This window comes from Pseudomonas mendocina, assembly GCA_037482215.1.
Lineage (GTDB): Bacteria > Pseudomonadota > Gammaproteobacteria > Pseudomonadales > Pseudomonadaceae > Aquipseudomonas > Aquipseudomonas mendocina_E.
The window spans coordinates 230686-346028 of sequence record CP148074.1 but is presented as its reverse complement, the minus strand read 5'-3'; the positions used below and the strand labels follow the sequence as shown (position 1 = coordinate 346028).

At 56.7% G+C, this 115343-nt stretch carries 88 protein-coding genes, 2 tRNA genes, 3 rRNA genes, 4 pseudogenes and 2 CRISPR repeat arrays (2 of these 99 only partly in view); of the genes and pseudogenes, 40 read left to right on the top strand and 57 right to left on the bottom strand.

Annotated features, from left to right (window positions below):
• From WG219_01445 to WG219_01380, 14 genes and pseudogenes are all read right to left on the bottom strand, one after another.
• Positions 1 to 712, bottom strand: partial view of an OprD family porin gene (locus WG219_01445; protein WXL26178.1) — the 5' portion only. Its footprint begins 542 nt before the window's first position; the window shows 712 of its 1254 coding nt (coding positions 1-712); its start codon is at positions 710 to 712; its stop codon lies off the left edge, out of view.
• A gap of 280 nt (positions 713 to 992) precedes the next feature.
• Positions 993 to 2512 (bottom strand): annotated as a pseudogene (locus WG219_01440) (aldehyde dehydrogenase family protein).
• 81 nt (positions 2513 to 2593) lie between these two features.
• Positions 2594 to 3420: pseudogene (phnX, locus tag WG219_01435) on the bottom strand (phosphonoacetaldehyde hydrolase).
• 77 nt (positions 3421 to 3497) lie between these two features.
• The gene (locus WG219_01430; GenBank protein WXL26177.1) at positions 3498 to 4382 is read right to left on the bottom strand and encodes a LysR substrate-binding domain-containing protein; all 885 of its coding nucleotides are present in this window, start codon (positions 4380 to 4382) and stop codon (positions 3498 to 3500) included.
• A gap of 50 nt (positions 4383 to 4432) precedes the next feature.
• On the bottom strand, positions 4433 to 5728 hold the full coding sequence (locus tag WG219_01425) for an MFS transporter (GenBank protein ID WXL26176.1): 1296 nt from the start codon (positions 5726 to 5728) through the stop codon (positions 4433 to 4435).
• Between the two features lie 116 nt (positions 5729 to 5844).
• Positions 5845 to 6936: an iron-containing alcohol dehydrogenase PsrA gene (gene psrA, locus WG219_01420; protein ID WXL26175.1), complete on the bottom strand. Its 1092-nt coding sequence runs from the start codon at positions 6934 to 6936 to the stop codon at positions 5845 to 5847.
• Positions 6937 to 7253: 317 nt separating this feature from the next.
• A complete protein-coding gene (locus WG219_01415; protein WXL26174.1) occupies positions 7254 to 8108 on the bottom strand; it encodes an ABC transporter permease subunit in 855 nt (284 codons plus the stop codon).
• On the bottom strand, positions 8105 to 8986 hold the full coding sequence (locus WG219_01410; GenBank protein WXL27919.1) for an ABC transporter permease subunit: 882 nt from the start codon (positions 8984 to 8986) through the stop codon (positions 8105 to 8107). The genes WG219_01415 and WG219_01410 overlap by 4 nt, the downstream gene beginning before the upstream one ends.
• Positions 8987 to 9012: 26 nt before the next feature.
• A complete protein-coding gene (potA, locus tag WG219_01405) occupies positions 9013 to 10155 on the bottom strand; it encodes a polyamine ABC transporter ATP-binding protein (protein ID WXL26173.1) in 1143 nt (380 codons plus the stop codon).
• A 51-nt stretch (positions 10156 to 10206) separates the two neighbouring features.
• The gene (locus WG219_01400) at positions 10207 to 11292 is read right to left on the bottom strand and encodes a polyamine ABC transporter substrate-binding protein (protein ID WXL26172.1); all 1086 of its coding nucleotides are present in this window, start codon (positions 11290 to 11292) and stop codon (positions 10207 to 10209) included.
• A gap of 67 nt (positions 11293 to 11359) precedes the next feature.
• Positions 11360 to 12454: a polyamine ABC transporter substrate-binding protein gene (locus WG219_01395; protein ID WXL26171.1), complete on the bottom strand. Its 1095-nt coding sequence runs from the start codon at positions 12452 to 12454 to the stop codon at positions 11360 to 11362.
• Between the two features lie 156 nt (positions 12455 to 12610).
• On the bottom strand, positions 12611 to 13984 hold the full coding sequence (locus WG219_01390) for an aspartate aminotransferase family protein (GenBank protein ID WXL26170.1): 1374 nt from the start codon (positions 13982 to 13984) through the stop codon (positions 12611 to 12613).
• Positions 13985 to 14063: 79 nt separating this feature from the next.
• A complete protein-coding gene (locus WG219_01385) occupies positions 14064 to 15422 on the bottom strand; it encodes a glutamine synthetase family protein (GenBank protein WXL26169.1) in 1359 nt (452 codons plus the stop codon).
• A 41-nt stretch (positions 15423 to 15463) separates the two neighbouring features.
• Positions 15464 to 16216, bottom strand: a complete 753-nt coding sequence (locus WG219_01380) for a gamma-glutamyl-gamma-aminobutyrate hydrolase family protein (GenBank protein ID WXL26168.1) — start codon at positions 16214 to 16216, stop codon at positions 15464 to 15466.
• A 276-nt stretch (positions 16217 to 16492) separates the two neighbouring features.
• Here WG219_01380 and WG219_01375 point away from each other — a divergent pair, with 276 nt between their 5' ends.
• Together WG219_01375 and WG219_01370 are read left to right on the top strand one after the other, a co-directional pair.
• On the top strand, positions 16493 to 17872 hold the full coding sequence (locus WG219_01375; GenBank protein WXL26167.1) for a glutamine synthetase family protein: 1380 nt from the start codon (positions 16493 to 16495) through the stop codon (positions 17870 to 17872).
• A 129-nt stretch (positions 17873 to 18001) separates the two neighbouring features.
• Positions 18002 to 19060, top strand: coding sequence for an extracellular solute-binding protein (locus tag WG219_01370; protein WXL26166.1), 1059 nt, complete (start codon positions 18002 to 18004; stop codon positions 19058 to 19060).
• 64 nt (positions 19061 to 19124) lie between these two features.
• Here the strand turns inward: WG219_01370 and WG219_01365 are convergent, their stop codons facing one another.
• A complete protein-coding gene (locus WG219_01365; protein WXL26165.1) occupies positions 19125 to 20489 on the bottom strand; it encodes a CYTH domain-containing protein in 1365 nt (454 codons plus the stop codon).
• Positions 20490 to 20601: 112 nt separating this feature from the next.
• Between WG219_01365 and WG219_01360 the strand changes: the two genes are divergently transcribed.
• From WG219_01360 to argA, 4 genes are all read left to right on the top strand, one after another.
• Positions 20602 to 21279 carry a TIGR00153 family protein gene (locus WG219_01360; protein ID WXL26164.1) on the top strand — a complete coding sequence of 226 codons (678 nt, stop codon included), beginning with the start codon at positions 20602 to 20604 and terminating at the stop codon, positions 21277 to 21279.
• Positions 21280 to 21318: 39 nt separating this feature from the next.
• Positions 21319 to 22584: an inorganic phosphate transporter gene (locus WG219_01355; GenBank protein WXL26163.1), complete on the top strand. Its 1266-nt coding sequence runs from the start codon at positions 21319 to 21321 to the stop codon at positions 22582 to 22584.
• A gap of 96 nt (positions 22585 to 22680) precedes the next feature.
• Entirely contained in the window at positions 22681 to 23829 is a 1149-nt protein-coding gene (gene argE / locus WG219_01350) for an acetylornithine deacetylase (GenBank protein ID WXL26162.1), read from the top strand.
• A 126-nt stretch (positions 23830 to 23955) separates the two neighbouring features.
• Positions 23956 to 25254, top strand: coding sequence for an amino-acid N-acetyltransferase (gene argA / locus WG219_01345; GenBank protein ID WXL26161.1), 1299 nt, complete (start codon positions 23956 to 23958; stop codon positions 25252 to 25254).
• A gap of 413 nt (positions 25255 to 25667) precedes the next feature.
• Here argA and WG219_01340 read toward each other — a convergent pair whose 3' ends face one another.
• The 4 genes from WG219_01340 to trpB form a co-directional block, all read right to left on the bottom strand.
• Positions 25668 to 26333 carry a TetR/AcrR family transcriptional regulator gene (locus tag WG219_01340; GenBank protein WXL26160.1) on the bottom strand — a complete coding sequence of 222 codons (666 nt, stop codon included), beginning with the start codon at positions 26331 to 26333 and terminating at the stop codon, positions 25668 to 25670.
• A gap of 69 nt (positions 26334 to 26402) precedes the next feature.
• Positions 26403 to 27842, bottom strand: coding sequence for a diguanylate cyclase (locus tag WG219_01335; protein WXL26159.1), 1440 nt, complete (start codon positions 27840 to 27842; stop codon positions 26403 to 26405).
• 230 nt (positions 27843 to 28072) lie between these two features.
• On the bottom strand, positions 28073 to 28879 hold the full coding sequence (trpA, locus tag WG219_01330) for a tryptophan synthase subunit alpha (protein ID WXL26158.1): 807 nt from the start codon (positions 28877 to 28879) through the stop codon (positions 28073 to 28075).
• Positions 28879 to 30093, bottom strand: a complete 1215-nt coding sequence (gene trpB, locus WG219_01325) for a tryptophan synthase subunit beta (protein ID WXL26157.1) — start codon at positions 30091 to 30093, stop codon at positions 28879 to 28881. Before trpB ends, trpA begins: the two co-directional genes overlap by 1 nt.
• Before the next feature lie 121 nt (positions 30094 to 30214).
• On the opposite strand from trpB, the gene WG219_01320 reads away from it, so the two are divergent.
• The gene (locus WG219_01320) at positions 30215 to 31102 is read left to right on the top strand and encodes a LysR family transcriptional regulator (GenBank protein WXL26156.1); all 888 of its coding nucleotides are present in this window, start codon (positions 30215 to 30217) and stop codon (positions 31100 to 31102) included.
• A gap of 101 nt (positions 31103 to 31203) precedes the next feature.
• Positions 31204 to 32208 carry an LLM class flavin-dependent oxidoreductase gene (locus WG219_01315; protein WXL26155.1) on the top strand — a complete coding sequence of 335 codons (1005 nt, stop codon included), beginning with the start codon at positions 31204 to 31206 and terminating at the stop codon, positions 32206 to 32208.
• 223 nt (positions 32209 to 32431) lie between these two features.
• Here WG219_01315 and WG219_01310 read toward each other — a convergent pair whose 3' ends face one another.
• Positions 32432 to 32851 (bottom strand): hypothetical protein, encoded by a 420-nt coding sequence (locus WG219_01310; GenBank protein WXL26154.1) that lies wholly within the window; start codon positions 32849 to 32851, stop codon positions 32432 to 32434.
• An 83-nt stretch (positions 32852 to 32934) separates the two neighbouring features.
• Here WG219_01310 and WG219_01305 point away from each other — a divergent pair, with 83 nt between their 5' ends.
• The 8 genes from WG219_01305 to cas6f all read left to right on the top strand — a co-directional run bounded on the left by WG219_01305 (position 32935) and on the right by cas6f (position 44794).
• The gene (locus WG219_01305) at positions 32935 to 34011 is read left to right on the top strand and encodes an aminopeptidase (GenBank protein WXL26153.1); all 1077 of its coding nucleotides are present in this window, start codon (positions 32935 to 32937) and stop codon (positions 34009 to 34011) included.
• A gap of 25 nt (positions 34012 to 34036) precedes the next feature.
• Positions 34037 to 34270: a DUF1161 domain-containing protein gene (locus WG219_01300; GenBank protein WXL26152.1), complete on the top strand. Its 234-nt coding sequence runs from the start codon at positions 34037 to 34039 to the stop codon at positions 34268 to 34270.
• A 59-nt stretch (positions 34271 to 34329) separates the two neighbouring features.
• A CRISPR array of direct repeats spans positions 34330 to 36217; the repeat unit is 28 nt; unit sequence TTTCTGAGCTGCCTATTCGGCAGTGAAG.
• Positions 36218 to 36437: 220 nt separating this feature from the next.
• The gene (gene cas1f, locus WG219_01295; protein WXL26151.1) at positions 36438 to 37403 is read left to right on the top strand and encodes a type I-F CRISPR-associated endonuclease Cas1f; all 966 of its coding nucleotides are present in this window, start codon (positions 36438 to 36440) and stop codon (positions 37401 to 37403) included.
• Positions 37400 to 40798, top strand: a complete 3399-nt coding sequence (gene cas3f / locus WG219_01290; protein ID WXL26150.1) for a type I-F CRISPR-associated helicase Cas3f — start codon at positions 37400 to 37402, stop codon at positions 40796 to 40798. Before cas1f ends, cas3f begins: the two co-directional genes overlap by 4 nt.
• 50 nt (positions 40799 to 40848) lie before the next feature.
• Positions 40849 to 42207, top strand: coding sequence for a type I-F CRISPR-associated protein Csy1 (csy1, locus tag WG219_01285; protein WXL26149.1), 1359 nt, complete (start codon positions 40849 to 40851; stop codon positions 42205 to 42207).
• Complete coding sequence (csy2, locus tag WG219_01280) at positions 42200 to 43174, top strand: type I-F CRISPR-associated protein Csy2 (GenBank protein ID WXL26148.1); 975 nt, start codon at positions 42200 to 42202, stop codon at positions 43172 to 43174. The genes csy1 and csy2 overlap by 8 nt, the downstream gene beginning before the upstream one ends.
• Before the next feature lie 21 nt (positions 43175 to 43195).
• Positions 43196 to 44227 carry a type I-F CRISPR-associated protein Csy3 gene (gene csy3 / locus WG219_01275; protein WXL26147.1) on the top strand — a complete coding sequence of 344 codons (1032 nt, stop codon included), beginning with the start codon at positions 43196 to 43198 and terminating at the stop codon, positions 44225 to 44227.
• 3 nt (positions 44228 to 44230) lie between these two features.
• Entirely contained in the window at positions 44231 to 44794 is a 564-nt protein-coding gene (gene cas6f, locus WG219_01270) for a type I-F CRISPR-associated endoribonuclease Cas6/Csy4 (protein ID WXL26146.1), read from the top strand.
• 128 nt (positions 44795 to 44922) lie between these two features.
• Positions 44923 to 46573: a CRISPR direct-repeat array (repeat unit 28 nt; unit sequence CTTCACTGCCGCATAGGCAGCTCAGAAA).
• A 65-nt stretch (positions 46574 to 46638) separates the two neighbouring features.
• On the opposite strand, the gene WG219_01265 is transcribed toward cas6f, so the two are convergent.
• Both WG219_01265 and WG219_01260 read right to left on the bottom strand, forming a co-directional pair.
• The gene (locus WG219_01265; protein ID WXL26145.1) at positions 46639 to 47445 is read right to left on the bottom strand and encodes an outer membrane protein OmpK; all 807 of its coding nucleotides are present in this window, start codon (positions 47443 to 47445) and stop codon (positions 46639 to 46641) included.
• A gap of 144 nt (positions 47446 to 47589) precedes the next feature.
• Positions 47590 to 48132, bottom strand: coding sequence for a gamma carbonic anhydrase family protein (locus WG219_01260; protein WXL26144.1), 543 nt, complete (start codon positions 48130 to 48132; stop codon positions 47590 to 47592).
• A gap of 159 nt (positions 48133 to 48291) precedes the next feature.
• Here WG219_01260 and prlC point away from each other — a divergent pair, with 159 nt between their 5' ends.
• The 3 genes from prlC (at position 48292) to WG219_01245 (ending at position 51593) form a co-directional block, all read left to right on the top strand.
• Positions 48292 to 50340, top strand: coding sequence for an oligopeptidase A (prlC, locus tag WG219_01255; GenBank protein ID WXL26143.1), 2049 nt, complete (start codon positions 48292 to 48294; stop codon positions 50338 to 50340).
• The gene (locus tag WG219_01250; GenBank protein ID WXL26142.1) at positions 50337 to 50603 is read left to right on the top strand and encodes a YheV family putative zinc ribbon protein; all 267 of its coding nucleotides are present in this window, start codon (positions 50337 to 50339) and stop codon (positions 50601 to 50603) included. Before prlC ends, WG219_01250 begins: the two co-directional genes overlap by 4 nt.
• A 222-nt stretch (positions 50604 to 50825) precedes the next feature.
• Positions 50826 to 51593, top strand: coding sequence for a DUF3658 domain-containing protein (locus WG219_01245; GenBank protein ID WXL26141.1), 768 nt, complete (start codon positions 50826 to 50828; stop codon positions 51591 to 51593).
• Here the strand turns inward: WG219_01245 and WG219_01240 are convergent.
• The 5 genes from WG219_01240 to recC form a co-directional block, all read right to left on the bottom strand.
• Complete coding sequence (locus tag WG219_01240) at positions 51585 to 52358, bottom strand: transporter substrate-binding domain-containing protein (GenBank protein ID WXL26140.1); 774 nt, start codon at positions 52356 to 52358, stop codon at positions 51585 to 51587. The genes WG219_01245 and WG219_01240 overlap by 9 nt on opposite strands.
• A 48-nt stretch (positions 52359 to 52406) precedes the next feature.
• The gene (gene recD, locus WG219_01235; protein ID WXL26139.1) at positions 52407 to 54230 is read right to left on the bottom strand and encodes an exodeoxyribonuclease V subunit alpha; all 1824 of its coding nucleotides are present in this window, start codon (positions 54228 to 54230) and stop codon (positions 52407 to 52409) included.
• On the bottom strand, positions 54230 to 57772 hold the full coding sequence (gene recB / locus WG219_01230; GenBank protein ID WXL26138.1) for an exodeoxyribonuclease V subunit beta: 3543 nt from the start codon (positions 57770 to 57772) through the stop codon (positions 54230 to 54232). The genes recD and recB overlap by 1 nt, the downstream gene beginning before the upstream one ends.
• A 165-nt stretch (positions 57773 to 57937) precedes the next feature.
• On the bottom strand, positions 57938 to 59350 hold the full coding sequence (locus WG219_01225) for an ATP-binding protein (protein WXL26137.1): 1413 nt from the start codon (positions 59348 to 59350) through the stop codon (positions 57938 to 57940).
• Positions 59351 to 59411: 61 nt separating this feature from the next.
• Positions 59412 to 62666, bottom strand: coding sequence for an exodeoxyribonuclease V subunit gamma (gene recC / locus WG219_01220; protein ID WXL26136.1), 3255 nt, complete (start codon positions 62664 to 62666; stop codon positions 59412 to 59414).
• Between the two features lie 634 nt (positions 62667 to 63300).
• Here recC and WG219_01215 point away from each other — a divergent pair.
• The 3 genes from WG219_01215 (at position 63301) to WG219_01205 (ending at position 68397) form a co-directional block, all read left to right on the top strand.
• The gene (locus WG219_01215) at positions 63301 to 65559 is read left to right on the top strand and encodes an EAL domain-containing protein (protein WXL27918.1); all 2259 of its coding nucleotides are present in this window, start codon (positions 63301 to 63303) and stop codon (positions 65557 to 65559) included.
• Positions 65528 to 67117 carry a PAS domain-containing methyl-accepting chemotaxis protein gene (locus tag WG219_01210; GenBank protein ID WXL26135.1) on the top strand — a complete coding sequence of 530 codons (1590 nt, stop codon included), beginning with the start codon at positions 65528 to 65530 and terminating at the stop codon, positions 67115 to 67117. The genes WG219_01215 and WG219_01210 overlap by 32 nt, the downstream gene beginning before the upstream one ends.
• Positions 67118 to 67362: 245 nt before the next feature.
• Positions 67363 to 68397, top strand: coding sequence for an AraC family transcriptional regulator (locus tag WG219_01205; GenBank protein ID WXL26134.1), 1035 nt, complete (start codon positions 67363 to 67365; stop codon positions 68395 to 68397).
• Here WG219_01205 and WG219_01200 read toward each other — a convergent pair.
• Positions 68382 to 69356, bottom strand: a complete 975-nt coding sequence (locus WG219_01200; protein ID WXL26133.1) for an NAD-dependent epimerase/dehydratase family protein — start codon at positions 69354 to 69356, stop codon at positions 68382 to 68384. The genes WG219_01205 and WG219_01200 overlap by 16 nt on opposite strands.
• A gap of 205 nt (positions 69357 to 69561) precedes the next feature.
• On the opposite strand from WG219_01200, the gene WG219_01195 reads away from it, so the two are divergent.
• Complete coding sequence (locus WG219_01195; GenBank protein WXL26132.1) at positions 69562 to 70575, top strand: DUF5924 family protein; 1014 nt, start codon at positions 69562 to 69564, stop codon at positions 70573 to 70575.
• Between the two features lie 24 nt (positions 70576 to 70599).
• Here WG219_01195 and WG219_01190 read toward each other — a convergent pair whose 3' ends face one another.
• From WG219_01190 to WG219_01180, 3 genes are all read right to left on the bottom strand, one after another.
• Positions 70600 to 71829, bottom strand: a complete 1230-nt coding sequence (locus tag WG219_01190; protein ID WXL26131.1) for a nucleoside recognition domain-containing protein — start codon at positions 71827 to 71829, stop codon at positions 70600 to 70602.
• A 146-nt stretch (positions 71830 to 71975) separates the two neighbouring features.
• Positions 71976 to 72437: an inhibitor of vertebrate lysozyme family protein gene (locus WG219_01185; protein WXL26130.1), complete on the bottom strand. Its 462-nt coding sequence runs from the start codon at positions 72435 to 72437 to the stop codon at positions 71976 to 71978.
• Between the two features lie 9 nt (positions 72438 to 72446).
• Positions 72447 to 72608 carry a DUF1328 domain-containing protein gene (locus tag WG219_01180; protein ID WXL26129.1) on the bottom strand — a complete coding sequence of 54 codons (162 nt, stop codon included), beginning with the start codon at positions 72606 to 72608 and terminating at the stop codon, positions 72447 to 72449.
• 526 nt (positions 72609 to 73134) lie between these two features.
• Here WG219_01180 and WG219_01175 point away from each other — a divergent pair.
• Positions 73135 to 74484: a sigma-54 dependent transcriptional regulator gene (locus WG219_01175; GenBank protein WXL26128.1), complete on the top strand. Its 1350-nt coding sequence runs from the start codon at positions 73135 to 73137 to the stop codon at positions 74482 to 74484.
• Positions 74481 to 76280 (top strand): annotated as a pseudogene (locus WG219_01170) (ATP-binding protein). Before WG219_01175 ends, WG219_01170 begins: the two are co-directional and overlap by 4 nt.
• 5 nt (positions 76281 to 76285) lie before the next feature.
• Here WG219_01170 and WG219_01165 read toward each other — a convergent pair.
• The 7 genes from WG219_01165 to WG219_01135 form a co-directional block, all read right to left on the bottom strand.
• Positions 76286 to 77065 (bottom strand): N-acetylmuramoyl-L-alanine amidase, encoded by a 780-nt coding sequence (locus tag WG219_01165; protein WXL26127.1) that lies wholly within the window; start codon positions 77063 to 77065, stop codon positions 76286 to 76288.
• On the bottom strand, positions 77062 to 77655 hold the full coding sequence (locus WG219_01160; protein WXL26126.1) for a MarC family protein: 594 nt from the start codon (positions 77653 to 77655) through the stop codon (positions 77062 to 77064). Before WG219_01160 ends, WG219_01165 begins: the two co-directional genes overlap by 4 nt.
• Positions 77656 to 77762: 107 nt before the next feature.
• Positions 77763 to 79622 carry a diguanylate cyclase gene (locus WG219_01155; protein ID WXL26125.1) on the bottom strand — a complete coding sequence of 620 codons (1860 nt, stop codon included), beginning with the start codon at positions 79620 to 79622 and terminating at the stop codon, positions 77763 to 77765.
• Complete coding sequence (locus WG219_01150) at positions 79591 to 80502, bottom strand: endonuclease/exonuclease/phosphatase family protein (protein ID WXL26124.1); 912 nt, start codon at positions 80500 to 80502, stop codon at positions 79591 to 79593. Before WG219_01150 ends, WG219_01155 begins: the two co-directional genes overlap by 32 nt.
• A 24-nt stretch (positions 80503 to 80526) precedes the next feature.
• Positions 80527 to 81156, bottom strand: coding sequence for a thiol:disulfide interchange protein DsbA/DsbL (locus WG219_01145; GenBank protein WXL26123.1), 630 nt, complete (start codon positions 81154 to 81156; stop codon positions 80527 to 80529).
• A 156-nt stretch (positions 81157 to 81312) separates the two neighbouring features.
• A complete protein-coding gene (locus WG219_01140) occupies positions 81313 to 81918 on the bottom strand; it encodes a c-type cytochrome (protein ID WXL26122.1) in 606 nt (201 codons plus the stop codon).
• Positions 81919 to 81965: 47 nt separating this feature from the next.
• Entirely contained in the window at positions 81966 to 82256 is a 291-nt protein-coding gene (locus WG219_01135) for a c-type cytochrome (protein ID WXL26121.1), read from the bottom strand.
• 242 nt (positions 82257 to 82498) lie between these two features.
• Here WG219_01135 and yihA point away from each other — a divergent pair, with 242 nt between their 5' ends.
• Positions 82499 to 83146, top strand: a complete 648-nt coding sequence (gene yihA / locus WG219_01130; GenBank protein WXL26120.1) for a ribosome biogenesis GTP-binding protein YihA/YsxC — start codon at positions 82499 to 82501, stop codon at positions 83144 to 83146.
• A gap of 274 nt (positions 83147 to 83420) precedes the next feature.
• Here the strand turns inward: yihA and polA are convergent, their stop codons facing one another.
• Positions 83421 to 86255 (bottom strand): DNA polymerase I, encoded by a 2835-nt coding sequence (gene polA, locus WG219_01125; protein WXL26119.1) that lies wholly within the window; start codon positions 86253 to 86255, stop codon positions 83421 to 83423.
• 74 nt (positions 86256 to 86329) lie between these two features.
• Here polA and WG219_01120 point away from each other — a divergent pair, with 74 nt between their 5' ends.
• Both WG219_01120 and WG219_01115 read left to right on the top strand, forming a co-directional pair.
• The gene (locus WG219_01120; protein ID WXL26118.1) at positions 86330 to 86614 is read left to right on the top strand and encodes a DUF2782 domain-containing protein; all 285 of its coding nucleotides are present in this window, start codon (positions 86330 to 86332) and stop codon (positions 86612 to 86614) included.
• A 15-nt stretch (positions 86615 to 86629) separates the two neighbouring features.
• Positions 86630 to 87580: a homoserine kinase gene (locus tag WG219_01115; GenBank protein WXL26117.1), complete on the top strand. Its 951-nt coding sequence runs from the start codon at positions 86630 to 86632 to the stop codon at positions 87578 to 87580.
• Here the strand turns inward: WG219_01115 and znuA are convergent.
• Entirely contained in the window at positions 87577 to 88554 is a 978-nt protein-coding gene (gene znuA, locus WG219_01110; GenBank protein ID WXL26116.1) for a zinc ABC transporter substrate-binding protein ZnuA, read from the bottom strand. The two genes, WG219_01115 and znuA, sit on opposite strands and share 4 nt — an antisense overlap.
• 74 nt (positions 88555 to 88628) lie before the next feature.
• On the opposite strand from znuA, the gene WG219_01105 reads away from it, so the two are divergent.
• The 7 genes from WG219_01105 to WG219_01075 all read left to right on the top strand — a co-directional run bounded on the left by WG219_01105 (position 88629) and on the right by WG219_01075 (position 94087).
• Positions 88629 to 89114: a Fur family transcriptional regulator gene (locus WG219_01105; protein WXL26115.1), complete on the top strand. Its 486-nt coding sequence runs from the start codon at positions 88629 to 88631 to the stop codon at positions 89112 to 89114.
• Positions 89111 to 89917 carry a zinc ABC transporter ATP-binding protein ZnuC gene (gene znuC / locus WG219_01100; GenBank protein ID WXL26114.1) on the top strand — a complete coding sequence of 269 codons (807 nt, stop codon included), beginning with the start codon at positions 89111 to 89113 and terminating at the stop codon, positions 89915 to 89917. The genes WG219_01105 and znuC overlap by 4 nt, the downstream gene beginning before the upstream one ends.
• Positions 89910 to 90698 carry a zinc ABC transporter permease subunit ZnuB gene (znuB, locus tag WG219_01095; protein WXL26113.1) on the top strand — a complete coding sequence of 263 codons (789 nt, stop codon included), beginning with the start codon at positions 89910 to 89912 and terminating at the stop codon, positions 90696 to 90698. The genes znuC and znuB overlap by 8 nt, the downstream gene beginning before the upstream one ends.
• Positions 90699 to 90767: 69 nt before the next feature.
• Positions 90768 to 91400 (top strand): hypothetical protein, encoded by a 633-nt coding sequence (locus WG219_01090; GenBank protein WXL26112.1) that lies wholly within the window; start codon positions 90768 to 90770, stop codon positions 91398 to 91400.
• A 190-nt stretch (positions 91401 to 91590) separates the two neighbouring features.
• Complete coding sequence (locus WG219_01085; GenBank protein ID WXL26111.1) at positions 91591 to 92598, top strand: methionine ABC transporter ATP-binding protein; 1008 nt, start codon at positions 91591 to 91593, stop codon at positions 92596 to 92598.
• The gene (locus WG219_01080; protein WXL26110.1) at positions 92598 to 93275 is read left to right on the top strand and encodes a methionine ABC transporter permease; all 678 of its coding nucleotides are present in this window, start codon (positions 92598 to 92600) and stop codon (positions 93273 to 93275) included. The genes WG219_01085 and WG219_01080 overlap by 1 nt, the downstream gene beginning before the upstream one ends.
• Before the next feature lie 41 nt (positions 93276 to 93316).
• Positions 93317 to 94087 (top strand): MetQ/NlpA family ABC transporter substrate-binding protein, encoded by a 771-nt coding sequence (locus WG219_01075; protein ID WXL26109.1) that lies wholly within the window; start codon positions 93317 to 93319, stop codon positions 94085 to 94087.
• Positions 94088 to 94609: 522 nt separating this feature from the next.
• On the opposite strand, the gene rrf is transcribed toward WG219_01075, so the two are convergent.
• From rrf to WG219_01025, 10 genes are all read right to left on the bottom strand, one after another.
• Positions 94610 to 94725: ribosomal RNA gene (gene rrf / locus WG219_01070) — 5S ribosomal RNA — on the bottom strand.
• A gap of 129 nt (positions 94726 to 94854) precedes the next feature.
• Positions 94855 to 97744, bottom strand: a 23S ribosomal RNA gene (locus WG219_01065).
• 233 nt (positions 97745 to 97977) lie between these two features.
• Positions 97978 to 98053 (bottom strand) — tRNA-Ala (locus WG219_01060).
• A gap of 30 nt (positions 98054 to 98083) precedes the next feature.
• Positions 98084 to 98160: transfer RNA gene (locus tag WG219_01055), tRNA-Ile, on the bottom strand.
• Between the two features lie 65 nt (positions 98161 to 98225).
• A 16S ribosomal RNA gene (locus WG219_01050) occupies positions 98226 to 99760 on the bottom strand.
• The 16S, 23S and 5S rRNA genes sit together here with 2 tRNA genes alongside, the layout of an rRNA operon.
• A 403-nt stretch (positions 99761 to 100163) precedes the next feature.
• Complete coding sequence (locus tag WG219_01045) at positions 100164 to 100799, bottom strand: SCO family protein (protein WXL26108.1); 636 nt, start codon at positions 100797 to 100799, stop codon at positions 100164 to 100166.
• Positions 100800 to 100846: 47 nt separating this feature from the next.
• Positions 100847 to 101740, bottom strand: a complete 894-nt coding sequence (gene cyoE / locus WG219_01040) for a heme o synthase (protein WXL26107.1) — start codon at positions 101738 to 101740, stop codon at positions 100847 to 100849.
• Between the two features lie 12 nt (positions 101741 to 101752).
• Positions 101753 to 102802 (bottom strand): COX15/CtaA family protein, encoded by a 1050-nt coding sequence (locus tag WG219_01035; GenBank protein ID WXL26106.1) that lies wholly within the window; start codon positions 102800 to 102802, stop codon positions 101753 to 101755.
• A 31-nt stretch (positions 102803 to 102833) separates the two neighbouring features.
• The gene (locus WG219_01030; GenBank protein ID WXL26105.1) at positions 102834 to 103418 is read right to left on the bottom strand and encodes a hypothetical protein; all 585 of its coding nucleotides are present in this window, start codon (positions 103416 to 103418) and stop codon (positions 102834 to 102836) included.
• Positions 103393 to 104157 carry an SURF1 family protein gene (locus tag WG219_01025; GenBank protein ID WXL26104.1) on the bottom strand — a complete coding sequence of 255 codons (765 nt, stop codon included), beginning with the start codon at positions 104155 to 104157 and terminating at the stop codon, positions 103393 to 103395. Before WG219_01025 ends, WG219_01030 begins: the two co-directional genes overlap by 26 nt.
• Positions 104158 to 104179: 22 nt before the next feature.
• Between WG219_01025 and WG219_01020 the strand changes: the two genes are divergently transcribed.
• Positions 104180 to 104383 carry a twin transmembrane helix small protein gene (locus WG219_01020; GenBank protein WXL26103.1) on the top strand — a complete coding sequence of 68 codons (204 nt, stop codon included), beginning with the start codon at positions 104180 to 104182 and terminating at the stop codon, positions 104381 to 104383.
• On the opposite strand, the gene WG219_01015 is transcribed toward WG219_01020, so the two are convergent.
• From WG219_01015 to coxB, 4 genes are read right to left on the bottom strand one after another with little or no spacing between them, the layout of a single operon-like run.
• The gene (locus WG219_01015) at positions 104384 to 105280 is read right to left on the bottom strand and encodes a cytochrome c oxidase subunit 3 (GenBank protein ID WXL26102.1); all 897 of its coding nucleotides are present in this window, start codon (positions 105278 to 105280) and stop codon (positions 104384 to 104386) included.
• Between the two features lie 27 nt (positions 105281 to 105307).
• Positions 105308 to 105859 carry a cytochrome c oxidase assembly protein gene (locus WG219_01010; GenBank protein ID WXL26101.1) on the bottom strand — a complete coding sequence of 184 codons (552 nt, stop codon included), beginning with the start codon at positions 105857 to 105859 and terminating at the stop codon, positions 105308 to 105310.
• 12 nt (positions 105860 to 105871) lie between these two features.
• On the bottom strand, positions 105872 to 107473 hold the full coding sequence (ctaD, locus tag WG219_01005; GenBank protein WXL26100.1) for a cytochrome c oxidase subunit I: 1602 nt from the start codon (positions 107471 to 107473) through the stop codon (positions 105872 to 105874).
• Between the two features lie 4 nt (positions 107474 to 107477).
• Positions 107478 to 108602, bottom strand: coding sequence for a cytochrome c oxidase subunit II (gene coxB / locus WG219_01000; protein WXL26099.1), 1125 nt, complete (start codon positions 108600 to 108602; stop codon positions 107478 to 107480).
• A gap of 356 nt (positions 108603 to 108958) precedes the next feature.
• Here coxB and WG219_00995 point away from each other — a divergent pair.
• Positions 108959 to 109597: pseudogene (locus tag WG219_00995) on the top strand (hypothetical protein).
• A gap of 28 nt (positions 109598 to 109625) precedes the next feature.
• Here WG219_00995 and WG219_00990 read toward each other — a convergent pair.
• The 3 genes from WG219_00990 to WG219_00980 form a co-directional block, all read right to left on the bottom strand.
• Entirely contained in the window at positions 109626 to 110339 is a 714-nt protein-coding gene (locus WG219_00990; protein WXL26098.1) for a carbonic anhydrase, read from the bottom strand.
• Positions 110340 to 110447: 108 nt separating this feature from the next.
• On the bottom strand, positions 110448 to 111509 hold the full coding sequence (locus WG219_00985; GenBank protein ID WXL26097.1) for a PA0069 family radical SAM protein: 1062 nt from the start codon (positions 111507 to 111509) through the stop codon (positions 110448 to 110450).
• A gap of 65 nt (positions 111510 to 111574) precedes the next feature.
• Positions 111575 to 112483: an AEC family transporter gene (locus WG219_00980; protein ID WXL26096.1), complete on the bottom strand. Its 909-nt coding sequence runs from the start codon at positions 112481 to 112483 to the stop codon at positions 111575 to 111577.
• Positions 112484 to 112554: 71 nt separating this feature from the next.
• Here WG219_00980 and WG219_00975 point away from each other — a divergent pair, with 71 nt between their 5' ends.
• The 3 genes from WG219_00975 to WG219_00965 form a co-directional block, all read left to right on the top strand.
• Entirely contained in the window at positions 112555 to 112959 is a 405-nt protein-coding gene (locus WG219_00975; GenBank protein ID WXL26095.1) for a GFA family protein, read from the top strand.
• A 276-nt stretch (positions 112960 to 113235) separates the two neighbouring features.
• Positions 113236 to 114588, top strand: coding sequence for an OprD family porin (locus tag WG219_00970; protein ID WXL26094.1), 1353 nt, complete (start codon positions 113236 to 113238; stop codon positions 114586 to 114588).
• A 391-nt stretch (positions 114589 to 114979) separates the two neighbouring features.
• Positions 114980 to 115343, top strand: the beginning of a protein-coding gene (locus WG219_00965) for an amidohydrolase family protein (GenBank protein ID WXL26093.1). It continues 629 nt past the right edge of the window; the window shows 364 of its 993 coding nt (coding positions 1-364); its start codon is at positions 114980 to 114982; the stop codon falls past the right edge of the window.

Sequence of the window (115343 nt, the reverse complement as noted above, 5' to 3'; positions counted from 1 at the left end):
GTTGTTTATACAAATCTTCCAAATTGGAATAGTAGTACCCAGCCGTCAGCTCCTTCGTAAACTTATAACTCCCCCCTAGAAACCGAAAAGAATCACTAAGGCTACTATCGGTTACAACAAGACCTCGCCTACCGCCAACAGTCATCCCTATATCTTCGAAATCACCGGAGTTACGGTGATTCACTTCGCTCAAATAACCACCATCTACAGTCAGGCCATCGATTTCCTGTGAAACTAAATGTCCTCCGCTGAACACCTGCGGGGTTAGTCGACCATCACTTGAAGCTATTGCCATGTTCTTGAATTGCATACTGCCAACTCGCAGAGTGCTATTCGATATTTTTGCCTTCGCGGCAACCGCTAGATCGTAGGAGTAGTCCTGCGATCCGCCTGAACGATCAGGCACCAAAAGATCAGAACCGGCTCTGCCACTACCAGAATCGAGCTTGAAACCCGCCATGCCGATGGTATCGAGACCAACGCCAACGGTGCCCTCGGTATAGCCGGATGTCATACGGAGAATAAAGCCTTGCGCCCATTCTTCACGCTTACTTTGTGTAGCACCTTCCTGGCGAAAATCACGACTGAAATAGAAGTTACGTGCTTCCAAACTGGCCTTACTATCTTTTATGAATTCAGCACGAGCAGTTTGGCTGAGCGACAGGCTCAAAGCGGCAACTGTGACCGCTATGCTGAGGGAGTTTTTTATCATTGTTTTGCTCTCCATTTCTGTGGGTTGGCACATGCAACACTCTGGTTAGATCAACGGCAGATAAGGCGCGGGTAGACGAAGCACGATGCCCTTACAAGCGGCCGCACTCATCCCGATCCAAGTTGGGCTCCGGGTGTATTCTTCTAGGAAATACAACAGTGGTACCGATCAACGCCCCCATCGCTAAGTGAGGTAATACCAAGCGATGGGAGCCCACGCTAAAAGCGCTCGTGGAGACGGTCACGGGGTTTGCTACATGGCAAACCACTTCCTATTGAAATCAGAAGAAGCCCAGTGGGTTGATGTCGTAGCTGATCAGCAGGTTTTTGGTTTGCTGATAGTGGTCGAGCATCATCTTGTGGGTTTCGCGGCCTACGCCAGATTTCTTGTAGCCACCGAACGCAGCGTGCGCCGGGTACAGGTGGTAGCAGTTGGTCCATACACGACCGGCCTTGATGCCACGGCCCATGCGGTACGCGCGGTTGATGTCGCGGGTCCACACGCCAGCGCCCAGACCGAACTCGGTGTCGTTAGCGATTGCCAGGGCTTCAGCTTCGTCCTTAAAGGTGGCAACGCTGACCACCGGGCCGAAGATTTCTTCCTGGAAGATACGCATTTTGTTGTGGCCTTTGAGCAGGGTCGGCTGGATGTAGTAACCCGTTGCCAGGCTGCCTTCCAGTTTCTCTGCGCCACCACCGGTGAGCAGCTCGGCACCTTCCTGCTGAGCGATCTCGAAGTAGGACATGATCTTGTCGAACTGCTGCTGGCTCGCCTGTGCGCCGACCATAGTGTCGGTGTCCAGCGGGTTGCCGCGCTTAATCTGTTTGATCTTCTTCATCACTTCGTTCATGAACGGTTCGAAGATCGATTCTTGAACCAGTGCACGGGACGGGCAGGTGCAGATTTCACCTTGGTTGAAGAAGGCCAGAACCAGACCCTCAGCTGCTTTCTCGATGAAGGCAGGCTCAGCTTTCATGATGTCTTCGAAGAAGATGTTCGGCGACTTGCCGCCCAGCTCTACAGTCGACGGAATGATGTTCTCAGCAGCGCACTTCATGATGTGCGAGCCAACCGGCGTGGAACCGGTGAAGGCGATTTTGGCGATACGCTTGCTGGTGGCCAGCGCTTCACCGGCTTCGCGGCCGAAGCCTTGCACCACGTTCAGTACGCCTTTGGGCAGCAGGTCACCGATCAGCTCCATCAGTACAGTGATGCCCAGCGGAGTTTGCTCAGCAGGCTTGAGCACGATGGCGTTACCGGCAGCCAGGGCCGGAGCCAGTTTCAAGCGCCCATCAGCAGCGGGAAGTTCCACGGAATGATCTGGCCAACAACGCCCAGTGGCTCGTGGAAGTGGTAGGCCGCAGTGGTGTCGTTGATTTCGGCAGTGGAGCCTTCTTGAGCGCGCAGGCAGCCAGCGAAATAACGGAAGTGGTCAGCAGCCAGCGGAATGTCGGCGTTCAGGGTTTCACGAACTGGCTTACCGTTGTCCCAGGTTTCAGTAACAGCCAGCAGCTCCAGGTTCTGCTCAATGCGGTCAGCGATTTTCAGCAGGATGTGGGAGCGCTCCTGAACCGAAGTACGGCCCCAGGCGTCGGCGGCGGCGTGAGCAGCGTCCAGCGCCCGCTCGATATCGTCACGATCGGAACGCGGGAATTCACCGATGACCGAACCATCAACCGGGCTGGTGTTGGTGAAATAAACACCGTTTACCGGAGCGACGAATTCGCCATTGATGTAGTTGCCATAGCGCGGTTTGAGTGTGAGTAGTGCGCCTTGAGTACCTGGTTTTGCATAAATCATAGGACTGACCTCTTATAGGTTTTTGTACGGTCTTGTGGTGATAGCGAATGGTCACGCAACCATCCGCTATCTGCCCCAGAATCAGGATGCTTGTGGGGTTTCACCACGCGCCAGTCGCGCATTGATGTCGTCAATAACTGCCGGCAGCTCAGCAATGGTATCGATCATGTAATGCGGGCGGGAACCTTCCAGCATATTGGCAATGCGGCTGCGCTCTTGCTCCAGCTTCTCTGGGAGAGAGCTTTGTACTCATCGTAGGTCAGGCCCAGGGCGTTACCAGAGCAGGTCAGGGCGACGGTCCACATACCGGCGCTGCGACCTTCCAGAATGCCTGGCCAGGTGTCGTCGACCTTCACGCACGCTGCAACATCACTGATGCCCAGAGCGATGACGTTGGCCAGCGATTGCGCCGGGTGAGGGCGGCCGTTGGGCACTTCATCAGTGGCAACGACGTAATCCGGGTTGTAGCCGTTGGTTTTCGCCAGTTCCACAACTTTGGCCATGACCACTGCCGGATAACCCGAGCAGGTGCCAATTTTCAGGCCCTTTTCGCGCAGGGTCGCAATGGCGTCCAAGGCACCCGGAATCAGCGCTGAGTGCTCGGCAATTTTTTCGATCTGCAGTGGCATGAAGCGCTCGTAGATGGCAGTTACGTCATCATCAGTCGGCGTGCGACCGAACTTAGCGCGATAGCGTTCGGCGATAGCTGGGATGTCGCACAGGGTGCGGATGTGATCCCACTTGCCCATGCCCATCGGGCCACGTGCCTCGGCCAGGCTTACTTCAACGCCAAACTCGCCAAATGCCTCAACAAAAATCTGCGTTGGCGCGAAAGAGCCGAAGTCGACCACGGTGCCGGCCCAGTCCAGAACAACAGCTTGTAGACGACTTGGGAGTATGTATTTCATGGTGAATCTCCTATTTTCGGGATGAGTCAGGCCCCTTCCTCGAGACTGAGAAAGCCGCCAATTACGTATTGGGTTAACTATTTATGGTGTTTTTGCACAGGCTGTGCGCATGAGTCGAAAAGCTCAGCAATGATGGGTCGGTTACGGCGAACACCAAGACAACATAGGAAGTAGTTGATTTGGAATGGATGCTCTACAAACGATATCGCCCTGGTACCTGGCTGATCGGCGTACTCAACAGCTGAGACAAAACCAATACCAATGCCATTTACGACCGCATGCACAATGGCCTCCCGACTGTTGAGCTGCATCACGCAGTTGAGATGTACACCGTGTCTTTGGCAGCCCTCTTCGACCAATTGACGTGTTCGAGAAGCTGACTCACGCAGGACCAACGGCTGGCCGCTGATTTCCTTAATACTGACCTGTTCCTGGCTCGCCCAAGGGTGGTCATCACGCACCACCGCAATGATTGGACACGTCCGATACAGCTGCGTCGACAGGCGATGATCAAACTCCGAGAGTGCGAGAATCGCCACATCGATATCAAAGTTGTACAGCCGCTCCAACGTTCCGGCTTCACTGGCGAACGAGGTTTCCAGCTCAATACTGGGATATTGCTGTTTCAGTGCGTACGTCAAACTCATTGCAATCGGGGGTGACACAGCACCAATTCGCAACATGCCTTGTTTGCGCTGGCGGAAGCTCTGCAACAGCTGCAGAGCTTCATCCTCTTGACCAAACACACCTTGGGTAATCTCGTAGAGCTGACGCCCTGCAGAGCTCAGTTCTATGTAGCGACCGCGGCGATGAAACAGCTCCACAGAAAACATCTTCTCCAGAGTGCTGACCTGCTCGCTAACAGTCGGCTGGCCGATGCTCAAATACTCTGCTGCCTGGGTAAAGCTCCCTGTTTTGGCAACGGCATGAAAAGAGCGCAGCCACTTGTGATACTGATACATAGCAGGTCCGCATATCCAAAGGTCAGTGTCTAAAGTCCAACGCCTACAACTTAGCGTCTAACAAACAAGGCAACCGCAGCACTGGACAAGCAAGCAATCATCACAACCATAAAGATCACTGATGTATCACCGCTTGCATCAATCAACCCGCCGATCAATGGCTCTGCCAAACCTGCAAACAGGTAAGACGAGAAGTTCATAACGCCGGTGGCAGTACCTGCTCGTTTGGCTCCTACCAGGTCAGGGCACAGTGCCCAGAAACTGGAAGCAGGGCCATAGACGAAGAAGCCGCAGAGGAACAGTGCCAACAAGCCAATGGTGCTATGCGATGGCAGAGACCACATCCACAGACTGGTCAGGGCTCCGAGAACCATGTACAGCATGATCGCCTTATAGCGCTTAGAACCAAACAGTTTGTCCGAAACCCAACCGTTGCTTAGCGCGCCAACCGCCATACCAACTGGCAGCGCCACCGTGATCCACTTCGGATCAATCCAGCTATCACCGCTCTTCCAGTTCGCACCAAGGAAATGCACCGGCACCCAGATAATCAAGCCATAGCGGGCCGCATTCTGGAAGCCGAGCGAAACGGCAGCAATCAACAGGCGAACGTTCTTAAGTACAGCTTTGTAACGTTGAGCGGAGCTCTCGTGATCATCTTGCGAAGCTTCGTTGGCCTTGTCTTCGGCATTAGCCACACCGGTGTCTTCCAGCGGCTTGTACCCAAGATCCTGAGGACGCTCACGGGCAATCAGATAGAAGGTGATACCGCCAGCCAACATTAACAACACAGGCAGACGGAAGATCCAGCGCCATTCCAGTTGCAGAACCTCCAGAATAACAACAGAGGTCACATAAGAAAGGATCGACGCGCAGCCAGCGGCAAATACATAGAAGCCATAGACCTTGCCTCGCTCACTTGCGCCCCACCAGTTCGAAAGCAAGCGACTTCCTGGAGCCCAACCCAATGCCTGAAAGTAACCATTAACACCCCAAGGCAGAATCAAGCTTAAGAAACCCGTTGCAAAGCTAGCAACCCAGTTAGCACCGCAGGACAGAACTGCCCCCAAGCTCATGATGCGCCGGCCGCCAAATTTGTCGGCTAAGTTACCGTTAATAGCTTGTCCAATCGCATAGGCCCAGAGCATAGCGGTTGAAATCCAGCCAAGAGCCTCTTTACTTAAACCGAACTCAGCCTGCATACCAGGGATGGCGAAACCGAAAGTTTGCCGACCGGTATAAAAGAACAAGTAACAGAACATCGCCGCCAGAAGCATCCGCCACTGCGCTGAGCGAAAGGATGTCATCGGAGTAACAACACCAGATAGTGTATCTGCACGATTCATTGTATTTTCCTTCTTGTACTCTCCCCTCAACCACAGGTTGAGGGGACGCACTCTTTTTTGGTGCAAACAGGAAATAGCGCGACTTGGGAAGTCGCATATGTGGTGCGCGCGTTGACTTAAGCGGCTTTGGTGCCGATGAAGTTTTTGCCTCGTGCACCCTGCATGGCGTAGAGAACCATCTCTTGCGCCTCACTCTCCGTCACGCCGTAATCACCGAACTCAGTTTTAACGTCGAGACTGTGGAGAAAATCCCGCAGGCGTGTCTGGGCTTTGCCCAGATCATTTCCGAAGACACGCTGCAATGTCTGGTCGCGCGCAGGGTCACGCCCCCACGCCAACCCCAAGACAAATGGGAGGGTGAAGGAACAAGCGATGCCGTGGGGAAGACCATGGCGCAAGGTCATCTCGTAGGAGATGGAGTGAGCCAGAGCTGTCTTGGTGTTGGAAAAAGCCATCCCTGCCTTTAGGGCCGCTAAGGCCATGCGCGAGCGCAATTCACGACTCGTCAGGTCTTGGCGTAGCTGGGGTAGGCATTCGAGGATGTCCTCGATAGCAGAGATGGCAAAAGTGTCAGATATCGGGTTGGCGTTGACGTTCCAAATAGACTCCAACGCATGGGAGAGCGCATCGAGACCGGTAGAAACAGTAACGCTGGCAGGTACCGTAAGCATCAGGTCAGGATCAATGATCGCTGCGGTAGGCCATGTGCATGGCAAGTGCAATGAGTACTTTTTCTGCTGAGCAGAATCCCAGATTGTTGCCCAAGGGGTCACTTCGCTGCCTGTTCCGGCAGTGGTAGGCGCAGCAATCAGTGACTTAAGACGGTGCGGCGTAAATGGCTTACCTGTCGCAAGCAAAGACAACAGTTCATCAAAACTACCGGACTCGGTGCCAACCATCAGTGCCTTGGCAGTGTCGATGGCACTACCCCCCCCTACAGCCAATACAGTCTCGCATTCACTGGCTTGTTGCCAGAAGCGCTCGTAAGTACCGCGAAGCTGGGCAACATCAGGGTTGGGTTGAACATCTTCAACGATGTGTACAAGACGATCGCCTAGCAAGGCTTGGATCTTATCGACCAGGCCAAGCCCACGGGCTTCGGGGAAGATCACAAGTGCAACGGTCTGACCGTCAGTGAGGGAAGTGATCTGAGAAAGACTGCCACCGCCGAAATAGGTGGCAACCGGGTTATGGAACTGGGCAGGCATTGCGTTTCCTTTTATTGTTGTTTGAATTGCCCTCATAGTCCCCACCTGCATGCCCTGGCTCAAATCGATTGATTAAAGGCATACATTGGTAGAAACGATAATGCCTGCACGATAAGGCCCCGGACTAACGCCACTTATGCCTCACGCATTTCTAACGGGCAGAAACTAAAACCCGTCAGGAATCAGCCAAAGCTGAGATGATCGACCTGAACTGGTCTGGCAACGTCTAATCACAACTGAATTTGGTCCTCACGAGATAATCCACAATTGACAATAAAAAAGGGCCACCGAAGTGGCCCTTTTCATAACACCGTTGCTTACGCGGTTTGCGCAGCGCCGGTGGTTTCGTCCATAGCTTGTTGCAGGGCCTTCTTGCGTTTTTCTTCGGCACGGTGGGCGAAGAACCACATCACGAAGGTGGCCAGCGACACGCTGAGCAAGATCAAGCTCGCCACTGCGTTGATCTCAGGCTTCACGCCCAGACGCACAGCAGAGAACACTTCCATCGGCAGCGTGGTCGAGCCTGGGCCGGACACGAAGCTGGCCAGTACCAGGTCATCCAGCGACAAGGCGAAGGACATCATGGCACCGGCTACCAGCGACGGCGCGATCATCGGGATGGTGATCAGGAAGAACACCTTCCACGGCCGTGCACCGAGGTCCATGGCCGCTTCTTCGATGGACATATCCAGCTCACGCAGACGTGAGGACACGATCACCGCCACATACGCTGAGCAGAAGGTGGTGTGCGCGATCCAGATGGTCAGCAGGCCACGCTCTGCCGGCCAGCCGATCAGCTGAGCCATTGCCACGAACAGCAGCAACAGCGACAGACCAGTAATCACCTCTGGCATAACCAGCGGTGCAGTCACCAAACCACCAAACAGCGTACGACCTTTGAAGCGGGTGACACGGGTCAGCACAAAGGCTGCCATTGTGCCCAGTGCCACCGCCGCGATGGCGGTGTACAGCGCCACTTCTAGGGAACGCATGACCGAGTTCATCAGCTGGGTGTTATCCAGCAGGCCGACGTACCACTTGATCGACCAACCACCCCACACGGTTACCAGACGGGATGCGTTGAACGAGTAGATGACCAGAATGACCATCGGTAAGTAGATAAACGCCAAGCCCACCCACAACATGAAGTTGGAGAAACTAAAACGCTTCATGGCCGTCCCTCCATTTCTTTGGCTTGGTTACGGTTAAACAGAATGATCGGGACAATCAGGATCGCCAGCATCACTACCGCCAGAGCAGACGCCACCGGCCAGTCGCGGTTGTTGAAGAATTCCTGCCACAACACTTTACCGATCATGAGCGTTTCCGGGCCGCCCAGCAGCTCAGGAATCACGAACTCACCCACAACCGGGATGAACACCAGCATGCAGCCGGCGATGATGCCGTTCTTAGCCAGCGGTACGGTGATTTTCCAGAAGCTGTTGAAGGTGCTGGAGCCCAGGTCAGCTGCTGCTTCCAGCAAACTCTGATCGTGCTTGACCAGGTTGGCGTAGAGCGGCAACACCATGAACGGCAGGTACGAGTAAACGATACCGATGTACACCGCCAGGTTGGTGTTGAGGATCTGCAGCGGCTCGTCGATCACGCCCAGCCACATAAGGAAGCCATTAAGCAGGCCGTTGTTGCTGAGGATCCCCATCCACGCATACACGCGAATCAGGATCGCCGTCCAAGTCGGCATCATGATCAGCAGCAGGAACACCATCTGCTTGTCTTTCGGCGACCGTGCAATGGCATAAGCCATCGGGAAGCCGATAAACAGGCACAACAGCGTGCTGACTGTTGCAATTTTCAGGGACCCCAAATAGGCAGCCAGGTACAGCGCATCCTCACTAAGGAAGATGTAGTTACCCAGGTTGATGATCAGGGTGAGTTTGTTTTCCGCCCAGGTGTACACGTCGGTGTACGGAGGGATGGCCACATCTGCTTCAGCAAAGCTGATCTTCAGAACGATGAAGAACGGCAGCATGAAGAACAGGAACAGCCAGAGGAACGGCACCCCGATAACCAGGTGCCGGCCCTTGGGCATACGGCGACTGATGCTTCGGATGATATTCATGAGCGCAACGCCACCCCGCTGTCGTCCTCCCACCACACGTACACTTGGTCATCCCAAGTTGGACGTGCGCCGCGGCGCTCGGCGTTGGCTACAAAAGACTGCACGATCTTGCCGCTTGGCAGCTCCACGTGGAAGACCGAGTGGCCGCCCAGGTAGGCGATATCGTGAACAATACCGCGGGACCAGTTGTGCTCAGACGTCGGCTGCTCAGTGCTGATGAGCATTTTTTCCGGACGAATTGCATAGGTGATGCTCTTGTCCTGAACGGAGGTACTGACGCCGTGACCGACGTAGATCGGACGCTCCAGATCAGGCGAGGCAATCAGCGCATAGCCTTCCATGTCTTCGACCACTTGGCCTTCGAACAGGTTGACGTTGCCGATAAATTCGCAGACTAGACGACTGGTCGGGGTCTCGTACACATCGACCGGGCTGCCGATCTGCTCAATGCAACCCAGATGCATAATGGCGATACGCTGGGCCATGGTCATGGCCTCTTCTTGGTCGTGGGTCACCATCACGCAGGTCACGCCTACGCGCTCAATGATTTCCACCAGTTCCAGCTGCATTTGCGAACGCAGTTTTTTGTCCAGTGCCCCCATTGGCTCGTCGAGCAGGAGCAGCTTCGGACGCTTGGCCAGCGAGCGAGCCAACGCAACACGCTGACGCTGACCGCCAGAAAGCTGGTGCGGCTTGCGTTTGGCGTACTGGGTCATGTGCACCAGCTTAAGCATTTCTTCGACGCGGGCGTCGATTTCAGCCTTAGGCATTTTGTCCTGTTTCAGACCGAAGGCGATGTTGTCCGCCACACTCATGTGCGGGAACAGCGCATAGGACTGGAACATCATGTTGATCGGACGCTCGTATGGCGGCAGGTCGGTGATGTCCTGGCCATCAAGGAAAATGCGTCCATCTGTTGGCTTTTCAAAGCCAGCCAGCATGCGCAGCAAGGTGGATTTACCGGAACCGGAGCCGCCGAGCAGGGCGAAAATCTCACCCTTGTTGATGGTCAGTGAAACATCTTCAACAGCTACCGTTTCATCGAATTTTTTTGTTACGCGCTCGATTTTGACCAAAACCTCTTTCGGCTTTTGATCACCCTCGAGAACTTTTTTATAGGCACTGGAAGCAACCGCCATTACCAAAACTCCACGAATTGAGCGCCCGGGCACCGCGACCGGGCGTTTGTATTATTTACCGGACTTGATCTTGGTCCAGCTGCGAGTCATTAAACGCTGCACTTTCACCGGCAGTTCCGAAGAAATGTACAACTTGTCCAGCACCGCTTGTGGCGGATATACGGACTCATCGTTGAGTACATCCTGATCCATCAGCTCGCCTGCCTTGAGGTTAGGGTTGGCATAGCCGACGTAATCACTGACCACCGCAATGGCGGCCGGATCGAGCAAATAGTTGATGAAGCTGTGAGCTTCTTTGACATTGCCCGCATCCACAGGGATAGCAAGCATGTCGAACCACAGGTTGGCACCCTCTTTAGGAATGCTGTAGGCGATTTCGACGCCCTTTTCGGCTTCTTCGGCACGGTCAGCAGCCTGCATTACGTCGCCAGAAAAACCGACGGCTACGCAGATGTTGCCGTTAGCCAGATCACCGATGTATTTCGAACTGTGGAAATAAGAGACATAAGGACGCACAGCCAGCAGTTTGGCTTCGGCTTTAGCAATGTCATCCGCGCTGTGGGTATTCGGATCCAGGCCCAAGTAGTTGAGCATGGCCGGCAGCATTTCATCTGCAGAATCAAGGAAGCTGACACCACAAGCCGAGAGCTTTTTCATGTTCTCTGGCTCGAAGACCACACTCCACGAGTCGATGTGATCAACCCCGAGCACTTCTTTAACCTTGGCTACGTTGTAACCAATACCGTTGGTGCCCCACAGGTAGGGAACGGAATACTGGTTACCGGGATCGTTGGCATCCAGTTGCTTGAGCAGAGCCGGGTCCAGGTTATCCCAATTAGGCAGCAGACTGCGATCGAGCTTCTGGAAAGCCCCCGCCTTGATCTGCTTACCGAGAAAATGGTTCGAAGGCACCACGATGTCGTAGCCGGAACGGCCAGCCAACAACTTACCTTCAAGGGTTTCGTTGGAATCAAAAACGTCGTACTGGACTGTTATACCGGTCTCTTTTTTGAAGTCGTCCAGCGTGGTTTCACCAATGTAGTCCGACCAGTTGTAGACCTTGACCACAGGCTCAGCAGCGTGTGCGGTAGTGACAGCGGCAGCCAGAAGCCCTGCCAGGAGAGGAATACGACGCATAAGGGGTCCTTTTCTTGTTCTGGGAGAGCGGCAGGTCATCCTGCCGCTTCCGATTACATCAACAGCATTAACGACCGGACTTGATCTTGGTCCAGCTGCGGGTCATCAGACGCTGAGCATTGGCTGGCAGATCTGGGAAGGTGTAGATCTTGGCCATGGTTTCAGCATCCGGGTAGATGCCCGGATCGTTACGAAGGGCTTCGTCTACCAGCGGTGTCGCGGCAGCGTTACCGTTCGGGAACTGCGTGTAGTTACTGATGTTGGCGATAACTTCCGGCTTCATCAGGTAGTTGAGGAACACATGAGCCTCTTCTACGTTTTTCGCATCAGCAGGGATAGCCAGCATGTCAAAGAAGCTGCCAGCACCTTCTTTCGGGATGCTGTAGGAGATGTTCACGCCATTCTTAGCTTCTTCAGCACGGGACTTGGACTGATACAGGTCGCCCGAGTAACCGACGGCCATACAGATGTTGCCGTTAGCCAGGTCACCGATGTACTTGGAGCTGTGGAAATAAGAGATTGAGGAGCGAACCGACAGGAACAGCTCTTCAGCTTTCTTCAGCTCAGCCGGGTTGGTGCTGTCTGGCTTGAAGCCCAGATAGTTCAGGGCAGCCGGCAGAATTTCGGTCGGCGAGTCGAGGAAGGTCACGCCGCAGTCCTTCAACTTGGCGATGTTTTCCGGCTTGAACACGATGTCCCAGGTATTAACCGGTACGTCGCCCAGAGCAGCCTTAACCTTGTCTACGTTGTAGCCCAGGCCGATGGTGCCCCACATGTAGGGGATGGAATACTGGCTGCCCGGGTCGCTTGGATCCAGTGCGTGCAGCAGGTTTTTGTCGAGGTTTTCCCAGTTCGGCAGCTTGGATTTGTCCAGCTTCTGGAACACACCGGCTTTGATTTGCTTAGCCAGGAATGGGTTGGACGGCACGACGATGTCGTAGCCCGAGCTGCCCGCCAACAGCTTGGCTTCTAGGGTCTCGTTGCTGTCAAAGACGTCGTAGACGACCTTGATGCCGGTTTCCTTCTGGAAGTTCTCCAGGGTGTCTTCGGCGATGTAATCAGACCAGTTATAGACGTGCAGAACTTTGTCTTCTGCAACGGCGTTACCTGCAACAGCTGCCGCCAGAGACACGGCAAGAAGGGTTTTGCTGACTTTACTCATGCATACAGCTCCTGTTGTTGTAGTCGTAGACCGGAAAAGCGCGCTCAACAACGCACCTTTCCGGTGGGCCTGACGCACGCATTTGCGCAGTCTGGCAAGGTCCTTGTCTGGTGACAACATTCAGATATAAGCAAATGAAAATAAAGGATAAAACCCTTACTTCAAGACCTCTTCTGCTGTCAGATCCAGACACTTGCGAGCTTTCTCCACCAGCTCGTCAATCTCAGCATGACTGATGACCAACGGTGGCGAAATGATCATGGTGTCGCCCACGGCGCGCATGATCAGTCCATTGTTGAAGCAATGACCACGGCAAATCATGCCGACGGCTTTGTCTGACGGATAACGCTTGCGGGTGGCTTTGTCTTGTACCAGCTCAATGGCACCCAGCATCCCTACACCGCGCACTTCGCCAACCAGTGGGTGATCACTCAGCTCGCGTAAACGCTTCTGCAAGTAAGGTGCCGTTTCTGCCTTAACACGCTCGACAATTTTTTCTTCCTGCAAAATTCGCAGGTTTGCCAGACCAACCGCCGCCGCAACCGGGTGCCCCGAGTAGGTGAAGCCGTGGTTGAAATCGCCGCCCTCATTAAGGACCTTAACCACATCGTCACGCACAACCAGACCACCCATTGGGATGTAGCCAGAGGTCAAGCCCTTGGCGATCGTCATCATGTGCGGTGTATTGCCGAAATAGTCGCTTCCGAACCATTCACCGGTGCGACCAAAACCGCAGATCACCTCATCAGCAATAAAGAGGATGTCGTATTTGGCGAGAATCTCGCGGATGCGCGGCCAATAAGTCTCTGGTGGGATAATGACACCACCTGCGCCCTGAATGGGCTCTGCGATAAACGCTGCAACATTTTCCTCGCCGACTTCGAGAATCTTCTTCTCCAACTGGTCAGCGGCCCAGATCCCGAATTCGTCCGGGCTCATGTCGCCACCCTCGCCAAACCAGTAAGGCTGCGGGATGTGCACAATACCTGGAATCGGCAGGTCGCCCTGCTCATGCATATAGGTCATGCCGCCCAGGCTGGCACCGGCAACAGTTGAGCCGTGGTAGCCATTGATACGGCTGATGATGACCTTTTTGTTCGGCTTACCCTTGAGTGCCCAATAATGGCGCACCATGCGCAGCATGGTGTCATTACCCTCAGAGCCGGAACCGGTGAAGAACACATGGTTCATACCCTCAGGGGTAAGCTTTGAAATCTCTTTAGCCAGCTCCAAAGCAGGAGGCGTGGCTGTCTGGAAAAACATGTTGTAGTACGGCAGCTCTTGCATCTGGCGATACGCGGCATCAGCCAGCTCTTTACGCCCATAACCGACAGCTACACACCAAAGGCCAGCCATGGCATCGAGGATCTTTTTACCCTCGCTGTCCCACAAATAAACGCCTTCGGCCTTAGTGATAATGCGCGGGCCATTCTCGGACAGCTGCTTAAAATCACTGAAGGGTGCCAGGTGATGCTCACGACTCATCGCCTGCCATTCGCGGGTTTTTGGGTTTGTCACTTGCTCGTTCATAACAACACCTTGTCCTAACAGGTCACACAGCGGCCTGATAATGTGGGCTGGCGCGTATAAACCGCGCCAGCCTTGAGTCTTAAACAGACAGCAGCAGGAACTCGCGCTCCCAAGAGCTGATCACCCGGTTGTAGTTCTCGTGCTCGGCGCGCTTAACGGCGACGTAGCCTCGAATGAACTTCTCACCCAAGTATTTCTCAGCATCTTTACAGGCTTCCATACGCTCCAATGCGCTTTCGATGGTCACCGGCAGACGCAGGTTGCGACGTTCATAACCACGGCCTTTAACTGGCGCACTCGGTTTCACATCGCCGACCATGCCCATGTAGCCGCACAGCAAGCTGGCAGCCAGCACCAGATACGGGTTGGCGTCGGCACCGGCGAGGCGGTTTTCCACACGGCGGTTCTGCGGCGTGGCTTCAGGCACGCGCAGGCCCACGGTACGGTTCTCTTCACCCCACTCAACGTTCACTGGCGCGGAGGTATCCGGCAGGAAGCGGCGGAACGAGTTAACGTTCGGGGCGAACAGCGGCAGCAGCTCGGGGATGTACTTCTGCAGACCACCGATGTGCTGCATAAACAGCTCACTCATGGTGCCGTCAGCATTGGAGAACAGGTTCTTACCGGTTTTGATGTCCACCACGCTCTGGTGAATGTGCATGGCGCTGCCTGGCTGATCAGTGATCGGCTTGGCCATAAAGGTGGCCGCGACGTCATGCTTCAGGGCGGCTTCACGCATGGTGCGTTTGAACACCAGGATCTGGTCAGCCAGGTGCAGGGCATCGCCGTGACGGAAGTTGATTTCCATCTGCGCCGGGCCTTCCTCGTGGATCAGGGTATCCAGATCCAAGCCCTGCATCTCACACCAGTCGTACATGTCTTCGAACAGTGGGTCGAATTCGTTAGCCGCATCAATAGAGAACGATTGACGACCGGTTTCCGGGCGGCCGGAGCGGCCAACCGGCGCCACCAGCGGGAAGTCCGGGTCACTGTTGCGCTTGGTCAGGTAAAACTCCATTTCCGGCGCAACGATTGGCTTCCAGCCTTTATCGGCGTACAGCTTAAGGACGTTCTTAAGGATGTTGCGGGGAGACAGCTCAATAGGCCGGCCCTGCTTATCAAAGGTGTCGTGAATCACCATCGCAGTCGGCTCGATAGCCCACGGCACCAGGAAGACAGCGTTCTCGTCGGGGCGGCAGAACATATCAATGTCGGCCTCGTCGAGCAGCTCATAGTAGATATCGTCGTCGACATAGTCGCCCGTTACAGTCTGCAGCAGCACACTTTCGGGCAGGCGCATGCCTTTTTCGTCGAGGAACTTATTGGTCGGCGAAATCTTACCGCGGGCAATGCCGGTAAGGTCGCTGATCAGACATTCAACTTCGGTGATTTTGCGTTCTTTCAGCCAGCTCGAAAGCTGGTCTAATTTGGTACTCATAGAGACCTCAGGGTTGGTGAGAGCCGGCACCTGTCGCCGGCTCAGCGTTGCCCCGCCCTCTTCCTGCAAGCCTCACCAAAGGCCTGGAAGATGGCGAGATAATTCGGGTTAGATCGTACCTGCCACTCAGGGTGCCATTGCACCCCCACTGCAAAGCTTTTAGCACCTTCTATCGAGAATGCTTCGATCAACCCGTCAGGCGCCAAAGCTTCTACGCGAAGGCCCGGCGCCAGACGCTGAACGCCCTGGCCATGAATGGAATTGATCTGGATTTCGTCCGGTAAACCCAGCCCAGCCAGCACACCGCCTGGCTGGATATGCAGCGCATGACGTAAGCCATACTGCTGTTCAGGTGGCAAATTCTCTGGCTCGCGGTGATCCATATAACCTTCGACATCGTGCACTTTCTGGTGCAACGAACCGCCAAAGGCCACATTCATCTCCTGAAAGCCGCGGCAAATACCTAAGATCGGGATGCCCGCCTCTACGGCCGCCTTGATAAGCGGCAGCGTCGTGCTATCACGCGCAGGATCGTGATGAGTTCCCGGATCGCTGGGTTCTCCAGCATAATGATGAGGCTCAACGTTTGATGGAGAACCTGGGAAAACCAAGCCATCAAGTTGTTCAAGCAGATAAGCCAAGTCAATCTGATCACCCAATGCAGGAATGATCAGAGGCATTCCACCGGCAGCATGGACAACTGCCTGCAAATATTTGTCACCAGCGGTGTGGTAGATGTTGTGACCAATGAGCTTGGTACAAGCACTGACGCCGATAATCGGCTGACGCGACATGGGACACCCGTTTTATAGCTGTTATGGGTTTAACCCGAGCTTAGCCTTGTTCATTTTTTTACACAATAGTCATATGAAAATCTGAACACAGCCCGCTGAACACCTAGACAAACGTGCTATCCAGGCACTTTACACAGCCCTAGGACGCCCCAAAAATGGCCGCAACGCACTAACAAAGTGCAAAAAACCCCTCACTTGACAGCATATGGCGTTTACGATTGACTCAGCCTTATGCGATTGCATGATTGATATATTTAACAAAAAAGGTGTTGCATCATGTCGGTACCACCGCGTGCCGTTCAGCTTAACGAAGCGAACGCGTTCCTTAAGGAACATCCTGAGGTCCAGTTCGTCGACCTTCTTATTGCAGATATGAATGGAGTCGTGCGAGGCAAACGAATAGATCGGAATGCCCTGCACAAGGTTTACGAGAAAGGTATCAACCTTCCGGCGTCACTTTTTGCTCTCGACATCAATGGTTCCACCGTAGAAAGCACCGGCCTCGGCCTGGACATCGGTGACGCTGACCGCATCTGCTTCCCCATTCCCGATACCCTCTGCAATGAACCATGGCAGAAGCGCCCAACGGCACAGCTGCTCATGACCATGCACGAACTGGACGGCACCCCGTTTTTCGCCGATCCACGAGAGGTATTGCGTCAAGTAGTAGAGAAATTCGACGAACTGGGCCTGCGCATCTGTGCAGCGTTTGAACTTGAGTTTTACCTGATCGACCAGGAGAACGTGAATGGCCGTCCACAGCCACCACGCTCCCCGATCTCCGGTAAACGCCCACATTCCACTCAGGTTTACCTGATCGACGACCTCGACGAGTACGTCGACTGCCTGCAAGACATGCTTGAAGCCGCCAAGGAACAAGGCATCCCGGCAGACGCTATCGTCAAGGAAAGTGCTCCGGCGCAGTTCGAAGTCAACCTGCACCACGTGGAAGACGCCATCAAGGCGTGCGACTACGCCCTGCTGCTCAAGCGTCTGATCAAAAACATCGCCTACGACCACGAGATGGACTCGACCTTTATGGCCAAGCCCTATCCGGGTCAGGCAGGTAACGGTCTGCACGTTCACATTTCGTTGCTGGACAAGAAGACGGGCAAAAACATTTTTGCCTCGGAAAACCCGCTGGAAAGCGAGCCACTGCGCCATGCCATCGGCGGTATCCTGGATACCCTGTCGGCCTCAATGGCCTTCTTGTGCCCGAACGTCAACTCGTACCGTCGCTTTGGCGCACAGTTCTATGTGCCGAATGCGCCGAGCTGGGCGCTCGACAACCGTACCGTAGCGGTTCGTGTCCCGACTGGCAGCCCCGATGCAATTCGCATCGAACACCGTGTTGCTGGCGCCGATGCTAACCCGTACCTGATGCTGGCCTCGATTCTGGCCGGTATTCACCACGGCCTGACCAACCAGATCGACCCAGGCGAGCCGATTGAGGGCAACTCCTACGAGCAACTCGAACCGAGCCTGCCGAACAACCTGCGCGATGCGCTGCGCGAGTTGGATGACAGTGAGGTGCTGAACAAATACATCAGCCCTAACTACATCGACATTTTTGTCGCCTGTAAGGAAGCCGAACTGCAAGAATTCGAGACAACCATCTCGGACTTGGAGTACAACTGGTACCTGCACACAGTCTGACGCCCCACTCGAAAACGCCGGTTTAAAAACCGGCGTTTTTTTATGAAGTACCTGCTCCATGTCATTACACCGCAAGATATGAGAACGTAACCTGCCCCATTCACTTGAATCGCTCCCAAGGAGAACCCGATGCTTCGCCTCGCTGTCCCGCTGCTGTTCGCAATGACACCGCTGCTGAGTTGTGCTGAAGAGGTAATCCGCGTTTACAACTGGAACGACTACATCGCACCTCAGGTGCTGACTGATTTCACGGCCCAAACCGGCATCAAAGTGGACTACCAAACGTTCAGCACCGCTGAAGAATTGGACGCTGCATTGAATAAAGGGGAAGCCTTCGATGTGGCCGTGGCGCAGCACAATTCGCTGCCAGCGCTGATTGAAAAGCAGCTCATCAAACCGCTCGACTACGCCCAGCTGCCCAATCGCAAGCACATCGACAAGCAGTTGCTGAGTACCCTGATTGCCCTTGACCCCAACAACCAGCACGCCATGCCCTATCAGTGGGGCGCAATGGGCCTGGCAATCAACGTACCCAAAGCTGAAGCGGCTTATGGCGGCCCGCTGCCCAACAGCTGGAGCCTGATCTTCGATGCAGAACAAAGCGCCCGTCTTGCCAGCTGCGGCATGAGCGTGCTGGACGCACCGGACGAAGTGCTGACTGCACTGCTCAACTACCAAGGCTACAACCTGGCTCGCAGCGGACGTAGCCGCATTGAGCGCAGCGGGCGCCTTTTGGACGCGCTGCGCCCTCACCTGAAGTACGTCGACAGTGAGCGCTACATTGATGACCTAAACCAAGGCAACTTGTGTGTCGCGGTGGCCTGGGTGGGTGATGCGCTGGTGGCGGAACAAGCAGGCCAACCCGTGCGGTTCCTTATCCCGGATGAAGGATCGGTGTTGTTTATTGACAACATGGTCATCCCCGCCAAGGCGGCGCGGCCTGACCTCGCCCATAAATTCATCAACTACCTAATGGACCCGAAGGTAGCCGCGCTGACTACGGCTGAAACCCTTTACCCAAGCGGTAATGCCGACGTTAAGGAGCACCTGGACGAGTCACTGCGCAATATGCCGGACCTGTATCCAAGCCGCGAAACCAAACGCAGGCTCTACATTCTGGAAACTCTGCCTGAGAAGCACCAAAGCGTTCGCGATGAAGTGTGGGCGCGTTTCCGCACAGATATCTGAGCCGGGTAACAAAAACGCCGCCGTGGATCACTCCATCGGCGGCGTTTTTTATTGCATGTAAGGCTTATTTGACCAACTGGCGCCAGGCTTTGAGTGAGCCAATGATCTGCAGCTGAGTCATACGCGCTTCCAGCACATCTGCAGCAACGGCGTGTTCAGCTAACGCCTCCAGCTTGCCCATTTCGCCATACAAGCGGTCAGCCTCAACCACATCCAGTACGTTACGAGCCAAACGCAGCCAAACCAGCAGACGACCAATGCGCGGCAACTGCTCAGCCAAGTCTTCCGGCTGCTGCTGATAACGACGGATTTGCAAAGCGCTGCCCTCTTCAGCCAGCAATGTTGCCAACCAGCTGCCGAGTGCCGCTGCCCCTTGACGATCACCTCGGCCATTGCGCTGCTGTGTCCAGGCACGGCCAAGGAACCAGCGTGATGCCGTCAACGACAACACACCCCAGCGTACGCCCTGCAACTCTGCCGCGAACAGCTCCGGTGCCTGCTGACGAATTTGTTCGTCCTCTTGCCCTGCAAGAACACGAGGTCGCCAGTCTTGCAGCAGAGCGTCCAACCTCTCACGCAAATCATGGGAGCTTGCACGCGGCGCAGCCTGACCCAAGCTGCCAAGCAACGCACGCAGCTCAGACAGACGCTCAACCCACTCCACCAACAGGCGCCAGTGACCATTGAAACGGTACTGTTCAGCCAGACGCTGGCTGCTACCAAGCAGGTGCCAACCCAACGCCAGCACACTGTCATCCAGAGTGGTTTCGGGCGTCAGAACCGGCAATGGCAGATTCAAGCTGTAACTGGCAGAGTTGAACAGACGATAGCCACGCTCCGCCTTGCTGATATCGCACGGCATCAGCGGTAGATCTGCTGCCAGCTCAGCAGCCAACTCCAGCAGCGCTGCAGGTTCACCTTCGCGCAGCTCCAGCTCAAGTTCGCAAATTTCTTCCTCACCCTCACCGGCAATCACTTTACCCAAGTCCAGTGCAGCCTCAATCACCACCTTGGCTTTGCCGCGCCCCCAAGCGATTTCCGCCTTCTCGCGGACAAAGTCCGTTGTGAAGATGGGCATCAGCTGCTTCTTGTCCAACTCGGCAAGGGAGGCAGGCCAGCAGCTGTCATCGAGCTTTTTCAAGTCCAGCTTGGCCTTACTCAAATACCAGTCCCACTCGTTGCGCTCGGACAGCCCAGCGACACTCTGGCCACGGCTTTTCAAAGTCTGAATGACTTGCTCGCCATCACGGCGCAAGCGCAAAGCGACCTTGGCCTGAGCCAAATCACGGGCAGGCGTGTCGAAATACTGATTGAACAACTCATGACGCTGCCAGCCACTCTTGTTACGTTTTTTCAGTAGCGGGTGGTCACGCAGTGCCGCCAAGGTTTCCCGGCTGGCGCGCAATTTGATTTCGGTTTCTTTGTTCATGGTGATCAGGATCAACGCCTTTTACGAAATTGTGTCAGGTTAATTACACGCGGTAGCGGCACTGGGGGGTGGCTCGTATAATTACAGCCTTTCAACCCTTGGACATAAACCTATGCCTGCCAATCCATTTGCCAGCCTGTTTGGGCGCTCGCCGATTGGGCCAATGCAGAATCACTTTGCTAAAGCTCACGAGTGCGCAGCCAATCTGGTGCCTTTCTTTGATGCCGTTATGGCGCAAGACTGGGCAAAAGTGGAAGAGATCCAGCAGTTCATGTCTGCGCTGGAGCATGACGCCGACAAGCTCAAAAAGAGCGTACGGCTGAATCTGCCGAAAAGCCTTTTCCTGCCCGTACCGCGTTCGGACCTGCTTGAACTGCTCAGTGTACAGGACAAAGTGGCCAACCGCGCCAAGGACATTGCCGGCCTGATGCTTGGCCGCGAAATGGCAATCCCTCCGGCGCTGCAACCGCTGATGCGCGCCTTCGTACAACGCAGTGTGGACGCCAGCGCCCAAGCCCTGAAAGCCATGAATGAGCTGGATGAGTTGCTGGTCACCGGCTTTGGCGGCCGCGAAGCCGCGCTGGTCGAGTCCATGGTGATTGAGCTTGAGCAAATCGAACGAGACACCGACGCGATGCAAATCGAAGTGCGCCGTGCCCTGTTCAAACTGGAGAAGGACCTTCCCCCGGTCGACGTGATGTTCCTCTACAAGATCATCGAATGGATCGGCGATGTCGCCGACCGTGCCGAGCGCGTCGGCAACCGTCTGGAACAACTGCTGGCGCGTTAAGCGCCCGCCTCCTTTTTGGAAATCAGAGATTAACTAGTTATGTCTTTTATTGCGGACTACGGCCTCGTATTGCTGCTGCTTGCCTGCTTGTTTGGCTTTTTCATGGCCTGGGGCGTGGGCGCCAACGACGTGGCCAACGCCATGGGCACATCAGTAGGCTCCAAAGCCCTGACTATTAAACAGGCGATCCTGATCGCCATGGTGTTCGAGTTCTGCGGTGCTTACCTGGCCGGCGGTGAAGTAACGGAGACCATTAAGAGCGGCATCGTTGACGCCTCGATGATCAGCCCGGAGCTTATGGTTCTGGGCATGATGTCAGCACTCTTGGCGGCTGGTAGCTGGCTGCTGATTGCCTCTATGCGTGGCTGGCCGGTATCCACCACTCACTCCATCGTCGGTGCGGTAATCGGCTTTGCGGCCGTAGGCGTATCGTTCGATGCGGTGCACTGGGAAGGCGTGGGCCCGATCGTAGCGAGCTGGGTCGTAACGCCTGTTCTGGCCGGTATCATTTCGTTCATCCTGTTCAGCAGCGTACAGAAGCTGATCATCGACACTGACAACCCGTTCCAGAACGCCAAGCGTTATGTGCCGATGTACATGTTCATCACCGGCTTCGTCATCTCCCTGATGACCATGACCAAAGGCCTCAAACATGTTGGCCTGAACCTGACCAACACCCAAGGCTTCATGCTCTCACTGGGTATTGGCGCAGTGGTGATGCTGGTAGGTATTACTCTGCTCAAACGCGTCAAAGTGGATGAGGAAGCAGACAAAAACTTCCACTTCTCCAGCGTAGAAAAAGTATTCGCCATCCTGATGATCTTCACCGCCTGCGCCATGGCCTTCGCCCACGGCTCCAACGACGTAGCAAACGCGGTAGGCCCGCTGGCGGCCATCGTTGAAGTGCTGCTTTCCGGCGGCGACGTAGCGGTGGGTGCCAAGGCTACAGTGCCTGGCTGGGTACTGCTGCTGGGTGCGATCGGTATCGTAGTAGGTCTGGCTACTTATGGTTATAAAGTGATTGCCACCATTGGTAAGGAAATCACTGAACTGACCCCAAGCCGCGGCTTCGCCGCTGAGCTGGCCGCTGCCACCACCGTGGTCAGCGCTTCAGGTCTAGGCCTGCCGATTTCCACCACCCACACTCTGGTGGGTGCGATCCTCGGTGTAGGCCTGGCTCGCGGTATCGGTGCGTTGAACCTGGGCATGATCGGCAAGATCTTCCTGTCCTGGGTGGTCACACTGCCTGTGGGTGCCGTGCTGTCGATCATCTTCTTCACCATCCTCAGCGGCATCTTCACCTGATGCTGCCTCGGCACGCTGATCCAATCGGCGTGCCGAACGGTTTCCCCTGTCGTCGCGAAGGCCCTATGATGGACCTCCGCACGCGGAGACCGGTCAATGCCTCTACCTTCTTTTAAAGATCAATTCGCCGCACTTATTGCTGCGCCGTCTGTGAGCTGCACTCAGCCCAGCTGGGATCAGTCCAATCTCACTGTCATCGAATTGCTCAGCTCGTGGCTTGGCGACCTCGGCTTTAGTTGCGAAGTCCAACAAGTTACTCCCGGCAAATACAACCTGCTCGCCAGCTATGGCTCAGGCCCTGGCGGTCTGGTTCTGGCCGGTCATAGCGACACCGTGCCCTTTGATGCCGCGCTGTGGCAGACCGATCCACTGAAACTCACCGAAGTCGATGGACGCTGGGTTGGGCTCGGCAGTTGCGATATGAAGGGCTTCTTTGCCCTGATTATCGAAGCGGTCAAACCGCTGTTGGATCAACCCTTCAAGCAGCCGCTGCTGATCCTCGCCACTTGCGATGAAGAAAGCTCTATGTCCGGCGCTCGCGCTCTGGCGGATGCCGGGCGGCCGCTTGGACGTGCTGCTGTCATCGGCGAACCGACCGGACTGAAACCGATCCGCCTGCACAAAGGCGTGATGATGGAACGCATCGATATCCTCGGCCAGAGCGGCCACTCGTCTAATCCTGCGCTGGGGCACAGCGCTCTGGAAGCGATGCAAGATGTGATGCTGGCGTTACGCAACCTGCGCGGACAATGGCAACAGCAGTACAACAATCCACAATTCAGCGTACCGCAGCCGACGCTAAACTTTGGCTGCATCCACGGCGGCGACAACCCTAACCGCATCTGCGGTCAGTGTTCTCTTGAGTTCGACCTGCGCCCTCTGCCGGGCATGCAGCCTGAACAACTGCGTGCTGCCATCCGCCAGAAGCTGCAACCGCTTGCCGAGCAGCATCAGGTGAAGATCGACTTCGCCCCACTGTTCCCCAGCGTGCCACCGTTTGAGCAGCCAGCCGACGCGGAACTGGTGCGACTGGCCGAACAATTGAGCGGCCACAGCGCAACGGCAGTAGCATTCGGCACCGAAGCGTCTTATCTTCAGCAACTGGGTTGCGAAACACTGGTGTTGGGCCCCGGCGATATCGATTGCGCCCACCAACCCGGTGAATACTTGGAAATGTCACGTTTGCAGCCTACTGTGCGTCTACTGCAACAATTAATCGGCCACTATTGCCTGCAACCGGCCTGAAACCTGATAGATCGAGGAATAAACGCGTGAAGCTGCCCCAACTGCGACGATAACTCCCGCCCTGGCTGCCGCCCGGCGCTGCTGCGCCTTCACCCCTCGCGTTTACTCCAAGATAGGTTTCAAATCATGCACGATCACGTCAATTGGCTGCGTAATGCCTCCCCGTACATTAACTCCCACCGGGACTGCACCTTTGTCGTCATGCTCCCCGGCGAGGGCGTCGCTCACCCGAATTTCGCCAATATCGTTCACGACATTGTCCTGCTGCACAGCCTTGGCGTGCGCTTGGTACTGGTGCATGGTTCACGCCCGCAAATTGAGTCACGCCTCAATAGCCAAGGCCTGACTCCGCACTACCACAACAACCTGCGCATTACCGATGCGCCCACGCTTGAGTGCGTGATTGAAGCGGTGGGGCATCTGCGTATCGCGCTGGAAGCCCGCCTGTCGATGGACATGGCCCGCTCCCCGATGCAGGGCTCACGCCTGCGCATCACCAGCGGCAATTTTGTCACTGCACGGCCCATTGGCGTGCTCGATGGCATCGACTTCCACCATACTGGCGAAGTCCGCCGGATCGACCGCAAAGGCATCAATCGCCAGCTGGATGAACGCAGCATTGTGCTGCTGTCACCGCTGGGCTATTCGCCAACCGGGGAGATTTTCAACCTGGCTTGCGAAGATGTCGCCACTAGGGCTGCCATTGAACTAAAAGCCGACAAATTGATTCTTTTCGGCGAAGAATCAGGCTTGATGGACGAACAAGGCAACTTGGTTCGCGAGCTCCGTCCACAGCAAGTACCGGCCCATCTCCAGCGTCTGGGCAGCAGCTATCAGGGCGAACTGCTCGACGCCGCCGCCGAGGCTTGCAAAGGCGGCGTGCGCCGCAGCCATATCGTCAGTTATGCCGAAGATGGCGCCATGCTCAGCGAGCTGTTCACCCGCACCGGTAACGGTACGCTGGTGGCACAAGAGCAGTTTGAGTCCGTCCGGGAAGCCACCATTGAAGATGTTGGCGGTCTGATTGAGCTGATCACGCCACTTGAGGATCAAGGCATTCTGGTGCGGCGCTCGCGGGAAGTGCTGGAGCGCGAGATTGAACAGTTCACCATCGTTGAACGCGAAGGCCTGATCATCTCCTGCGCGGCGCTGTACCCGATTGCGGACTCAGACAGCGGCGAGCTGGCCTGCCTGGCCGTCAACCCGGCCTACCGCCACGGCGGGCGCGGCGATCAATTGCTCGAACGCATTGAGCAACGGGCCCGTGCCATGGGCCTGAAAAAGCTGTTCGTCCTCACCACCCGCACCGCTCACTGGTTCCGTGAGCGCGGCTTCGAGCCCAGCAGCGTCGACCGCCTGCCTGCGGCCCGGGCATCGCTGTACAACTTTCAGCGTAATTCGCAGGTGTTTGAAAAACCGCTGTAAGGCTCATGGGTGGGTAACCTGCTGCGCAGGCTTACACCACCCTACGGAATTCGCCGATCTTGTAGATACGCAGGGTGGATGACGCTGTTTTCATCCACCAAGCCGCTAGCACCTCAGAACATAGGCTTGCCTCCACCCTACGCTGGCACCTGCGACGGCCTGCAAGGCTCATTGGTGGGTAATCTGCTGCGCAGACTTACACCACCCTACGGAACGCGATGATCTTGTAGATACGCAGGGTGGATGACGCTGTTTTCATCCACCAAGCCGCTAGCACCTCGGAACATAGGCTTACCTCCGCCCCACGGCGTCAGCTGCAATGGCTGCTTTTCGTGGGAACGGCTTTAGCCGTGAATAGGCCAATCACAGCAGTACATTATTCGAATATGTATGCGCCAGCCTTGCATACCACCTCAGACAGCTTCGTGACTAAAGTCACTCCCACGGGGCGCTTGTCGTTTAGGCAGGTGGGGCGGCAGGTACAGGCTCAGGTAAGCATCGAACACGCGCATGCCCTCTTCAGCCATGCGCGGGGTCACCTCGTTATGCAATTGCACGGAACGGGCGTATACCCGATCGCCCAACTCCATCGCCAACGCAAACACGTCCACATCGTCCGGCAGTTGCGGCAGCGGGAAATGCCGTTCGAACAACGCCTGCATCAACTGCCCCAATTCCAAGTCGTGCTGACGGTCGGCTTGATTAATTTCGGCCAGCCCGTGCTGAGCCAAAATCAGTTGCCGGGCAGCGGCATCCTTGGCGTAAATCGCCAGCATGCGCTGCTCTACGACCCGCGACAGGTCACGCCAATTATTTAAGCTGTCGTGCGCCACCGGCTCCAGCAGGCACGCTCGAAAAGCGCTGTGGATATCTGCAACCAACGCCTCAAGCAACAGCGGCACACTGGCAAAAAAGTGGTAGACCGAAGAAGGCGGAATGCCTGCACGCTCCGCCACGCTATAGATCGACAAAGCCGCTACACCTTCTTCGGTAAGCAGCTCACGGGCTGCCGTAAGAATCCCGGCAATTCGGGTCTGGCTGCTGGCACGTGGTTTACGGACAGTTGGTGTACGCGACATGGGTCAACTCGGAAACAATATTGGGTCTATTGGACGCTACCCGATACATCCCCTGCAAGTCAGCCTAACTTACAGGCTGACGACCTTGTTACGCCCCGTTGACTTGGCCTGATACAACGCCTTGTCTGAGTTGATCAGCATTTGCCGCAACGGCAGGTCCGCCCGCTGTTGCCAACACACGCCAATGCTGACGGTCATGGAAATGGTATCGCCAACATCTAACGTCACTTTTTGCTTACGCACTTCATCACAAAGACGTTGAGCAATGGCCATGGTTTCTTCAAACGTCACGCTGGTCATCAACACCGCAAACTCTTCACCGCCCAGACGCCCGAGCAAGTCGCGCTTACGTAACAGAGGCTTGATCGCCGAGGAGAATGCCAGCAGCGCCTGGTCCCCCATGGGGTGGCCGTAACGGTCATTAATGCTCTTAAAGTGATCAATATCGAGCATCAGCATGGCAGCACTCATGCCTCGCTGCTTCTGTTGTGCAATACGCGCCTCACTGCGCGCCATAAACGGCGCCCGCAGCAAGCAGCCGGTCAAGGCATCGTGGTTAGCCGCGTGATCAAGCGTGCGCAGCAACTCCTCACGGACACTGTTGATGCTGGCCACCATCATGGGGCCCAAAACCAGGAAGGTGACCCCCATACGAATGGAGACGGTAGACGTGATATCAGAGCCTACATGCATCGCATCGCCAATAAATGCGACTGCGATTAAGTAGCTGGTACTGACAGCCATTGTCAGCAAAACCGTGCTGAACAGGCTGTAGCTCAAGGCGCACCACAGCAATGCCGGAACCGGAAACGCAATGGCCCCCGGCCCGCCGATATAAAAGCTGGCAGCCAGTGACACCAATAGCGCCAACAAAGGCACTCCCCGACGCCACTCCAATCGCCAACGACGTATGGAACGCGCCGGATTCAGCGCAGCCAGCGCCCAACTTGGCGCTGTCAAAATAACCGGGAGCACAACCAGACTGTTGACCAGCTCAGTGGAAAACCAGATCAGCACTCCCATGGACACTTCGTGGCCGAAATAAAACGGGGTGATGCCTGCGCCCACAACTCCGCTACAAGCCGCAACCACCACGCAGATAGCAAACATAAACAGCACAGATTGTGGACGCTGCAGCTTGCGATCCTCAACGCTCAAGCGCCTGAAGATCAGGTATCCGGCCACGACGCCAAATAGGTTTGCCGCCGTCATCCACAAGGTCATCTCCAAACCGCCCCCGGTCAGGAGATCAGCAGACAAATAACCCACCAACGCCGCGCCCCATCCGGCCGGTGTTGCAAGATGAGGGCAACGCACCAATAACCCGAGAAGGATGGCGTTAGCTGGCCAAAAAGCCGCAAGGAAATCGAGGGGACGAGTCAGGATGCCAAACAGGCACGCAGCGAACACGACGGCCGCAACAACCAACGCGCCCCATAAATGACTCAGCGCTGATTCAGTTGGCTGAGGCGTCTCCAACGCCTCATTTATATTCTTATAAGCAGACATCAGGACACCAGATTGCACCTGTTACACCAGCGGTCTGGAGCCGTTATGAATGCCCCATAACTCCATATAAACAAGACGGCCGGCGGGATACGGGCAAAAAATAGCCCGACTGCGTCGTACACAGCCGGGCCATGATATCCCAAACGCTTATCATTTTGGTATCAAGGTGCCACTTCTTAAGTCTAATAACGTGCGGCTATCGACATCAAAAAGCACCCGAAGTCACCTCATTAGCGAGCAGTGCGTACACCCTCAGCCAAAGCGCTGCACAAATCCAAAACCCCTTTAACGGCTTGCGGCTTGTCGCTGGCATTGGCGATTTGATCAATCAACGCTGACCCTACGACAACACCATCGGCCAGACGGGCAATAGTTGCCGCGTGCTCCGGTGTGCGGATACCAAAGCCGATGCACAACGGCAGATCAGTGTGACGACGCAGACGCGCAACTGCTTCCTGCACATGCTCAACAGTGGCGGAACCGGCACCGGTCACACCGGCCACGGACACGTAGTAAACGAAGCCCGAGCTGCCATCCAGCACCACCGGCAAACGCTTGTCGTCAGTGGTCGGCGTGGTCAGGCGGATAAAGTCGATACCCGCAGCCTGAGCCGGATCACACAGGTCAGCGTTGTGCTCTGGTGGCAGATCGACCACGATCAGGCCATCAACGCCAGCCTCTTTGGCATCGGCAATAAAGCGATCAACGCCGTAGTGGTGGATCGGGTTGAAGTAGCCCATCAGCACCAGCGGTGTGTTCTGCTCGCCCTTACGGAACTCGCGGACCATCTCCAGGGTTTTCACCAGGTTCTGGCCATTGCCCAACGCGCGGATGTTGGCCAGCTGAATCGCCGGGCCGTCAGCCATCGGATCGGTGAACGGCATACCCAGCTCAATCACATCAGCACCCGCCGCTGGCAGGCCTTTGAGGATTTCCAGCGAGGTGGCGTAATCCGGGTCGCCGGCGGTGATGAAGGTCACCAGTGCGGCGCGGTTTTCTTGCTTAAGCTCGGCAAAGCGGGTCTGCAGGCGGCTCATTAGTGGTTCTCCTGCTGATCAAGATCCAGGTGATGCATAACGGTTTGCATGTCTTTGTCGCCACGGCCGGACAGGTTGATCACCATGATGTGATCCTTCGGCAGGGTCGGCGCACGTTTAAAGGCTTCGGCCAGGGCGTGAGAGCTTTCCAGCGCCGGGATGATGCCTTCGTAGCGGCAGCAGGTGTGGAAGGCTTTCAGCGCTTCGTCGTCAGTCACGGAGGTGTATTCAACGCGGCCGACGTCATGCAGCCAGGCGTGTTCCGGGCCAATGCCGGGGTAATCCAGACCAGCAGAAATCGAGTGAGCGTCGATGATCTGACCGTCGTCATCCTGCAGCAGGAAGGTGCGGTTGCCGTGCAGCACGCCCGGCTCGCCGCCATTCAGGCTGGCCGCATGCTTGCCAGTTTCGATGCCGTAACCGGCGGCTTCAACGCCGACGATTTTCACGTCTTTGTCATCAAGGAATTCGTGGAACAGGCCGATGGCGTTGGAGCCGCCACCAATGCACGCCACCAAGCTATCCGGCAGACGACCTTCGTGCTCCAGAATCTGTGCACGGGTTTCGCGGCCAATTACTGCCTGGAAGTCGCGCACCATTTGCGGATACGGGTGCGGACCGGCCACGGTGCCGATCATGTAGAAGGTGTTGTGAACGTTGGTCACCCAGTCACGCAGGGCTTCGTTCATCGCGTCTTTCAGGGTACCGGTGCCCGCCACAACCGGAATCACGGTGGCGCCCAGCAGCTTCATGCGGAAAACGTTGGCCTGCTGACGGTCGATGTCAGTGGTGCCCATGAAAATCACGCAATCCATACCGAAACGTGCCGCCACGGTGGCAGTCGCCACACCGTGCATGCCCGCGCCGGTCTCAGCGATGATGCGTTTTTTGCCCATGCGCTTGGCCAGCAGAATCTGGCCAATGCAGTTGTTGATCTTGTGCGCGCCGGTGTGGTTCAGCTCTTCACGCTTGAAGTAAATCTTCGCGCCGCCGAAGTGCTCGCTCAGGCGCTCAGCGTGGTACAGCGGGCTCGGACGGCCGACGAAGTCACGCTGGTAGTAAGCCAGTTCCTTGAGGAACTCAGGATCGGCCTTGGCCTTTTCGTATTCAGCGGCCAGATCATGGATCAGCGGCATCAGGGTTTCAGCGACATACTGGCCGCCGAAGCTGCCAAACAGCCCTTTGGCATCAGGACCGGTGCGGAAGGACGACATGAACATTCTCCTGTGAATTCAGACCCGGCCGGGTAAAGCGCGAGTAATGGCGCAAGGATAAAGCTGCGCAGCCTTTGGCAAAAGCGATAAGATCGCCACAACCTGTCAGGAAAACTCACATATGAGCCAGGACCTTCCACCGCTAAATGCGCTACGCGCCTTCGAATCTGCGGCTCGTTTAGGCAGCGTAAGCCGCGCTGCAGATGAGCTTCACGTCACACATGGGGCCATCAGCAGGCAGATCAGGCAGCTGGAGGAACACCTCGGCCTGAGCTTGTTCAGCAAGGAGGGTCGCGGCCTTAAACTCACAGATCAGGGGATTCGCTTACGGGATGTGAGCAGCGAAGTGTTCAACCGCCTGCGCAGCACTTGCCTCGATTTACAGCAAGATCGCGCCGATGCCCCCTTCGTCCTCGCCTGCCCTGGCAGCCTCCTGGCCCGCTGGTTTATCCCACGTCTCGACCGCCTCAACCGCGAACTGCCCGAACTGCGCCTACAACTGTCGGCCAGTGAAGGTGAGCTGAATCCACGGCGCAGCGGCATCAACGCCACGCTCTGGTATGCCGAGCCGCCATGGCCTGCGGACATGCAGGTCTATGAACTGGCCGTAGAACGAATCGGCCCGGTCATCAGCCCGCGCTTCAGTCGCTATGAGGCCCTGCATCAGGCACCTGCTGCAGCGCTGCTGACTGAGCCGCTGCTGTATACCATTTCCCGCCCGCAAGCCTGGCCGAGCTGGGCGGCGAGCAACGGGCTGGATGCCTCAGCCCTTAAACTCGGGCAAGGTTTCGAGCATTTGTATTACCTGCTTGAGGCGGCGGCTGCCGGGCTAGGGGTGGCGATTGCACCGCAACAACTGGTGGCAGACGACCTGGCCGCTGGTCGGCTGATCGCACCGTGGGGGTTTGTCCCGGCCTCTGCTCATCTGGCGCTGTGGGTGCCGGGCAGGCAAATGGACAAGCGCGCGCAGCTACTCGCAGATTGGCTACGCCGTGAGCTAAACGGCTAAATAAATCTAAGCAAAGGGGTTGGAATCGCCCCTTAAAGCCCTACTATGAAACTCAGGTATTGATGCAATCCGGCATCATCAACAGTATTACAGGTACCCCGATGAGCCTCCTTCAGCAAACCAAGCTGTCCATCCTCGACCTTGCGCCGATCCGTGACGACGGTGACGCTGCACAGTCGCTGCACAACTCACTGGCCCTTGCTCAACACGCCGAGCGTCTCGGCTTCGAGCGCTTTTGGGTGGCGGAACACCACAACATGGACGGTATCGCCAGCTCAGCCACCTCCGTGCTACTCGGCTATCTGGCCGCAGGCACCAGCACCATCCGCCTCGGCTCCGGCGGGGTGATGCTGCCCAACCATTCACCACTGGTGATCGCCGAGCAGTTCGGCACACTGGCCACGCTCTATCCGGGGCGGATTGATTTAGGCTTGGGGCGCGCACCGGGCGCCGATCATTTCACCGCACAGGCGCTGCGCCGTGATCGCCTCGGCAGCGCAGATGATTTCCCGGCAGATGTGGAGGAGCTGCAACGCTACCTCGGCCCGCGCACGGACGATCAACGCGTGATCGCGGTGCCCGGTACCGGCACACAGGTGCCCATCTGGTTGCTTGGCTCCAGCCTGTTCAGCGCGCAACTGGCCGGGCAAAAAGGCCTGCCTTACGCGTTTGCCTCACACTTCGCGCCGCGCTACATGCACGAGGCGATCCGCATCTACCGCAATCACTTCCAGCCGTCCGAAGTCCTCGATAAGCCTTACGTAATGCTCGGCGTACCGCTGCTGCTGGCCGACACCGACGAGCAAGCGCAATACCTCGCCACTTCTGCCTTCCAGCGCATTCTGGCCCTGCTGCGCGGGCACAGCCTGAAACAGCGCCCGCCAGTGCAGAGTATGGAAGGGCTGTGGCTGCCCCATGAGCGCGAAGGTGTCAGCAACTTCTTCGGCATGGCCGTGATTGGCGGGCCGGAAACAGCGCGTAAGCGACTGGAAATGATCCTGGAACAGACCGGCGCGGATGAGCTGATCTTCACCTGCGATATGTACGACTTCGCCGACCGCCTGCACAGCTTCGACCTGCTCGCCGAGCTGGCCGGGAAGCGCTGAAGCCGTCACATCATTCGTGGCTAAAGCCACTCCTACAGGTCTGATTCGTAGCCCGGATTAGCCGCAGGCGTAATCCGGGGAACGGCACAACAGGCGGCGCGGGCAGTGAAGCCTTAAGCCCGAATAAGGCCGCTGCGACGTGCACTTCATTCGTGGCTAAAGCCACTCCTACAGGACTCGCCAGCTATTTGTAGGGGTTGCCTCAGCCACGAAAAGCACCCGCCTAAAACACCCCGCAGCGATCAATCTTGCCCTTGACCAACACATTGCGCTGCTCGTCATACATCCACGCCTGCGCCTTCATCATCCAAGGCCTGGCCTCCAAGCGGTAGCGCTGCCCAGCCTTGAAATCGGCGTAGCGAAACTTAATAAAACAGGTGACCTGATACGGCTCTGTCAGCCCGGCAAAACCACCGTTGTACACATCAAAGATGAAACGGGTTTGCAACTCATGCTCACCGGGCATGAGCTGATAATAGCGACCATCCGGCCAGCGCTTATTGTCCAGCCGATCTGCCATCAACAAACTGCCACCCGAACTGTGCATCGTCACCCACGCCTGAGCCGGATCATGGGGCGGCAACGGCGTTGAAGCACACCCGGCGAGCGTTAACGTCATCAGCAACAGAACCAGAAATCGCATGCACACCTCCAACATGGGTTGAAGATCAGGGTAGGCTTTAGCGCCGCCCACCACAATGCGCACCCCACCACGGAAAACCCAACATGCTTCTACGCTGGCTGTCTCTCACCCTTGTTCTGCTGCTCAGTGGCTGCAGTACGCTGAACTACTACAGCCATTTAGCCAGCGGACAACTGCAACTGCTCAACGCACGCCAGCCTGTGGATAAGCTGCTACACGACACAGCGACCCCGCCCGACCTGAAAAAGCGACTGGAACTGGCACAGCAAGCGCGTGCATTTGCCAGCCGCGAACTGAGCCTGCCGGATAACCAAAGCTACCGCCTGTATGCCGACCTGCAACGCCCGTTTGTGCTGTGGAACGTATTCGCCACGCCGGAATTTTCCCTGCACCCGCAGCTGTACTGCTTCCCGATTGCAGGCTGCGTGGCCTATCGCGGTTTCTACGACCAGAATCGCGCCCGTGGCGCAGCCGCCCTGCTTAAACAACAGGGGCTGGATACCTATGTCGGTGGCGTCGAAGCCTATTCCACCCTCGGCTGGTTCGATGACCCACTGCTCAACACCATGCTGCGCTGGAGCGAAGAACGCTTTATCGCAGTGATCTTCCACGAACTGGCCCATCAACAGTTCTACCTCGCCGGTGACACCGCCTTTAACGAATCCTTCGCCACCTTTGTTGAGCAGGAGGGCCTGCGCCAATGGCGCGCGAAGAACGACCTGCCACCTGCCGACCCACATGCCGATCAACAACGCGAACAGTTCACCCAACTGGTTCTGGCCACCCGCGAGCGCCTGCAAAAACTGTATGCAAGCGGCCAACCTGAACAGCAGATGCGCACCGCCAAACAGGCCGAAATCGAGCGTCTGCGTCAGGAATACCGTCATCTGCGTGACACACAATGGCAAGGAGTCGGCCGCTACGATGGCTGGGTGGAAACGCCGATCAACAACGCCAAACTGCTGCCGTTCGGCCTTTACGACCAATGGATCCCAGCCTTTGCTAGGCTGTATGACGAGGCAGGGCAAAGCTGGCCTGTGTTTTATGCAAAGGTGGAGCACTTAGGCCGACTCACAACCAGCAAACGCCAGCAGAAACTGGAAGCGCTGGCAGCCCAACCTCGAACTCTGGCCAACAGCCATCAGTCAAAGACGCTGTAGGTCATTTCATTCAAGGAGCTACAACATGAACAAACTGATTCCACTTGCCCTGCTCACCCTGTTCAGCAGTGCCGCCCTGGCAGCCCCCAAGCCCTGCGAAGAACTGCGCGCCGAAATCGAAGCCAAAATCCAGGCTAACGGCGTCGCCAGCTACACCTTGGAGATCGTCAACAACGAAGACTCCAAAGACCCGAGCATGGTAGTCGGCAGCTGCGACGGCGGCACCAAGAAGATCATCTATCAGCGCAATGACGGCTGATACTGAGCGATGTAAAAAAGGCGAGCATAGCTCGCCTTTTTTATGTGCTGGTGAATCGAGGTGTGGGCTGCCTATTCGGCAGTGAAGCTCAGCACTACAGTGGCAACACCACTGGCGTTTTTCTGAGCTGCCTATTCGGCAGTGAAGAAGAAGAAGCGGTCGCCTACCGTGAAGGTTTTTTTCTGAGCTGCCTATTCGGCAGTGAAGGAAGGCACGCGCCCAATTCGCACTATTTCCACTTTCTGAGCTGCCTATTCGGCAGTGAAGGCTATATCAAGATCGCTGTACTTTCGGGATGATTTCTGAGCTGCCTATTCGGCAGTGAAGGTCTCTGTGCTTGCTGCCATACCAAGGTGCCATTTCTGAGCTGCCTATTCGGCAGTGAAGGCTTTGATGACGAAGACAATCCAGCGGCGACTTTTCTGAGCTGCCTATTCGGCAGTGAAGGGATCAGCTTCGAATTTGATAAGGGTCATTTTTTTCTGAGCTGCCTATTCGGCAGTGAAGGCGGGTAATGTGCTCCGGTGGGCGCGCCCGTGTTTCTGAGCTGCCTATTCGGCAGTGAAGTTTGGCCCTACCAGTATTCGTACCGGCGCAGATTTCTGAGCTGCCTATTCGGCAGTGAAGTCTTGTGCTGGCGGTAAGCGGCGATGTTTTCTTTTCTGAGCTGCCTATTCGGCAGTGAAGTCGCCCACGCCATCGGCTACGCGCACCACAACTTTCTGAGCTGCCTATTCGGCAGTGAAGAAGACCAACGCTAAGCTGGCGATCTGGACGCTTTTCTGAGCTGCCTATTCGGCAGTGAAGAAACCAAACGGCCTGCTTTCTCGCCGCCTTTATTTCTGAGCTGCCTATTCGGCAGTGAAGTTCGTCTGTTCGTAATCGTATTTTGAATGTTTTTTCTGAGCTGCCTATTCGGCAGTGAAGGACGAGATCCGCACCGTCAACGTGATCAAGTCTTTCTGAGCTGCCTATTCGGCAGTGAAGTTCCCAACCAGGCAATCGAACCAGGTTAACAATTTCTGAGCTGCCTATTCGGCAGTGAAGGAGCCTCGCAGTCCGGACAGTAGTAAAGATTTTTTCTGAGCTGCCTATTCGGCAGTGAAGATCTGCTCGCCACGATCACCCACGGTGCCGTATTTCTGAGCTGCCTATTCGGCAGTGAAGGACGGGCTTGAGCGGCAGAAGAAAGCCCAAGATTTCTGAGCTGCCTATTCGGCAGTGAAGGTAGCCGTTGCATTGCGCGACAATTCCGACATTTTCTGAGCTGCCTATTCGGCAGTGAAGTGTAAGGCTTGATATGGTCGAGGATTACAGCATTTCTGAGCTGCCTATTCGGCAGTGAAGTGGCAAAGAGCATGGAGGGTGCTGGATGCTCATTTCTGAGCTGCCTATTCGGCAGTGAAGGCCTCGCCGGACGGTTTCGAGCTCTTGGGTTTTTTCTGAGCTGCCTATTCGGCAGTGAAGCACCACCCCCTCGGGAGGACCCATAAGCCCCATTTCTGAGCTGCCTATTCGGCAGTGAAGCTCAGGCCTGTCAGTACAGCAGAACGCACCCGTTTCTGAGCTGCCTATTCGGCAGTGAAGGCGATGGCATGGAAGTCGAAGCGGTCGTCGTATTTCTGAGCTGCCTATTCGGCAGTGAAGCTGAGCCAGCACATCGGCTTGCAGCTCAGCACTTTCTGAGCTGCCTATTCGGCAGTGAAGAAATCAAGGGTATCCTCGTAGTAACGATTATCTTTCTGAGCTGCCTATTCGGCAGTGAAGAAGCAAGTCAGGTGGACCTTTCCTCTTAGCTTTTTCTGAGCTGCCTATTCGGCAGTGAAGCGGCACCCTTTCTAGTCCCCTTACTACTATCATTTCTGAGCTGCCTATTCGGCAGTGAAGGGTTACTTCAAGCTCTGGCTCTGTTGCGCTGTTTTCTGAGCTGCCTATTCGGCAGTGAAGTAGAAACATTACTCGCAAAAGCCAAGCCGGGTAAGCCTGACAACCGACAGATGCCTTCAAACCCTTTTTTATGCCCTCTGGCTAAGCCATTGATTTATCAGGGCTCAAATAATCATCCAAAAAAAGGGTCCTGACTCACTCACATACTGGCCCTTCGTCTACTTCCATTTTTAGTCAACACAGTCAAAATGCCATCAAAACTCAAAATGGCAGACTGCTCATGGATGATCTGAGTCCCAGTGACCTCAAGTCGATTCTGCACTCCAAACGCGCCAACCTTTACTACCTGCAACATTGCCGGGTGCTGGTAAATGGTGGGCGCGTCGAATACGTCACCGATACGGGTAAACAGTCGCTGTACTGGAATATCCCCATCGCCAATACCACCACTATTTTGCTCGGCACCGGCACCTCTATTACTCAGGCCGCCATGCGCGAGCTGGCCAAAGCCGGTGTGTTGGTCGGGTTTTGTGGTGGCGGAGGTACTCCGCTGTTTTCAGCCAATGAGGTCGATGTCGAGGTGGCGTGGTTTTCCCCGCAGAGTGAATACCGCCCCACTGAATACTTGCAGCATTGGGTACGCTTCTGGTTTGACGACAGCCTGCGCCTGGCAGCCGCCAAAAGCTTCCAACGTGCCCGCCTCAACCGCATCCGCCAGAGCTGGCAAAGCCGAACCTTACGCGACGCGGGCTTCAATATTGATCATGCCGAGCTTGAGCGCGCCCTCGACGCCTCACTGCGCACCCTCGAAAACCTGCCCGATAACACGCACCTGCTGACTGAAGAAGCCCGCCTAAGCAAGCAACTGTTTGCATTAGCTGCCCGTGCCAGCGGCTATGGCGATTTTGTCCGGGCCAAAAACGGCACAGGTGGCGACCCGGCCAATCGTTTTCTCGATCACGGCAATTATCTGGCCTATGGCCTCGCAGCCAGCGCCACATGGGTATTGGGGATTCCCCATGGATTGGCTGTGCTGCATGGCAAGACCCGGCGCGGCGGTCTGGTGTTTGATGTCGCAGATCTGATCAAGGACGCCACCATCCTGCCGCAGGCATTTATATCGGCGGTGCGCGGCGATGAAGAGCAGGAATTCCGCCAAGCCTGTATCGAAAACCTCACACGCAGTGAAGCGCTGGATTTCATGATCGACACCCTCAAGGATGTCGCCGAGCATACCGGCCGATGAATATTCTGCTAATTGCTCAGTGCGAGAAACGCGCACTGGTGGAAACCCGGCGCATTCTCGATCAGTTCGCCGAGCGCCGGGGCGAACGCACCTGGCAAACGCCGATTACCCAGGCCGGTCTGGATACGCTGCGCAAACTCCTGCGTAAAACCGCCCGTAAAAACACCGCTGTGGCTTGTCACTGGATACGCGGCAAGGATCACAGCGAGCTGCTGTGGATAGTCGGGGACGCCAGCCGTTTTAACGAGCAAGGCGCAGTGCCCACCAACACAACCCGACGCGATGTGCTACGCAGCGCCGATGAAAACAACTGGCACACCGGCGAAGACATCAAGCTACTGGCTCAACTCGCCGCCCTGCTCCACGACTTGGGCAAGGCCAGTGTGGCCTTTCAACAGCGCTTGCGCAGCAACGTGCGGGAAAAGAACCTCTATCGCCATGAATGGGTATCGCTGCGCCTGTTTCTGGCATTCGTCGGCCAGGATGACGACGCCACTTGGCTGGCGAGACTGGCCAGCCCGACTGCTGAAGACGACGCCAGTTGGCTCACCGCCGACCGCTACCGACGAGATGGCCTGGATGCCGATACACCGCCACCTTTTAAAGGCCTGCCACCGCTGGCGGCAGCAATTGCCTGGCTGGTGGTCACCCATCACCGCTTGCCGGTTAAACCGGTCTACAACCCCGATGGCCAACAAGCCTTTCTGGGCAAACAAGCGCCTCTATTAAAAGCCCCGGAGCTGGCTGATCTGCTGGAAAGTGTCAGCAGCGACTGGAACGAAATCAAACAGCAGGCATCACGCCCCCATATCGAGGCATATTGGGATTTTGCTCATGAGCTGCCCGTCGCTCTGCCTAAATGGCGCGCCCAAGCTGCCAAGCTGGCAACACGCCTGCAAGCCCTGAACAACAAGCCGGGTAAAGCAAGCTGGTTGGACAATCCCTACGTGATGCACCTGGCTCGCTTGTGTCTGATGCTGGCTGACCACCACTACTCAAGCCTGGACGGCAAATCCGCCGAACGGGTCAAGGGCGACGCCAACCCCAACCTCTTCGCCAATACCGATAAGCACGGCAAACTCAAACAGCCGCTGGACGAGCACCTGCTCGGCGTTGCCCGTTTAGCAGGCAGCATCAGCCATAGCTTGCCTGGTTTTGAGCGACACCTTCCACGTCTGAGCCGCCATCGCGGCCTGAAAAAACGCAGCAGCAGCGAGCGTTTTCGCTGGCAGGATAAAGCCTTTGATGCCGCCACCGCATTGCGCGCACAAGCGGCTGAGCACGGCGCGTTCATCGTCAATATGGCGTCGACCGGTTGCGGCAAAACCCTTGCCAATGCCCGCGTCCTATATGCCCTGGCTGATCCGCATCACGGCATGCGCGCCACCTTTGCCCTGGGGCTGCGCACACTGACGCTACAAACCGGCCGCAGCTACCGGCAAGACCTGCATCTGGACGAAGACGAGCTGGCCATTCGCGTGGGTGGTTCCGCCAGTCGCAGCCTGTTCGAGTATTACCAGGAGCAAGCGCAGAACACCGGTTCAGAGTCGATTCAGGAGCTGATCGAAGAGGACAGCCACGTTCTGTTCGAAGGCCAGCACGACAGCCATCCGCTGCTAAGCAAAGCCATGCACGATGATCGCATCCGCGCCCTGCTGTCCGCGCCAATGCTGGCGTGCACCATCGACCACCTGATGCCCGCCACTGAAGCGCAGCGTGCAGGCCGACAAATCGCCCCCATGCTGCGCCTGATGAGCAGTGATCTGGTGCTGGATGAACTGGATGACTTCGATCTCGACGACCTCCCCGCCCTGACCCGCCTGGTGTACTGGGCCGGGCTGCTGGGCAGCCGCGTACTGCTCTCCTCTGCCACCTTACCGCCTGCGTTGGTTGAAGGCATGTTCCACGCCTACCGCGCCGGCCGACAGCATTACCAACTCAATCGCGGCCAGCACGGCGAACAGGACAGTCCCCTGCAAATCGCCTGCCTATGGGTCGATGAATTTACCGCGCAGCCGGACACCCTCAGCGAGGCCGCCAGTTTCAGCGAGGCGCATCAAGCCTTTGTCTCGCGCCGCGTACAGGCGTTGGCACAGAGCATTGAGCGCGACGGAGCCAAGCGCCGCGCCGAACTGCTGCCCCTCAACATCAGCGCCAAACAACAGGACGCCGTGCGCGCCGCCTTTGCCAGCGAAGTACATAAGGCCATCCAACTGGCCCACAGCCGCCATCACAGCACCTGCCCTCACAGTGGCAAGCAGGTCAGCTTCGGCCTGGTGCGTATGGCTAATATCGATCCGCTGTTTGACGTCGCGCAGGAGCTGCTGCGCCTGGGTGCGGCGGATGATCAGCGCATTCACCTGTGCGTCTATCACTCCCGCTTCCCGCTGTTGCAACGCTCCGCTATCGAGAACCGGCTGGATACCTGCCTCAACCGCCGCATGCCAATGGCGGTATTTGATATCCCGGAGATTAGTCAGGCGCTGGATACGCATCCCGAGCAGCACCAGCTGTTTGTCGTGCTCGGCTCGCCGGTAACAGAAGTGGGACGTGATCATGATTACGACTGGGCAGTGGTGGAGCCCTCCTCCATGCGCTCGCTGATCCAGCTGGCCGGACGCGTGCAACGCCACCGCAACCAACCCTGCCAAACGCCCAACATCCTGATTTTTGATACCAACCTTAAGTATTTCAGCCAAGACAAAGACCGCAACGGCCACCCTAAAGCCGCCTTTATCAAACCCGGCTTTGAAAGTGCAGACATCTTTGCCAACAGCCCATTTCGCCTGATCAAACGCCGCCTGAGCAATGCCTTACATGAGGATGAGTACCGCATCCTCTCGGCCACCCCGCGCATTCAACCGCGCCCGGCACAAAGCTGGCAGCCGCAGCACAGCTTGGTAGACCTGGAGCACGCGCGCATGGCCGAACGTATGCTGCCCGTCACCCCGCAACCGCGTCAGCGCGGAGCGAAACCTGTAGGCGAAACCCTCAATGCCGCCAGCGCCTGGCAATACCCTCAGGCTGGGCTGACCTGGGTGCTGCCGCAACAACAACCGTTTCGCCAGCAAACAGCAAAAGAAACCGAGCTGCTGTTTTTGCCTGATGAAGACGGCGAACAGCTCACGCTGCACCGCATCCATCAACAGGCCCAAGGCAAAGAGCCGGCGATCTACACCACAGCCGAAAGCCAGATCGAACGCCTACAGTTAACGCTTGGCCCACGCATCAATCATTGGGGCCAGGACGATCTGCTAACACTGCTTAACGAATTGGCCGAAGCACAAGACCTGTCACAGCGACGCTGCGCAGAACGCTTTACAACGGTCAGCGTGATTGAGAGTAAACAAGGGTGGCGGTATCACCCGCAATTGGGGTTTGCGAAGAAGCGATAAACACACATTCAGCACTCGTAAATATGAGGTGTAAACCATGGGAGGGAGTTATGCAGGAACCTGATCGCAAGTCAGCTTTCCGAATCGCCATCTCCAGTTTTATCGAAGAAAGGCGCGAGGCAAAGCTCAAAGGCTTGAAGGAAGGCGCCGCAGCAGAAGCTGCGGGTAAATATGAATACGGAGCTTGGCTCGCCGATGCGGCGCGGCGGGTTTCACAAATTCAGGCCGTAACCCACGTCCTCAAGGCGACCCACCCGGATGCCCGGGGCAGCAGCCTGTACAGCCAACCAAACACACTGCACCAGCACAGTGAAATCGGCACCCACCTGCTCGGTGGTGACTATGCCGACGATATTGTGGGCAATGCCGCTGCGCTGGATGTGTATAAGTTTTTAAAGGTTGAAGTCGAAGGCAAACGCCTGCTCGACTGGCTGCAAGCCGGTGACAACGACCTGATCGCGGCCCTGCACGACGACCCGGCAACCGCTACGCAATGGGCGGATGCATTTAAAGGGCTGGTGCGCTCAGCAGACAAACTCAGCTCCCACAGTTTGGCCAAGCAACTCTACTGGAGCATCAGCGGCGAACCCGCCGACGACAATGGCTATCACCTCTTGCTGCCTTTATTTGCCAGCAGCCTGACCCATGCGGTGCATCAGGACATCAACGATGCCCGCTTTGGCGAAGCCAACAAACTCGCACGTCAGGCCAAGCGCGACGGCAAGCCCCACGATGCGCCCTACCATGACTATCGCGATTTGGTGGCACGCAAGCTGGGCGGCACCAAGCCACAGAACATCAGCCAACTCAACAGCGAGCGCGGCGGAGTGAATTATTTACTGGCCTCAAGGCCACCTAACTGGGATCTGAAGCGCCCACGTCATTTGTTTTTTGTTGATTCGGTGCTGCCTCGTTTTTCCCGTTATGAAGACGTACCCGAGCTGATTGCTGCCCTATTAAAACTGCTAAAAAGCAACCCAACACCGACCCTGGAAACCCGACAAAAGCGTGAGCGGATTGAGCGCTCGCTGGGCGAATCACTCGCCGCCTTTGGTGCGTCCATTCAGGCCCAGCAAAAAATCGGTTGGACGCAGGATGAAGACTGCCGCCTGCCGCTTTCCAAGCAACTGTGGCTCGACCCGGAACGCGCCGATCTACCGCTTCGGCCGGGACACGAAGAGGAAGATCAGGCCTTTAAACAAGCCTATGAAGCTAAAGACTGGCCTGACCATGTTGCGCACCGTTTTGGTCTTTGGCTCAACGCCATTCTGATCGAGAACGGCTTGCCCGTAGGCGATGCCGAGCATGCCCATTGGGCGCGCCAGGCCATAATTGATGTGGACTGGCCTGCGCCCATGCAGCGCCGTGCTGTAGCTCCGGCAAGCGGAGAGGAGGTCAGCCATGGCTGAGTGTCCTCATGTAGACCACCTGCTGGTGATCCCCCGCTTACGCGTGCAAAACGCCAACGCCATCTCCAGCCCACTGACCCATGGCTTTCCGTCCATCACTGCGTTTCTTGGCCTGATGTGGGCGCTGGAGCGTAAGACCAGTGCAGCGGGACTGGACCTGCAATTCAACGCCGTCGGCGTGGTGGCTCACAGTGTTGAAGAACAGATCACCGAAGGCGGCTTCGTTAACGAGTTCCGCCTGACACGCAACCCGGTGGATGACAAAGGCAACACAGCAGCCATTGTCGAAGAAGGCCGTGTCCACCTGGATATCAGCCTGGTGTTTGCCGTGAAAGGGTCAAGCCTGGCGAACGATGCGGCCCACGCAGAGCTGGCCAAACACATTCGCGGTCTCCTTGAGCAAATGCGTATTGCCGGTGGCAGCGTGGTCGAAAACCAGGTGCCAGCCTTAAAACAGCGTCCTTTTGTGCTGACACTGCCTGATCAGGCTGACGCTTCAGATGAAACCTTCAGGACCCTCAAGCTGCGCTTACTGCCGGGCTTTGCTCTAGTTGAGCGTCCAGACCTGCTGGAGCAACGCCACCAGGAACTGCAAGTAAGCCAACCCAGTGCCAACCGGCTTGATGCCTGGCTGTCACTGGCCCGTATCAACTGGCAGTGGCACACCAATGAAGAAGGCAAAGGCGAGTGGCAGCACGACCGCAAAGGGCTCGGCTGGATAGTGCCCATCCCGGTCGGCTACGGCGCATTAGCTGAGGTTCAACCCGCCGGGACAGTGGCCAATGTGCGTGACCGACAAACGCCCTTCTGCTTTGTCGAGAGCCTCTACGGTATTGGCGAGTGGCTAAGCCCCCACCGTCTCTCTGCCCCACAACAACTGCTCTGGTACGCCGATAGCCAGCCCGAAAACGGCCTGTACCGCTGCCGCAACGACTACCGGTCGATGCCGGTTATTGAATTCGACTAATCACTTATAAGGATTTTAAAGATGAGCACCGAAACCTTGAAAACCGCATCAGTACTGGCCTTCGAACGTAAACTGGACCCGTCTGACGCCGTCTTTTACGCAGGAGACTGGAGCACGCGCGACACAGCCGGTGAGTGGAGCCCAATTAAAGTGCGTGAGAAGTCCGTACGCGGCACCATCTCCAACCGTCTGAAGACCAAAGACCAAGACCCGGCAAAACTCGACGCAGCCATCGAAAACCCCAACTTGCAAACCGTCGATGTCGCCGCCCTGCCAGCCGATGCTGACACGCTAAAAACCCAGTTCACCCTGCGCGTGCTGGCAGGCACTGGCCAACCGTCAGCCTGCAACGAGGTCGCCTATAAAGATAAGTTGCAGGCAACAGTACAAGGCTACGTCGATAGCCACGGCTTTACCGAGCTGGCCCGTCGCTATGCATACAACTTGGCCAATGGCCGCTTCCTATGGCGCAACCGTATTGGTGCTGAGCAAGTTGAAGTGAGTGTCGCTCACTTGGTCGACGGCAAAGCGCAAAAGCAATGGACGTTCGATGCCCTGGCGCTGTCGTTGCGCAACTTTGATCAGCCTGCCGATGCCAAGCAACTGGACGAACTCAGCACGCTGATTGCCGATGGTCTAGCTGGCAAACAGCACGTGCTGCTGCAAGTCACCGCGTTTGTACGCATGGGTGCAGGGCAAGAAGTCTTCCCATCACAGGAATTGATTCTTGACCGTAGCCGCGGCACTAAAAGTAAAACCCTCTACACAGTTAACGAAATCGCCGGCATCCACTCCCAGAAAATCGGCAATGCCTTACGCAGCATCGACACCTGGTATGAAGGCGCTGATATCAACGGTCCAATCGCCGTTGAACCCTACGGTTCCGTCACGACCCAAGGCAAAGCCTATCGCCAACCCAAACAGAAGCTGGACTTCTACACTTTGTTGGATAACTGGGTGCTTAAAGACAAAGCCCCGGAAGCCGAGCAGCAGCACTTCGTCATCGCCACCCTGATTCGCGGCGGTGTCTTCGGTGACTCCGACAAGGGCTAAGCCATGGACCATTACCTTGACTTGAAACTGCTGCCCGACCCGGAGTTTGCCCAGACGCAACTGATGAGTGCGCTATTCAGCAAACTGCATCGGGGGCTGAGTGATCTGCGCCGCGATGACATTGGTATCAGCTTCCCAACCGTCAAAAGTGGCACTCACGGCCTAGGCAACTGCCTACGCGTGCATGGTACAACCGAGGCGCTGCACAAGTTGCTGGCCCTCAACTGGTTGACCGGTATGCGCGACCACGTGCAGAGCAGTGAAGTGAGCGCTGTTCCGGCGAACGCAAAACACCGTGTAGTCAGCCGCGTACAGGTCGACAGCAACCCAGACCGCGCCCGCCGCCGCCTGATCAAGCGCCACGGCATCAGCGAAGAAGAGGCCCGCCAGCGCATCCCCGACAGCGCCGCCAAACGCTGCGAGCTGCCCTATGTGGCCATTCGCAGCAATAGCTCAGGGGAGCGCTTTAACTTGTTTATCCGCCACGGGCCGCTACTCGACAGACCTCAACCCGGAACCTTCAACCACTACGGCCTCAGCAGTACCGCCACGGTGCCCTGGTTCTGACCCTTTTTTCGCACAGAAATTAAGCTCTTTAAAAATCAACGACTTAAATTTCAGCTAAAAAATAGGGTTTCCTGCCCCAAAACTGCCACAGCCTCTGTTCTATAGGGGCTGTGGCAGCTTAAGCTCTACTTCACTGCCGCATAGGCAGCTCAGAAATTCAACGTGCAGGGCGGCGTAAATGGCCGAGGCTTCACTGCCGCATAGGCAGCTCAGAAAAGCAGCGCAAGTGCAGCAGCAATACCGTACCCCTTCACTGCCGCATAGGCAGCTCAGAAAGCGAAGAGTACAGAAGAAAGCGCCAGCGTTTGCTTCACTGCCGCATAGGCAGCTCAGAAATAATGGCGACGTTGCTTTCTTCGGCAAAGAGTCTTCACTGCCGCATAGGCAGCTCAGAAAAACCCAATTATCAAACATGCTTTTCATTAGACCTTCACTGCCGCATAGGCAGCTCAGAAAAATATCAGGAGCCAAGGAAGCCCCCAGCAGCGCTTCACTGCCGCATAGGCAGCTCAGAAAAAACGCTTGGTAAGCGCCTCGATCCGGGTGTCCTTCACTGCCGCATAGGCAGCTCAGAAACTCAGGAGGACGAAGAGCCGTCAGACGAAGAGCCTTCACTGCCGCATAGGCAGCTCAGAAAACGCAGATATCAAGCCATTGCTTTCCGGGATGCTTCACTGCCGCATAGGCAGCTCAGAAACGTTGTAGTCCGGGTATGTGATGCCAATCCGGCTTCACTGCCGCATAGGCAGCTCAGAAATATGACCACGGAGAGCAAAAGCGGGTTGGACACTTCACTGCCGCATAGGCAGCTCAGAAATTGGGAACCTGTCTATGATCAATATGCAGACACTTCACTGCCGCATAGGCAGCTCAGAAATGCAACTGACCAGATTCGTCTCGACTAACCTGCTTCACTGCCGCATAGGCAGCTCAGAAATTAAGCGTCTAAAGGCATATCTCAAGCATCTTCTTCACTGCCGCATAGGCAGCTCAGAAATGCTGCGTATTGAGGAAAACCTGTCAGCGGCTCTTCACTGCCGCATAGGCAGCTCAGAAATGCTGCTCGAGCAGCGGCTTGCGGATCTCGACCTTCACTGCCGCATAGGCAGCTCAGAAATGAGCCGCTGATCGTGCCCGCCGCTTTGGTGTCTTCACTGCCGCATAGGCAGCTCAGAAACTGCCGCCGCCGTACACCTGTGGTGCCAGCCACTTCACTGCCGCATAGGCAGCTCAGAAAAGGCTCATACCGATCAGGCCGCACAAGACGCCCTTCACTGCCGCATAGGCAGCTCAGAAAGAAGAGCAGGCCAAGTCCGAAGGGTGTTACTTCTTCACTGCCGCATAGGCAGCTCAGAAATTACGCCGACCGGCCTGAGGTAATCGAGCGCGCTTCACTGCCGCATAGGCAGCTCAGAAACTGCTTAGGCCCGCTCTGGATAGCACGTACCGTCTTCACTGCCGCATAGGCAGCTCAGAAATGAGTGAACCAGCGATACAGCCGCGCCTGCAGCTTCACTGCCGCATAGGCAGCTCAGAAAGTCGAACAGGAACGTGGCTGTGGTGTCCTCAACCTTCACTGCCGCATAGGCAGCTCAGAAAAGGACAACCCGGTTGACTGGACCATCCCGGCACTTCACTGCCGCATAGGCAGCTCAGAAACAGCATGAGGCCAACACGATGGACCCGGCAGACTTCACTGCCGCATAGGCAGCTCAGAAATTGTACTCACCATCAGCGTTGAACTTGGTATCCTTCACTGCCGCATAGGCAGCCAAACCTCAACTACCCCAAACCCCAAATAGCCAGCCCCCTACACAACCGGGGCTGGCCACTTGATTTCGCTTTTAGAAATGCGCCTTCAGCAAAAAGCTCGCAGTGTTTTGGTCCGTGGAGCCCACGAAGTTTTCGCTGACGAAACCGCCGTCTTTGATGCCGTATTTGTTTTTCCAGTAGTCGTATTCAATGCCGACATACAGCTGCTTCTCGCCCCAGCTTAGGGCTTTGCCCAGGTCGTATTTGATCTGCGGGTTGAAGTGCAGGTTGGCTTGGTATTCGCCACGGCTGTTTTCGTCGTTGTCCACCACCCAGTCCATAAACCCGTCGATCAGGATGTCTGAGTTGCCGACCGGGATGGTGTAGCTCCACGCCGGGGTGATCTGCCAGGTGTTGGAGCCCGCGCGGTTGCCGTCGACGGTGCGCAGGTAGGTGTTGAGCATAAAGAAGTCGAAGCCTGGGATGTCCAGGTCCACTGCTGGGCCGATCAGGTAGGCGTCTACGTCGTCTTCACCGAACTCGTATGTAGCGGAGATCAGCACATCTTTGACCAAGCCGAAGCTGAGGTCGCGGCCGGTGAGTTTGCCGAATGATAGACGCGGACTGATCTCGCCGTAGAAGGTGTGGCCATCACCTGCGCCGTTGGTGGCATCCGTGTTGTATTTGATGACATCCAGGAACACGAACAAGTCGCCAACCGACCAGCCGCTGACATGCTCAAAGGTGACGGTCTGTTGGATGCCCGGATCAATTTTGTAGTCGTGGCCGTATAGGTAAGTCAGGCTGTTGTCCTGCCAGTGCAGCAGATCTGAGGCAACAGCTTCTCCGCCGATGACCAAGCCTGTGGACATCAGCAGCGGAGAGATAAAGCGTTTCATGGGAGCTCCCGTGGTGGCAGTTTGCAGTGTTGTTATAAAAAAAGCGCGCAGGATAGGCCTCTGGCGCGCAGATGCAATGCTTAACTGACAAACGTGCCACTTCTTCGGGAGCCGCCTGCTGTGGGTCAATAAAGGCGGGACGGTCTAGCCCGCGTAACCCTCTTCCAGGTGCTGATCTTTAAGGCGTACGTAGTTTCCGGCACTGTAGGTGAAGAAGCTGCGTTCTTTCTCGGTCAATGGCCGTGCCTGTTTGACGGGGCTGCCGACATAGAGGTAGCCACTTTCCAGGCGTTTACCCGGCGGCACCAGGCTGCCCGCGCCGATGATGACTTCATCCTCTACCACCGCACCGTCCATAACGATGCTGCCCATGCCCACCAGAATCCGACTGCCTAAGGTGCAGCCGTGCAGCACGACCTTGTGCCCGACAGTGACGTCGTCACCGATGATCAGCGGGTAGCCGTCCGGGTTGAACGGCCCGGCGTGGGTGATGTGCAGGACGCTGCCATCTTGGATGCTGCTGCGCTGGCCAATGCGGATGCGGTGCATATCGCCACGGATCACGGTAAGCGGCCAGACGGAGCTGTCGTCGCCGATTTCAACGTCTCCGAGCACCACTGCGGTGGCATCAACAAAAACCCGTTCGCCGAGTTGCGGGGTGCACTGTTTATAAGAACGTATCGACACGATTAAAACCTCTTAAGCTGCGCCAAACCTTGATTGTAATTAAGATACACCCCATGTTGAGAACAACGTCGCGGTAAACACACCGCCCTTGTTCCGCCAGGCCCCGCCACTGCGTTCACACAATGCCGGGCCGCTCATTTTTATTACAGGTGCCTTGTCGTGACTGCTAACAACCCGCTGCTGCAAGCCTTTGATCTGCCGCCGTACTCTGCCATTCGTCCGGAACATGTCGAGCCGGCCATTGATGCCATCCTCGCTGACAACCGTGCGGCCATGAACAAACTGCTGGAGGCGCAAGCCGCCAACCCGAGCTGGGATGGTCTGGTACTGGCGCTGGATGAGCTGGGCGCACGTCTGGGTCAGGCCTGGAGCCCGATCAGCCATTTGAATGCCGTGTGCAACAACGCCGAACTGCGCGCTGCATACGAAGCCTGCTTGCCGAAGCTGTCCGAATACTGGACCGAAATCGGCCAGAACCAGCCGCTGTTCCAAGCCTATCAGGCGCTGGCCAACAGCCCGGAAGCGGCTGGCTTTGATGTGGCACAAAAGACCATCCTCGAACACGCCCTGCGCGACTTCCGCCTGTCGGGTATTGATCTGCCTGCGGACAAGCAAAAGCGCTACGGCGAAATCCAGATGAAGCTCTCCGAGCTGTCCAGCAAGTTCTCCAACCAACTGTTGGATGCGACCCAAGCCTGGACCAAACACGTCACGGATGAAGCCGCGCTGGATGGCCTGACCGACTCCGCCAAGGCGCAAATGAAGCAAGCCGCCGAAGCCAAAGGCCTGGACGGCTGGCTGATCAGCCTTGAATTCCCGAGCTACATCGCCGTGATGACCTACGCCAACGACCGCGCCCTGCGCGAAGAGGTGTACCGCGCTTACAGCACCCGCGCCTCCGACCAAGGCCCGAACGCCGGTCAGAACGACAATGGCCCGGTGATGAATGAGATCCTCACCCTGCGCCAAGAACTGGCCGAGCTGCTGGGCTTTGCCAACTACGCCGAGCTGAGCCTGGCCAGCAAGATGGCTGACAGCACCGATCAGGTGCTGAACTTCCTGCGTGATCTGGCCGTACGCAGCAAACCGTTTGCTGAAAAAGACCTTGAAGAGCTGAAGGCTTTTGCCGCGAGCCAAGGCTGCGCTGATCTGCAAAGCTGGGACGCCACCTACTACAGCGAAAAACTGCAAGAGCAGCGCTACAGCATTTCCCAGGAAATTCTGCGTCCGTACTTCCCGATCGACAAAGTGCTGAGCGGCCTGTTCGCCATCGTCGAGAAGCTCTACGGCATCCAGATTAAGGAGCTGAGCGACTTCGACGGCTGGCACCCGGATGTCCGCCTGTTCGAGATCAGCGAAAACGGCCAGCACGTTGGCCGCTTCTTCTTCGACCTGTATGCCCGCGCCAACAAACGCGGCGGCGCGTGGATGGACGGTGCCCGCGACAAACGTCGTGATGTGAACGGCAAGCTGATCAGCCCTGTGGCCAATCTGGTGTGCAACTTCACCCCGGCGGTGGGCGATAAGCCAGCGCTGCTGACCCACGATGAAGTCACCACCCTGTTCCACGAATTCGGCCATGGCCTGCATCACCTGCTGACCCGCGTTGAGCATGCTGGTGCTTCGGGTATCAACGGTGTGGCCTGGGATGCGGTGGAGCTGCCGAGCCAGTTTATGGAGAACTGGTGCTGGGAGCCGGAAGGTCTGGCCCTGATCAGCGGTCATTACGAAAGCGGCGAGCCGCTGCCGAAAGACCTGCTGGCCAAGATGCTGGCGGCGAAGAACTTCCACTCCGGCCTGATGATGGTGCGCCAGATCGAATTCAGCCTGTTCGACTTCGAACTGCACGCCACCCATGGCGATGGCCGCAGCGTGCTCGACGTACTGGCGGGCATCCGCAAAGAAGTCAGCGTGATGCAGCCACCAGCGTACAACCGCTTCCCGAACAGCTTTGCGCACATCTTTGCTGGCGGCTACGCAGCGGGTTACTACAGCTACAAGTGGGCGGAAGTGCTGTCGGCGGATGCCTTCTCCAAATTCGAGGAAGACGGCGTGCTCAACAGCGACACTGGCCGCGCCTTCCGCGAGGCGATTCTGGCCCGTGGCGGCTCGCAGGAGCCGATGGTGTTGTTCGTTGACTTCCGTGGCCGTGAGCCGCGCATCGACGCCCTGCTGCGCCACCTGGGCCTGAGCGCGGAGGCAGCATGAGCGAAGTGACCAGCAAGCGCTTTATCGCCGGGGCGGTATGCCCGGCGTGCAGCGAAATGGACAAGATCCAGATGTGGTCAGTGGATGGCGTGCCGCACCGCGAATGCGTGGCCTGCGGCTATGCGGATACGCTGGACGAGCGTGGCAACTCCGTGCCCCGCGAGCTGCCGACGCGGGTCAATATCAGCGCGCTTAAACCTAAAGCCGCTGACCCGGCCGTACAGGCGGTGCAGTTCTTCCCTAACCCTAAGTTGAAGAAGTAAGCCGACAAGGCGATGCGCGACTGATGTCGCTCCTACTAGGTATACAGGTTCTGTAGGGGCGACTTCAGTCGCGAACAACACATGCTCATCCCAATTATGTGTTGCTGCGACTGGCCCATTCACGGCTAAAGCCGTTCCCACCAAAAGCAGCAATACTCACGCTTCGCGGGTGCAGCTTGAGTCACGAAGCAGCAACCCCCGCACTACTCGCAAGGAGCGCGTATGTGGCATCTGGTGTGTGGTGATCTGGCAGGAGCCAGTGTGATGCAGGTCCTTAGCCCTGCCGAAAACTCAGGCTTACGCGTCCTTCGCGACGATCTGGCCGTCGGCCCGCTGGCAGGTATCGACCAGGCGCCCTGTACCCTTCGCGCACACTTCTGGCAGCAACTGTGGCATGAGTCGATGCAGCCAGTACCCGACTTCGCCAATGGGCTGGACGCTGACGCCATGTGGCTGTCCGCACTCAGCCAAGGTCCTCAGGCAGTAACCGTCTGGACGGGAGACAGTTGCAGCGAGCAACTGCTGCTGGCGCGCGTTGCTCATCTCCTTCAAGACAGCAATGTAGAGCTGTGGGAAGTTGCCTGCGCCAACCCTCAACGGCCACCACGTAAAGCCGTTTCCCTTCGCACACCGGATGAATTGCAAGCGCTCTTCCAGCAGCGCTCACCACTAACGACCGCGCAACGCACTAGGCTGGCTGAGCAGTGGCAGCAGGCGCTACACGCCAATGCCGACATCCGCTGCTGGCTCGCGGGTGAATTCAGTCAGCACGCTTACGCGCTGGTAGACGAGCCGTTGCTGCGCAGTTGCCGTAGTGAATGGCGCCCACTGGGGCGCGTCATGGCGGATGTGATGGCGCAGAGTGATGGCTTCTTCCCGAGCGACAGCTTTCTTCATTGGCGTGCTCGGGAGTTGGCCACTGTCGGTCAGCTTGAGCTGTCTGAACCGTTTTCAGCAGCCTACAACGCCCAGCAGGTTCGTTTAGGGTAGAACCGAGACGTGCTCATTTATGCGGCGCAAGTAATCATCTAACAGGCGCTGATACTCGCCACTGGCGTGTAATGCGGCCAGCCCCTGGTTGAACTCACTCATCAGCTGTTGAGCATTGGGCAGACTTTTAGGTATGACCAAATGCAAGGTATTACGGTTGATGGGCTCACTGGAGTGGGTGAACTGTTCTGCTGCCGCCCCCAGTTGCTCCAGCACCATGGCCCCCATGTGCCTTTCAGCCATAAAAAAATCATCGCGTTTTAACAGCAGCAACTGCGCGCACTCGGCCATCCCTTGGGGCGAGTGGCGACGTAGTTTGCCTGCCTTGAGCAATTGTTCGACCGGCTCTGGCGCCTGCCAGCCCAGCGGGTAGCAGAAGCGCTTACCGCTGAGAGTCTCTGGCGTAGCGCTGTCGATCGGCTCACCGGCCCGGCTGAAAATAAACTGCTCGCCGATATACAGCGGGTCCGAATACAGGAACAGCGCTTGCCGCTCAGGGCTGACGATATAAGGGAAGGTGGCATCAAACTGGCCACTTTGGGTTTGTAGAAACCCTCGGTTCCAGGGGCGCCACTGCACAGAGCTGGTCATGCCCCGTGACTCAAACGCCTTGCGCACCACCAGCGCCAGCATGCCCCCCTCCGGTAACGACTTAGCGGTATAAGGCGCATACCCATCCCCCGTTACCAGACGAACCTCTTGCGCTTGAAGGCCGACACACAGCAACAAGCAAAAGGCCGAGACAACAGCTCTAAATCGGGACATAGCGGCAACCAAAAACAACAGCGGGCGCGCAGTTTAGGGGGACTTACTCTAGTCGAAAAGCCCCAACTGTATCTCTGACTGGCGTGGAGCAGCGGGTTTGCTGACGGTTTCCGACAGACGCTGCGCCAAACCTGCCGCACGTTCAGCCTTTGTCGCCACGGCCTCACTCAAACGGGCAGGCAAGCCCCAGATTTCCACGCGTTGTTTAGCTCGGGTGATCCCGGTGTAAAACAGGCTGCGTGACAGCAATGGGCTGGGCAGCTCCGGCAGCACCAACAGCACCTCACTGAACTCCGAACCCTGGCTTTTGTGCACAGTCATGGCGAAGGCGCTGTCGTGGCTAGGCAGGCGTGCCGGAGCAAATGGGCGGAAGCCCTCTTCGCCCTCAAAGAACACACGCAGACCATGCTCGGTTTTAAGGCAAATGCCGATATCGCCATTAAACAGCCCCAAGGCGTAATCGTTCTGCCGCACCATGACAGCCCGCCCGACATACCAGCGTTCACGGCTGGCGATGGAGCTGCGGCGTTTGATCCGCGCTTCCAGCGCCTCATTAATCCCCGCTACACCCCAAGCGCCTTCACGCTGGGCAGTGAGCACCCGGAAGCTGTTGAAGGCTTCAAACGCCGCAGCCGGATCGCCGCTGCGAGCGGCAGCCAGATACGGCCCGTAGCCTTGATCCAGCCGTTCCAGTAACGCTGCGCTGTTAGGCTCGGCGTTCCATTTAAGGTCGGGGCGATCCTCTTTGAGCAGGCTCAGGGTGCCGCGCACCTCGCCGCCATTAATGCGCCGGGCCAGCTCGCCGATGCCGCTGTCTCCAGCGAAACGGTGGCTGTGGGTCAGCAGCACCACGGCATCGCCGAGTTTGGATTGCGGCTGGCTAACGGGTACTTGCTGACCGGTAATGCGTTGCAGATCAGCCGCGGCCTGCTGATCAAAACCGCGCCCTTCGCACAGTTCAGCAAACACCGCACCGGCTTCCACCGCGCACAGCTGATCTTTATCGCCAAGCAGAATCAGTCGGGCTTTCGGCGGCAGCGCCAGCAGCAGTTTGGCCATCAGGGCCAGATCGACCATGGACGCTTCGTCCACCACCAGCACGTCCAGTGCCAGCGGGTTGTGCTGATCATGACGCACAGCAGGGCTGTCGCCCCGGCTACCCAATAAGCGGTGCAGTGTTTTCGCCTCATCCGGCAAAGCGGCCTTGATGGCATCGGTGACCGGCAAACTGGCCTTGGCATTACGGATTGCTTCAGCCATCCGCGCTGCGGCTTTGCCTGTCGGCGCGGCTAGGCCGATAGCCAAACGCTCACCACCGGGCTGCTCCAGCAGTGCAGCCAGCAGGCGAACCACGGTGGTGGTTTTGCCGGTGCCGGGGCCGCCGGAGATCACCGCCAGATTGCGTCGTACCGCCTGCGCGGCGGCCAGCCGCTGCCAGTCCGGTTGCTGCGTATTGAAGGCAAACAAACGCTCCAGGCTGGCGCTGAGAATGGCTTCGTCAACCTCCGGCAAATCAGCCGAGCGCTGCAACAGCTGTTCAGCGAGTTGCTGTTCGTAGTTGTGATAGCGGGCCAAGTACAGGCGGCCCTGATCAAGAATCAGCGGGGTAAAAGCGCCCGCAGCGCCCACCAACGACGAGGCCTGCAACTGTTGCTGCCACTCGCCTTGTGACGGCAACACATACGGATGCTCAGGCCACGGACGCTGCCCAGCCCAATGGGCCAGCGGCAGGCACACATCGCCCTTTTCCAGCACAGAAGACAATAGCGCAGCGGATGCCAGCACCAGCGGCGACGCTTCGGGATCAAGGCGTTGCAGGCTGTTGAGCAGCGCACGTTCCAACGGGCCGAGAGGCAGTTCATTGAGCAGCATCAGACGCCCTCCGCAAACAATGTATCCAGGGCATCCAGCAACTCATCCGCAGGTCGGGCGAAGTACACGCCAGCCTCCGGCATGCCACGCAGGAACAGGTAATAGGCACCACCTAACTGGCTGCCGTCGAAGTCATCCAAACGCTGCATCAGGAAGCGCCGCAGCGCCACCAGATAGATCAGGTATTGCAGGTAATAGTGCTCGCTGGCCAGCGCTTGCAGCAGACGTTCGCCGCTGTAATAGCTGACATCCGGGCCGAGCCAGTTGGACTTGTAGTCGGCGATGTACCAGCGCCCGTCGTGCTCGAACGTGAGGTCGATAAAGCCTTTGAGGAAGCCCTTGAGGTGATCGAACTCCAAGCGGCTCGCCGCTTCACGCATCGGTGCGGGCAGGCCGTAGGCCTCATCGCTGAGAATCTCGCGCAGGCGACGCACATCCAGCCCAGCCAGCGGGAAGGTAAAGCCCAGCTCGGGCAAGCGCCGCGCCGGGTTCAACGTATTTAAGGTCAGACCGCTGTCGTCCAGCTGCGCATCCAGCACCAGCTGCAACTGATTGAGCACCACCTCGTTCCAGTCGTTGCTGATACCGTGGCCGGTGAGATTCGGTTCGATTAATTCTTCCAGCGGTGCTTTGTTCCGTGCCCAGTCTTCCAGCATGGCGTGCAGGCAAGTACCGGCGCGGGCACCACGGGGGAAGGCGAAGAAGCCGACACCCGGCTCGCTGGCATCCGGGATGGCCAACGTATCTCGGTCCGGCGCTTCCATATGCAGGCCCGCCGCGAGGCCGGAGAAGCTGCCAACACGCCAGGCGCTGTGCAACGTGCGGTTCAGGGACGACAGCTGTTGCGGCGCAGCGGCACGCAGCTCACCGGCGGCGCTGGCTTCATCAGTGCGCGGTGTTTGTACGCTCATGCGCCCGTTGCTGGCGGCAACCAGTTGCTCCAGCTCAGTACGCAGGCCTTGCGGGGAGAGCGTCTGCAGATGCCCCGCCAGCTCAGCCAGCGCGTCATCGCCGGGCAAGTCACGGCCATGCAGCAGCCAGCCCAACGCACTGCTGTGCAGGCCGCTTTCGCTGAGGCTGCCATCTTTCTTCGGCTTACAGTCCACCGGCCCCCAATGCAGCCACAACCGATCCCGCGCACGGGTCAGGGCCACATAGGTCAGGCGCAGTTTTTCCGCGAAGCGTTCGTGCTTGGCGCGCTCGCGGTTGTCGTCGAACTGCTCGCTGCCAAGGTCCAGCAGCGGCGTGCCGTGCTCATCGTGGCAGGTGATGTCTTCATGCTGGCGCAGCAGCGCGCCGTCCCACAGATACGGGCAAAACACCAACGGGTATTCCAAGCCTTTGGAGGTGTGGATGGTGACGATCTGTACCCGCTCGGCATCGCTTTCAAGGCGCAGCAGGGCATCTTCGCCATGGCTTTCGGCACTGCGCTGGGCGTTGAACCAGGCCAGCAATTGTTCCTGACCGGGACGTTGCAAACTCTCGGTTTGCAGCAGCTCAGCCAGGTGCAGCAGATTGGTCAGGCGACGCTCGCCATCCACCCGCTCCAGCAGGCGCTCAGCCACTTTTTGCTCATCCAGCCAAGCGCGGAAAGCGCGCATAAACCCCTGTTGCAACCACAGTTGGTTATAGCGTTCAGCGGCTTCGCGCTCAGCGTCCCAGGCTTGAGCATCTTCGCTGCAAGCCGCCAGTTGTTCAGCGCTGCGACCAAGCAGGCGGCTGGCCAAGGCATAACGCAGTGCGCCTTCGCGGCCCGGTTCTGCATAGGCGGCGAGCACAGCGGCCAGCTCATCGGCCTCCTCGCTGTTCCACACATTTTCTTTGCCCCGGCGCACGCTGGGAACGCCTCGCAACGCCAGTTGTTCGGCCACTTCGCCAGCTTGTCGGTGGCTGGCCACCAGCACGGCAATGTCGCCGCCTTTGATTGGTGTCTGCTGCCCGCCCTGTTCAAAGTACGCCTCGCCGCGACTGCTCGCGCTAATAACTGCGGCGATACGCTTGGCGGTGTCTTCGGCCACGCGGGTACCTGCTTCGCCTTTTCCCAAGTGCTCATCATCCAGCCAGACAAAGGCCAGCGGCGCATCGGCCTCGCCTTCAACGGTTGGCAGCACCAGCTGCGGACGCGCCTTTTCACTTGCGCCGACCTGTTGATACTCCAGACCTTGCTCGGCAAACGGCATGGGCCGGTCGAACAGCTGGTTCAGCGCATCGATCAGCTCCGGGATGGAGCGGTGGTTGGTGGCCAGGCTGTATTGCCGGTCGGCCTCGTCACGGGCCTTGAGGTAGGTCGCCAGGTCCGCGCCCCGGAAGGCATAAATCGCCTGCTTCGGATCGCCGACAAAGCACAGATCGCCCGGCTCACCCTGTGCATAAATGCTGCTGAAGACCCGATACTGCACCGGGTCGGTGTCCTGAAATTCGTCGATCAGCGCCACCGGATACTGCGTGCGCAACGTCTCGGCCAGATGCGCGCCGCCTTCACTGCTTAGGGCCAGTTGCAGGCGATTGAGCAGGTCATCAAATGCCAACAGGCGCTGAGCTGCCTTGCGTGCTGGGAGCTGCTCGTTGAGCTGATTGATCAGCCGCACTTGCAGGTCGATCAGGCGCTGTTCGGCTTCGGGCTGGACTTCATCCAGCGCATCGCACAAATCCTGTAAGGCAGCGGCCAGTGGATTGGCCGGAGCCTGACAGTCCTTCTTGCAGGCCTTGTTCAGCCCTTCGCGGGACAGGCGCCGGTGCGCATCGGTCTTGCTGAACAGCGCAGCGGCATCGCTGAAGTAGCCATCCAACTCAATCTGCCAACTGGTCAGTTTGGCCGGGTTGACCATATTGCTTTTAAAGCCGTCGAAGGCGCGCAGCTCATTCAGCCAACCGGTGCTTTCGACTTGCCACAGCCGCTGGGCTTCCTGCCAGGCAGCCCGCAGGCTGCTCATTTCGCTGGCAGCGCCGGGCTGCGGTTCGATACGCAGATACGGCTTGCCTAAGTGATTACGCAGACGCTGGCGCAACACCTGTGGCGTCAGCTTCTGGTGCACCAGAAACGCCGCCCACTCCGGCTCGGCGCTGGCCAGTTCGTGTCGCCACAAATCCGCCAGCAGCGCGTCGATAATCTCGCGGTCGTCGTGGGTTAGCTCGTTATCGAAATCGCCACCGGCCTCAAAGGCCGCGTCCTGCAAGGCACGCTGACAAAAGCCGTGAATGGTGAAAATCGCTGCCTCATCAAACCCATGCACCGCCAGTAATAAACGGCGGTGGCTGGCCGGATCGGGATAGCGGGCATGCAGCTCATTAAGCAAACCATCATTACCGGGGCCGTTCTCGTACACCTCCAGCAACTCAGCCAGACGCTTGCGGATACGCTCACGCAGCTCAGCGGTGGCCGCTGTGGTAAAGGTCACCACCAGAATCTGGCTGACGTTGAGCTGCTTCTCCAGCAGAAGGCGCGCATAGAGGGCAGTCAGCGTCCAGGTTTTACCGGTACCGGCACTGGCCTCGATCAGCGAACGGCCGGTGAAGCTGTCGGAAAGGAGATTGAGATTCACGAGTTCCTCAGCCTGTCGAAATCACCCAAGGTGAAAATGGCTTTCATTGCAGATGCTCGATTGAAAACAGGGCGCTCGACATTAGCGATTAAATAAGGAAAGCCTGATAAACAGCGGATCCATCCCCATATGTTCGTATTCGCGAACAATTGCGATTGCATAAACTCAAGCCCAAGCCGGTACATATTTGGCATAACGCTTAGATGAGTTTTGCGGATCATCAAGTTTGATCAGTTCTTGTGCTACAGCCGTTGTGATGATCTGAGAAACACTGGCCGTCTTGGACCTTGCATCATCGAGATTAAAGCGCTCCCTTAGGCTCTGGTTCGTCATTTTTTCATTACTGACATATTTCAAGCAGCAATGTAGATAGCAGGCCCGTACTCGTTCTTCAGTGTCCATATCAACAAAGTCTTTATGTGCAAACAGAGCCACTGTTGTACGTACGGGAGAGACACGAATGTCAGGCGCTGGGAGCTGATAATGCTCTGTGCTGGATACAACCTTATCGATACCACTGCCTTTTTCTTCACAGATCCCCATGCGTCGCATCAAATCAGCCAGACGCTCATTACGGGACTTGTATTCATCAACAAATCGCTCAGCAGGGATCAAGGGTGTACCGGGATTGGTAATCTCGATCCGATCCGAGTAGATCTCGACCATGACCGAACCGGCAGTTTCTTCAAAATCCTGATGCACCAAGGCATTGGCAACCAACTCGCGGATGGCCAACTCAGGGAACATACGAACATCTTCGCGCAGGGCCTGACCAATCACTTCATTCATCGGCAATTGGCTGTTGATATAACCGATCAGCGCTTCAAAACCGCAGGCATAACCTTTCTGCCCAATCAGGTCTCGCTCAGTCTCCAGCTTATTCTTACCTCGGTATTTGACCACCCTGACGGTCTTGCGCCTGAGGGAGTCGAACTCTCGCATGTCTTTGGCAAGCAGTAACGCACCCAAGTTGGTAATTCTGAATTGCTCACCCGCTCTGCGTAAAAGCCGCTCACTGAGCAAGCGCTCGACAACCCCATCGCGGGTGGCAGGAAAGGGCAGTTTTAGCAGGTCAAAGAATGTCTGCACATCAAGCAAGGAGACAGCAACGTCAACTGCCAAAGCCTCGGAAGCATCCTGAGCCAGAAAGTCGGGCTGCCCCTCTGCAAAAATTCTTCTCAGTTGATCTGCCGACATGGGCACCAGAGACTCTCCCGAACGCATCAGGTAGGCACCATCAACATGCAATGGTTGCCCAAGTGGCCGCGGAGGAATCTCAAACACCAGAACCCGCCCATCTGCGTGCTCAATAACCTGAGAATTGACCCGTATTCTCAGTACCTCAAGAATTTTTGCGCATATTTCCCCTGGTGCCTCAAAGGCCTGTGTACCCACAACTTTACGCGGACACTTGTCACTCACCCCCAGCACCAGATGACCACCACCCTCATTCGCCAGCGCAACGCAATAACGCAGTAATTTCTGAGTGTCGAATTGCTGCTTGGCCTCCTTGAACTCCAGCCGCTCGTTTTCCTGTGCTGATGCCAACCAGTCCTGTAAACACTGCAATGTAATCATGCGGCAATCTCTCCCTGTAGCTGCCCGCCATTTACCCATGTCCCTGCGCAGTTGTATGCAGTCATACCTCATCCTCATCACTGCCGCTGAGGGCATCCAGCGCTGGGCCGTAGAGTTGTTCGGCGAGGGCTTCGAAGCGCTCGTCGAGCGGGCTGCGGTCGCGGAAAGCTAAGGCATTCCATGGGTCTTGGCCTTCGCCACTCATAAACTCATTGCCCTCCCACATCACCCGCGCTTCGCTGCGGGCGGCGTCGATGGGCTCTTTACGGCCGGGATTACGGAATTTGCGAGCAAAGCCATAGCTGCATTTGGCGAAGACGGGCAGTGGTTCGCACAGGGCAAACTTGTAGGCCTCCAGCCAGGGGCGCAACAGCTCTTGCGGACTGGCCAGCGGGCCCAGGCGCCATTCACTTCTCGGTGAAAGCAGGCGGCTGTCGCGGCTGACTTCTGCGGTGGCAGCGCAGTTAAGCAGGATGTGCCGCAGCCAGAACGGTGCCAGCTCCCACGCGCCGAGGTCGCGCAAGCGGTAGTCAAACAGGCCGCTGGCGCTGACGCCATCCAACCAGCCGTGGATACGCACGCCCGCCAATTCGATATCCACCAGCAGCGGTTGCGGCGGGTCGCTTGGGCGCTCATCAAACAGGGTCGGGGCGAAGGCGCGGATCGGACCGCGAATCTGGCCCCAATAGGCCTGACCCAACTCACCCACCGGCAGCCAGCCGGATGCGGCGGCAACGGCGCGTTCCTGCTGCTCGCTCCAGCCGTTTTCCACCGCCTGCAAGGCTAACTGACGCAAGCCATGTTGGCTGGTCCATTCGACGCTGAACGGCTCGTCTCCGGCCAGCGCTTCTTCGCTGTCGGCCAGGCGCAAGCCTAAACGCTGCTCCAACAGGAAGCGCGCGGGGTGTTTAAAGCAGTGAATAAGCTGACTTGGCTCGATGGTCAGCCAGTCTTTATCTGGCTCAGCCAGTCGGCTGGCAAACGGTGCAGGCGCAGCCACCGGCTCGCTCAGACGTTGAGCGGCGCGGAACCAGGGCGCGGCAAACCCGCAGTGGTGATCACCGGCAAAGTTAGCTGGCGAGAACGGTTGCAGCGGGTGCAAATGAGTGATGCGTTCGCTGGCCTTTGCACCGTTATAGGTGGCCGTCAGGTCGACCACATCCAGCAGTTCGCTGACCAACACCGACGGCGGCAACTCGGCATTGCTGCGCGGGTCGCGGCCGACATAACTGAGGTACAGGCCATGACGGGCGCTAAGCAGGGTTTCCAGCAGCAGGTAGCGGTCATCCAGCCGCCGCGCACGGTCACCACGTCGGGGCTGACGGCTGATCAAATCAAACCCGGCGGCCGGTGTGCGGCGCGGTAAGGCGCCGTCGTCCAGCCCCAGCAGGCAGACCAGCTGAAATGGCAGGCTGCGCATGGGGATCATGGTGCAGAAGGTCACCGCGCCGGTGAGGAAGCCCGATGCCGCACTGCCCTGTTCCAGCGTTGCGGTGAGTTGCTGGCGAATCAGTGCCAGTTCAACCGGGCGAGTAATGCCGGATGCGGTGGCTTGCTCCTGCAAAGCAGCACAGGCTTTGGACAGCAGCAGTAAGGTGTCACCCGCCTCGCGCTCATCGAACAGCAGGTCGATCAGTTGTTGCAGCGACTCGGCCCATTCGCTGAGGCTGCGCGGCCGTTGCAGCTCTTGCGCCAACCCGGCCAGACGCTCGACAAACGCACACAAGCGGCCGAGCAGGTGCGCCCGTGCACCTTCAATGGCATCCAGCGGCCAGCTGTCACCGAGCAGCGGCGCGAATTGGCCAGCCAGTTGCGGTGGCGCGGCGAAGCCCAGCAGCAAGCGGTCCAGCCCCTGACGCCACGTGAACGCAGCATCCGCAGGCAGGCCCAGTTGTTCGCGGTGTTTGGCATCGCGCCCCCAGCGCACCCCAGCACTGCGCAGCCAGTCGCGCAGCAGCGGCAGGTCTTCGCTTTCGATACCGGCACGGCGGGCGATGGAGGGCTGCTCCAACCAGGCGATGATTTCCTCCGCAGCGAAACGGCTGTCCGGCAGCGCCAGCAGATTAAGGAAAGCTTCGATCAGCGGAATCTCGGCGCGCATACTGCGGTCAGCGAGGCTGAAAGGAATCCTCGGCACGCCTTCTCGGGGCGCAAACACGGCTTCGATATAGGGCGCGTAGCGTTCGATATCGGGCGTCAGCACCACCACCTGATCGGGCGTCAGGTTGGGCTCAGCAGCAAACCGGGCGAGCAGCTGATCGTGGAGGATTTCCACTTCCCGCAGTGGCGAGTGAGCGACGTGCAGCTCCAGCGAACGGTCATCCTCCTGCAGCCGCAAACGCTCATCGGGCTGGCGGGTATGCAGGCGCAGGATGTCGTTTTGCAAGGCTTTAAGTAGGCTTTCGTCGCGCAGGTCTTCATCCTCGGAGTACAGGCCAATTTCCTGCCCGCCTTCGGCTGACGCAATGCTGAGCAGGCTGTCGAAAAAATCGCGCCCCTGTTTACCCAGACTTGCCAGCAGCGGGTTGCCCACGTCCAGGTACCATTCTTCCGGGCTAAGGTCGGGCTGGCGGGCCAGCTCGCGGATGTCGCGAATTTCGCCCCAGGCTTCACGGCACGGGTTAAGCGCAAACAGGACGACTTCGGTGTGACGCGCCAACCCTTCGAGCACGCGCATGTGGTGCGGTGGCAGCGAGCTGATGCCAAACACGATGACCCGCTCGGGCAATCCGGCAATCGGCTGCGGGTCGTACAGGCGCGCCAGCAGCTCTTCAAGCAGACGGGCGCGATGCGGGTGGCCATCTTTGGTCAGCTCACGCCAAAGCAAGGCCTGCCAGACTTCATCAGGGCCTAGGTCGAGCAGTTCACCCCGCTCCCAGGCAGCCAGCCAGTCATCGCGATATAGCAAATATTGGTCAAAAACATCGGCGATTTTGACGGCAAGTGACAGGCGTCTGCGCTCATCACCACCGTCCAGATAATGGGCCAGGCGCGGAGCCTGTTCGAGGTGCTCCGGTTCGCACAGCCAGTCATACAAACGCCAACTCAGGCTGCTCGGGGAAAACGCGGATTGCTCCGGTAACTGGCCCAGCACCAGCCGCGACAAATCCCAAACAAACTTGGCGGGCAGTTGAACATCCAGCTGCATGGCGATGCCCTGACTGCGCGCCAACTCCAGGGTTAGCCAACGGCCCATACCCTGGCTCGGCACCACCACCAACGCCGGGGCGAACGGGTCACTCATGGGCTTGGCCAGCAGCGTAGTGGCCAGCGTGCCTAGGGTTTCCAAATCGGGCGCGTGATACAAGCTGAGCATGGGGCATCCAAATTCGTGTGAAGGCACTAGGTTAGCAGGTCGCAACCCACCAGAATGTACTTAGGGAGCATTCAAAATTTTGATACAAATCAATATAGTGAATAGCCAACAGTTCTAAATTGCCAGCACCATGCCAACACCTAAAACCACACCACGTATTATCTGTTCAGACCCGCAATTGTCTGCTCAGTTGTGTCAGTGGTTACACACCCAAAATACTCAGGGCGAAGTTATCAATTGTGCTCAGGATTGCAGCCAAGCGCCCTTATGCCAATGGCTTGACCCATCCCCCATAGGCCCAAAAGGACAAGTTCATTCAGCCCTGCAGGATGCAGTGAGTACCCTGGAACGTACTCGCCACGCATTCAAATCCCGGGAACTGGCTGACTTAAGAAAACGCCTTGAGCACGTGCTGAAAGAATTGTCAGACAATACTTAATAGAGTAGAAATAGCCTTTCAGTAGGTTCCGCCCAACGGAAGCCGGCTTTGCCGGGCAGGATTTGAGGCCTGCAAGACAAAGCGTCGAGAGAGTATGTTCATTGAGCATCCTTTCTCGACGCTTTTTTTTTGCCCATAAAAATAATTGCAGTAGGGTGAATAAAAGTGGGTTCAGCACAAGCACTCGAAGAGTTGATGCGGCGCATGGGTCTCAGCAACAAGGAGATCTTAGCGCGCAGCCAGTTACTCGACTGGCAAGCATCCGATGCCAGTCGACTCAATGAGCACGCTGAGGCCATGGAACCGGCCCAAGCCGTTTTCACCGAGAGGCTTTATGATCACCTGCGTGGCTTTACCGGACCGGCCTCGCTAATCAGTGACGATGCCACCCTCAAGCGTCTATCCCACAGCCAACTCGAGTACTACAAGCGCCTGTGGCATGGTCCCTACGACAACGATTACGTCTCCAGCCGCCTGCGCATTGGCCTTGTCCATCAACTGGCGGGCATTGAGCTGAAATGGTACTTGGCGGCCTATCGCCTGTACCTGGATGAGATGCTCAACGTGTTATTTGTCGGGCACCCTAATCAGGCCGTGTTCGCCAGCTTGTTGAAGGCTGTGTTCTTTGACATGACCCTGGCCATCGACACCTATGGGGCCGCCCAACGTAAAGCGCTGGAAGACAGTGAAGCGCGCTTTGCCCGTGCTCTGCGTGGCGCCAATGACGGTATCTGGGATTGGCACCTGGAGCACGATCGCCTGTATGTATCTGACCGCTGGGCAAGCATGCTCGACTTGAACCGCGACAGCATTGGTGAATCCAGTGCGAGCTGGTTTAGTCGTGTCCACCCAGACGACTTCCCCGGCCTGAGGCAGGCTATCGACGCTCACCTGGCAGGTACCAGCCCCTTAATTCATCATGAACATCGCATCCGCCGCGCCAGCGGTGAATACCTGTGGGTGCAAGTGCGTGGCGTGGCTGAAACGGATGCATCCGACCATCAGCGCATCACCGGATCGCAAAGCGATATCAGTGCGCGCAAGGCCGTTGAACAGCAACTGCGGCATGCCGCCCGCCACGACCCGCTGACCGGACTGGGCAACCGCTTGCGTCTGGACGAACTGCTGCCGCATACCATTTACCAGTTGGGCAAAAGCGGAGCGCGGGAAGCTGCCTTGCTGTTTATCGACTTGGACCGATTCAAGCTGATCAATGACAGCCTCGGCCATGCCTGCGGAGATCAGGTGCTGATCGAAGTCAGCCGTCGCTTATCACCGTGCCTGCGCTCCGGTGACCATTTGTGCCGTTTTGGCGGCGATGAATTCGTCGTTTTGCTCACCGACCTGGCCCGCGCCGAAGATGCCGAACAGGTTGCGCAACGCATGCTGGAAAGCCTGCATCACCCGATCCACATTAATGATCAAGTGCTGGTGGTGACTGCCAGCATTGGTATCGCCGCCCTCAAGGCCAGTGCCGCCTCGCAAGATGCCCTGCAAGCGGCAGACCTGGCCCTGTACCGCGCCAAGCAATCAGGCAAAGCCCAGTTCGCCCGCTTCAGTGAGGAGTTGCAGGTCAATGCGCACTATCAGCTAGAGCTGGAAAGCGCCCTCAGTCAGGCTTTGGATCGCAACGAATTCGAACTGCACTATCAACCAATCTGTCGCATCGAACAGGGCGGCATACGCATGACAGGCGTCGAAGCACTGTTACGTTGGCGACGGGGCGACGCCTTAGTTCCGCCAGTGGACTTCATCAGTTCCCTGGAGGAGTCCGGAGAAATCGTCCGCGTTGGTGATTGGGTATTGGAGCAGGCTTGCCGACAAGTCCGCGCTTGGCAGTTGGACGGCTACGAGCAGATGCACTGCGCGGTTAACTTGTCCAGCCGCCAACTGCGTCAGGATGATTTTGTCGGGCGCCTGACAGAAATCCTGCTCAAAACCGAATTACCGCCGTCCAGCCTCATTTTGGAAATCACCGAAAGCCAGTTGCTCGAAGACAGCACGGCGACCCTCATTACCCTGCGCGCGCTAGCCAACCTCGGCGTGCGCTTGGCATTGGACGACTTTGGTACCGGCTACTCATCACTGGGGTACCTCAAACGCTTCCCGCTGCACATTCTCAAAGTCGATAAGAGTTTTATCGGCGGCGCCCCTCAGGATGCCGAGCTGACCGCCATCAGCCGCGCCATTATCGGTCTGGGCCAAAGCCTGGGCCTGCAAGTGGTAGCCGAAGGGGTAGAACGCATGGAACACATCGACTTTCTGCGCACTCAAGGGTGCCAGATGGCTCAGGGTTACTGGTTCAGCAAACCCTGTTCAGCCAACGATCTACAGCAGCTTTTGAATCACGTGAGCGCCGACGGCTACATGGACGGCCTGCTCACTGACACGATTAAGCCGTTAGCCGAAGAGCATACCTATAATGAAAAACAATCTCCCGGTCAGCCAGCGTGAAGTAGACGTCCGAGAAAACGCCAACATCCTTTCAACCACCGACCTCAAAGGTGCACTCACCTACGCCAATGAGGACTTTATCGACATCAGCGGCTTCACGCTGCCTGAGTTGATTGGCCGTAACCACAATATCGTCCGCCATCCAGATATGCCCCCCTCCGCGTTTAAGCATATGTGGAGCACCCTGAAGGACAATCGCTCATGGATGGGACTGGTAAAAAACCGCTGCAAAAACGGCGACCACTACTGGGTCAGCGCATACGTCACGCCGGTTATCCACGACGGCAAAACCGTTGAATACCAATCCGTACGCAGCCGTACCACACCGACCCGCATCGCCCGCGCCGAATGGCTGTATTCACAGCTTCGCGAGGGCCGGACGCCCTGGCAAATTTGCCCGGCAAAATTCAATCTGGCCACGCGCCTGAGCGCACTGGTGTGCGCCCCTGTCATGCTCTGCGCTGGTCTGCTTGGGGCCACTTCAAGCCTCCCTTGGCTGAGTGCTGGCCTTGCAGGGATTGGTCTGAGCGCGTTACTCAGTGGCGGCATTCACCTACTCCTGCGCCCACTGACAACACTCGCCGCGCAAGCCCGGGAGATCAGCCATAACCCGCTCAGCCAATGGGTATACACAGGCCGCAATGACGAAATAGGCCAAATCGCCTTCAGCCTGCAAAGCCTGCAATCCGAATCAGCGGCCGTAGTCGGTCGACTGGCCGAGTCCGCCCGGGAGCTAAGCCAGGAAGCCAGCGAGTTGGCAGCAGCGGTCGACTGCAGCAACCAGGCCAGCCTGCAACAGCAAAGCGAAGCAGATCAGGTCGCCAGCGCCATCGGCCAGATGGCCAACAGCGTGCAGGAGGTCGCCCGTCATGCCCAACTCAGCGCCACCGCAGCGGGTGAAGCAGACATGGAAACCGGCAACGGCCTGCAACTGGTGGAGCAAACTCGCCAGCGCATTTACTCACTGGCCAACGAAGTCGCCCTAAGCCATGAAGTGGTGCATCAACTGGAGCTGCACAGCCAGGACATCTACAAGGTTTTGGATGTGATTCAGGGCATCGCCGAACAGACCAACCTGCTCGCCCTCAATGCCGCCATCGAAGCCGCCCGCGCCGGAGATGCCGGGCGCGGCTTTGCCGTAGTTGCCGATGAAGTGCGTGGCCTGGCCATGCGCACTCAGCAATCTACTGCGCAAATTCACGAGATCATCCGCGTGCTGCAACAAAACACCGACCAAGCCGTCTCCACCATGCAGCGCAGCCAGAGCCAGGCGCATGCCAGCGTGGAACAGGCCGTTCAAGCCGCCGAAGCACTTAATGGCATCAACCAACGCGTGGCTCAAATCAGTGACATGAGCATTCAGATCGCAGCAGCGGTGGAGGAGCAAAGCGCCGTGGGCGACACCATTCAAACCAACCTATGCGCAATCCGCAACGCCAACCTCAGCAGCGTCGCCGCCAGCAACCAAAGCCGCACCAGTGCCCAACACTTAGCCAGCCTGGCCGAGCGACTGGAGTTGTTGGTGGAGCAATTTAAGGGGCGAGCCTCTTGCAGCTGACGGCTAACGCCCCACCACACGCACAATCGTAACGCCCCATCTAGCAGCGCACTGTTTGAGATGGGGCGGCGCTAGTCCGCTAACGCAGCAGTCACAGGGGGGCGATTCGCCATACAGCTCTGACGCGGCCGTGACAGCCAAAGTTGTTTTGAGAAATGCCCTGCGCCATAAAATCCTGCGCAAAGATTTCCGCTTCCGATGTCGTGACGCTACCGTCACGCGTCAGCTTTGGGCAGAATCAGCGCATGCCAACTCAACGTCTTGATCCACACCATCATTCCGTCAGCGCCAGCATCACACTCTCGGTGCTGCACGCCGCTGCACGCCTGGGAATTGATCGCACCCAACTGATGCAGGCCTGTGGACTGACGGAGGCTCAGCTCAGCAACCCGGACGCCAGGGTGCCGTTTGCCACGCAGGAAAAGCTCTGGGAGCAGCTCAACCTCATGGATCACCCTGAGCCGGGGCTGGCCATAGGCAGCAACCTGCCACCGGGGCACTTCAATGTGCTGGGCTATATGCTGATGAGCAGCCCGACCCTGGCCGATGCCATCGCCGCCGGTTTGCGCTATCAGCGTCTGGTGGGGGACGGCGGCGAGCTGTGCCTGAGCGAAGACGGTGATGAGCTAAAGCTGATCTATCGTCCCCTGCACCCGGACGCACCACAGACGCGTACCCGAGTGCTGGCGCTGATGGCCTGCTGGATCCAGATGCTGCGCCCCTTGCTGGAGAACTGGCGACTGCTGCGCGCTCAGTTCACCCACCCGCAGCCAGACACATTGATTGAGTACGAACAGATTTTTGCCTGCCCCATGCAGTTTGCGGCAGAGGATTACGCGCTGGTTCTGCCCCGCTCTTTAGCGGCCACAGCGCTGACCCAGGCCAACCCACCGCTGCAAACGCTGCTGCGCCAACATGCGGAAAGCCTGCTGGCGCGCCTGCCCAGCGAAAGCCTGCAAGCTCGTGTAGTAGCCTTGCTGGGGGAACAACTGGCGCGGGGCGAACCCGACCGCAGCCAGCTGGCACAAGCCCTGCACCTGACCGAGCGCACCCTGCAACGACGCCTGGCCGAGGAAGGCAGCAGCTACAAGCAGCTGCTCAACGACACGCGCCAACAGCTGGCTGAACGCTACCTGAGCAGCGGCGACCTACCTGCGGCCGAAATTGCCCTGCTGCTGGGCTACTCGGAGCCCAGCGTTTTCTTCCGTGCGTTCCGCCAGTGGACAGGCCTAACGCCCGGCGAGTACCGCACACGGCAAAAGGCTCAGACGTCGCACTGAGTCTTTTGCGCTTCCAGAAAAGCCATGAATGCCTCCCGTGAGGAGTAGCGTGGCGTATAGCCGAACTCACCCTTAAGGCGCTGGTTACTCAGTACCGGCCGGTAACGCAAAAAGTCCACCTGCTCCGGGCCGTACTGACTCAGGCGCAACGGATGCAGCAGCGCCAACAGGCTCTGAACCAGCGGTGCAGGCAACGCAACATAAGGCTTACGCAAAATACCGGCGATCTCACGCATGGACAGCGCACCGTCACCCGCCAGATTAAAGATGCCTTCAGCGCAGGTTGAAAGCCCCCGGCAGATCACCTCAATGACATCCTGATCCCAGATAAACACGAAAGGACTGTCGCTGCCACGAATCCCCAGGACTGCTCGTTTTTTGAACAGGCTGGTGATCTGGTTACTGACACGCTCCCCCAGAATCGTGCCGGGACGCAAAATCAGTTGTTTGAGTGCAGGATGCTCCTTGCGCACGCTTGCCAGCATGTCCTCGACCTCTCGCTTGTGGCGGGCATAGGCAAAGTGCTCATGGCCGCGCAAAGGCTGATCTTCATCCAGCCACGGGCGATTGTCAGGATGATAGCCATAAGCCGCACCGGAACTGGTCACCACCAGTTGTTCAACACCACAGGCCAACGCCGCATTAACGATGGCGCGAGTACCGCCCACATCAATGGCGTGCAATTGTTGCTCCGTCATGCCCGGTGGCGGTGTCACGACCGAAGCAAGATGAACGATGGCCTGCGGCTGGCAGCTTTGCACACACGCAAGCACATCCGCTGCACGGCTAATATCGAGTTGCATCGACGTTACGTTAGCGGTTAACCACGTCGACGGCTGGGGGCGAATATCCGCAGCGATGAGCGTCCAATGGGGATAATCCATCGCCAGACGGTTGAGCAGCTGCCGACCGATAAAGCCTGCTGCGCCAGTGATCAGCACGCGCTTCGAAGTCTCCACTTAACCGTCTCCTTTGCAGGGCCGCACATGAGTCATAAAGAGCAGAAGGCTACATCCTCGCTCGACATAGGGCAGTGACGCGGGAGGACGAAATGCATGTCAAATCATGCCACTGGCCGGTGATTTTCTCCGTAACCAGCGTATCCTTTGCGCCCGTCCGCGCGTCCCTTCGCCTTACCCTGTCTGAAGCCCCAGTGAGTACGTTATGCCTTGGTGGAAACACTACAGCACGTTGATCATCGACCTGATCAAGCGCCATCCCGGCGTGGTGGCTGTGTTCGGATTTCTATCCGGCGTGGCGAGCTTTGTGCTGGTGGATCGACAAGCAGGCCTGGCCAAAGTCATCGCCGTGGTGATGCTGGTCAGTTGGGTCTGGCTGACGCTGGAGAACATCCTGCGCGAACGCATCTCAAAGCGCTTCGGCTTTGAGATACCGGCACCGGTGTTGCGTTACGCGACACAGATGATCCATCAGGAAAGCCTGTTTTTCGTCCTGCCGTTCTTTTTCATGACCACCACTTGGAACAGTGGCCAAGTCTTGTTCAGCGGCCTGCTGGCCAGCGCAGCGCTGATTTCGATCACTGACCCGCTGTACTACAAATGGTTAGCGCGCAGGCGCTGGATGTACCTGGGTTATCACACCCTAACGCTGTTCGCCGTATTGCTCACCGCACTGCCGATCATTTTCAAATTGACCACCACCCAGAGTTACCAGTTGGCACTGGCGGCTGCGGTGGTTCTGTCATTTCCGTCGCTGTTCTCCACGTTACCCATGCGCCGCTGGTGGCGGGTGGCCATGCTGGTCGGCTTGTTGCTGCTGATCGGTGCAGGCGGCTGGTTCGGCCGCGTCTGGGTGCCACCGGCAACCTTGTGGCTCAATGAGTTCGCCGTCACCAGCAAGTTTGATAACCGCAACCGCACGCCGGGCGAGAGCGTAGAAGTGCTGACCGCTGCCCAACTGCGCAGCTTGGGTCTGTACGCCTACACGGCGATCAGCGCGCCACGGGGGCTCGACGAAAGGATTTACCACGTCTGGACACTCAACGGCCGGGAGATCGACCGTATTGCTCTGGACATTCGCGGCGGGCGCAAAGAGGGCTATCGGGCCTGGACCCACAAACTCAACTTCCCTGCCAGCGCCACAGGCCACTGGCAGGTTCAGGTGCTGACCGAAGCCGGGCAGATGATCGGCGTGCTGCGCTTTGATGTGATCGACTAAAGCGCCAGCAAACGCCGAGGCTGATCAGCCAAAGAACCAGTAACACACCGCGATCGCCGCGATTACCCCGGCCAACTCAGCCAGCAATGCACAGCCAACCGCGTGGCGCACACGCTGAATACCGACGGACCCGAAATACACCGCCAACACATAGAAGGTGGTTTCGGTACTGCCCTGAATCGTCGCGGCGACCAGCGCCGGGAAGCTGTCTACGCCCTGGCTCTGCATGGTTTCGATCAGCATGGCACGGGCTGCACTGCCCGAGAAAGGTTTAACCAGCGCCGTCGGCAACGCATCGACAAAGCGGGTGTCCCAGCCCACCTGCTCGATCAGCCACCGAATGCCATCCAGGCCGAACTCCAATGCCCCGGAGGCACGCAGCACACCCACCGCACATAGCATGGCGACCAGATACGGCAGCAGGCCTTTGGCGACATCGAAGCCTTCTTTCGCGCCTTCGACAAACTCCTCGTAAACCGGCACTTTGCGCAGAGCACCAATGGCCAAAAAAGCCACGATGACACCGAACAGGGTGAGATTACCCAGCAACGATGAAAGACCCGCCAGTGCCGTAGCCGACATCCCGCCCAGCATCGCCATAAAGCCCCCCAGCAGCAGTGCTCCAGGGATCAGATAAGCCAGCACTACCGGGTCCCACAGGCGCAGGCGCTGCATCACCGCCACCGAGAGCAGGCCCACCAGGGTTGAGGCGCTGGTCGCCAGCAGGATGGGCAGGAACACCATGGTGGGATCGGGCGCACCTTGCTGAGCGCGGTACATAAAGATGGTAACCGGCAGCAGCGTCAGCGATGAGGCGTTAAGCACCAGCATCAAGATCTGCGCATTGCTTGCGGTTGTGCTGCTCGGGTTGAGGTCTTGCAGCGCGCGCATGGCCTTGAGGCCAATCGGTGTGGCGGCGTTATCCAGGCCCAGACCATTGGCGGCAAAGTTCATGGTGATCAGCCCCAGCGCAGGGTGGCCACGCGGCACCTCCGGCATCAGCCGTGCGAACAGCGGCCCAAGCAGACGTGCAAGCACATCGACCAGCCCGGCTTTTTCAGCGATTCGCAGCAGGCCCATCCACAGTGTCAGGGTGCCGAATAACAGCACCATGACCTCAACTGAAAGTTTGGCCATGGCGAACAGGCTTTCTACCATGGCCCCGAACACGGCCGGATCGTCCCCGATCAGCCAGCGATATAGGCCGGCGACCGCCGCCACCAGAAAGAATCCAAGCCAGAGGGTATTGAGCATGCTGCCACTCCATCAATCACTGGCCGGGATGATACCGCGCCTGCACGTGACAGAGTGGTCTACGTCTTACAAGAAAGCGACTGCGCAGCGGCTGCCAGTTACAGGATATGAAGCTGCCGGGTTATTTAAGCCCTGCAGCGATCGGATCAGTGCCAATTGGGGTCGCTTTGCAGTTGCTCGTCCAGCAGTTTGCGCACTTCAAAGCCCGGCCCGCCAAGCCAGCGGTGTACCGCCCTGTTGCTGGGTGCCTCACCTTCGGCCAAATCGTCTGGAACGGTCACATACAGGGCATCGACATCCTTTTTGTCAGGAGCAAATGCGACGTACAGGCGGTTATTAAAGCAGTCGTGGGGCTTACACAAGCTTGCAACACGGTAGGTGCCAGCCCCAGTCTTGAACGTCTGCACCGGCGTAGACACGCCTTCCAGGTTAACCACCCACTGCGGTAATCCTGAGTCCTGGCCCGCTAATTTCGCCCAACTCTGCTGATAGGCCGGTTCTCGGCTTATCAGTTCATTGATGTGAATTTCAGCATCCGTGCTGGCGGCCAGTGCCGCCGCACTGCTGCCGAGCAATAGGGCAGCAAGCAGCGATTCATAAGCTCTCATTCATTCTCCCTAACCTTTGCGACGTCCCATCACAAAGGACACGATAAACATCACCAAAAAGACCACAAAGAGGATTTTGGCAATCCCGGTTGCAGTACCTGCGATACCACCAAAGCCCAATACTGCAGCGATGATAGCGATGACCAGAAAGGTAATAGCCCAACTCAACATAGCAACACTCCTTGCTTGCATGCGCCAGCGGCGCGAAAGGTCCTCAGGGAACTCCCATCGAACCGGGGTCCGTGCCGGTGTTGCTGTGAGCTGAATCAATCACTGCACTGTCATCACGTTTAAGCGGCTGCCCTTCCTGGGCTGAACCCGCTTGGTTCGTTAGATCAGCAGTACTTGAATCGGTTCACACCACACCGGGCTCTAACGGGCTCAAAGGCCCCGTTTACAGCCTTGCATTGCACCGTCTATCCACTCGTTACCTTCACCGTGGCTGTGCGGCTAATCCGCAACTATGGTGAATAGGCACACAAGTGCAGTCGGCACTGCCGCCCGTCGCAGCATTACTGACTGCATTACAACTGTCGTGCCAGCTTTTGAAACATAGACAACCGCTTAGAAATCAATGAATTACAAACACCCCTCATCTACACAAGACATGCACCTTGCACGATGCCCCTACCGGCTCGTGCAACTTGCAATGCGTGTAGCGGACTAATTTTGTGAACTTGCTTTTAAGGAGAAAGGTATGCGCACAGGAACTGAAGACCTTATCCCCGGCCGTGTTCTGCTTGTCGATGACGAGCCAGCCATCCTGCGAACCTTCCGCTATTGCCTAGAAGATCAGGGCTATCAGGTTCGTACCGCAGCCTGCACAGCTCAGGTTACGACGCTATTGCATCGTCAGGTCTTCGATCTGTGCTTTCTCGATCTTCGTTTAGGCAGCGAAGATGGCCTGCAAGTCCTCGCCTACATGCGCCAGCATGCTCCCTGGATGCGCGTGGTCATCGTTACAGCCCACTCCGCAATCGACACCGCTGTCGATGCAATCCAAGCAGGTGCAGCGGATTATCTGGTCAAACCCTGCACACCTGAACAACTGCGACAGGCGGCCAGCAAGCAACTGCAAGCCAAACAGGCCAATGAACAGCTAAAGCAGCAGGCGCACAAACCTGAGCACGCACTGGACTCGCACAGCCCAAACCTGATGAGTGTGCTGGAGACTGCACGCCAAGTTGCCACCACAGACGCTAACGTCCTTATTCTCGGAGAGTCCGGCACAGGTAAAGGCGAACTTGCCCAAGCCATTCACCGCTGGAGCAAACGCGCAAAGAAATCCTGCGTCACCATTAACTGCCCTTCGCTTACCGCAGAGTTAATGGAAAGCGAGCTGTTTGGGCACAACCGTGGGGCCTTTACTGGCGCCAGCGAAAGCACTCACGGCCGCGTCAGTCAGGCTGACGGCGGCAGCTTGTTCCTCGACGAAATCGGTGACTTCCCGCTGATCTTGCAACCGAAGTTGCTGCGCTTTATTCAGGACAAAGAATACGAACGCATAGGAGACCCACAGACCCGGCGTGCCGACGTCCGGATTCTTTCAGCCACCAACCTGCCACTTGAGGAAATGGTTCGCCAGGGCCGCTTCCGCGAAGACCTGCTCTACCGCCTGAACGTCATTACCCTGACCCTGCCACCATTGCGGGAGCGGCGCGAAGACATCCTCGATCTGGCCGACAGCTTCCTCGCACAGTTCGTCATTGACTATGCCCGCCCGGCCCGCAGCTTCAGCGATGAGGCGAGGGAAGCCCTGCTGTACCATCCATGGCCAGGCAACATCCGCGAACTGCGCAATGTGGTGGAGCGAGCCAGCATCATCTGCAACGAAGAGCAGGTGCAACTGAATCACCTGGGCCTGACCCCACAGAGCGGCGCCGTAGCCACAGCCCCACAGATTGGTGATCAGCTCAGCCTGGAGGCCTTGGAACGCGCGCACATCAGCGCGGTAGTGGCCAACAGCAGAAGCCTCGACCAAGCGGCTAAAACGCTCGGCATCGACGCTTCAACGCTTTACCGCAAACGTAAACAGTTGAGCCTGTGAAGCTACGCAGCAAACTCTTCCTCGGCAGCAGTGCTCTGGTCACGGTTGCTTTGGCCGGGCTAATGCTGGCTGTGTTCAGCGTGCTCCAGCTAACCCAGGCCAAAAACCAAGCCATGGTTCAGCACCTGCGCACGATTGAAGCCAGCATGGGCATGCATCAGGAGCTGAGTAAGCAGGTTGTGCTGTTGCTGGCCGAAGAGTTGGATCGGGAGGCTCTCAAACAGTCTGATTTACGCTTCAAAGGCTGGCTGGAGAAAGCGGCTATGGTGGTCCACGATCCGAGTGAGCGACATGCCATCGATCAAGTCGCTCAGGCCTATCAACAACTCGACGGGCTGCTGGCCAAACCGCTGACGGTGCGTCGGCAGCTGCTCAACAATGACGGTTTCGGCAACGCCATCGAGGTACTGCGCGACAACATCTACAACATTCAACTGCACTAAATTCAGGCGGTGGAGATTGAAGAGCAGCGCAGCCAACAGCGCGCTTGGTTAATCGCCATACTGCTGGGCGTAACCGGCCTGGCAGTGCTGGTCATTGGATATATCACCGCCCACACCATCGCCCAGCGTTTTGGCCGCCCTATCGAGGCTCTGGCTCGTGCTGCCGATCAAATCGGCAAGGGCGACTTCAAAGTCGTGCTGCCCGTCACTACCGTGGCGGAAATGGCCGCCCTGAGCCAACGATTTGGCCTTATGGCCGAGGCCCTGCGTGAATTCAAAAACAGCGATGTGAAAGCGCTCCAAGCGGAACAGCAACAGCTACAGGGCGTACTCGACAGCATCAACGATGGCCTGCTGATTGTTGATTGCAGTGGCCATATCGAACACTTCAATCCAGTGGCACAGCGTCAACTGGGCTGGAGCCATGAGCACCTTGGGCAACCGCTGTCTGATGCGCTGGATCACAGCGAACTGGTCGAAAAACTTAGCCAGGCCCTGCGTGGTGAACTCATTGAGTCCGACTTTAAAGACTTGCCGGTCAACATCGACGGTGAAATACGGCTGCTCGCATATAACCTATCCACCATTAACCTTGAGGACGGACGCATGCTTGGCGCGGTTATGGTGCTGCGCGATGTGACCGAACAACGTGCCTTTGAGCGGGTGCGCAGCGAATTCGTTTTGCGCGCCTCCCATGAATTACGCACACCTGTCACCGGCATGCTGATGGCCTTTTCGTTACTGCGAGAAGGCATGCCGCCACCGGCCAACGCACGGGAATCTGACTTGCTCAATACAGTTGAGGAAGAAATGAACCGCCTGCTGCGGCTTATCAATGACCTGCTCAATGTGTCGCGCTACCAACATGGTTTACAAACACTTGAACGCAGCGACTGTGCCATAGCGCCGTTATTGCAGCGTGCTCAGCAGCGTTTTGTCGCCCAGGCCCGAGAACAAGGCGTCACCCTCAGTTGTGAAATCCATGGTGAGCTGCCAGAGATACAGATCGACCCGATCCAAATCGAGCGGGTGCTGGACAACCTGATCGCCAATGCCTTACGGCACAGTTACGCCAAGGGATTCATCCGCTTGCGCGCGCGCCTGCTGACCGAGCGGCTGGTGGTCTCGGTTGAGGACAACGGCGAAGGGATTCCCTACCAGCAGCAGAGCCGAATCTTCGAGCCCTTTATACAGGTCAGCCCAAAGAAAGGAGGGGCTGGGCTGGGTTTGGCACTGTGCAAAGAGATCGTCCAGTTACACGGCGGCCATATGGGTGTGAATTCACGCTCAGGACAGGGTTCGCAGTTCTACCTGTCACTACCGCTTAAAGCAGTAGCGCAGGCAGAACGGTAAACGGGTTACTTCTGCAAACTGTTGGTGACCAGCAACAGCGCGGCCGTCTCCGCGTCTGGCTGCCCGTCATAACGCGCCGGGCGGTACTTCATCTGGAAAGCAGCGATCACATTGCGGGTGGCCTTATCCAGTTCGCCGGTAAGTGGCACTTCGTAGCCGTAATGCTGCAGCTGCTCCTGGAACCACAGCACACTCGGCAAACTGGCACTGAAGTAGGCACGCTGACGCGCCACCTGAGCAGCATCCGGCCACGGCATCAAGCCAGCATCAGCCAGACGCTTCCAAGGGAACAATGGGCCTGGGTCACTTTTACGCTGCGGTGCAATATCGCTGTGAGCAATGATGCTGCCTGGCGGCAGGTTGTGGCGTTGCATGATGTCCTTAAGCAAAGGGATCAACGCATCAATCTGCTCTGGCGAAAACGGCTGCCAATAACGCCCTTTGGGGGTGTCATAAAAGCCCTGATTAACCAGTTCTATGCCGATGGTGGTGCCGTTGAGCCAAGTCCGTCCTTGCCACTGGCTGACACCGGCATGCCAGGCGCGGCGATTCTCATCAACAAGCCGATAGATCGTTGCTGGCTTTTCAGCAATCAGGTAGTGGCTGCTCACCTCACCTTGCGTCAGCAAGTGCAGTGAGCGCTGCAAATCGGCCGAGGTGTAGTGCAGCACGATGTACTGCACACGGCTGTTCTGGCCTTTTGAGGTGTAGGTGTCATCAATACGCAGGCCCGTACTGCAACCGGCCAACACAAACATCAGGATGCTAAGAAAAAAAACTTTCATGGGGTGATATGCAACACGCTTTGCAGGTTATCCAGCAGCATATCGACACTGAGCATAATCAACAGCATGCCCATCAGCCGCTCCACTGCGGTCAGCCCGCGGGGTCCGAGAAAGCGTTGCAGAAAAGATGCCTGCAACAAGATACACGCCGTGGCGGCCCATGCCAGCAGCACACCGGCATACAGCTCCCATACGGGCCCCTCGTGTGTGTTGCGTAGGGTCATCAGCACTGCCAGCGCCGATGGGCCAGCCACTGCCGGGGTGGCCAAGGGTACGAGCAAAGGCTCTCCATCTGGCACATCCCCCAAGACCCCTTGCGGGCCTGGGAAAATCAGGCGCATGGCAATCACAAACAAGATGATGCCGCCAGCAATCGCTGTTGCCTCACGGGATAGCCCCAAGGCGCTGAGTAATTTGTCACCGAAGGTCAGGAACACCAGCAACAGCAGCAGCGCGAACAACAACTCACGGGCAGCCACCTTGAGCCTGCGCGCAGGTGGTACGTTTTTCAGGGCAGCGATAAAAATGGCGATATTGCCGAAGGGGTCAGTGACCAGAAAGACCAAGGCCGCGATGCCAAATATTTCCATATCCGCTCCTAAAAAGGGGCCAGAGTTTAGTGCTTATTGCCACAGTAAACCCAGGCCATTTGGCAGAAATACTGTCCAGTTGGTCAAATCACAGCTTCCATCTGCGGTTAACCCAACTCGATGCGGTTACGCCCTCCGTTTTTAGCCCGGTATAACGCCTGATCCGCACGCTCAAATACATCTTCAGCAGGCTCTCCGGCGCTGAAGGCACTCAAACCACCCGACAGTGTGATAACAACCCGCTCTCCACGGAAGTGGAACGGGCACTGTTCAATCGCACTGCGCAGGCTCTGCAGCAATTGTTCTCCGCCCTCTAGCGGGGTTGAAGGCAACAGGATGACAAACTCTTCGCCACCAAAGCGGGCGATGAAGTCTGTTTTACGCAGGCGCTTGGCCAACTCACTGGCAATAATCCGCAGGACCTTGTCGCCCGCCTGGTGTCCGTAGCTGTCGTTGATGCGTTTGAAATAATCAATATCCAGAATGGCCATCAACAGCTCACCGCCGTAACGCTGCAGCCGTGCCATTTCAATCTCAAGACGCTCATTCCAACCCGCGCGATTGGACAGCCCGGTCAGAGGATCAATCAGCGCCTTCTGCCGCTGCTCCTCAAGGTGATCCCGGAAACCCTGAGCTTCCTGCTCCATTTCAGCCACACGCACAGTCAGTTCTTGCAAGCGCTGAGTAATCTGCGCTTCGCGACCCTCATGAGTTTTCTGGTGCTCGACAACGGTTGTCAGCAAACCGTCCAGCCGCTCCTCCAGAGACATCTTCAGACTGGGTAAGTCCACAGCCTCCTGCACGCTGGCCTGCAAGCCGGAGACCTGCTCACGCAACTCCTGATTGAAGCTACGTACACTTTCAACAGACTCGCTGTAACCTTCGTGGGCCTCACTCAACGTGCCGAGGAAGGACTCCAAACGCTGGTTGAGCTGCTTGAGGTAGCTGACGAACTCCTGCTCACCGGTGCTACTCATGGCCCGAATCAGCACCACGATGTCATCCAGAACCGGGACCAGCTCATACCAGTTCAGCCCGCCATCAATTCTCTGCCGCAACGTCTGTTCTTGGGCCTGATGGTGCGAGGGCAATTGCAACTCATCCAGCAGACGTAGCAGGCAGGCGGCGATATGAGGAGCGACCGTGCTATACCCTGGTTCCAGTGGGTCCGGCAGGGAATAGGTTTCATCGTCCTCGTCCGCGGGTGCGCTCGCCAACATGGCAACTTGCTCCTGCGACGGCGCGGCTGCGGCCACATTCTCAGCACAAACTACAGCCGGAGCCTCCAGCGGCGCGTCAACTGTATCAGCGGCTTTGGCCACAGGCTCAGGGGCGGATTCATCCTTTACAGGTTGCGAGTAAGACTCGACAGCAAGCGGCTCTGGGGCAAGGCTATCAGCAGCGGCCTGAGGCACCTCACTGGCGGTAGTGGCAGCAGCTGATCCATCCGCAGAGCTGCCAAACAAACGCTGCAAAAAGCCAGGACGAGGCGTGTCTGAGCTCACAGCATCCAACACCTGCTCTTGCAGTGAGCCCAGCTCACTGAGCAAACCTGGTATGCCTGATGAATGGCTGGCGCGTTGCTCGATCTGGCGGGAGAACTGCTTCAGCGACTTACGCACATCCCGGGGTAAGTCCATCGTCAGCAATTGGCTGGTCAGCCGGGTTATACCGGCAATGTTTTGCTCGACGCGCTCCTCACGACGTTTTTCAGAAAGCAGAACCGCCTTCTCCAAACGGGGAATCAGGGCCGACATGCCTGTGTCGATATCATTGCGCCGAAGCAGCTCGCGCAACTCCTGCATGCAACTGTCTACCGCTTTGTCGCTGCCTTCAGCGGCCAGCGAGCTACGCACCAGCCCCCGACGCAAGAGATCCAGCCGTGTCTGCCAGAGCTGCTCGCGCTGCTCCTGCTGTTCCAGGCCTTCCAGATACTTACTTTTCCAGCGCTGGGTTTCGTCGCTCATTGTTACAGTCCATGCCTGCAAATTCACCAAGGATAGGCGTACCAACACCAAAGAGTGAAGTAGGCAATCGAATTTGTACTGCAACAGGCAAATGATCGGAGATCGGTAGCGGCAATACCTCGCACCGCTCAATAGCAAGGCCGGGGCTGATCAGGATGTGATCCAAGCAGCGCTGCGGCTGCCAGCTTGGGAACGTGGCAGCCACTTGAGGGGCACACAGTCCAAGATCACGCAGCGGAGAATGCTGCAGCAGATCCACTGCATGAGTATTCATATCGCCCATCAGCACGTGATGGCGATAGTCGCTGAGCAACTCGCGGATATAGGCCAACTGCCGGGTACGCGCCCGGGCACCAAGAGCCAGGTGCATCATGACCACTGCCACTGCATCCGCGCCTTCTCCGAGACGCACCAACACGGCTCCCCGACCACGTGGACCCGGCAATGGATGATCTTCCAGCAAAGAAGGACGCAGACGGCTCAACACGCCGTTGCTGTGCTGAGCAAAACGACCAAGGTTGCGGTTAAGCTGCTGGTACCAATAAGGAAAGCCGCCAAGCCGGGCCAGATGCTCGACCTGATTAACATAGCCGGAGCGCAAGCTGCCGCCATCGGCCTCCTGCAATGCAACGAGATCAAAATCGTGCAGAACCTGACCAATGCGTTGCAGGTTCAGGTGCCGCCCCGCAGTCGGCAGCACATGCTGCCAGCTGCGAGTCAGGTAATGGTGATAGCGTTGGGTGCTGATCCCTACCTGAATATTGAAGCTTAGTAAGCGCAGGACGCCATTGGCTGGCCACTCCTGCTGCGCTTCGCAGGCCGGATTGACCTGTGGATCGCACAGGTCAATAGAGCGTCTGGCCGGCCAGCGTTTGCGCATTTACACACCCATCCGAACGACCAGTTACTGAGCACCGCGCTCTTTTTGGATCAGGAAATCAGCAACCTGCAGCGCCTGGTCAGGACCGCCCGAGCTACCAATATCGAAACGATATTTGCCGTTAACAATCATCACAGGCACACCAGTGATTTGATAAGCCATGGCCAGTTTCTTAGCTTTCTCAACCTGCCCCTTCACGGCGAAAGAGTTGTAGGTCTTGAGGAACTCATCCTTATCCACGCCTTGGGTAGCGAGGAAGTCAGCCATCTCTTCAGGCGTTGCGAGTTTTTTGCCCTGAACGTGAATGGCGTTGAAGATAGCAGCATGAACACTGTGCTCAGCCTTCATGGCTTCCAGCGTGATGAACATCTGGCCATGAACGTTCCACATGCCACCGAACATTGCAGGAATGCGACGGAAGTTCACGTCCTCAGGCAGTTTCTCAATCCACGGATTGATAGTTTCTTCGAACTTGTAGCAGTGGCCACAGCCATACCAGAACAGTTCAATGACCTCAATTTTGCCCGGCTCAGAAACCGGAACAGGGTTACTCAGCTCAACGTACTGTTTGCCCGCTTCAATTGGCTCAGCGTTAGCTGTAACAGCAAACAGGCTGGCAGCGGCAAGTGCAGCACCGAGAATCAGATTACGCATGAATGACTCCTTGGAGACTAAACAGTACAGAGCAGTATGGGAGAGCTTTCGACTTATATGTCTGAAGTCGGTTCCGCTCATTGTAGCGGGGCCAACAACGAAATAGGGTGGCCGAAGCCACCCTATTCATGCAGAGCATTTCAAACTGCTACAGAATCAATGCAGACCCTGAATGTAGCTGGACAGCGCTTCGATGTCCTTGTTGCTCAGCTTGGCAGCGATGGAACGCATGATCATGCTGTCGCCATCGTTGGTACGGTTGCCTTCACGGAAGTCAGTCAGTTGCTTGGCAATGTACTGAGCGTGCTGGCCACCCAAATGCGGGTATGCAGCGGCTGCGATACCAGCACCATTCGGGGAATGGCAACCGGTGCACGCTGGCATGCCTTCATCCAGTTTGCCACCACGGAACAACGCTTCACCGCGTTCAACCAGTTTTGGATCAGCTGCGCCAACACTCATTTTCTGGCTAGCGAAGTAGGCCGCGATATCAGCCAGATCCTGATCGTTCAGGCCATCCAGCATGCCAGTCATTTCCAGCACGGTACGCTGCCCAGACTTAATGTCTTTCAGCTGCTTGAGCAAATAGCGCTCGCCCTGCCCGGCCAGTTTGGGAAAGTTTGGCGCAACGCTGTTGCCATCCGCATTATGGCAGGCACCACACACCACAACCTTACCCTGGCCGGCTTCAGCATTGCCTGCGGCATGTGCCAGGCCGGTGATGCCCAGGGTCAACAGCAGACTCACGAGTACTTTGTTCATCAGCTAATCCAATTTACGGCTAAGAGAAATAGTTTATTAAGCCGGGCTTACTCTGACATCAACTTGATGAGTGCCAGGTAATCCTCAGCGCTACAGTCCATACACATCCCACGCGGCGGCATCGCATTCAGGCCGTTGGTTACACTGCGGACCAAGGCATCAGAGCCTTTTTCCAACCGTTTTTGCCAAGCAACCTTGTCACCACGCGCCGGGGCGATTGGGATCTGACCGTTATGACAAATCCCGCACGAACGCGCATAAACAGCTTCTGTGTCCTGTGCAGCCTGCACACTAAAGGACAGTGCCAATACACTGGCTGCAAACAACAATTTTGTCATCAGATCGTCCTCTCCAAGCGGGGAGTACTCTGCTTCTTATGGCAGATGATCTTGACCTGTACCACGCACACAACTCAACATTGTTGTAGAAAGCGCACACAAAATCTGCGCCATTATATACTGGCGACAATGAAACGGAAACGAGGCAGCTTGCTGTGCCAGGCACACAAAAGCAGACTGCGCTCATATGTCGCAAGGGCAGCCCGCCTGTTACCCGCCCACGCCCTCCCACGGATACCCCAATGCAAGCTAAAAACCCGATCATCGGCCTTTGTCAGCAGGCCAGTTTTCTTATCAGCGCAGCCAAAGTTGAGCAGTGCCCTGAAGACAGCGGCTATGAAATCGCTTTTGCCGGTCGCTCTAACGCTGGTAAATCCAGCGCATTGAACACCCTGACCCATGCCAGCTTGGCCCGCACATCGAAAACCCCAGGCCGCACTCAACTGCTGAACTTCTTCAGTTTGGACGAGGATCGCCGCCTGGTCGACCTACCGGGTTATGGCTACGCGAAAGTGCCAATCCCGCTGAAAATGCACTGGCAAAAACACCTAGAAGCTTATTTGGGCAGCCGTGAATGCCTGCGCGGCTTGATTCTGATGATGGATATCCGCCATCCGCTGACCGAGTTCGACGAGATGATGCTGGACTGGTCTACAGCCAGCGGCATGCCCATGCACATTCTTTTGACCAAGGCCGACAAACTGGCTTTTGGCGCAGCTAAGAACACCTTGCTGAAGGTTCAGCAGGAAATTCGCAAGCGCTGGGGCGACCGAATCAGCATCCAGTTGTTCTCTGCACCTAAACGTCAAGGCATCGAACAAGCCCAGAGTGTGTTGGCGCAGTGGTTTGAGCTGGGAGAGTTTGCTCAACCGGATGAGGCGCAGGACTGAAGGTAAAAAAAACTCCGAACCTCTTATGGGGAGGGAGATTCGGAGTTTAATAATCTGAACCGCTAGGGCGGGGTTCAGATGTCTGCCAACACTTAACACAACAAAGGAGCATCGAAGGGCATCTCTGCCATTCGTAATCTCTGACCCAGGCCTTACGAGGAAAGTTCAGGATTTTTTAAATCCATTAGCTATAAGCACTGCGGATTGATCAGGATCAATGCATAAGCGAGAGATATCCGGGTTCACCCCCGGATATCTGAACTCTTGTACAAGCTTAGTGTGCTTCGTCCCAATTTCCACCGACACCGACCTCAACCAGCAGCGGCACGTCTAACTCGGCAGCCCCGCCCATCAGCGGTTTAATCTGCTCAGTCACCTGAGCCACCAAGTCTTCGCGCACCTCAAGCACCAGTTCGTCATGAACCTGCAGGATGACCTTGGCATCGATGCCAGACTCACTCAGCCAGTTATCCACAGCCACCATGGCACGCTTGATGATGTCCGCGGCAGTTCCCTGCATGGGCGCGTTGATCGCGGTGCGCTCAGCACCTTTGCGCAGCGCCGGGTTTTTCGCATGGATATCCGGCAGGTACAAACGGCGGCCGAACAGGGTTTCTACGTAACCCTGCTCCGCAGCCTGCTCGCGAGTGCGATCCATATAGGCCTGAACCCCCGGATAGCGGGCGAAGTACAGGTCGATATAAGCCTGCGCCTGCTTGCGGTCACAGCCGATCTGCTTGGCCAGGCCAAACGCGCTCATGCCATAAATCAAGCCGAAGTTAATAGCCTTAGCGCTGCGGCGCTGATCGCTGGTCACCTCGTCCAGCGGTACGCCGAAGACCTCTGCGGCAGTTGCCTTGTGCACATCGCGACCATTGCGGAAGGCCTCTAGCAGCCCTTCATCCTTAGCCAGGTGGGCCATGATGCGCAGCTCGATCTGGGAATAGTCCGCCGCCAATAGCTTATAGCCTTCAGGGGCAACGAAAGCCTGACGAATACGACGCCCTTCGGCTGTGCGAATCGGGATGTTCTGCAAGTTCGGGTCAGTCGAGGACAGACGCCCAGTGGCCGCCACCGCTTGGTGGTAGCTGGTGTGAATTCGCCCGGTGCGCGGATTAATCTGCTCAGGCAGGCGGTCTGTGTAAGTGCTTTTGAGCTTACTCAGGCTGCGGTACTGCATGAGCACCTTGGGTAGCTCATGGTCCTGATCGGCCAGTTCCTGCAATACCGCCTCGGCGGTGGAAGGCTGGCCCTTGGCGGTTTTACTCAGGACTGGCAGGCCCAGCTTTTCATAGAGAATCGTGCCGAGCTGCTTAGGCGATGCCAAGTTGAACTCTTCACCGGCGATCTCAAACGCCTGACGCTCCAGTGCCACCAATTTCTCACCCAGCTCCTGACTTTGCAGGCCAAGCAGATTGGCATCCACCAGCGCACCTTGCCGCTCAATGCGCGCCAGCACCGGCACCAGCGGCATGTCGATTTCCTGCAACACCTTGGCCAGGCTCGGCTCAGCCTGCAGCTTGCTCCACAGATGCTGATGCAAACGCAGGGTCACGTCAGCATCTTCTGCCGCATAGGGCGCGGCCTGTTCCAGCTCGATCTGGTCAAAGGTCAGTTGCTTGGCGCCTTTGCCGGCAATGTCTTCGAAACGGATGGTGCTGTGATCCAGATATTTCAGGGCCAGGCTGTCCATATCGTGACGCGTGGCGGTGGAGTCCAGCACGTAGGATTCCAACATGGTGTCAAAGGCTACGCCCTGCACGCTAATCGGCGTGGAGGCATTAGCCAGGATATTCATGTCGTACTTAGCGTGTTGACCGACCTTGAGCGTTTTGGAGTTTTCCAGTATCGGCTTCAGTGCCTTTAACACTTCATCCCGATCCAGTTGAGCGGGTACCCCCATATAGGAGTGAGCAACCGGGATATACACCGCCTCACCCGGCTTGACCGCAAAAGACAGGCCGACCAATTGAGCTTGCTGCGAATCCAACCCAGTGGTTTCCGTGTCGAAAGCAATCAGCTCAGCGCTTTCGAGGGTTTTCAGCCAAGCATCGAAGTCATCCTGAGTGAGAATGCAACGGTATTCGCCACTTACAGCGGCCTGAGCAGGTTCACTCGGCGCATCAGCCACCACGGCGGGCTTCTCTGCTGAAGTTTGCGGCGCACTGGCGCTCGGAGCCAGCGCGAACAGATCATCATCCAGCGCTTTGGGTTGAGCCTTGGCAGCGGGATTGTTACGCACCAGCTCGTCACGCCAGCTTTTGAACTCCAACTCGCTGTACAACTCCATCAACACAGGTACATCCACCTCGCCTGGGTGTAGGGAATCGATTTCAATGTCCAGCGGCACGTCCAACTTGATGGTCGCCAGAGCGTAGGACAAGTACGCCATCTCGCGATGTTCGGTGAGCTTGGCTGGCAGTGTCTTGGCACCACGGATCGGCAACTCCGGGACTTTATCCAGATTCGCGTAAAGCACATCCAGGCCGCCGCCCACACCGGTTAGCAGACCTAATGCGGTTTTCTCGCCCACGCCCGGGACGCCGGGAATGTTGTCGACCTTATCGCCCATCAGCGCCAGGTAGTCGATGATCAACTCAGGACCGACACCGAATTTCTCTTTAACGCCATCAATGTCGTAGACACTTCCCGTCATGGTGTTGACCAGCGTAACGTGCGGACAAACCAGCTGCGCCATGTCCTTGTCGCCGGTGGAGATGACTACGTCGCGACCGCCGTTTGCGCATTGCCGGGCCAGGGTGCCGATCACGTCGTCGGCCTCTACCCCCTCAACGCACAGCAGCGGATAGCCCAGGGCACGCACACTGGCGTGCAACGGCTCGATCTGAACCCGCAGCTCATCCGGCATGGACGGACGATTGGCCTTGTAGTCGGCGAACATTTCATCGCGGAACGTGCCGCCCTTGGCGTCGAACACCACTGCGAACGGGCTCTTGGGATACTGTTTGCGCAGGCTCTTGAGCATGTTCAGTACGCCCTTAACGGCGCCGGTAGGCAACCCTTTGGACGTCGTCAGTGGCGGCAGCGCGTGAAAGGCACGGTACAGGTAAGAGGAACCGTCCACGAGGACTAACGGAGCTTGGCTCATGTTCAAGATCAACCTTTTCAGCGGGGGCGAGGCTAGAATGGCCACACCAATGCACACAAAAAGGTAAGGGTATCATGCGTACACTGAATAGCCTGTTGCTGGCCGGACTACTCGCCGTCACATGTGTGACTGCCCAGGCGGAAGAGCCTGTAAGCGCCGAACCAGATGTAACCATTCGTCAGGACGGTGATCGCACCATCCACGAATACCGTCTCAATGGTTTTTTGTACGCGATTAAAGTCACGCCGAAAAACGGTAAGCCCTATTTTCTGGTGCGCGCTGATGGCAGTGACGGCAAGTTCATACGCTCGGACAGCCCGGATATGTTGATTCCGGCCTGGGAAATTTTCAGCTGGTAAGAAGGCAGTTTTGCAATGTCGGTGTTTACCCCGCTTGAGCGCCCGGCGCTCGAAGCATTTCTCGCGCCCTACAATCTGGGTCGTTTGATCGACTTTCAGGGCATTGCCGCCGGGAGCGAGAACAGTAATTTTTTCGTCAGCCTGGAACAGGGTGAATTCGTCCTAACCCTGATTGAGCGGGGCCCCAGCGCCGACCTGCCGTTTTTTATAGAACTGCTGGATGTACTGCACACGGCTGGTTTACCGGTGCCTTACGCTTTGCGCACGTCAGATGGCGAAGCTCTGCGCAGCCTCGCAGGCAAACCGGCATTGCTACAACCGCGCCTAAGCGGCAAGCATGTGCAGAACCCGAACGCGCATCAGTGTCAGGAAGTGGGCAATTTGCTGGCCCGCATCCACTTGGCGACCCGAGAGCACCCACTTAAACGCCAGAGCGACCGCGATCTGGATTGGATGCTTGAAGAGGGCTCAAAACAAGCTAAACACCTATCAGGTGATCAGGCCTCATTGCTGCAAAACACTCTGCAAGAGATTCAAACGCATAAACAACGCTTGCTGGCACTGCCTCAAGCCAATTTGCATGCGGATCTGTTTCGCGATAACGCATTGTTCGACGGCAACCATCTGGCCGGAGTAATCGATTTCTATAACGCCTGCTCCGGACCGATGCTGTATGACCTAGCCATCGCGCTCAATGACTGGTGTTCCAACGCAGACGGCAGCCTGGACCATAAGCGCGCCGAAGCCCTGCTGGCTGCTTACGCCAGTCAGCGACCGTTCACCCCGGCGGAAACGCAGTTATGGCCAAGCATGCTGCGTATCGCCTGCGTGCGCTTCTGGCTATCACGCCTGATTGCAGCGCGATCTTTTGCCGGGCAGGAAGTATTAATTCACGATCCTGCCGAACTCGAACAGCGCCTGGCTCAACGCCAAAGCGTTGATTTGGCGCTGCCGCTCGCCTTTTAAAGCGAACCCAGGCACTCCGTCAGTCCGGTTGCGAGGTTCTCAAGCAGAGCCTCGTAACCGTTACTGTTTACAGGCAAATCCCCACCTAAAGCATCGAGTTCAGCCAACTTAACGGGCAACCCGGCACTCAATGTCTGCGCCAGACGCGGCCGCAACGGTGGCTCACTGAAAATACAGGCTGGCCCCGTCTTCTGCAGTCGCTCACGCATGGCCGCAACATGGCGGGCACCCGGCTGGACTTCAGCGAGCACACTAAATACACCAGTGTGTTTCAGGCCGTAGGCACTCTCAAAGTAATCATAGGCTTCGTGGAAGACAAAATACGGCTTGCCCGCTACGCCTTGCACCTGTGCCTTAATACGCTGATCCAATGCCGCCAGTCGTTGACCAAAGGCAGTCGCATTGGCTTGGTAGCGTGCAGCATTCTTTGGGTCAGCCTTGGCCAGGTCTGCCGCCATCCTGTCCGCAATAATCCGGGCGTTCGCAGGATGCAGCCATAGATGGGCGTCTAAACTGCCGGGGCGGTGATCATGGTCGTGCTCATCCGCTGCGGATTCATCCTGATCATGCCCTTCGTGGTCGTGGTCGTGGTCGTGGTCGTGGTCGTGGTCGTGGTCGTGGCCATCAGATTCCTCGCCAAAATGACGCAAGGTCAAACCTGATAAGGTCTGCACAGCCACATCGGATTTGCTGCGACCTTCCAGAACGCGGGGCAGAAAACCCTCCATGTCCGGGCCGATCCAGTACAAGAGATCGGCTTCACGCACACGCACAACATCCGACGGACGCAGGGCATAGTGATGTGGGGATGCCCCAGGAGGCAGCAGAACCTCAGGTTTACCCAGCTCATCCTGAACGGCGGCAGCGATCAACTGCAACGGCTTGATGCTGGTGAGAACCTGAACCTGCGCCTGCGCGCAAATACTGGAGACATAAGTGACGAAAAACAGGCTAGCAGCGGATAAAAGGCGCAAGGCGGCACACTCAAGGGTAACGGTACAGTAATATAATAACGTCTCCCTTAATTTTCGTCGTTGGCCAGATGACCATGAATCAAGCCCCTTTGGCTTCACGCCCCCATGACCACTCGCACTGCGTGCACCATGCGCTGACAGAAGCAGAGAACATCTGCGCCCGCCAGGGCCTGCGCCTGACCGCACTGCGCAAACGCGTGCTAGAGCTGGTCTGGCAAAGCCATAAGCCACTGGGTGCCTACGACATTCTCGCAGTACTGAGCGAAGAAGACGGCCGCCGTGCAGCACCGCCGACCGTTTATCGGGCACTGGACTTCCTTCTGGAGAACGGCTTGGTTCACCGCATCGCGTCGCTAAACGCTTTTGTCGGCTGTAGCCATCCCGAACATGCCCATCAAGGGCATTTCTTTATCTGCCGCGACTGTAATGCCGCCATCGAGCTGGAGAGTCCAGCGATCAGCGAAGCGATCAGCCTGTGCGCCGAAAACGTTGGCTTTGCCGTGGAAAGCCAGACGGTAGAAGTTGTCGGCCAGTGTTCAGGCTGCCGGGGTTCAGCATGAGTGAACCGCTGATCAGCCTTGATCGAGTGGGTGTGACACTCTCAGGGCAGAACGTGCTGCAAGATGTCGAACTGAAGGTAAAACCCGGCGAGATCGTCACCCTGATCGGCCCTAACGGCGCCGGTAAAACCACCTTGGTACGCGCCGTTCTCGGTCTGCTCAAAGCCACCACGGGTAGCGTCTGGCGCAAACCGAAACTGCGCATCGGTTACATGCCGCAAAAACTCCACGTAGACCCGACTCTGCCACTCTCTGTACTGCGATTCCTGCGTTTAGTACCTGGCGCCAATCGCGCCAACATTGAAGCAGCCCTTAACGAAGTAGGCGCGGCCCATATTATCGACAGCCCACTGCAAAGTGTTTCCGGCGGAGAGCTGCAGCGCGTATTGCTGGCTCGCGCCCTGCTCCGTAAGCCGGAGCTGCTGGTACTGGATGAACCGGTTCAGGGCGTTGACGTGGCTGGTCAGGCCGAGCTGTACCGGTTGATCACCCAACTGCGTGACCGTTATGGCTGCGGCGTCTTGATGGTGTCCCACGATCTGCACCTGGTGATGAGCACAACCGACCAAGTGGTTTGCCTCAACCGCCATGTTTGCTGCTCAGGCCATCCCGAGCAGGTCAGTTTCGATCCAGCCTTCGTCGAACTCTTCGGACAAGATGCCAAGAGCCTGGCCATCTACACCCATCACCACGACCATGAGCATGACAGCCATGGCGCCGTGGTAAGCCCCGAGAAACCCGGCATGGTTATCAAGGGCCTGGTAAAACCACATATTCACGGAGATGGCTGTAACCATGCCTGATTTTCTCCTCAATGCGCTGTTCGCAGGATTGGCATTGGCACTTGTTGCGGGCCCCCTGGGCTCCTTTGTCGTTTGGCGGCGCATGGCTTACTTTGGCGACACCTTGTCCCACGCTGCCCTACTTGGCGTTGCCCTGGGACTGATGCTGGACGTCAGCCCAATGCTGGCAGTAACCGTCGGCTGCGTACTGCTGGCAGCGCTACTGGTCACCGTGCAAAGTCGCCAACCACTGGCCTCCGATACCTTGCTGGGTATTCTGGCCCACAGCACCCTGTCCCTAGGCTTGGTAGCCCTGAGCTTTATGCAAGATGTTCGCATCGACCTGATGAGCTATCTGTTTGGCGATCTGCTGGCCGTCAGCCCAACCGATCTGGCCTGGATCCTTGGCGGCAGTGCCCTGGTGCTGCTGGTCATTAGCTTGATGTGGCGACACTTGTTGGCCATCACCGTGCACGAAGAACTGGCCAAAGTTGAAGGGCTTCCGGTTGCAGCCATCCGCCTCGGGCTGATGCTGCTGATTGCAGTCGTGATTGCCGTGGCCATGAAAATCGTCGGCGTACTGCTGATCACATCACTGCTGATCATCCCCGCCGCCGCAGCACAACGGCATGCCCGAACGCCCGAACAGATGGCCCTTGGAGCGAGCTTACTGGGCATCGTTGCGGTCTGCGGAGGACTGAGTCTGTCCTGGTTCAAAGACACCCCGGCGGGCCCCTCGATCGTTGTCACTGCTGCGGCACTGTTCCTGTTGAGTTTTGCCCTGCCCAAACGTAATGCCTGAGTGATTTGGTGTAGTTAGTCTGGGCGGTGTAAACTTGCACGTTTTTTGAACAATTCGAGACGCGCCGCCATGAATTCGTTGGTTTTACGGGGCATTTGTTTATTTGCAGTATCGCTTCTTGCCGCATGCCAGAGCGCCCCGCAGTCGACAGAGCCCGCCCGTGAAGACCTTTCCCATGCGCTCCAGCAGTTCGAGCACACCTTGGAGAAAGGCGATCTCGACAGTGCCGAGAAGCAGCTCAGAGCGCTGCAAGAAGGCGCCAACAATAAAGCTGAACTGGAGCAGTACCAGCGTCTGCTAGCAGACGCCTACCTGCAGCTGGGCCAGCAAGCCTTGCAAAAGGGTGACGTAAATACCGCCACCAGCGCCCTAAGCCGCGCCCGCAGCTTGCTGCCTAAGGCTCCAGCGCTGACCAGCGGAATTAACCAGGCCATTGCCCAAGCCAACAGTATTGTCATCGACTTGCCGGAACTGAGTGATGATGACCGGTTGGGCAAAACCCTCGATGGTGTTGCTAGTGAAGTCGTCAAATCACAACGCATGGTGCGCATTGAGGTTCGTCAAAGCGGAGATGCCGCGATACTGACTGCTCAACTCGACAGTCGCATCAAACAGCTGGAGCCGAACTTCAAGGTGCTCTACAGCGTAGAGGTCGACCCACAGCAAAATATTCCGCGCCTGATTCTTCTGCCGCGGCATTGACTCAGCAACTAGCACACCTGGCGCGGTCAGCGGCTAGGCTGAAGAACAAATGAACTGGCTGGCGGTCTTCATCAGGCGATTTAGCTATAACCATAGGCCTACAAAGATTTTTGCGGCCTAAGAAGTGCTGGGTAGACTAGCGACCACTTGTGCCTACCCGGCGAATTCAAGAACCCAAAAGGTTTAATCAGTGATCAACTTCCATCAGGTCCATAAGGCATACAGAGTCAATGGACAGGACATCCCCGCTTTGCAGCCCAGCGATCTACAAATTGCCCGCGGCGAGGTATTTGGCATCATCGGTCATTCTGGTGCAGGTAAAAGCACCTTGTTGCGCCTGATCAACCGTCTGGAAGAACCGTCAGGCGGACGCATCGACATTGATGGTGAAAACGTCACCGCACTGGACGCTGACGGCTTGCGCGAGCTTCGTCAGCAAATCGGTATGATCTTCCAGCACTTCAACCTGCTTTCCTCCAAAACCGTTGCCGACAACGTAGCTTTGCCTCTGAAACTGGCAGGTAAGCTCTCACGCAGCGAAATCGATCAGCGCGTAGCCAAGCTGCTGAACAGGGTTGGATTAAGTGACCATGCCCGCAAGTACCCCGCACAGTTGTCCGGCGGACAGAAGCAGCGCGTCGGCATCGCCCGCGCTCTGGCTACTGAGCCAAAGATCCTGCTGTGTGATGAAGCCACCAGCGCACTCGACCCACAGACCACCGCCTCAGTGCTGCAACTACTGGCCGAAATCAACCGCGAACTGAATCTGACTATTGTCCTGATCACCCACGAGATGGATGTTATCCGACGAGTCTGTGACCGTGTCGCAGTCATGGATGCCGGAGTCATCGTCGAAATGGGCCCAGTGGCTCAGGTGTTCCTCCACCCACAACACCCGACCACCAAGCGTTTCGTGCAAGAAGCCGAGCATGTGGATGAAAACGACCAGCATGCTGACTTCAATAATGTCTCCGGCCGTATCCTGCGCCTGACCTTCCAGGGCGATGCCACTTACGCACCGCTGCTGGGCACAGTGGCCCGTGAGACAGGTGTCGACTACAGCATCCTTGCTGGACGTATCGACCGCATCAAAGACACCCCCTACGGCCAACTGACCCTGGCCCTGACTGGCGGCGATACCGACGCTGCCCTTGAGCGCTTTGCCGCCGCTGATGTGCATCTGGAGGTGCTGCGCTAATGGAAGCCTTACTGACTCAACTGCTGCCCAATGTCGATTGGGAAGAAATCGGTTACGCCAGCATTGATACCCTGAGCATGCTCGGCGGCTCCATGCTGTTTACCGTACTGCTCGGCCTGCCGCTTGGTGTGCTGCTGTTCCTCACCGGCCCGCGCCAGATGTTCGAACAGAAAGCCCTGTATGGCGTACTCTCGCTGATCGTGAATATTCTGCGCTCGGTACCGTTCGTGATTCTGCTAATCGTGATGATCCCCTTCACCGTGATCATCACCGGGACCTCCCTTGGGGTTGCAGGCGCCATACCGCCACTGGTGGTCGGTGCAACGCCCTTCTTCGCACGACTGGTAGAAACTGCTCTGCGTGAAGTGGATCGCGGCATTATCGAAGCCACCCAGGCGATGGGAGCGACTACTCGCCAGATCGTCACCAATGCCCTGCTGCCTGAAGCCCTTCCCGGGATCATTGCAGCCATTACCGTCACAGCCATTACTCTGGTTTCTTGCACCGCCATGAGTGGCTTGATTGGAGGCGGCGGACTGGGCGACCTAGCAGTACGTTATGGCTACCAACGTTACCAACCCGACGTAATGGCTGTAACAGTGATCCTCTTGCTGGTTCTTGTGCAGATTCTGCAAACGACCGGCGACAAACTCGTCGTGCATTTTTCGAGAAAATAGGGCGGCACACCGTCGCCAATAAATCCAACAAGGAGTGCGTCATGAAAAAACTGATCGCTGCATTTGCTGCACTGGCTGCTTTCTCTGCCCAGGCTGAAAGCCTGAGCGTTGCTGCCACCGCCGTCCCTCACGCTGAAATCCTCGAATTCGTAAAGCCGACCCTGGCTAAAGAAGGCGTGGAGCTGGAGATCAAAGTCTTCACCGACTACGTACAACCTAACGTGCAGGTTGCCGAGAAACGCCTGGATGCTAACTTCTTCCAGCATCAGCCATACTTGGACGAGTTCAACAAGGGCCGCAAGACTGATCTGGTTAGCGTTGCCAGCGTTCACGTAGAGCCATTTGGTGCCTACTCCAGCAAAATCAAAACCCTGAAGGACCTGCCTGAAGGCGCCAACGTAGCAATCCCGAACGACGCTACCAACGGCGGCCGTGCCCTTCTGCTGCTGCAAAAAGCCGGAGTCATCACCCTGAAGCCCGAAGCTGGCATCCTCGCTACGCCAAAAGACATCGTGGAAAACCCCAAGAACATCAAAGTACGTGAGCTGGAAGCTGCAACACTGCCACGCGTACTGACTCAGGTCGACCTGGCTCTGATCAACACCAACTACGCGCTGGAAGCTAAACTGAACCCAACCAAGGATGCCCTGGCTATCGAAGGCAGCGAATCGCCGTACGCCAACATTCTGGTAACTCGCAGCGATAACAAAGACAGCGATGCCGTTCAGAAGCTGGCTAAAGCCCTGCACAGCGATGATGTAAAAGCCTTTATCAACGACAAGTACAAAGGCGCTGTAGTGCCTGCGTTCTAAGCGTTAAGCAGTACAAACAAACCCCGCCTTGTGCGGGGTTTGTTTTTTTTAGAATCTGTATTTCTGCATGCTGCCAAGAGGGCAGACTGGTGATACTGCTGGCTTGTCCGCCGACGCAACTTACCGCTAACAAAAGCCACTACCGACTGACCTGAGCACCGCCCTTAGACCACCAAAACAGCTAGCACCTGAAGCGCCATGGATGCCCCGGTACCTCGGCCCAAACAGCGCACTTAAATGATGCGACTGCTGCTCACAGAGTGCTAAAACCAGCCTCCCCGTTTTCCTTGCAGAAGAACAGCTCCAAGCTGCATCGAAAGAGCCGAGGATAAGTCGCATACCAGCAGTCGTTCACCCTCGCAGCACCTGTACGCCCTCATGCAACGGACTAGGTTCGGCACATAGCCTGCAGAACATAGCCAGAAACTACGCACAGGAGGCGAGAAGCCTAGGGCGAGAAACATTTTCGCGGCCAAAGTAAAACCCCCGATCAGTTGCCTGATCGGGGGTTTCGGTATAGGTGCTTGACGATGACCTACTCTCACATGGAGAAACTCCACACTACCATCGGCGATGCATCGTTTCACTTCTGAGTTCGGGATGGGATCAGGTGGTTCCAATGCTCTATGGTCGTCAAGCGATTCAGCTGGGATATCGCGGTTAAGGCGCTATCCCGAATTGGGTATGTGATTGCTTTGTAGTTTCTGCAAATTTTCGGATTGTTGTCGACTTCAACCGTCTGACACCACAAATTGTTTGGGTGTTATATGGTCAAGCCTCACGGGCAATTAGTACTGGTTAGCTCAACGCCTCACAACGCTTACACACCCAGCCTATCAACGTCGTAGTCTTCGACGGCCCTTTAGGGAGCTCAAGGCTCCAGTGAGATCTCATCTTGAGGCAAGTTTCCCGCTTAGATGCTTTCAGCGGTTATCTCTTCCGAACATAGCTACCCGGCAATGCCACTGGCGTGACAACCGGAACACCAGAGGTTCGTCCACTCCGGTCCTCTCGTACTAGGAGCAGCCCCTCTCAAATCTCAAACGTCCACGGCAGATAGGGACCGAACTGTCTCACGACGTTCTAAACCCAGCTCGCGTACCACTTTAAATGGCGAACAGCCATACCCTTGGGACCGGCTTCAGCCCCAGGATGTGATGAGCCGACATCGAGGTGCCAAACACCGCCGTCGATATGAACTCTTGGGCGGTATCAGCCTGTTATCCCCGGAGTACCTTTTATCCGTTGAGCGATGGCCCTTCCATACAGAACCACCGGATCACTAAGACCTACTTTCGTACCTGCTCGACGTGTCTGTCTCGCAGTCAAGCGCGCTTTTGCCTTTATACTCTACGACCGATTTCCGACCGGTCTGAGCGCACCTTCGTACTCCTCCGTTACTCTTTGGGAGGAGACCGCCCCAGTCAAACTACCCACCATACACTGTCCTCGATCCGGATAACGGACCAGAGTTAGAACCTCAAGGTTACCAGGGTGGTATTTCAAGGATGGCTCCACGCGAACTGGCGTCCACGCTTCAAAGCCTCCCACCTATCCTACACAAGTAAACTCAAAGTCCAGTGCAAAGCTATAGTAAAGGTTCACGGGGTCTTTCCGTCTAGCCGCGGATACACTGCATCTTCACAGCGATTTCAATTTCACTGAGTCTCGGGTGGAGACAGCGCCGCCATCGTTACGCCATTCGTGCAGGTCGGAACTTACCCGACAAGGAATTTCGCTACCTTAGGACCGTTATAGTTACGGCCGCCGTTTACCGGGGCTTCGATCAAGAGCTTCGCTTGCGCTAACCCCATCAATTAACCTTCCGGCACCGGGCAGGCGTCACACCCTATACGTCCACTTTCGTGTTTGCAGAGTGCTGTGTTTTTAATAAACAGTCGCAGCGGCCTGGTATCTTCGACCGGCGTGGGCTTACGTAGTAAATACTTCACCCTCACCGGCGCACCTTCTCCCGAAGTTACGGTGCCATTTTGCCTAGTTCCTTCACCCGAGTTCTCTCAAGCGCCTTGGTATTCTCTACCTAACCACCTGTGTCGGTTTGGGGTACGGTTCCTAATTACCTGAAGCTTAGAAGCTTTTCCTGGAAGCATGGCATCAACCACTTCGTCATCTAAAAGATAACTCGTCATCAGTTCTCGGCCTTGAACGCCCGGATTTACCTAAGCATTCAGCCTACAACCTTAAACACGGACAACCAACGCCGTGCTGGCCTAGCCTTCTCCGTCCCTCCATCGCAGTAATTAGAAGTACGGGAATATTAACCCGTTTCCCATCGACTACGCATTTCTGCCTCGCCTTAGGGGCCGACTCACCCTGCGTCGATTAACGTTGCGCAGGAAACCTTGGTCTTTCGGCGTGCGAGTTTTTCACTCGCATTGTCGTTACTCATGTCAGCATTCGCACTTCTGATACCTCCAGCAAGCTTCTCAACTCACCTTCACAGGCTTACAGAACGCTCCTCTACCGCTCAACTTACGTTGAACCCGTAGCTTCGGTGTATGGTTTGAGCCCCGTTACATCTTCCGCGCAGGCCGACTCGACTAGTGAGCTATTACGCTTTCTTTAAAGGATGGCTGCTTCTAAGCCAACCTCCTAGCTGTCTAAGCCTTCCCACATCGTTTCCCACTTAACCATAACTTTGGGACCTTAGCTGACGGTCTGGGTTGTTTCCCTTTTCACGACGGACGTTAGCACCCGCCGTGTGTCTCCCGTGCTGACACTTGCTGGTATTCGGAGTTTGCATCGGTTTGGTAAGTCGGGATGACCCCTAGCCGAAACAGTGCTCTACCCCCAGCAGTGATACACGAGGCGCTACCTAAATAGCTTTCGAGGAGAACCAGCTATCTCCGAGCTTGATTAGCCTTTCACTCCGATCCACAGGTCATCCGCTAACTTTTCAACGGTAGTCGGTTCGGTCCTCCAGTCAGTGTTACCTAACCTTCAACCTGCCCATGGATAGATCGCCCGGTTTCGGGTCTATACCCAGCGACTAAACGCCCTATTAAGACTCGCTTTCGCTACGCCTCCCCTATTCGGTTAAGCTTGCCACTGAATATAAGTCGCTGACCCATTATACAAAAGGTACGCAGTCACCTAACAAAGTAGGCTCCCACTGCTTGTACGCATACGGTTTCAGGTTCTATTTCACTCCCCTCTCCGGGGTTCTTTTCGCCTTTCCCTCACGGTACTGGTTCACTATCGGTCAGTCAGTAGTATTTAGCCTTGGAGGATGGTCCCCCCATATTCAGACAAAGTTTCTCGTGCTCCGTCCTACTCGATTTCATTGATAAGAGATTTTCGTATACGGGGCTATCACCCACTATGGCGGCACTTTCCAGAGCCTTCTACTAATCTCAAATCAACTTAAGGGCTAGTCCCCGTTCGCTCGCCACTACTAAGGGAATCTCGGTTGATTTCTTTTCCTCAGGGTACTTAGATGTTTCAGTTCCCCTGGTTCGCCTCTTACACCTATGTATTCAGTGCAAGATACTCAGCTTATGCTGAGTGGGTTCCCCCATTCAGAGATCTCCGGATCAAAGTCTGTTTGCCGACTCCCCGGAGCTTATCGCAGGCTACAACGTCTTTCATCGCCTCTGACTGCCAAGGCATCCACCGTATGCGCTTCTTCACTTGACCATATAACCCCAAGCAATCTGGTTACTGTCTCAAACGTGAAGACGACATTCGCCGAAAATTTGCAATTGAGAACTACAAATTTTACCTTGACCAGATTAATTACCAGTGAAAGTAATCAATCAGTCACTTCTATCACATACCCAAATTTTTAAAGAACGATTCTTCTAGTCAAAGACCAGAAATCAACATTTCATGCTAAGCATAAATGTTCATTTCTGAACTCTAGTAGAGAGTGGTGGAGCCAAGCGGGATCGAACCGCTGACCTCCTGCGTGCAAGGCAGGCGCTCTCCCAGCTGAGCTATGGCCCCAATGTCTTGAAGCCTGCGCCCCATGAACATTGGTGGGTCTGGGCAGATTCGAACTGCCGACCTCACCCTTATCAGGGGTGCGCTCTAACCAACTGAGCTACAGACCCAATCGTCTTCTGCAATGAATCAAGCAATTCGTGTGGGAGCTTATGAGAAAGCTGATGTCGTCGATTAAGGAGGTGATCCAGCCGCAGGTTCCCCTACGGCTACCTTGTTACGACTTCACCCCAGTCATGAATCACACCGTGGTAACCGTCCTCCCGAAGGTTAGACTAGCTACTTCTGGTGCAACCCACTCCCATGGTGTGACGGGCGGTGTGTACAAGGCCCGGGAACGTATTCACCGTGACATTCTGATTCACGATTACTAGCGATTCCGACTTCACGCAGTCGAGTTGCAGACTGCGATCCGGACTACGATCGGTTTTATGGGATTAGCTCCACCTCGCGGCTTGGCAACCCTTTGTACCGACCATTGTAGCACGTGTGTAGCCCTGGCCGTAAGGGCCATGATGACTTGACGTCATCCCCACCTTCCTCCGGTTTGTCACCGGCAGTCTCCTTAGAGTTCCCACCCGAGGTGCTGGTAACTAAGGACAAGGGTTGCGCTCGTTACGGGACTTAACCCAACATCTCACGACACGAGCTGACGACAGCCATGCAGCACCTGTGTCTGAGTTCCCGAAGGCACCAATCTATCTCTAGAAAGTTCTCAGCATGTCAAGGCCAGGTAAGGTTCTTCGCGTTGCTTCGAATTAAACCACATGCTCCACCGCTTGTGCGGGCCCCCGTCAATTCATTTGAGTTTTAACCTTGCGGCCGTACTCCCCAGGCGGTCAACTTAATGCGTTAGCTGCGCCACTAAAATCTCAAGGATTCCAACGGCTAGTTGACATCGTTTACGGCGTGGACTACCAGGGTATCTAATCCTGTTTGCTCCCCACGCTTTCGCACCTCAGTGTCAGTATCAGTCCAGGTAGTCGCCTTCGCCACTGGTGTTCCTTCCTATATCTACGCATTTCACCGCTACACAGGAAATTCCACTACCCTCTACCGTACTCTAGCTCGGCAGTTATGAAAGCAGTTCCCAGGTTGAGCCCGGGGCTTTCACTTCCATCTTACCGAACCACCTACGCGCGCTTTACGCCCAGTAATTCCGATTAACGCTTGCACCCTTCGTATTACCGCGGCTGCTGGCACGAAGTTAGCCGGTGCTTATTCTGTCGGTAACGTCAAAACAGCAAAGTATTAATTTACTGCCCTTCCTCCCAACTTAAAGTGCTTTACAATCCGAAGACCTTCTTCACACACGCGGCATGGCTGGATCAGGCTTTCGCCCATTGTCCAATATTCCCCACTGCTGCCTCCCGTAGGAGTCTGGACCGTGTCTCAGTTCCAGTGTGACTGATCATCCTCTCAGACCAGTTACGGATCGTAGCCTTGGTGAGCCATTACCTCACCAACTAGCTAATCCGACCTAGGCTCATCTAATGGCGCGAGGCCCGAAGGTCCCCGCTTTCTCCCGTAGGACGTATGCGGTATTAGCGTTCCTTTCGGAACGTTATCCCCCACCACCAGGCAGATTCCTAGGCATTACTCACCCGTCCGCCGCTAAATCCAGGAGCAAGCTCCCTTCATCCGCTCGACTTGCATGTGTTAGGCCTGCCGCCAGCGTTCAATCTGAGCCATGATCAAACTCTTCAGTTCAATACTGCTTGGGTTTTGAGAAAACCCTAAACTTGGCTCAGCAATCGCAAAAAACTCTCGAATTCACGAGTGTTACTTGTGATGCTGATAATCATTTGACTAACAGTCTTAACTCACAAGCACCCACACGAATTGCTTGATTCAGTTGTTAAAGAACGGTTGGTTAAGTCTTTCGTCTCAACCGAGGCGCGCATTCTACAGCAGCCTCTTTCTCTGTCAAGAGATTTGTGAAAATTTCTTTTCAACTTCAACCACTTGCGCTTTCGATCACTTTTCAGCATCTCGTCAGCGGGAGGCGAATAATACAGGGTTTAAATAGCCCGTCAAGGGGTATTCGCACCAATTCGGTTCACATGGAATGAAACGGCTAGATCCGTTCTGTATATGGAGGTGCAGCCCGGCGTCATGGCTCAGCGTTGAGCAGCCCCGGTAGTTGTGCTGCGAGCTTTTCATTATTGATAGGGGCACGGATAAAGCCCCGCTGACGCCCGTCCGGCCCCACCAATACCAAATTGCCGCTGTGGTCGACGGTGTAGTTTTCCTTGCTGGTATCAGCAGGGATAAAGGGGATGCTCACCGCATTGGCGAGTTTCTGGGTGTCGTCCAGAGAGCCGGTCAGGCCTGTAAAGCCTGCATCAAAGAACCCTAGGTATTTCTTCAGCTGCTCCGGTGAGTCCCTGGCCGGATCAACTGTTACCAGGATGGTTTGCAGCTGAGCCAAGGCTTCGGCTGGAAGTTGCCCCTGCAGCTGACGAACCTGAGCCAGAGTAGCCGGGCAGATGTCCGGGCAGAAGGTATAACCAAAGAACAATAAGCTCCATTTGCCCTTGAGCTGATCAAGCTGGACTGGCTGCCCATCCTGATTAGTCATGGTCAGAGCCGGCAGACTACGACTCTGAGGCAACAATACGATGCCTGCGTCCAGCAATGCAGTCGGGTCAGCCTGCCCTTTGCTATTCATTACCTTATTTACGGTAAGGCCCAGCACAAGGGCGACAATGGCGATAAGTACAAAAACGGTCGTCTGGGTTCGGCTCATGGCACCAACATGCATAGGGTTTTAATGGTTCTGCTGGCAACAACGCCTCAGAGGATCATGTAGTGATCAGCCAGCAGGGCGATAAACAGTAAAAAAAGATACCAGATGCTGTATTTGAAGGTCTTGATCGCAGCATGTGGTTTGCTGTCACGGTACAGCACCACTGCCCAATACACGAACCGTGCTCCCAGTATCAGAGCGCAGGCCAGGTACAACAGCCCGCTCATATGGATGGCGAATGGCAGCAGGGTCACGGCAAACATGACCAATGTATAAAGAAGGATGTGAACCTTGGTGTAATGCTCGCCATGAGTTACGGGCAGCATCGGGATATCCGCCTTCGCGTACTCCTCCTTGCGGTGAATCGCCAGCGCCCAGAAGTGCGGGGGCGTCCAGGCGAATATGATCAGCACCAGCAGCAAGGGTTCCGCACTGATATGCCCCGTCACCGCAACCCAGCCGAGCAGCGGCGGCGCAGCACCCGCCAAGCCGCCAATAACAATGTTCTGCGGCGTGGCTCTTTTCAGAAAACCGGTATAGAGCACCGCATAGCCCAGCAGTGAAGCCAGCGTCAGCCAAGCAGCCAGCTCATTGGTGAACGCCAGCAATACAGCCATGCCTGCTACAGCCAGCAGCATGGCAAAGCCCAATGCAACGGTTGGCGGTATACGTCCGGCAGTAACCGGACGCTTATGGGTGCGGGCCATGATTGAGTCGATACGGCGGTCAACGACATGGTTGACCGCCGCCGCAGCACCAGCACACAGGCCAATTCCCAGATTGCCAAAGACCAGTACCTGCCACGCCACACCGGCGCGGGTGGCGAGGAACATGCCCACCAGCGAGGTGATTAGCATGAGCACCACCACACGCGGCTTGGTCAGCTCCAGATAATCGCGCCAGCTTGCATGGCTTTCTTGTACACGCGCCAGAGTAGCCATCGGGATTCTCCTCTACAGGTGTGCCTGTTTGCCGACTACATGAACAAAGTCGGTCGCACTATCACGCGATGAAGCCGCAGCGGTCAGGCCGCGCAGCCGGTAGTTGATCAGCAGCAGTGTCAGCATCAATGCGGCACCACCGAGGTTATGGGCTACCGCGACCAGCAACGGCAGGTGCAACAGGACATTACTGATGCCCAGTCCGACCTGTATCGCCAGCGCCAGCAGTAGCAGAGCCGCCAACCGGGGAAGGCCGTAATGCTTAAGCCGCCAGGCCAGAACCAGCAACACCAGAGTGACAAGCAAAGCCCCCATACGATGGGTCATATGGATGGCTGTGCGGGCGTCGCTGTCCAGTTGCCCCCCAAGGTAATTAGGGCCGATGTGCTGAGTCAGGTGAAAACCGTTGGCGAAGTCCATATTCGGCCACCACTCGCCATGACAATAGGGCAGATCAACACAAGCTACTGCAGCGTAGTTGGCGCTGACCCAACCGCCTAACGCGATCTGCCCTATCACCAGTAACAACCCTGCTGCCGCCAAAGCCCGTAATGAGCTGGGTACAGCAGATAAAACTGGGAAACGCCCGGACAAACGCATGGTAAGCAGGAACAACAAACCCAATGTGGCGAAGCCTCCGAGCAGATGTGCGGTGACGACCTGCGGCCAGAGCTTCAGAGTCACTGTCCACATACCAAAAGCGGCTTGTAGGATCACCAACCCTAGAATCAGCAGTGGCAGTTTCACTGGCTGCGCAGGTTGATGGCGGGCTCGCAATGCCTGCCCAGCCAACCCGAGGATCACCAACCCCAATGCCCCGGCGAAGTAGCGGTGGATCATTTCGTACCAGCCCTTCGCCACTTCAACCGGTGCATCAGGGAAGCGTGCTTCAGCGAGCGTTTGTTTGTGCTCACTCATCGGTACGCCGAGAAATCCATAACAACCCGGCCAATCCGGACAACCCAACCCTGCGTGACTCAAACGCGTATAGGCACCGAGCAGCACCACGATCACGGCTAATAGCGTGGCAAAGAGGGCTAAGCGAAATCCGGGGTTGCTCATGGTCGCTCCTTGGCTGATCAACCAGCTCTTATCAACCGATCTGGGAGATTTTCAGCAAATGGCGTAGATCATCGAGAATCGATTTGCCTTTGCTTTGCGCGCCGTAACGCAAAACCAGATTGCCCATCGGATCGACAATCCACAGCTGCGGCTCCTGCACATCTGGGGCAGTCGTCCGGTACGCATCTTTATGCAATGAGTAGAGCCCAAGCTGCGGATACTCCCGCTGTAGCTGCGCTTCATAATCTGTCGGCAGTGCCTGCGACATTGCCAGGCCATGGGTGGCGCGACTGGCATCGCGGTTCAATCCGATATTGATCTGGCGGGCCAGATAGACCAGCTCTCGACAATCTTTCTCACAGGCCCCTGGCGCCGTTACCAGCAGCTGCCAACGCCCAGGCTCAACGCCCTCAATCCCTAACGCGCTCAGTGTCTGACCATTACCAATCAATACGCCGTGATAGTTGCGGGTTTCCGGGATCCAGAAACGCCCGTAGTACATGGCACTGGCTACCAACATTGGCGCAATCACGATGGCCACGATCAACAACAATTGCAGACGCCCTCGCCAACGCTGCGGCGACTGCTCTTCAGGCATGGTGATGGCTGGGTTCATTGCGATTCTCCCGGGCATTGAACAGTCCTAAATAGATGAACAGGCCGACTAGAGCCGCAGCCATGGCAAACCACTGCACGGCATAACCTGTATGTTTGTCTGGATTCATCGCCACCACAGGCCAGTCTGCCCGCAGAGCGGCAGGGCCAGGTTGCAGGCGCACCTCATAATTCAGCCCGCCACGGCCTAGCTGTTGCCAGAGCTTTTGCACCTCCACAGCGGTGATCAGGCGCGGCCACTCTCCCCCGGCCTCAGTCCCCTTTAGCTGCCAGTCCGACTCCAGCGGCACATACACCCAACCTTGCAGCTGCATCAGATCATCCGGGGTAGTGAATTGCGGGCTTGCTCGCCGATCCGGCCAAGGTAACCAGCCGCGATTAAGCAATACCCACAGGCCACTGAGCTGGTCGTAGAAAGGCTGCAACAGCTCAACACCGGCCTTGCCGTCACGGGTTCGGTTGTCCAGCAACAAGCTGTGGCGTGCATCAAAGAAACCTTGCAGGTGCACGCGCCGATAAGAAGGATCGGGCTCACGCTCCAACTCACTGATGGACACCGGGGCCGCCTGCTGGCGAGCCTCATTTATGGCCAACAGCTGGCGCTTTTCCTCAGCACGGGACAATTGCCAGAAGCCCAGCGCCAGCAGACATGGCAACAGCACCAGCAAGACAACAGTTGGCAGCACACCTGGACTAAAGGTGCGCCGACGTACGCTGTCTATACTGCTGGTTGTATTCATATCCCTTCCCCCGGAGTGCCCCATGCTCAAGGTCACTATCGTTCTACTCCTGCTGGCCACTCTAGTGAGTCTGTTCAGTGGCCTGGTCTTTCTGGTCAGGGACGAAGGTCGCAGCTCACGCCTAGTCAACACCCTGACTGTGCGCGTGAGCCTGACCGCATTGACCGTGGCGCTGATCGCCTGGGGTTTCTTCAGCGGTCAATTGGTCAGCCACGTCACCTGGTAATCACAACACGTATACAAAGACGAACAAGGCAATCCACACCACGTCGACAAAGTGCCAATACCACGCTGCTGCTTCGAAGCCGAAGTGCTGCTCCGGGGTGAAATGCCCGCGGATGATGCGAATCAACATGACAGTCAGGATCAGCGCCCCCAGCGTAACGTGCGCGCCGTGAAAGCCCGTGAGCATAAAGAAGGTGGCGCCGTAGATGCCCGAACCTAGGGTCAACCCCAATTCGTTGTAAGCATGGATGTACTCCTCGACCTGCAATACCAAAAATGCGGCACCCAGCAGAACGGTCAATGCCAGCCAAATGGTCAGGGGCTTGCGATGACCTTTACGCAGCGCATGGTGGGCGAAAGTCAGAGTCAAGCTGGAGGTGACCAGCAAAATGGTATTCACCAGCGGCAACCCCCAGGCGCCGATCACGCCGCTGGGCGCCGGATACAGTTTGGGGTCCGGCGTATTCAGCAGCGGCCAGGTGTACTCAAAGCTCGGCCACAGCATGTTGGCCACACCCTTGGCACCTTCCCCCCCCAACCAGGGACCGGCAAACGTCCGTATATAGAAGAGGGCCCCGAAGAAGGCCGCGAAAAACATCACCTCGGAGAAAATGAACCAGCTCATCCCCCAACGGAATGAGCGGTCCATCTGTGGGCTATACAGGCCAGCGCGACTCTCATTAATGACGTTACCGAACCAGCCAAACAGCATATAGGCGATAAATAGCGCACCGATGAAGAAGATCAACGGACCGTTGGATTCCTCTCGGCCTGCGCTCATGTCGTTAAACCAAGTGGCGACGCCAAACACCGTGATCAAAAGGCCCAAGCTGGCAATGATCGGCCACTTACTCTGGGCAGGGACGTAATAGTTTGCGTGGGTTTCAGGACTCGACATGGTTGTTCTCCTTATGGAGCCGCCCGGTTAAGGGGTCGTTTGTGCCACCGGCGGTTTACGCTCGGTGATATCGAACAAGGTGTAAGCCAGCGTCAGGTGACGCACGTCCTTGGGCAGGTCCTTATCCACAATGAAACGCACCGGCATTTCGATACGTTCACCGGCTTGCAGAACCTGCTGGGTAAAACAAAAACATTCGGTCTTGTGAAAAAAAGCAGCCGCAGTTGAAGGCGCAACACTGGGTATGGCCTGAGCACTCATCGGTTTGTCACTGGGGTTTCGGGCGATGAAGATCATTTCCGTGCTCTGCCCCGGATGTACCAGCACTTCATCTGCAACCGGATGAAACTCCCACATCATGTCCGCCGAATTGGTGGCAAGAAACTGCACCCGCACCTGACGCGACTCATCCACTACCGACTGTGAGGCTTGATAAGCGCCCGCTGTTTTGCCGTTGATACCAAAGGCCTGGCACATCACGTCGTAAATCGGCACCAGAGCAAAGCCAAAGCCAAACATCCCTAGCACCACCACAAGCAGGCGTATGACCAGACGACGATTAGACGTGGCTTCGCTCATGGCGATGCTCCCCTACTTCACATCTGGCGGCGTGCTGAAAGTGTGATACGGCGCAGGTGATGGCACCGTCCACTCCAAGCCATCTGCCCCATCCCAGGGTTTAGCAGGTGCTGGTTTACCGCCTCGGATGCATTTAATGACGATAAACAGGAACAGCAGCTGCGTTGCGCCGAACATGAATGCGCCGATGGAGGACACCATGTTGAAGTTGGCGAACATCAGGTTGTAATCCGGAATCCGCCGCGGCATACCGGCCAGGCCAACAAAGTGCATCGGGAAGAAGGCCAGGTTCATGCCGATAAAGCTCATCCAGAAATGCAGCTTAGCCAGCGTCTCGTCGTACATATGCCCCGTCCACTTCGGCAGCCAGTAATAGGCCGAGGCAAAGATGCCGAAGATAGCCCCCGGCACCAGCACATAGTGGAAGTGCGCCACCACAAAATAGGTGTCGTGGTACTGGAAGTCTGCCGGGGCAATCGCCAGCATCAGCCCGGAGAAACCACCGATGGTAAACAGCATGACGAAGGCCACCGAGAACAGCATCGGCGCCTCAAAGGTCATCGAGCCACGCCACATGGTGCTGGCCCAGTTGAACACCTTCACGCCGGTCGGCACGGCAATCATCATCGTGGCGTACATAAAGAACAGTTCGCCGGTCAGCGGAATGCCAACGGTGAACATGTGGTGCGCCCAGACAATAAAGGAGAGGAAGGCGATCGCACCGGTGGCATATACCATTGAGGTGTAACCAAACAGCGGTTTGCGAGAGAACGCCGGGATGATCGCACTAACCGCACCGAATGCGGGCAGGATCATGATGTACACTTCAGGATGCCCGAAGAACCAGAACACATGCTGGAACAACACCGGGTCACCACCACCGGCGGCACTGAAGAAGCTGGTGCCGAAGTGAATATCCATCAGCATCATGGTCACGCAGCCTGCCAGCACCGGCATCACGGCAATCAGCAGGAAGGCGGTGATCAGCCAGGTCCAGACGAACAGCGGCATCTTCATCATCGTCATGCCGGGTGCACGCAGGTTGAGGATGGTGGCGATGACGTTGATCGCGCCCATGATCGAGCTGATCCCCATCAGGTGAATCGCGAAGATAAAGAAGGTCACCGACTCCGGCGCATAAGTTGTGGATAACGGCGCATAGAAGGTCCAGCCAAAGTTCGGCCCGCCGCCCTCCATAAACAAGGTGCTGACCAACATGCCGAACGCGGCAGGCAGCAGCCAGAAGCTGAAGTTGTTCATACGCGGCAGAGCCATGTCCGGCGCGCCGATCATCAGCGGGATCATCCAGTTGGCCAGGCCGACAAACGCCGGCATCACCGCACCGAAGACCATAATCAGGCCGTGCATGGTGGTCATTTGGTTGAAGAACTCAGGCTGCACGATTTGCAGGCCGGGCTGAAACAGCTCGGCACGAATCACCATGGCCATGCTGCCGCCCAAGAGGAACATAGCGAAGCTGAACCACAGGTACATGGTGCCGATGTCTTTATGGTTAGTGGTCAGCACCCAGCGCATCAAACCTTTGGCCGGGCCATGATGGTGGTCATGTCCTGCATGACCATGCTCTTTATGAGAGTCGATCACTGCACTCATGTCCTTACTCCTGAGCCTGTTTGAACGCGAGGATTTCTTTCGGCGTGACCATGTCACCCACCGCATTGCCCCAGGCATTGCGTTCGTAGGTGATGATCGCGGCCAGGTCCACTTCAGAAAGCTGCTTACCAAACGCAGCCATCGCCGTGCCCTGTTTGCCGTTAAAGACGATTTCGATGTGCTCTGCAGCCGGGCCTTTTGCAATCGTCGAACCTTTGAGTGCAGGGAACATCGGCGGCAGACCTTCACCGTTAGCCTGGTGACAGGCTGCGCAGGTGGTGTTGTAGGCCTTCTCGCCACGGGCCATCAACTCTTCCAGCGTCCACTCCTTGCTGGTGAGTTCCTTCTCCGCAGCGGCTTTCTCTTTACGCTCCGCGAGCCAAGTGGCGTAGTCCTCTTTAGACTTCACCTCCACCACGACCGGCATAAATCCGTGATCCTTGCCGCACAATTCAGTGCACTGACCACGGTAGATTCCGGGCTCTTCCACACGGGTCCAAGACTCATTAATGAACCCTGGAATGGCATCTTTTTTCACCGCCAGCGCCGGAACCCACCATGAATGAATTACGTCCGCAGCGGTAATAAGGAAGCGAACCTTGGCGCCTGCTGGCACAACCAATGGCTCATCGACTTCTAATAAGTAGTGCTCGCCCTTCTCGACCTTGTTAGTGATCTGATCTTTGGGCGTCGTCAGGTTGCTGAAGAACTCAACATCCTCACCTAGGTATTTGTAATGCCATTTCCACTGGTAACCAGTGATCTGGATATCCAAATCAGACTCGCTGGTGTCGTAGATGTCTATCAGCGTCTTGGTAGCGGGTATCGCCATCAGCACCAAGATAAGCAGCGGGATCACGGTCCAGAGAATTTCGACCGTTGTGCTCTCGTGAAAGTGGGCCGGCTCTTGCCCTACAGAGCGGCGATGGACAAGCATCGACCAGAACATCGCACCAAATACGATGACGCCGATGACGACGCATATCCAGAAGATGGTCATGTGCAGATCGAAGACGGAGCGGCTTACCTCAGTGGCACCCGGCGTCATATTGACGCCCCAGCCGGCGTGCGCCGGGCTGAATACCAATAACAACAGGAAGCCCATCCAAACACGTGGATGTCGCATCATTTGCGGGTTCCCCTACATTGTTCTTGTTATCCCGCGAACCAACCATCTGCCAGCTCATCGCTTCCGCACAGGCAACGTAATGTGCGATGAACACCAGCGCCGACGCTGATTCGGAGTATTCAGGTACTGCCTTTCGATAAGGAGTATAGACAGGGTCTTTCGCCTCGCCACTTAAGGTAAAAATCTGTGACGCATGTTCAGCTATTGTCTGAACACCGCTAAATGCGGGACTTGTGTAAACATTGACCTAACACCATATGCCTTCAGAGAATAAGTGTTAAAAACTTATGTGAATCCATTCTTAGGCAAGATACTGCGGTCACGGGCCGGGTGTCGTTCTTGTCAGGTGAGCTGTTGTGAACATTGCTGCGCTACTAGAGCTGATAAGGGCAGCTCAAGAACACGAAGCCCGGACCGAACGACTGGCCCGTTACATCCACGCCCATCTCGACCGTGTGCATCCCGCTATCGATCTTCCGGCGGACAACCCTGAGGAGGCACTACTGAATCTTCTCAGCAACTACGTAAACCAAGTGCCGCACCTGCTTCAAGCAGCGCACGAAGTTGCAGAAGGTGCCGGTATCAGTTTCTGGGTGAAGCCGGTGTTAAAAATTGGTGAGCAGTTCTTCCTGCAGCCGCCGAGCTTGATCAACGGGCGAGAAGGTTTAGAAATGCTGGTCAGCGCAGCGTATCTGGCACTGCGCATGGTGGAGGAAGTGAACGACCGGTACATCTTCCACTTAGGCAAGCCACTGATCCCTATGGATCTGACTGTGGCGAACCTAGTGGTCCATCACTTAATTGGAGAACCTTTCTCTAACCAACTTGATGGGGCCGTTGAACTCGCCGTGAACGCCCTACTCCCGGAGGAGATGTTCAACCAGGAGTCCGTACAAACCTATCGGGAGCGGCTGCACGCGCCCAATGTGCTGACCGCATGGTTGTCCTGGCCATGTTTCTCCAGAGAGTGGGGCGTTGGGCTGAATTTAGGGAGGCAGGGCACAAATCCCCCACCACCCAGTATCAAGCCAGTGGGTAACGTGCCCGAGGCGTCGCCATCGGTAGCGGACCTTCACCGATCTCGCGAAACTCGCCTTTCTCGGCATCGTAAGCCTTGATCGCGCTGCTCTCGATGTCATAAACCCAGCCATGGATAAACAGATCACCACGAGCCAGACGCGAAGCCACAGATGGATGTGTGCGCAAGTGATCCAGCTGAGCCACCACGTTTTCCTCAGTGAGGACGCTCAGGGTGTCGTGGTCGCTACAACTACAGTTGTCGGCAACAACGGTTTTGGCCACTTCGGCATGACGCAGCCAAGCTTTAACCGTGGGCATACGCTCGAGCTCGTCAGGCTTGAGAACTGCCTTCATCGCCCCGCAATCTGAATGGCCGCAAATAATGATGTGCTGAACGCCCAGCGCCATCACCGCGAACTCGATAGCCGTGGACACGCCACCGTTCATTTGCCCATAAGGCGGCACTACGTTGCCGACGTTGCGGGTCACGAACAAATCGCCCGGATTACTCTGGGTAATCAACTCAGGGACAATGCGCGAATCTGCACAGGTAATGAACATCGCCCGTGGCGATTGTTGATGTGCCAGTTTCTTGAACAGCTCTTCCTGCTGCGGAAAAACATCCTGGCGAAAGCGCTGAAAGCCCTCAACGATACGCTGCAATGACTCTTCCGCACTAGGGACTGAATCACTTTCTGGCTGCTGTTGCTTATCCATTGATAACCTCGCACTGATACTCGTTTGCGCAGACGAATCTGCGACCCCTAAAGGGACTGCACAGCCTGAAACCGAGTCACAGTTTAGAGGCAAGTCAGGTGAGTTTTTTCACAGTAAGGACAGTTGGCTGCCAGGCGGGCAAAAACGCGAGCAATCCAGATCAAACGCTTCACTGCGCATGAGCCCTAATCGCTTGGCCGCCAAGGCGAAGCGCTTTGACAGCAACTCGGCAAATGCACCCTCACCGGTAAATCGCTTACCGAAGCGGCTGTCGTACAACTCACCATCACGGCTCTGGCGAATCAGGCTCATAACATGTTGAGCTCTCTGCGGGAAATGCGTCTCCAGCCAAGCCTCAAACAACGGTGCGACCTCCATAGGCAAGCGCAAGAGTATGTAGTTGGCACAGGTGGCTCCGGCGTCATGGGCTGCACTGAGCAAATGCTCCAGCTCACGGTCATTTATCATCGGAATCATCGGCGCACACAGCACACCGACCGGAATACCCTGCTCCTGCAAAACCCGAATGGCCCGCAAACGGGCGGACGGCGCCGCAGCCCTAGGCTCCAGGATGCGCTTGAGATCATCATCCAGGGTGGTCAGGCTGATCATCACAGACACCAGATTCTGCTGAGCCAGCTCGCTGAGCAGATCCAGATCACGCAGAATCAGCGAGCCTTTGGTCACGATGGTCACCGGGTGCCGGTAATCCAGCAACACCTTGAGCACCTCCCGGGTGATCTCGTACTGGCGCTCGATAGGTTGGTAGGGGTCTGTGTTTGCCCCGAGATTGATAGGTGCACAAACATAACCGGGCCGTGACAGCTCCTGCGCCAGCAGCTCGGCGGCATTGGTCTTAGCGATCAGACGGGTTTCAAAATCAAGCCCCGGTGACATATCCCAGTACGCATGGCTGGGTCGGGCGTAGCAATACACACAACCATGCTCACAGCCTCGATAGGGATTCAACGAGCGGTCGAAGGGCAAATCCGGGGACTTATTGCGCGTGATGATGCTCTTGGCCGTTTCACTGCGGACCTCTGTAACACAGTTGCCCGAGGGCAGCTCTTGCAGCCAGCCATCATCCAGCGCCACGACCTGCTGCGGTGCAAAACGGTTGTGGGGATTGCTGGCTGTACCGCGCCCTTTGAGTGGAGTGTGGAGTGACATAAGCTGACCCTGCCGAATGACTGTACATTTATACAGCTATTCGGCAGTATTACCAACCCCACCGATCAGTTACCCAGTAATGTCAGCAAAAACGGCAAGCTCACAGCCGCCAGCAGCGTCTGTAATGTGATGATGCCCGCCATAAGTTGACTGTCTCCCCCCAACTGGCGGGTCAGCACATAAGCAGTCGGGGCCGTAGGTAGAGCAAAGAACAGCACCAACAAGGTGCATTCCATGGCGGGCAGCTGCAATGCATACGCCACAGCCCAAGCCAACGCTGGCATCAGCAGCAACCGCAGGGCGCTGTTAAAGCCCAAGGCACGCATCTCACTGCCCAACTGATCAGGCTTAAGCGCCGCTCCCACACACAACAACCCCAGCGGCAAGCTGGCTGCGACAAGGAGCCCGAGCAATCGGTCTGTACCACCCGGCAGGGGCAAGCCACACAGGTTATAGAAGGTGCCCAACACACAAGCGAGGATCAGCGGATTCTTCACAATCGGTAAGGCCAGGCGGCGGATGCTGATACCCCGCTCCGCGCTCAAAGCCCATACCGACAGCACATTCACCGTTGGCACCATCAGCGCCAGCATCAATGCTGCGACTGCAAGCCCTTGCTGACCAAACAGACTGCCCACTGCGGCCAGGCCAAGGTAGGTGTTAAAACGCAGAAGCCCCTGGGTGAAGGCGCCAAAACGGCCCGCAGGCCACCCACGCAGGCGCCGCCAGATCAGCAACCCCAACCACGCCACACCCAGCCCCAGTAACACCGCCAAAGCAAGGCGGGGCAGAGCCGGGTTGTTCAGCGGCGCAGTGGCTAAACTGCTGAATAAAAGCGCCGGGAACAGAACGAAATAGTTGATTCGCTCTGCCCCAGGCCAGAAAGCTTCGCCGGGAAAATCAAAACGGCGCAGACAATAACCCCCGACAATAAGGGCAAACAGCGGCCACAGCGCCAGCAACAAATCAATCACAGACAACTCCATATAACGACAAAGCAGGATCAGCCCGCTTGCTGATACGCATGTACAAGAGGAACCACACAATGACGGACACGTATCAGGGTGGCTGCCAGTGCGGCGCCATACGCTACCAGTTCTCGGGAGCGCTGCGGGACATTGCCCATTGTCATTGTTCAGTTTGTCGTCGCAGCAGTGGCGGGTTGGTGACCACCTGGCTGACCATCAAGCGCTCGGCGTTTTGCTGGCTGACTGGGGAGCCGAAGCTATTTGTCTCATCAGCCACCTGCGGCCGCTATTTTTGTGCCGACTGCGGCGCCCACCTGGCACTGTTCACAACACGCAGCCCGACGACGCTCGACATCACTATTGCCACGCTTGATCAAGCGGAACTTGCAGTTGCAGATCGGCATATATGGGTTCAAAGCCGTCTACCCTGGATTCATCTCGACCCACATCTGCCCGAGGAGCAACAAGAGCAGATCGACTGATGTAACGTCTCAAATAATTGTGCATATGACATGACCTCTCCACATTAAAGTCGCCCTTTCAATAATAAAAAGTCACCTTAAAAAGCACTTAATCAATAATAAAAACACTATGGAGCCCCCTGACGCACTAACTTTGCGTGTTAAATTTTCAAGAACCACCGCCACTTTCAATAATTTTAAGAATCCCCCTACACAGGTTTATATCCGCCTGTGGATATAAAAGTCCCTACCTAGCTGATACCGACGTGTCAGCTATTCATCATGGGGATAATAATATTGAAAAACTCAACACAGTGGCTGGTCAGCCTGATGGCCGCATGCACACAAACAGCTCTGGGTTCCGGCTTTATTGAAGACAGCAAAATCGATTTAAACCTGCGCAATTTCTATTTCAATAACGACAACCGCGAAAGCCAGCGTCAGATCGGGCACAAGGCGTATGCTGGTCAACATGAGGAATGGGGACAAGCCTTTATTCTTTCCGCCAACTCAGGATTTACCCAAGGCACAGTGGGGTTTGGCCTGGATGCCTTAGGCATGTTCGGCATGCGCCTAGACGGTGGAGGTAGCGCGGATAAGTCAGGGATTAACCGCACCCCCGGCCAACTGTTTCCACTGGACAGCGACGGCTCAGTGGTGGAGAACTTCAGTCGTCTAGGGCTCACGGCCAAAGCCAAAGTCGCGCAAACTGAAGTTCGCTACGGCACACTGCAGCCTCGCATGCCGATTCTGGTCAGCAACGATGGACGGCTACTGCCCCAGACCTTTGAAGGCACCCAGTTAACCTCGCGAGACATCGACAACCTGACCCTGACAGCCGGACTAATTGAGCAGGTGATGGGCCGCAGCTCCTCCGACCATACAGGTCTTGCCGTCAGCGGCGGCAGCCAGGAAAGCAACCACCTCTGGTTCAGCGGTGCGGACTGGGCCATTAAGCCCGGCCTGCAAGCTCAATACTATTTCGCCAATCTGGATGACTATTACCGTCAGCACTTCGTCGGCCTAACCCAGCAATGGTCGATCAGCGATGAACAAAACCTCAAGCTGGACCTGCGCTACTTCCGCACCACCGCCGACGGCGCCAACGCTTCAGCCAGCGGACGGGCCACAGGCTTTCGGGTCAACGGTTACACGGAGGATGGCCAAGGCGAAATCGATAACCACACCTGGAGTGTAGCCATGACTCATAGCTACGGTGCCCACACCCTGTTGATGGGCTATCAACAGGTGTCGGACAAGAGCGCTTTTGTTCAGGCTAACCAGGGATCACTGGACAACGATAAAGGTGCCGGCGGCGCCAGTGTGTATCTGCTTACGGACAGACAGCTGCACAATTTTACCCGAGCGGGCGAACGCACCACATTCGCCGAATACAGCCATGATTTTGCCGACCTTGGACTACCCGGTCTTAAAGCCAGCGTGGCCTATTTGCGGGGCACCCATATTCAGCAGATTAGCGGAGGTGGGCAGCAGGAATGGGAGCGGGATTTTCGTCTGGATTACACCCTGCAGAGCGGCTTGTTCAAAGGAGTGAACCTGTCATGGCGCAACGCCTCACTGCGCAGCCAGACGGTGGCCAACACTGACCAGAACCGTTTTATCACCAGTTACAGCATCCCTTTGCTCTGATTACCCCTTGTAACGCCGCTGCTAACTCGCAGCGGCTTATTAACGGTTGCTAGAGCGCACTAAAGACGCCCCTAACCTGAAGGGGTTAATAAAATTATTAAACCCAGCCACATACCATTAATTAATGGCTCCATACATTTATTAAATAGCCAGTAACTATTCACACCAACAATAAGTAACATCTCCGATACAAATAAAACTTTAAATATTAAAACCACACCAACCAACTACTCACTGCAGACCGCATTGAGTGGACTCATCCTTTTTACTCAAACGACTGACCATTCAACCAACACATCAAGTCGACTTACTCATTGTGCATGTAGCCCGACTTTATTGATTCTAGAAAGATCAATTCGATTTCGTATCTATCAATATCAGGAATATTAATATGAAAGGCAAAATCGTACTTGAAGAACACGTCAGTACCGAACTGAACAACAGCCTGTGGGATTCCTCAGGAGAAGCTGCACGCAACGGCAAACTCTACATGGCGGACGCCGAACGTCGATTGCTGGACACGGAACAGCGCATCGCAGATATGGATCGCAACGGTATTGAAACAGCCATTCTGTCTCTGACCTCTCCGGGTGCGCAGTCGATTCTGGATACTCAGCAAGCGATCGATTTTGCCCGTAAGACCAACGACCACATCGCCGAGCACTTTGTCGGCAAACACCCAACCCGCCTTAAAGCCTTCGCCACGGTCGCCCTGCAGTCCCCCCGCGCCGCAGCAGACGAACTGGAGCGGGCAG

What these genes read in the sequence shown, in the direction of transcription:
- WG219_01430 (WXL26177.1), bottom strand. Translation starts at nt 4,382, where the DNA reads ATGTATCAGTATCACAAGTGGCTGCGCTCTTTTCATGCCGTTGCCAAA.
- WG219_01425 (WXL26176.1), bottom strand. Translation starts at nt 5,728, where the DNA reads ATGAATCGTGCAGATACACTATCTGGTGTTGTTACTCCGATGACATCC.
- psrA (WXL26175.1), bottom strand. Translation starts at nt 6,936, where the DNA reads ATGCCTGCCCAGTTCCATAACCCGGTTGCCACCTATTTCGGCGGTGGC.
- WG219_01415 (WXL26174.1), bottom strand. Translation starts at nt 8,108, where the DNA reads ATGAAGCGTTTTAGTTTCTCCAACTTCATGTTGTGGGTGGGCTTGGCG.
- WG219_01410 (WXL27919.1), bottom strand. Translation starts at nt 8,986, where the DNA reads ATGCCCAAGGGCCGGCACCTGGTTATCGGGGTGCCGTTCCTCTGGCTG.
- potA (WXL26173.1), bottom strand. Translation starts at nt 10,155, where the DNA reads ATGGCGGTTGCTTCCAGTGCCTATAAAAAAGTTCTCGAGGGTGATCAA.
- WG219_01400 (WXL26172.1), bottom strand. Translation starts at nt 11,292, where the DNA reads ATGCGTCGTATTCCTCTCCTGGCAGGGCTTCTGGCTGCCGCTGTCACT.
- WG219_01395 (WXL26171.1), bottom strand. Translation starts at nt 12,454, where the DNA reads ATGAGTAAAGTCAGCAAAACCCTTCTTGCCGTGTCTCTGGCGGCAGCT.
- WG219_01390 (WXL26170.1), bottom strand. Translation starts at nt 13,984, where the DNA reads ATGAACGAGCAAGTGACAAACCCAAAAACCCGCGAATGGCAGGCGATG.
- WG219_01385 (WXL26169.1), bottom strand. Translation starts at nt 15,422, where the DNA reads ATGAGTACCAAATTAGACCAGCTTTCGAGCTGGCTGAAAGAACGCAAA.
- WG219_01380 (WXL26168.1), bottom strand. Translation starts at nt 16,216, where the DNA reads ATGTCGCGTCAGCCGATTATCGGCGTCAGTGCTTGTACCAAGCTCATT.
- WG219_01375 (WXL26167.1), top strand. Translation starts at nt 16,493, where the DNA reads ATGTCGGTACCACCGCGTGCCGTTCAGCTTAACGAAGCGAACGCGTTC.
- WG219_01370 (WXL26166.1), top strand. Translation starts at nt 18,002, where the DNA reads ATGCTTCGCCTCGCTGTCCCGCTGCTGTTCGCAATGACACCGCTGCTG.
- WG219_01365 (WXL26165.1), bottom strand. Translation starts at nt 20,489, where the DNA reads ATGAACAAAGAAACCGAAATCAAATTGCGCGCCAGCCGGGAAACCTTG.
- WG219_01360 (WXL26164.1), top strand. Translation starts at nt 20,602, where the DNA reads ATGCCTGCCAATCCATTTGCCAGCCTGTTTGGGCGCTCGCCGATTGGG.
- WG219_01355 (WXL26163.1), top strand. Translation starts at nt 21,319, where the DNA reads ATGTCTTTTATTGCGGACTACGGCCTCGTATTGCTGCTGCTTGCCTGC.
- argE (WXL26162.1), top strand. Translation starts at nt 22,681, where the DNA reads ATGCCTCTACCTTCTTTTAAAGATCAATTCGCCGCACTTATTGCTGCG.
- argA (WXL26161.1), top strand. Translation starts at nt 23,956, where the DNA reads ATGCACGATCACGTCAATTGGCTGCGTAATGCCTCCCCGTACATTAAC.
- WG219_01340 (WXL26160.1), bottom strand. Translation starts at nt 26,333, where the DNA reads ATGTCGCGTACACCAACTGTCCGTAAACCACGTGCCAGCAGCCAGACC.
- WG219_01335 (WXL26159.1), bottom strand. Translation starts at nt 27,842, where the DNA reads ATGTCTGCTTATAAGAATATAAATGAGGCGTTGGAGACGCCTCAGCCA.
- trpA (WXL26158.1), bottom strand. Translation starts at nt 28,879, where the DNA reads ATGAGCCGCCTGCAGACCCGCTTTGCCGAGCTTAAGCAAGAAAACCGC.
- trpB (WXL26157.1), bottom strand. Translation starts at nt 30,093, where the DNA reads ATGTCGTCCTTCCGCACCGGTCCTGATGCCAAAGGGCTGTTTGGCAGC.
- WG219_01320 (WXL26156.1), top strand. Translation starts at nt 30,215, where the DNA reads ATGAGCCAGGACCTTCCACCGCTAAATGCGCTACGCGCCTTCGAATCT.
- WG219_01315 (WXL26155.1), top strand. Translation starts at nt 31,204, where the DNA reads ATGAGCCTCCTTCAGCAAACCAAGCTGTCCATCCTCGACCTTGCGCCG.
- WG219_01310 (WXL26154.1), bottom strand. Translation starts at nt 32,851, where the DNA reads ATGCGATTTCTGGTTCTGTTGCTGATGACGTTAACGCTCGCCGGGTGT.
- WG219_01305 (WXL26153.1), top strand. Translation starts at nt 32,935, where the DNA reads ATGCTTCTACGCTGGCTGTCTCTCACCCTTGTTCTGCTGCTCAGTGGC.
- WG219_01300 (WXL26152.1), top strand. Translation starts at nt 34,037, where the DNA reads ATGAACAAACTGATTCCACTTGCCCTGCTCACCCTGTTCAGCAGTGCC.
- cas1f (WXL26151.1), top strand. Translation starts at nt 36,438, where the DNA reads ATGGATGATCTGAGTCCCAGTGACCTCAAGTCGATTCTGCACTCCAAA.
- cas3f (WXL26150.1), top strand. Translation starts at nt 37,400, where the DNA reads ATGAATATTCTGCTAATTGCTCAGTGCGAGAAACGCGCACTGGTGGAA.
- csy1 (WXL26149.1), top strand. Translation starts at nt 40,849, where the DNA reads ATGCAGGAACCTGATCGCAAGTCAGCTTTCCGAATCGCCATCTCCAGT.
- csy2 (WXL26148.1), top strand. Translation starts at nt 42,200, where the DNA reads ATGGCTGAGTGTCCTCATGTAGACCACCTGCTGGTGATCCCCCGCTTA.
- csy3 (WXL26147.1), top strand. Translation starts at nt 43,196, where the DNA reads ATGAGCACCGAAACCTTGAAAACCGCATCAGTACTGGCCTTCGAACGT.
- cas6f (WXL26146.1), top strand. Translation starts at nt 44,231, where the DNA reads ATGGACCATTACCTTGACTTGAAACTGCTGCCCGACCCGGAGTTTGCC.
- WG219_01265 (WXL26145.1), bottom strand. Translation starts at nt 47,445, where the DNA reads ATGAAACGCTTTATCTCTCCGCTGCTGATGTCCACAGGCTTGGTCATC.
- WG219_01250 (WXL26142.1), top strand. Translation starts at nt 50,337, where the DNA reads ATGAGCGAAGTGACCAGCAAGCGCTTTATCGCCGGGGCGGTATGCCCG.
- WG219_01245 (WXL26141.1), top strand. Translation starts at nt 50,826, where the DNA reads ATGTGGCATCTGGTGTGTGGTGATCTGGCAGGAGCCAGTGTGATGCAG.
- WG219_01240 (WXL26140.1), bottom strand. Translation starts at nt 52,358, where the DNA reads ATGTCCCGATTTAGAGCTGTTGTCTCGGCCTTTTGCTTGTTGCTGTGT.
- recD (WXL26139.1), bottom strand. Translation starts at nt 54,230, where the DNA reads ATGCTGCTCAATGAACTGCCTCTCGGCCCGTTGGAACGTGCGCTGCTC.
- WG219_01225 (WXL26137.1), bottom strand. Translation starts at nt 59,350, where the DNA reads ATGATTACATTGCAGTGTTTACAGGACTGGTTGGCATCAGCACAGGAA.
- recC (WXL26136.1), bottom strand. Translation starts at nt 62,666, where the DNA reads ATGCTCAGCTTGTATCACGCGCCCGATTTGGAAACCCTAGGCACGCTG.
- WG219_01215 (WXL27918.1), top strand. Translation starts at nt 63,301, where the DNA reads ATGCGGCGCATGGGTCTCAGCAACAAGGAGATCTTAGCGCGCAGCCAG.
- WG219_01210 (WXL26135.1), top strand. Translation starts at nt 65,528, where the DNA reads ATGAAAAACAATCTCCCGGTCAGCCAGCGTGAAGTAGACGTCCGAGAA.
- WG219_01205 (WXL26134.1), top strand. Translation starts at nt 67,363, where the DNA reads ATGCCAACTCAACGTCTTGATCCACACCATCATTCCGTCAGCGCCAGC.
- WG219_01195 (WXL26132.1), top strand. Translation starts at nt 69,562, where the DNA reads ATGCCTTGGTGGAAACACTACAGCACGTTGATCATCGACCTGATCAAG.
- WG219_01190 (WXL26131.1), bottom strand. Translation starts at nt 71,829, where the DNA reads ATGCTCAATACCCTCTGGCTTGGATTCTTTCTGGTGGCGGCGGTCGCC.
- WG219_01185 (WXL26130.1), bottom strand. Translation starts at nt 72,437, where the DNA reads ATGAGAGCTTATGAATCGCTGCTTGCTGCCCTATTGCTCGGCAGCAGT.
- WG219_01180 (WXL26129.1), bottom strand. Translation starts at nt 72,608, where the DNA reads ATGTTGAGTTGGGCTATTACCTTTCTGGTCATCGCTATCATCGCTGCA.
- WG219_01175 (WXL26128.1), top strand. Translation starts at nt 73,135, where the DNA reads ATGCGCACAGGAACTGAAGACCTTATCCCCGGCCGTGTTCTGCTTGTC.
- WG219_01165 (WXL26127.1), bottom strand. Translation starts at nt 77,065, where the DNA reads ATGAAAGTTTTTTTTCTTAGCATCCTGATGTTTGTGTTGGCCGGTTGC.
- WG219_01160 (WXL26126.1), bottom strand. Translation starts at nt 77,655, where the DNA reads ATGGAAATATTTGGCATCGCGGCCTTGGTCTTTCTGGTCACTGACCCC.
- WG219_01155 (WXL26125.1), bottom strand. Translation starts at nt 79,622, where the DNA reads ATGAGCGACGAAACCCAGCGCTGGAAAAGTAAGTATCTGGAAGGCCTG.
- WG219_01150 (WXL26124.1), bottom strand. Translation starts at nt 80,502, where the DNA reads ATGCGCAAACGCTGGCCGGCCAGACGCTCTATTGACCTGTGCGATCCA.
- WG219_01145 (WXL26123.1), bottom strand. Translation starts at nt 81,156, where the DNA reads ATGCGTAATCTGATTCTCGGTGCTGCACTTGCCGCTGCCAGCCTGTTT.
- WG219_01140 (WXL26122.1), bottom strand. Translation starts at nt 81,918, where the DNA reads ATGAACAAAGTACTCGTGAGTCTGCTGTTGACCCTGGGCATCACCGGC.
- WG219_01135 (WXL26121.1), bottom strand. Translation starts at nt 82,256, where the DNA reads ATGACAAAATTGTTGTTTGCAGCCAGTGTATTGGCACTGTCCTTTAGT.
- yihA (WXL26120.1), top strand. Translation starts at nt 82,499, where the DNA reads ATGCAAGCTAAAAACCCGATCATCGGCCTTTGTCAGCAGGCCAGTTTT.
- polA (WXL26119.1), bottom strand. Translation starts at nt 86,255, where the DNA reads ATGAGCCAAGCTCCGTTAGTCCTCGTGGACGGTTCCTCTTACCTGTAC.
- WG219_01120 (WXL26118.1), top strand. Translation starts at nt 86,330, where the DNA reads ATGCGTACACTGAATAGCCTGTTGCTGGCCGGACTACTCGCCGTCACA.
- WG219_01115 (WXL26117.1), top strand. Translation starts at nt 86,630, where the DNA reads ATGTCGGTGTTTACCCCGCTTGAGCGCCCGGCGCTCGAAGCATTTCTC.
- WG219_01105 (WXL26115.1), top strand. Translation starts at nt 88,629, where the DNA reads ATGAATCAAGCCCCTTTGGCTTCACGCCCCCATGACCACTCGCACTGC.
- znuC (WXL26114.1), top strand. Translation starts at nt 89,111, where the DNA reads ATGAGTGAACCGCTGATCAGCCTTGATCGAGTGGGTGTGACACTCTCA.
- znuB (WXL26113.1), top strand. Translation starts at nt 89,910, where the DNA reads ATGCCTGATTTTCTCCTCAATGCGCTGTTCGCAGGATTGGCATTGGCA.
- WG219_01090 (WXL26112.1), top strand. Translation starts at nt 90,768, where the DNA reads ATGAATTCGTTGGTTTTACGGGGCATTTGTTTATTTGCAGTATCGCTT.
- WG219_01080 (WXL26110.1), top strand. Translation starts at nt 92,598, where the DNA reads ATGGAAGCCTTACTGACTCAACTGCTGCCCAATGTCGATTGGGAAGAA.
- WG219_01075 (WXL26109.1), top strand. Translation starts at nt 93,317, where the DNA reads ATGAAAAAACTGATCGCTGCATTTGCTGCACTGGCTGCTTTCTCTGCC.
- WG219_01045 (WXL26108.1), bottom strand. Translation starts at nt 100,799, where the DNA reads ATGAGCCGAACCCAGACGACCGTTTTTGTACTTATCGCCATTGTCGCC.
- cyoE (WXL26107.1), bottom strand. Translation starts at nt 101,740, where the DNA reads ATGGCTACTCTGGCGCGTGTACAAGAAAGCCATGCAAGCTGGCGCGAT.
- WG219_01035 (WXL26106.1), bottom strand. Translation starts at nt 102,802, where the DNA reads ATGAGCAACCCCGGATTTCGCTTAGCCCTCTTTGCCACGCTATTAGCC.
- WG219_01030 (WXL26105.1), bottom strand. Translation starts at nt 103,418, where the DNA reads ATGAACCCAGCCATCACCATGCCTGAAGAGCAGTCGCCGCAGCGTTGG.
- WG219_01025 (WXL26104.1), bottom strand. Translation starts at nt 104,157, where the DNA reads ATGAATACAACCAGCAGTATAGACAGCGTACGTCGGCGCACCTTTAGT.
- WG219_01020 (WXL26103.1), top strand. Translation starts at nt 104,180, where the DNA reads ATGCTCAAGGTCACTATCGTTCTACTCCTGCTGGCCACTCTAGTGAGT.
- WG219_01015 (WXL26102.1), bottom strand. Translation starts at nt 105,280, where the DNA reads ATGTCGAGTCCTGAAACCCACGCAAACTATTACGTCCCTGCCCAGAGT.
- WG219_01010 (WXL26101.1), bottom strand. Translation starts at nt 105,859, where the DNA reads ATGAGCGAAGCCACGTCTAATCGTCGTCTGGTCATACGCCTGCTTGTG.
- ctaD (WXL26100.1), bottom strand. Translation starts at nt 107,473, where the DNA reads ATGAGTGCAGTGATCGACTCTCATAAAGAGCATGGTCATGCAGGACAT.
- coxB (WXL26099.1), bottom strand. Translation starts at nt 108,602, where the DNA reads ATGATGCGACATCCACGTGTTTGGATGGGCTTCCTGTTGTTATTGGTA.
- WG219_00990 (WXL26098.1), bottom strand. Translation starts at nt 110,339, where the DNA reads ATGGATAAGCAACAGCAGCCAGAAAGTGATTCAGTCCCTAGTGCGGAA.
- WG219_00985 (WXL26097.1), bottom strand. Translation starts at nt 111,509, where the DNA reads ATGTCACTCCACACTCCACTCAAAGGGCGCGGTACAGCCAGCAATCCC.
- WG219_00975 (WXL26095.1), top strand. Translation starts at nt 112,555, where the DNA reads ATGACGGACACGTATCAGGGTGGCTGCCAGTGCGGCGCCATACGCTAC.